Below are 114506 nucleotides of genomic sequence, written 5' to 3'. Positions count from 1 at the left end.
GCGCCGAACCACGCTTGCGGATCTCCAGCCGGCCGATGCCGCGGTCGCGCAGCAGGGTCCGCAGCCGCTTCAGGGAGAACGGCAGCACGTCGGTGATCTCGAGCCGCCGGCCGAACCCGGTGTCGACGGCCGCATCGGTGTAGACGTACGCGATCTCCGGGTCGGCGATCCGGCCCCCGACCGACGCGGCGAACTCGGCCACCAGATGCGAGCGGACCACGGCCGGGTCCGGGTCGTACAGGAAGGCACCGACCGGCCCGACCGGCGCGGCCTCGACGCCCGAGCCGGTCAGCTCGGCCCCGCCGGGCAGCAGCACGGCCCGCCGGGCGCACTCCGCGAGCGGCCCGCACCAGAATGCGGCCTCCACCAGGTCGCCGTCGACGCTCACCCACTCGCCCTCGGCGCCGGCCGGCAGCAACGCGTGGTCGATGCCGGGGGCCAGCTTGAGGACCGTGCGGGGCACGCGGGCGGGCAGCGTGGCGATGAAGTCCCAGGAAGGGGACCAGGACCGCGGATCCATCACCCGGCCCCGCCCGGCCCGCCGCCGGGCCGGATCGGCGAAGACCGCGTCGAACTGCTCCACCGGCACGGTCGTCGCGTCCGCGCACTCCACGGTGACCAGGTGGGCGAGCCCGGCGGCCTCGGCGTTGGCGGCGGCCAGGGCGGCGGTGAGCGGATCCGCGTCCACCGCGTGCACCCGGATGCCGCGGCGCGCCGCGGCCAGCGCGTCCGAGCCCAGGCCGCACCCCAGGTCGGCCAGGCTGCGTACCCCGGCGGCGGCCAGCCGGGCGGCCCGCCGGTCGGCGACCACCGCCCGGGTCGCCTGCTCCAGACCCGGCCGGGTGAAAAGCATCGCGGCCGCGGCGGCGCCGAACTTGGCCGAACCGCGCCGACGCAGGTCGGTCTGGGTCAGGGCGGCGGAGGCCAGATCGGGGGAGACGCCGCGGGCCCGCAGGGCGGTGGCCGCGGCCAGCGGCTCGCCGCCGGCGACGTCGGCGGCGGCCGCCAGAGCGGCAGACCCTTCGGCGGTACGCAGGGCGGCGAGCAGTTCGAGGTCCACGGCGAGTCATTCTGCTAGGAGGTGATGTGCTGGCACTCTGGTTGACGGAGTGCTAGTTCCGGCATAATCTCCGATTAGCACTCTCAACCTGAGGGTGCCAGCGCGCGCCCCATCCGGGATGCGCGCCTGCACCAGGCGGACCGGCACCCGCGACGACGGCCCCGCCCGGTGGCATGAGGCATCAGCCCGGCCTGTCCACTGGCCGGCGACAACACCTGTACCCAGGAGGGTATGCCCGTGACTACCGCGACAAAGGTTGCGATCAAGCCGCTCGAGGACCGCATCGTGGTCCAGGCGAACGAGGCCGAGACCACGACGGCGTCGGGCATCGTGATCCCCGACACCGCCAAGGAGAAGCCGCAGGAGGGCACCGTCCTCGCAGTCGGCCCCGGCCGGATCGACGACAAGGGCAACCGCGTTCCGATCGACGTGCAGGTCGGCGACACCGTTCTGTACTCGAAGTACGGCGGCACCGAGGTCAAGTACGCCGGCGAGGAGTACCTGGTGCTCTCCGCCCGCGACGTCCTCGCGGTCATCGAGAAGTAAGACCTAACCGACAGTGCTGACCGCCCTGGCCCGGCTCTCCGGTCCAGGGCGCCGGTGCGTTGAAGGGACCATAAATGGCGAAGATCCTCAGTTTCTCTGACGACGCCCGGCACCTGCTGGAGCACGGCGTCAACACGCTCGCCGACACGGTCAAGGTCACCCTCGGGCCGCGCGGCCGCAACGTCGTCCTCGACAAGAAGTTCGGCGCTCCCACGATCACCAACGACGGTGTCACCATCGCCAAGGAGATCGAGCTCACCGACCCGTACGAGAACCTCGGTGCCCAGCTGGTCAAGGAGGTGGCGACCAAGACCAACGACGTCGCCGGCGACGGGACCACCACGGCCACCGTGCTCGCCCAGGCGCTGGTCAAGGAAGGCCTGCGCAACGTGACCGCGGGCGCCAACCCGATCGCCCTCAAGCGCGGCATGGACCTGGCCGCCGAGGCCGTCTCCAAGGCCCTGCTGGAGAAGGCCGTCGAGGTCGCCGACCACAAGGCGATCGCGAACGTGGCCACCATCTCGGCCCAGGACGCCACCATCGGCGAGCTCATCGCCGAGGCCATGGACCGGGTCGGCCGCGACGGTGTCATCACCGTCGAGGAGGGCTCCGCGCTCAGCACCGAGCTCGACGTCACCGAGGGCCTGCAGTTCGACAAGGGCTTCATCTCCCCGAACTTCGTGACCGACGCCGAGTCGCAGGAGGCCGTCCTCGAGGACGCGTACCTGCTCATCACGACCCAGAAGATCTCCAGCGTCGAGGAGATGCTGCCGCTGCTGGAGAAGGTCCTGCAGGGTGGCAAGCCGCTGCTCATCGTGGCCGAGGACGTCGACGGCCAGGCGCTGAGCACGCTCGTGGTGAACGCCCTGCGCAAGACCTTCAAGGTCGCCGCCGTGAAGGCCCCCGGTTTCGGGGACCGCCGCAAGGCGATGCTGCAGGACCTGGCCATCGCGACCGGTGGCGAGCTCATCGCCCCCGAGCTCGGCTACAAGCTGGACCAGGTCACCCTCGACATGCTGGGCACCGCCCGGCGCGTCGTGGTCGACAAGGAGAACACGACCATCGTCGACGGTGGCGGCCGTAAGGCCGAGATCGACGACCGGGTCGCGCAGATCCGCAAGGAGATCGAGGCCTCGGACTCCGACTGGGACCGCGAGAAGCTCTCGGAGCGGCTGGCCAAGCTCTCCGGTGGCATCGCCGTCATCAAGGTCGGCGCCGCGACCGAGGTCGAGATGAAGGAGCGCAAGCACCGCATCGAGGACGCCATCGCGGCGACCAAGGCTGCGGTCGAGGAGGGCACCGTCCCCGGCGGCGGCGCCGCCCTGGCGCAGATCGCCTCGGTGCTCGACGACAACCTCGGCCTCACCGGCGAGGAGGCGATCGGCGTGCAGATCGTCCGCAAGTCGCTGAAGGAGCCGCTGCGCTGGATCGCGCAGAACGCCGGCCACGACGGTTACGTCGTGGTGGGCAAGTCCGCCGAGCTCGGCTGGGGCCACGGCCTCAACGCGGCCACCGACGAGTACGTCGACCTGGTCGCGGCCGGCATCATCGACCCGGTGAAGGTGACCCGCAACGCGGTCTCCAACGCTGTGTCGATCGCGGCGCTGCTGCTCACCACGGAGAGCCTCGTGGTCGAGAAGCCGGCCGAGCAGGAGCCGGCCGCTGCCGGCGGTGGCCACGGCCACAGCCACGGCGGGCACGGACACCAGCACGGCCCGGGCTTCTGACCGGTTTTCTGATTCGTCAGAGTAAAAGGGCGCGTCGCGTTTCAGCGGCGCGCCCTTTGTCGTGTGTGATGCGGGATTCGGGGAAAGAGGCGCGGATGATCGTGGTGGTGGAGGGGCCGACCGCGGCGGGCAAGACGTCGTGGTGCCGGCGGTACGTCGGCCGGTACGTCGCCGAGTACGCCGCGACCGGCCGGGAGCCCACCGACGCCGTGGCGCTGGCCCGGCACTGGGCCCGGGTCAGCATGCGGCGCTGGGCCGAGGCCGTCGACCTGGAACGCGCCGACGGGGTGGCGTTCTGCGACACGGACCCGGTCAAGCTGCACTACGCGTGGGGGATGGCGGCCCTCGGCCTGGCCCCGCGGGCGCAGTTCGACCGGGAGCTGACGGTGACCCGGGAGGCGTTCCGGGCCGGCCGGCTGGGCTTCGCCGACGCGGTGCTGGTGGGGCTGCCGGAGGTGGAGACGCTGCAACGCCGGCGCGACACGGACGAGACCCGGCGGCGGCGCAATTTCGCGGCGCACGTCCAGCTGCGGGAGCCTCTGCAGCAGTGGTACGCGGCCCTGGAGCGCCTCGATCCGGGCCGGGTGATCTGGGAACTGCCGGCCGAGGGCGTGCCCAAGCTGCCCGAGCCCCGCGCCGAGCGGTGTGCGGTGTCCCTGCTCGACGACCTGGTGGCTGCCCTGCCGCCGTTGCGGTCGGCGGCCGTCATCGAAACGTAAGACCTCAGGCCCGGGTGCGCGGCGTCGCCGGGTGGAGGATGGAGACGTGAAACTCTCCTTGCGGGCCGCGCTGGCCGGGGTCGCCGCGGCCGGTGTGGCACTCGGCGTCGCCGAGCTCGTCGCCGTCTTCACCGGTCCGCTGTCGTCGCCGCTGTTCGCGGTGGGCGGCGTGGTGGTCAACAACGTGCCCGCGCCGGTCAAGGACGCGGGGATCGCGATCTTCGGCACGCACGACAAGACCGCCCTGATCACCGGCACGGCGATCCTGCTGGCGGTTTATGCCGCTCTGCTGGGCGTGCTGGCTCTGCGCAGCCGGACGGTCGCGGCGACGGGCATCGCGCTGTTCGCGGTGATCGGGGTTGTCGCCGCACTGACCCGCAACGATGCCGGTCTTCTGGCTGCGCTGCCGACGCTGGTCAGTGCGGGGGCGGCGTTCTTCGCTCTTCGCTATCTGCTGGGGGCAGCGGTCTCGGCGGAGCCTGCTGCGGTGGGCGCTTCGCCGAGTGCCTACCGGGAGGATGGCCGTCGGCGCTTTCTCATCGGGCTCGGCACCGCGGCCGGCATCGCCGCGGTCGGTGGCGTGGGCGGCCGGCTGTTGACCTCCCGCCGCGCGGTGACCTCCGCCCGCAACGCGGTCGTCCTCCCCGCCGCCTCGGCCGCCGCGCCCGTTCCGGCCGGAGCCCAGGTGGCCGGCGCGACCCCCTACGTGACCTCGAACAAGAACTTCTACCGCATCGACACCGCGCTGTATCTGCCGCAGGTCGACCCCTCGACCTGGGAGCTGCGCATCCACGGCATGGTGCGCAACCCGATCACCATCACCTGGGAGCAGCTGCTGCAGCGGCCGATGGTGCAGCGGTACATCACGCTCGCCTGCGTCTCCAACGAGGTCGGCGGCGATCTGATCGGCAACGCGCTGTGGCTCGGCACCCCGATCAAGGACCTGCTCGACGAGGCGCAGCCGCTGCCCGACGCCGACCAGGTGGTGCAGCGTTCGAGCGACGGGTGGAACTGTGGCACTCCCACCGCCGTGCTGCGGGACGGGCGCGACGCCCTGCTCGCGGTCGGCATGAACGGTGAGCCGCTACCCGTGCGGCACGGGTTCCCGGTGCGCATGGTCGTCCCGGGGCTGTACGGCTACGTCTCCGCCTGCAAGTGGATCACCGAGATCGAGCTGACGCGGTTCTCGGACTTCGACGCGTACTGGGTGCCGCGGGGCTGGTCGGCGCTCGGCCCGATCAAGACCGAGTCGCGTATCGACACGCCGCGTGACGGTGCCGAGCGCAAGGCGGGGCCGGTCACGGTGGCCGGGGTGGCGTGGGCCCAGCACCGCGGCATCACCAAGGTCGAGGTGCAGGTCGACGACGGTCCGTGGGCCGCTGCCACGCTCGCCCCGGTCGTCTCGGTCGACACGTGGGTGCAGTGGTCGTACTCGTGGCCGGCCACGGCGGGGGAGCACACTCTGCGGGTCCGGGCAACCGACAAGGATGGTCAGACTCAGACCAGCACGCCCGCGCCGCCGGCGCCGGACGGGGCCACCGGGTGGCACTCCGTGCAGGTCACGGTCGGCTGAATCGAGTCACGCGAAAGCCGCACTTTCGGTCCGACGACACGGTCAAGTTCGCTCATACGGTGGCTTGTATGTCCACCGACAAGGCTCACACGCCGGAGAACACGCCGACGCGGCTCCCCGCAGGGAACCGCGTCGTCACATGTGTGGTGATGCCGCGCTCGGTCCGGCGTCAGGCCGCCGGTGCCTGCCGCTGTGCCGGTACCGTCGACTTGTGGGGCCGGCCCAGGCGGGCCTCGAGCCGAGCCAGGTCGACCCGCCCGTGAGTCCGATCGGCAAGGTCCTCCCAGCCGACCGCGAGCAGCCGCAGCCGCTCCGCTTCGCTGAAACCTCCCCAGACACCGTACGGCTCACGAACAGCCAGCGCGTGAGCAGCGCACTCCGCCCGGACCGGGCAGGCTCCGCACATCGTCTTGGCCTTGGCCTCACGACGGTTGCGGGACGAGCCACGCTCACCATCCGGGTGGAAGAACTGGGCGCTGTCGCGCCCCCTGCACAGGCCCAGTCGTTGCCAGTCCCAAAGGTCGGCGATGGGCCCGGGCAGTCTGCGAACGTTCGACATCAACACCCTCCTCCCGCGCGGCACCGCGGAGTGTTGTCATGAGGGGCCTGGCTCAGGCCTGCCGCCGGTGTACCCCGGTGCAGGCTTCGTCACACACGACTTGTCGATGTCTTCGTCGGCCGTATCCCATCGGTGCGGCACGCCGTACCGATGTTTCCTATTTTTTCCATCTAAAGCGCGTAATGCTGCGGCCGTTGCGTGATCTCCTCTGAGAGAGAAGGAGGATCACTGTGCGTACCGTCCTCGTGTGCGTCCGAACCCCACTAGCGGCCCAGACCGTCGCCTCCACCGCGGCCCGGCTCGGCATGACCGGGGTCGTGCGGACGGCGGTCAGCGAGACCGAGGCCATGATCCGACTGGCTGAAAGGCCGGCCGAGGTCGTCCTGGCCGACACCGCCGTGACCCGTCCCGACAGCGTCGGTTTCACCCGTCGCGTCCTCGCCCGTGCCCCCCAGGCACAGGTCGTCCTCTTCGGCGCCGAAGACCCCCGGGTCGCTGCGGCCGCCGTAGCCGCCGGCGCCCGCGGCGTCATCCGCGGCGTCGAACACGACCTGGTCAGTGTGGTCGCCAAGGCGTTGCTGCTCCTCCTGCTACCGGTACGCCCCCAGGGCATGCCGATCAACGGCGCGAACGCCCAACCGGCCGCGGTCGGCGGGGCGGGCCGCAACAACAACTCGGCGACAGCCCGCGGCCTGCACCGCGACGGGCTGGCCATGGCCGGCACACCGAACGCGGCCGGCGTCCCCGCGATGCTGCCGAACTCACCGATGGTCCCGGCCCAGCGCGGCGACGGATCAGACATCGACCCGGCAACGGGCCGCCCGATGGTCTGGCCGGGCAACGACACCGGCCGAACCGACGCCCCGACCGGCCGGCGACTCACGCTCACCGAGCGCGAACTGCAGGTACTGAGGGGCATGGCAGACGGAAAGAGCAACGCGGAGATCGGCCGCGAGCTCTTCGTCTCGGAAGACACGGTCAAAACCCACGCGCGGCGACTCTTCCGCAAACTGGGAGCACGCGACCGGGCCCACGCGGTAGCGGCAGGCTTCCGAGCCGGCCTGGTCGCCTGACCTGACCGCAAAAAGGCCCGCCCGACCCGGCCCGAGCGCAACCACCGACTCGCGGCCGGGCCGGTCCGGCCACACCCCGACCGGCCACACGGACCGGCTGCGCAGATCGAGCTGGACCGGTGATTTGGCCGGCTGGGCTGGTCGAGCTGGACCGGCGGCTTGGTCGGCTGTACTGATGGAGCTGGACCGGCGATTCGGCCGGCTGGGTTGATCGGGGAAGAGCCGGCGAATCTGGCGGGCTGAGCTGATAAAGCTGGACGGCGACTTAGCCGGCTGTATTGATCGGGGCCGGACCGGATTGATCGGGGCCGGACCGGATTGATCGGGGCCGGACCGGCGACTTCGGCCGGTTGGGCCGGGCTGCCGGCTCGGCCGGCTGAGTGGATCGGGGTCGGACTCGCGACTTGGCCGGCTCGGCCTGATCAAGCCGGGCTGGCGACTTGGCCGGTCCGGGCCGATCGGGGGCTGGGCCCGCTGGACCGGCGACTCGATTGGCTAGGCCGATAGAGGGCAGATCGCCGACATGGTGGGGCCGGACCACAGCGGCTCGAGCAGACTGAGTCGACCCGGCGCCAGCGGAGTCGCAACCAGCTGGGTCGGGCTCGGCCCGGCCGAGCGCGCGGTTCCGTTCGCCCGTGCCAATTCGGGTGGGCTGCTTATACCGCTGGCTCAGCTAGTGATCCCGCCCGGCTGGCCGGCTCGGCTGTTGCTCTCGGCTTGTCTCACCGGGCCGAGTCAGACCGCGGCCGACTCCCCCGCCCAGGTAGTAACCGCAACCAAAGTCGCACTTCGCCCGTCGGTGTCGAGGGTGCCAAAACAGGCTAGGCGCTCTTTGCCGTGGCCTGTTTTGGTGCACTCGACACCGACCGCCTTGGGGCGGAGTGCCAGCCGAGCGGAGCGAGGCCATTCAGCTGAGCCGTGGCCTGTTTTGGTGCACTCGACACCGACCGCCTTGGGGCGGAGTGCCAGCCGAGCGGAGCGAGGCCATTCAACAGAGCCGTTTAACTCTGCTCGTCGTCCGTGCCCTCGGTCAACGTGTCATGCACGCCGTCTGCGTATCCCCGGGCGTACTCCCACGTCACGTAGTGGTCCGGGTCCGGGTCGTAGGCCGGCTCGTGCACCCGGGGCCTTCCACTGCTCAGCAGATGCCGCAGGTTTCCCCGCAGCAGGTCCCAGTCGAAGTAGTGCGGTTCGTGGCAGTCCTCGCACTCGATCACCAGTCCGCGGATCCCCGTCGGGCTCAGGAGCGCCTGGTAGATCTCCAGGTCGGAGAGGTCCTCGAGGACGTCCTGCCGCTCGGCCTCGGTCAGCGGGTCGTTCTCGGCGTCCTCCGAGAGGTCGTCGAGTCCGGCGGCCGGATCCGCGGGGTCGCCGTTGAACGGGTCGATCGGCTCTTCTTGCACGGTGTCTACCGTACCCATCCAGGGGCGGTGTGTGCTGGCCCGCACGCGCTGTCCGCCCTTCAGAGCCCCTCAGCTGGATGGGTAGGATGAAACACTCCGCCTCTTGCTAGGGATGATCAGTGGATAACGAGTCCGCCCGCACGGTGCCCCTGGGTCTCACCTTCGACGACGTGCTGCTGCAGCCCGGCGAGTCCGACGTCGTGCCGAGCCGGGTCAACACGATCACCCGGATGACCCGCAACGTCGAGCTCTCCATCCCGCTGCTCTCCAGCGCCATGGACACGGTCACCGAGGCGCGGATGGCCATCGCCATGGCCCGGCAGGGCGGCATCGGCGTGCTGCACCGCAATCTCTCGCTCGAGGACCAGGCCTCGCAGGTCGACCTGGTCAAGCGGTCCGAGTCCGGCATGATCACCAATCCGGTCACCTGCAGCCCCGACGACACCCTGCGGGAGGTCGACGCCCTCTGCGGGCGTTACCGCATCTCCGGGCTGCCCGTCGTCGACGCCGAGGGTGTGCTGGTCGGCATCGTCACCAACCGGGACATGCGCTTCGTCACCGACCACGGCGTCAAGGTGCGCGAGGTCATGACCAAGATGCCGCTCATCTCCGCGCCGGTGGGGGTCAGCAAGGACGAGGCGCTCGCCCTGCTGCAGCGGCACAAGGTCGAGAAGCTGCCGCTGGTCGACGACTTCGGCCGGCTGCGCGGGCTGATCACGGTCAAGGACTTCACCAAGAGCGAGCAGTATCCGAACGCCGCCAAGGACCCCCAGGGCCGGCTGCGGGTCGCCGCCGCGGTCGGTGTCGGCGACGACGCGTACAAGCGGGCCCGGGCCCTGATCGACGCCGGGGTCGACGTCGTCATCGTGGACACCGCGCACGGTCACCAGCGTGCGGTGCTCGAGATGGTCGCCCGGCTGAAGAAGGACACCACCACGGACATCGTGGGCGGCAACATCGCGACGTACGCGGGCGCCAAGGCGCTGGTCGACGCGGGCGCCGACGCGGTCAAGGTGGGCGTGGGCCCGGGCGCGATCTGCACCACCCGGATCGTCGCGGGTGTCGGCGTGCCGCAGATCACCGCCGTGATGGAGGCCTCCCGGGCCTGCCGTCCGGCCGGCGTCCCGGTCATCGCCGACGGCGGCATCCAGTATTCCGGTGACATCGCCAAGGCCATCGTGGCCGGCGCCGACACCGTCATGCTCGGCGGTCTGCTGGCCGGCTCCGAGGAGAGCCCCGGCGACCTGATCTTCATCAACGGCAAGCAGTTCAAGACGTACCGGGGGATGGGCTCGCTGGGCGCCATGCAGTCCCGGGGCCAGGCGAAGTCCTACTCCAAGGACCGCTACTTCCAGCAGGACGTCAACGAGGACAAGCTGGTGCCGGAAGGCGTCGAGGGTCAGGTGCCGTACCGTGGGCCGCTCTCCCGAGTCGCGCACCAGCTGATCGGTGGCCTGCGCGCGGCCATGGGTTACGTCGGCGCCGAGACGATCCCGGACTTGCAGGACAAGGGCCAGCTCATCAGGATTACCGCTGCGGGTCTCAAGGAGAGCCACCCGCACGACATCCAGATGACCGTCGAGGCTCCCAACTACCACTCCCGCTGATCCACTCCCTTAAGAAGGTATTCCGACATGCGTGACGTGGTGGAGATCGGTCTCGGCAAGACCGCCCAGCGCGGGTACCACCTGGACGACATCGCCATCGTCCCGAGCCGGCGGACCCGCGACGTGGACGACGTGTCCACCGAGTGGAAGGTCGACGCGTACCCGTTCAAGATCCCCTGCGTCGCGCACCCGTCGGACGCCACGATGAGCCCGCAGTCGGCGATCGCCCTGGGCCGCCTCGGCGGCCTGGGCGTGCTGAACGCCGAGGGGCTGTGGACCCGCTACGAGGACCCGACCAAGATCCTCGAGGAGCTCGCCGGGCTCGACGAGGAGGCGGACGCGACCAAGCGCCTGCAGGAGGTCTACTCCGAGCCGATCCGGCCCGAGCTGATCGCCGAGCGCGTACGCACCATGCGTGAGGGTGGCGTGACCGTGGCCGTGCGGGTGTCGCCGCAGCACACGCTCGCGCTGGCCCCGGTGATCCTCGACGCCGGTGTCGACCTGCTCGTCATCCAGGGCACCCTGGTCTCCGCCGAGCACGTGTCCACGACGGACGAGCCGCTCAACCTCAAGGAGTTCATCGCCGACCTCGACCTCCCGGTGATCGTCGGCGGCTGCACGGACTACAAGACCGCCCTGCACCTGATGCGCACCGGCGCGGCCGGCGTGATCGTCGGGATCGGCGCCGACGAGTGGTCCACGACGGACACGGTGCTCGGCATCCGTGTCCCGATGGCCAGCGCCATCGCCGACGCCGCGGCCGCGCGCCGGGACTACCTGGACGAGACCGGTGGCCGCTACGTGCACCTCATCGCCGACGGCGGCATCCAGACCTCCGGTGACATCGCCAAGGCGATCGGCTGCGGCGCCGACGCGGTCATGCTCGGCGAGCCGCTGTCGCTGGCTGCCGGCGCCCCGGCCGGCGGCGCGTGGTGGCACTCGGCGGCGAGTCACCCGAGCCTGCCGCGCGGCGGCTTCTGCATCGCCGGTGAGCCGGACGGCACGCTCGAGGAACTGCTGTACGGCCCGGCCGACCGGCCCGACGGCCAGCTGAACCTCTTCGGCGGCCTGCGCCGGGCGATGGCCAAGTGCGGCTACCACGACGTCAAGGAGTTCCAGAAGGTCGGCCTGGTCCTGGACCGCTGAGGCGCGAGCACGATCAAGAGCTGAATCCGGTCGTAGCTCGGCGGGTGGTGCGACCGTCGCTCCCGCCGACACCGGTCGCTGCGCTCCCTGCCAGGTGCGTGAGTGGCCGGGCTTTGGTCGTCGCTGCGCTCCCGACCCGCACCCACGCGCGGCTTCGCCGCGCTTTCGCAGGGGGCACGTAACGTCGGTGCGGTGATGCAGCGAGCGAACAAGGCCCGAACTGCCGTCGCCGTGCTGACGGCGCTGGTCTTGGCCGGGTGCAGCGGCGACGACGAGACGGCACGTCCCACCCCTAGTCCCTCGCCGCCGCCGAGTTTCGCCCCCGGCGCCGAGGGTGCCGGGGATGCCTACTTCCCGAAGTACGGCAACGGCGGCTACGACGTCGCCGGCTACGACCTGAAGCTGGACTACGCACCGGCCACCGGGCAGCTCGGCGGGACCGCGACCATCACGGCCACCGCCACCCAGGATCTGTCGGCGTTCCACCTCGACCTGGCCCGTCTCGTCGCGGGCAAGGTCACTGTGGACGGCCGGGCCGCCACCAGCCGGGCCGACGGCAACGAGCTCGTCGTGACCCCGGCGGCCGGGATCGTCAAGGGCAGGTCCTTCACCGTGGTGGTCGAGTACAGCGGCAAGCCGCAGCCGCTCAGCAACCAGGCGCTCGGGGTCGGCGGGTGGCTGCGGACCAAGGACGGTGCGTTCGCGCTGGGCCAGCCGGAGTCCGCCAGCACCTGGTTCCCGGTCAACGACCACCCCTCCGACAAGGCCACGTTCACGCTGGCCATGACCGTGCCGGCCGGGGTCGAGGTGCTGAGCAACGGCGTGCCGGGCGCGCGGGCCACCAGCGCCGGCCGGACCACCTGGCGCTGGGCCGAGAGCAAGCCGCTGGCCAGCTACCTGGCGTTCGTGGTGATCGGGCAGTACCGGGTGCAGAGCACCACCCACGGTGGCAGGCCGATGGTCATCGCCCTGCCGGAGTCCCTGCCCGCCACCAGCAACGCCGCCCGTTCGCTGGCCCGCACCGGCGCCGTCACCGACTTCCTCGCCAACCTGTTCGGGCCGTACCCGTTCGACGCCAACGGCGGGGTGGTCCTGGACGACGACCGGGTCGGGTACGCGCTGGAGACCCAGTCACGCCCGGTCTACGGCAACACGTTCTTCGCGGAGCGGCCGAACACCACTGTGGTCGTCCACGAACTGGCCCACCAGTGGTACGGCGACAGCGTCGCCCTGGCGCGCTGGCAGGACATCTGGCTCAACGAGGGCTTCGCCACGTACGCGGAATGGCTCTGGCTGGAGCACGAGGGCGAGCGGACCGCCCAGCAGTCCTTCGACCGGGCCTACGCGGGGTTCGACTGGTCGGTGCCGACCGGCGATCCCGGCCCTGACCGCCTCTTCGGCGACGCCGTCTACCAGCGCGGCGCGATGACCGTGCACGCCCTGCGCCGCACGATCGGCGACCCGGCTTTCTTCGCCCTGCTCAAGTCGTGGCCGGCCGAGCACCGGGACGGCAACGCCACGACGGAGGACTTCATCGCGGCCGCCGAGCGGGCCGCCGGCAAGGACCTGGGGGACCTCTTCGAGGCGTGGCTCTTCGGCACGCAGAAGCCGCCGCAGCCGTAGCCCGGCCGGCCGTCCTACTTGCTGATCAGTTCGGGTTGCTCGGCCAGGTAGGGCGCCGGTTTCCCGGCCGCCACCGCGCGCAGGAAGCCACGGCCGGTCGCGGTGAGCTGCTCACCGATGTAACCGCCGTTGTAGACGCCGGCGCCGGGCAGGCCCACCAGGGTCAGCTTGCCCGGGGTGAGACCGCGCAGCGCGTACGCGTACTCGATCGGGGTCCGCTCGCCGGAGAAGACCAGCGTGTCGCCCAGCGCGGCCAGCACCGCCTGCAGTTTGGCCTGGTCGGTTGCCAGACCGGCGTCCTCGGCCTGGGCCAGCAGGGCCTTGATCAGTTGCCGCTGGTGCCGCTGGCGGGTGTAGTCGCCGCCGGCGGTGTACCGCTGGCGGGCGTAGTCGATGGCCTGCCAGCCGACCAGCTTGCGGGTGCCGGGCAGGTAGGTCGCCTGCGGGCCGACGTAGCCGCCGCCACCGGAGCGCAACGGGCGCAGCTTGCCGTCCGGGCGGCGGTGCTGGGAGACGACCTTCTGGTCGATCTTGAGCGTGACGCCGCCGAGCGCGTCGGTGAGCCTGCTGAGCCCGGCGAAGGTCAGCACCGCGCCGGCGTCGAACTCCTTGATGCCGGTGTACCTCGAGACGGTCTTGGCGAGCAGTTCGTAGCCCTGGGCCACGTTCGGCTTGTCGGTGCCCCTGACCTTGGCGCCTTCGCTCATCGCCTCGGTGAGCTTGCGCCGTCCGCCGGCGTAGCCGTTCTTGGCGAACGCCGGCACTTCCACCCGCAGGTCCCGGGGCAGCGAGTAGAGGTAGCCCTGCTGCAGGTCGGCATCGACGTGCAGCAGCATGACGGCGTCCGCGTGCGGCTGCCAGTCCGGGATCGTCGTGCGGGTGTCGACGCCGACGATCAGCAGGTCGAGCGGGCCGGTGATGTCGGCGCCGGGGGGTGGTGCCGGGCTCGCGGAGGTGGGCGGCACCGACGGCGTCGCACTGGGCGCGGCCACCGGGTCCGGCTCGTCGGTGCCACCGCGCAGGGCCACGACGACGCCGACACCGGCCAGCAGCAGCACGACCACCACGCCGGCCGCCGCCCAGAGGAGCCTGTTAGTCCGCATGCTGGAACAGTAGGGGACGCTCACCACGTGCTCAACGCCGCGCGCATCTCGCGTGGTGGAACGGGACATCGACCGGGGCAAGATCGGCCGTACGCTGACCGCCGCGATTGCCGCCGACGGCGGTCGGACACGGGGAGGCACGTCCTAGATGAAGCACGTCACGCGGCGGATGACCGTCGGGGCGCTGGCGGCCGTGCTGGTCGCGACGATGACCGGGGTCACCACCTGGGCCCTGGCCGCCGAGCCGCCCGCGGAGCTGCCGGTCCGGCTGATCGTCGGCATGAAGGCGGGCGCCGACACCGCGGCCCCGCTGCGCACCGTCTCCACCATGGGCGTCCGGGCGCTCGACACCGCCGGCCCGGCCCGGCAGGCGATGGCCAGTCTCCGCGCGCACACCATCGAGGTGTCCGCAGCGCGCAGCGCGACGGTGATCGCGGCTCTGCGCAGCGACCCGGCCGTGGCGTACGTCGAGGTGGACCACGTGCGCAAGGTCTCCGACGTGACGCCGGACGACCCGATGTACACCGCGGGTCACCAGCGTGAGATCGACCAGGTGCGGCTGCCCGCCGCGTGGGAGACCAGCACCGGGGACGCCGTCAAGATCGCCGTGCTGGACACGGGCGTGGCGAAGGTCGGCGACCTCAGCGGCGCCGTCGTCGGCGGCTGGAACTACGTCAGCAACACCAGCAACACCAACGACGACTCCGGCCACGGCACCACGGTCGCCTCGATCATCGCCGCTCGCGGCGGCAACGGCGCCGGCATGGCCGGCGGCTGCTGGGGCTGCGTGATCCTGCCGGTCAAGGTGCTGGACCGCAACGGCAACGGCTACGACAGCGTCATCGCCAAGGGCATCGTCTACGCCGTCGACCAGGGCGCGAAGATCATCAACATGTCGCTCGGCGGGCCCGGCTACAGCAAGGCCCTCTCCGACGCGGTCCTGTACGCCAACCGCAAGGGCGTGCTGGTCGTCGCCGCGGCGGGCAACGCCGGCCGTACCGCCAGCCGCAACACCAAGATGTATCCGGCCGCGTTCACCGACGTGGTGGCCGTCGGCGCCACCGCCAGGGGTTCCGACGCCCGCGCCGCCTTCTCCAGCTACAACAAGGCGGGTGACTCCTGGGTCGACATGGCTGCCCCGGGTGCCATCACCGGCATGGACCGCGACGGCGTCTACCACACCGACCAGGAGGGCACCTCCTTCGCGGCGCCGATGGTCGCCGGCGCGGCCGGCCTGATCAAGTCGGCCCACCCGACGTACACCGGCTGGTCGCTGCAGCTCGCCCTGCTCTCCTCGGCCCGGCCGATCGGCAGCTGGAACAAGCACGGGATGCTCGACGCGGCCAGGGCCCTGACGATCGCGACCGACGTCACGCCGCCGACCGTGACCGGAATGACCCCGCGCAGCAACTCGCTCAACCGCGGCACCATCACGGTCACCCCGGCCGGCGTCGCGGACGGCGGCTCCCGGGTCAACAAGGTCAACCTGTACGCGGACGGCGTCTACAAGTCGCAGGACTTCACCGCGCCCTACTCGCTGACGTACAACAGTGCCGGGCGCAACGGCACGGTGAAGCTGCAGCTGCGGATCTACGACAAGGCCGGCAACGAGACCAGGTACGACCGCTCGATCCTGGTGGACAACGTCCTGCCGGCCGTGAAGATCACCAGCGCCCCGAAGAACAAGGCGAAGGTCAAGGGCACGGTCGTGATCAAGGCGACCGCCTCCGACGCCAACAAGGTGCGCCGGGTCGAGCTGCTGATCAACGGCAAGGTGAAGTCGCAGGACACCGCCTCGCCGTACGCGTTCTCCTTCTCTGCCGCCAAGCAGCCGAAGACGATGAAGGTCCAGGTCCGGGCGATCGACAACGCCGGCAACGCCAGGTTCGACACGGCCCGCACGTACACGCGCTGACCGTCGCTGACCGGAAAGCCCTCGCCGGGCGCTCTCGGCGAGGGCTTTCCGCTACCCGAAAGCACCCGGACCGGTCCGACGGTTCGCCGTCCCGCGGCCGACCGTGGGGGCATGAATCTGCGCGCCCTGACCGTCGGTCTCCTGGTAGGTGGCATCGCTCTGGCGGGCGGTGGCCCGGCCGGGGCGGCACCGGCGGAGGACGAGGCGGCGGTCTCGCTGATCGTGGGGCTGCGCGCCGACGCCGACGTGGTCGGCCCGCTGGAGCGCCGCGTGGATGTGGTCGCCAGCGAGCCGATGGTCGGCGCGGTCACCGTCGACGTCCCGGCGGACCAGGTGGCGGAGGCCGCCGAGGTGCTGCGGGCCGACCCGGCCGTCGCCTACGTGGAACGCGACCAGGTCGCCCGGATCGCCGCGGTGAGCCCGGACGACCCGGCGTTCCGCCACCAGTGGGGCATCAGGAAGACCCGCGTCGACACCGCCTGGGCGACCACCCGTGGTTCCGCCGCGACCATCGTCGCGGTCGTGGACACCGGGGTGACGGTGCTGCCCGACCTCGCCGGCCGCGTCCTGCCCGGCCGGGACTTCGTCAACAACGACAGCAACGCCGCCGACGACCAGGGACACGGCACCATGACCGCGGGCGTGATCGCCGCCCGCGGTGACAACCGCACCGGGATCGCCGGGATCTGCTGGACCTGCCGGATCCTGCCGGTGAAGGTGCTCGGCGCCAAGGGCTCCGGCTCGTACAGCGACATCGCGCAGGGTGTGCGCTGGTCGGCCGACCAGGGCGCCGACATCATCAACCTCTCGCTCGGCGGGGCCTCCGACAGCCGGCTGCTGCGCGACGCCGTGGCCTACGCGACCGGCAAGGGCGCGCTGGTGATCGCCGCCGCGGGCAACAACGGCAAGTCGGCCCCGCACTACCCGGCCGCCATCCCGGCCGTGCTGGCCGTGGGTGCCTCCACGTCCACCGACAGCCGCTACTCGTGGTCCAACTACGGCCGGAGCTGGGTCGACATCGCCGCGCCGGGCTGCAACCCGGCGCAGGGGCGCAACGGCGTCGTCGGCAACTTCTGCGGTACGTCCTCGGCCACCCCGTTCGTCGCCGGGGTCGCCGCCCTGCTCGCCGCGACCACGCCCACCCCGGCCGCGGCGGTGATCCGCACGGCCCTGACCACCTCGGCCCACGGCATCGCGGGCACCTGGATCCCGGCGTCCTCCGGCCGGGTCGACGCCGCGGCCGCCCTGGCCTCGCTGCCGGTCACCGACGACTCGGTGCCGCCGGTCACGTCCTTCCGCACGCCCGGCGGCAACGCGCTGGTGCGCGGCACGGTCACCGTCGCGGCGAGGGCGACCGACGACATCGGCATCGCCAAGGTGCAGCTGCTGGCCGACGGTGTCGTGGTGGGCACCGACCGGGTGGCGCCGTACAGCTTCTCCTGGAAGACCAGCGGGCGCGGCAAGGCGGTCACGCTCGGGTTGCGGACGTACGACCGCGGCGGCAACATCGCCGCCGCCACCCGCCGGGTCACGGTCGACAACTGGGGTCCCTCGGTGCGGATGACCGGCGGCCCGGCCGGTGGTTCGCGGCACGTGCGCAAGACCAAGTACGTGACCGCGACGGCTTCCGACACCAACGGCGTGAGCCGGGTGGAACTGCTGGTGGACGGCAAGGTCACCCAGCGGTACGCCGGCAGCAGCCACAAGTTCGCGGTCCAGACCTGGAAGCACGGCGCCGTACTGACCGTCCGCGTCCGCGCCTACGACAAGGCCGGCAACGTGCGGTACGCCCCGGCCCGGAAGTGGTACCGCTGACGCCGGTAAACTCGCGCTCCATGAGCACACCCCGCCCGGTTCTCGTCGTCGACTTCGGTGCCCAGTACGCCCAGCTGATCGCCCGGCGGGTCCGCGAGGCGCGGGTCTACTCGGAGATCGTGCCGCACTCGATGCCGGTCGCCGAGATGCTCGCCAAGAACCCGGCGGCGATCATCCTGTCCGGCGGACCGTCCTCGGTGTACGAGCCGGGCGCCCCGGTGCTGGACGCCAAGCTGTTCGACAACGACGTGCCGGTCTTCGGCATCTGCTACGGCTTCCAGGCCATGGCGCAGGCGCTGGGCGGCACGGTGGCGCACACCGGCTCGCGCGAGTACGGCCGTACCCTGCTCTCCCCGGTCTCCGAGGCCGGCACCCTGCTCCGTGAGCTCCCGGCCGACCTGCCGGTCTGGATGTCGCACGGCGACTCGGTGACCGAGGCCCCCGCCGGTTTCGCGGTGACCGCCTCGTCTGCGGGCGCACCCGTGGCCGCCTTCGAGGACCTGGTCACCCGGCGGGCCGGCGTGCAGTTCCACCCCGAGGTGGCGCACACCCAGCAGGGCCAGGAGATGCTCCAGCGCTTCCTCTACGACATCGCCGGGCTCGAGCCGACCTGGACGTCGTCCAACATCATCGAGGACCAGGTCGCCGCGATCCGCGCGCAGGTCGGTGACAAGCAGGTCATCTGCGGGCTCTCCGGCGGCGTCGACTCGGCGGTGGCCGCGGCCCTGGTGCACAAGGCGATCGGTGACCAGCTCACCTGCATCTTCGTCGACCACGGCCTGCTGCGCGCCGGCGAGGCCGAGCAGGTCGAGAAGGACTACGTCGCGGCCACCGGCATCCGGCTCAAGGTGGTCGAGGCGGCCGACCAGTTCCTCGGGCATCTGGCCGGGGTCACCGACCCGGAGCAGAAGCGGAAGATCATCGGCCGGGAGTTCATCCGGACGTTCGAGGCGGCCGCCCGCGAGCTCGACGCCGAACGGCACATCGAGTTCCTGGTCCAGGGCACCCTCTACCCCGACGTGGTGGAGTCCGGCGGCGGCACCGGCACCGCGAACATCAAGTCGCACCACAACGTCGGCGGCCTGCCCGACGATCTCCAGTTCGCCCTGATCGAGCCGTTGCGCACCCTGTTCAAGGACGAGGTGCGCGCGCTCGGCGCCGAGCTGGGACTGCCCGAGGAGATGGTGCAGCGGCACCCGTTCCCGGGTCCCGGCCTGGCGATCCGGATCATCGGCGCGGTCGACCGGCACCGGCTCGACGTGCTGCGCGCGGCCGACCTGATCGCCCGGGAGGAGCTGACCGCGGCCGGCCTGGACCGCGACGTGTGGCAGTTCCCGGTGGTGCTGCTGGCCGAGGTGCGCAGCGTCGGCGTGCAGGGCGACGGGCGGACCTACGGGCACCCGGTGGTGCTGCGCCCGGTCTCCAGCGAGGACGCCATGACGGCGGACTGGTCCCGTCTGCCCTACGACGTGATCGCGAAGATCTCCACCCGGATCACCAACGAGGTGCCGGAGGTCAACCGGGTCGTCCTGGACGTCACCAGCAAGCCCCCGGGCACCATCGAGTGGGAGTGAGTCACGGCGCGGTCGGCGGCTGACCCCAGGAGGGGTCGGCCGGATCGCGCCAGACCGGCTCGGCCGGGGCCGGCTCCTCCGGCATCAGGAACCAGGCGACCGGGTACGCCAGCAGCGCCGTGCCCCAGGTCAGGGCGGCGAGCACGACGAAGCCGACCCGGATCAGCACCGGGTCGACGGCCAGGTATCGGCCGAGGCCGCTGCAGACGCCCGCCACGATGCGGTCGTCGAGCGGGCGGCGGAGCTGCTTGTACGGGGCGACGGTCGGTGTAGTCATGCTCCAAGAGTGGGCCGCGGAGGCCCCTCGCCGCCTCGGTGAATGCCCCGATACCGACCCTGATTCGCGTCCCCGGGATGGGTGATTCGCGGGCATTGCTGGCTGTTACTGCCCGCCTGCGCTCCGTGCGGAGAACCGCCCTGATCAGCGATTACTGTGGGCTATCGTCCTGTCAGGAATCCGACAGTTCTTGCCGGGAGGTAACATAAACCGGGCAAGATGCCGCCCGTGACCCCCGCACTGGAGCCGCTCCGCAGGATCGCGGCATACGCCGTCGCGACCGATCCCCAAGGCCGCGTCCTTCTCGTCCGCGCCTCGACCCGGTCGGGTACCCCCGGCGTCTGGTCGCTGCCCGGCGGTGCCGTCGACCACGGCGAGGACCCGAACCACACCGTCGTCCGGGAGACCGCCGCCGAGACGGGCCTCTCCGTCGCCGTCAGCGGGCTGCGGGACGTGCTCGCCGACATGCGGTCCCTGCCGCACCGCGGCGTCACCATCCACACCGACCGCCTGGTCTACGAGGTCACCGTCCGCGGCGGCAACCTCTGCGACCGGGTCGGCCAGCCCACCGACCTGGCCCGCTGGCACACCCTGGAAGAGGCCGAGAAGCTGCGCCTGCGGCCCTTCACGGCCGCCGCCCTGGGCCTCTCCGCCGCCTCGGCCGACCTGCGGCCCGAGGAAGTGCCGGACTTCCCCTCCTTCTACGCCGTCGCGGGCCCGGACGGGCTGCACCGCGCACAGCGCTTCGCGGCGTACGCGATCGCCACCGACCCGCACGACCGGCTGCTGCTGACCCGGATCGCCCCCGGCTATCCGGGTGCCGGCTGCTGGCACCTGCCCGGCGGCGGCACCGACTACGGCGAGCAGCCGGGCCCCGCGCTGATCCGTGAGCTGGTCGAGGAGACCGGCCAGGAGGGCCGCCTGATCGAGCTGCTCGGCGTGGCCAGCCACCGCGACGCGGCCTCGCTGGGCCCGGAGGGCTACCCGATCGACTGGCACGGCGTGCGCGCCTTCTACCGGGTCTTCGTCGACGCGCCCACCGAGGTGATCGTCACCGACGTCGGCGGGTCCACGTCCGAGGCCTGCTGGATGGCCCTCAAGGAGGTCGCCGAGCTGCCGGCGGACCAGCTGACCGAGGTGACGGCCGAGGCGCTGCGGGCGGCGCGGCTAGCCTGAGAGGCGTGAAGGTCAGACGAATCGGCGCGTACGGCCTGTGCCGCGACGACGCCGGGCGGGTCCTGCTCGCCCGCAACTCCCACCTGTCCACGTTCCCGGGGCTGTGGACCCTGCCCGGCGGCGGCGTCGAGCAGGGTGAACACCCCGACGACACGGTCGTCCGGGAGTTCGCCGAGGAGACGGGCCTGACCGTACGCGTGACGGGCCTCCGTTCCGTGACCGCCGACGTGTTCCGGCTGCCGCACACGGATACGTGGGAACACACCGACCGGATCATCTACGACGTGCAGCCGGTCGGCGGCAGCCTGCGCAACGAGGCCGAGGGCACCACCGAGCTGGTCGACTGGGTCGATCCGGCCGGCCTGCCGCTGATGCCGTTCACCGCGGTCGTCCTCGGGCAGCCGGGAACGTCGTCCGACGTACCGGACGATCCGGACGAAGCTGTCGCCCGGATCCCCGGCCGGGGCCAGCGTTTCGGGGCGTACGGGCTGGTCACCGATCCGGCCGGGCGGATTCTGCTGACCCGGATCGCCGAGGGCTACCCAGGGGCGGGCCGCTGGCACCTGCCCGGCGGTGGCACCGACCACGGCGAGCTGCCGGAGGCGGCGCTGGCCCGGGAGATCCTCGAGGAGACCGGGCAGCGCGGCCGGGTCACCGGGCTGCTGGGCACTTCGCACCGGTACGACCCGGCGGCGCTGGGCCCGGAAGGGGTGCCGGTGGACTGGCACGTCGTGCGGGTGCTGTTCCGGATGCGGGTGGACGAGCCGGCCGAGCCGAAGGTCCTTGAGTCCGGCGGCTCCACCGCCGCGGCCGGCTGGTTCGATCCGGGTACCCTCGGTGATATTCCGCTCACCGAGGTCACCCGGGAGGCGATCGCCCGGCTCGACGCCGAAACGGCTCATCGGTGATCGCTCTGGTGAGCCTCGGTTAGACTCGTCACAGGGCAAGGCAGTGAACGCGCCTTCCTCGCCCGGCGGAGGATGAAAACTCCAGAGGGTGGCGTTACACATGGCGGTCGATGAGGTAACAGATGTATCTCGCCAAGACCGCTCGGCTATGCGATTGTGTAATCCGCCCAAATGACTGTCCGTAGACGTACGGGCGAAGGGCAGCACCCCGTGTCGGCTCAAGCCGGCGGGCACCCGACCCCCAGATGGAGGAGCACGTGCCGAGAACCCCTTGGCGCCGGCGTCGCACGACGGATAGTCCCCGTCCCGCCGGACGCCGTTGGGCAGGCCGGCTGCGCCGTGGCGGAAGTCTCGCCCGGCAGGCCCTGTTGGTGCGCGTGGGGCGCAGGTCCGGCGACGCCGGGCGAGCCGCCACCGCCACCCGGGCCGAAGTGATCTACACCGGCACGGAGCTCGTCCCGGCCCCGTACAGCCGCGGCCGTACGGTCGCCACCTCCGGCAGCCACGGCCCCGCGGTCATGGCCCAGCCGGCCGTGGTCGAGGCCGACTCCACCTCTCTGCTGCCCGGCGCGCACACCATGCGCCGCCGGATCAGCTTCGCGCTCGTCAACGCGTGCACCCTGGCCAGCCTCGGCCTGGGCCTGATGGCGATCTTCCTGGCCATGCAGGGCGACCCCCGGATCGCGGCCGCCTGCCTGGTGGCCTGCGTCGGCTTCGACGGGCTCGACGGCGCCCTGGCCCGCCGGCTGGGCGTCTCCAGCCCGTTCGGCGCGCAGATGGACTCGCTGGCCGACATGTGCTCGTTCGGCCTCGCCGCGCCGGTCGTGGTCTACGCCGCGCTCTCGCACACCGTGCCGACCGCTGTCGCGGCCGTCGCCTGCATGCTGGTGGCCGGCTGCGCCGCGATCCGGCTGGCCCGGTTCAACGTCTCGCCCAAGGACGGCAAGTTCTTCTCCGGCGTGCCGACCACCCTGGTGGCGGCGGTGCTGGCGCTGACCGTGCTGATCGAGCTGCCGCTGCCGGGCATCGCGGTGCTGGGCGGCGTGGCGCTGCTGGCGTTCGCGATGGTCTCCAGCTTCCCGTACGCCAAGCTGGCCCGGCTCGTGAAGCTCCCGCCGTGGCTGTGGCTGCTGCCGATCGTGGGGGCGCTGGTGGACCCGCGGCTGACGTTCGTGCTGCTCGTGGGGGCGTACGTGCTCAGCGGCCCGATGATGTGGATGCGCGCCAAGCGAGTTTGATCGCCTGAGACGCAAAAGGGCCGGCCCGTACGGGCCGGCCCTTTTTGTCGGGTTACTTCCAGCGGGCGATGACCGAGCTCGCGCCGATGACCTTGTCACCCACGGCGACGACCGCCTCGGCGCGGTCCGCCGGCAGGTAGACGTCCGTGCGGGAACCGAAGCGGATCAGGCCCATCCGCTCACCCTTGGCCACCAGGGTGCCCACCGGGGTGCGCTGCACGATCCGCCGGGCGATCAGGCCGGTGCGCTGAGCCACCGCGACGGTGCCGTGGTCGGTGTCGAGCACCGTGTACGCCGCCACGTTGTGCTCGGCCGCCGCGGTCATGGCGTTGGCGTAGCCGCCGTCGATGACGAAGTAGTCCGTCACCCGGCCGGCCACCGGCACCCGGTTGACGTGCACGTCCAGGACCGACAGGAATACGGCGATGCGCAGGAACTCACCCTCGCCCAGCCGCTCGTCGGTGAGCCGCTCCACGGAGAGCACCCGGCCGTCACTGGCCGCCACGACGGCGTTCGCCTCGGTGGGCACGTCGCGCTCCGGGTCCCGGAAGAACGCCGCCACCGGAGCCGCCGCCAGGGCCGGGAGCAGCCACAACTTCGACTTCGGGCGCAGCGTACGGGCGAGCCCGGCCAGACCCAGCGCGATGCCGGCGGCCGCGACCCCGTTGGAGTCGATGTGCATGGAGCGGGTGACCGGCACGCTCGACGGCCGGTAAGCCGGCGCCAGGGTCGCGGCCACCTTGGTGTCGGCCCGGCTGAACCGCAGCTTGTGCACGCGCAGCGGCGGCTGGTTCCGGGCCACCAGGTCGGTGCCGACCCCGAACAGGGCGCTCTGCCGGAAAAGCTCGGCGGCGGCGCCCCCGGTGCGTCCCGGGACCGCCGGGGTCGCCACGGACACGACAGCGCCCTCGGTGAGGTACTTGGTGAGGCTCTCCAGGACCGCCCGGGCCTCCTCGGCGGTGCCGGTGAGCGGCTCGCCCAGGATGACCACGTCGGCCGGGTCGGCCTCGGCCAGCGAGTCGACGATCCGGACCCGGTCGGCGATCCAGCTGCCCAGCCCGGTGATGTGGTCCCGCAGCAGCTCAGCGGTGCTGCGCTCGCCGGCGACCAGGGTCAGGGTGTCGCCGGGCAGCAACGCCTCGACGACGGCGGCCACCACGGTCGACGCGTGGTCGGCCCCGATGACGAGGGCGGTCGTGGCGGCGTTGTGACGGGCGAACTCGGCGGTGAGGGCGCGTGCGGCACGCGGCCCGACGCCGGTCACAGGTGCGGTGGACACGGCGGGAAACGGCGTCATAGCGGTGCGGGCTCCTCGCGCTGTCGGGATTTCCTCTGCTCGGAGAGCATATTGCGCCGGTCGCGGGCCCCACCCGGTGGTGTGACCCGCGACCGGCGCGTCGCCTCAGCCGCGCCGGGAAACCCCGTCCCGATCGCCGTCCGTGCCTTCGTCCGGATCCTGGTCCCGGTCCATGTCCGGGCCGGGATCCACGCGGGTCACCTCGGTGGTCGGCTCGTCGCCGGCCCCGCCGGCGGTCGGCAGCGGAGCAGTCGGGTCGTCCCCGCTCGCCGCGGGCGGTGCGGATGACGGTGCCGCGGGCGGTGCGGACGACGGTGCCGCGGGCGGTGCGGACGACGGTGCCGCGGGCGGCGCCGAGGCCGGCCCGGTGCTGGTCGCCGGGTCCGGGACCGGGTGCTTCAGGTACGCCGGGTGCAGGTCCACCCGGTCCGCCGGGTTGTCCAGCAGCTCCCGCACGATGTCCGCGTGCATCTCCGGCGGAAGGTCGCCCGGCGTCTCCACCTGCGCCTCGGCCTGCACCGGGGCGGGTACCTCGGGGCGCCGGCCGGAGCGGATGGCGCCGAGCAGCCCGACCGCGCCGAACAGGATCAGGCCGCCGGCCACCAGCCAGCCCGCGGCGGGCAGCCGGACGGTCGCCACCTGGGCGATCGCCCACCAGGCCGCGATGAGCAGGAAGAGCAGCCCGAAACTCAGCGAAATGCTGTCGGTACGGTGCGGCCTCATCGGATCACCTCCAGGTCACCGGTGTTCATCTCGATGGTCAGGCGCAGCGTGCCGCCACCCGCGCCGTCCGACCCCAGGTCCGTGACCTCCTGCGAGCCGAGGTCCTTGCCTTCCCATTCGCGGCCGAAGATCCGGGCCCGGCCGTCCATCCGCACCGAGGTGGTGGTGTCGACGTTGTCGGGCAGCAGGATCTTCATCTGGCCGACCTTCATCGCGACGGTGGTGGCCTGCTCCTTGCCGGTGAAGTCGACGGCGCGCAGGTCGAGGGTGGCCGTACCGATGGTGAAGTCGTAGCGGTCCGCGACCGCGGTGATGGTCTTCGGCCGGTAGGAGCTGTTGCCCAGCTCGCCGCCCCAGGTCTCGGCGCCGCTGGAGATGCCCAGGCCGAAGCTGGCCAGCACCGCCAGGGCGATGAGACCGCGGGCCCGGCCGAACCAGGCGCCGACGACCAGGCCGAGGCCGATCGTGGTCAGCGCGGCGGCGAAGTACGCCGAGACCGAGACGTCCACGCCGGAGAGGTCGATCAGGGCCAGGACGCCCATGACCACCACGATCATGAAGAACGTGATCCGGCCGAGCTTGGAGCGCTCACGGCGCTGCTTCGGCGGCCGCGGCGGCCGGGGCGGGGCCGGCGGCGGGACCGTGCGGTTGCTGCCCTGGGCCCACGGTCCGTGCGGCGCGAACGGCGGTCGGTAGCCACCGGGCGGCGGCCCGAACTGGGGCGGCCGGTGCGGCGCGTAGGCGGTGCTCGGTGGCACGTAAGCCCCCTGGGTGTAGTTGGGCGGAGTCGGTGGCAGCGGCGGGGTCACCGGTTGGCGGGCCGGTGCGGCCGCGGCCGGGAACGGAATCGTGCGAGGCTCGTGCGGAGCGGCCGGTGCCGGAGCCGGCGGCGGGGTCGCGGCGGGCGGGGCCGGGGGAAACGGGGCCGGACCAGCCGCCGTGGCAGCGGACCAGGCGCCGGCCGGTGCGGGTTCCGGCGCCGGGCCGGCTCCCGGTGCCGGCGTGGGCCCCGGGCCGGTGGCGTTCGCCCGGCTGTTCCGCCTGAGCAGCAGCCCGCCGCAGACCAGCACCGCCGCCGCGAGCAGCGTGGCCCGGAAGCCGTCGCGGACGATGAACGCGAAGGTCAGCGCGGCCGCCCCGCCCAGCAGCACGATCGACAGCGGGGCGGTCGCCGAGCGACCGCGGCCGAGCAGGGACTCGATCGGGGACGCGGTGTCGCCCTCGGCCGGGATCAGCAGCCAGCCGACCAGGTAGATCAGCACGCCGACGCCGCCGAAGAAGCCCAGCACGGCCAGCAGCACCCGCCAGAGCACCGGGTCGGTGTTGGTGGCGTTGGCGATCGCGCCGGAGACACCGGCGACGTACCGGCCGCTGGTGGGCCGGATCAGCTTCTCCCGGGCGAACGTGGGCCCGCTGTCCGGCGCCCCGAACCACGGCGGCGGGGTCGCGCCGGGCGGCGGGGTTGCGCCGGGCGGAGGGGGCGCGCCGGGCGGAGAGGTCGCGCCGGGCGGAGAGGTCGCACCAGGAGGGGGCGGCGGGGTCGTTGAGCCGGGCGGGGGCGGGTCGGCCACCGGCGGAGCGCCCGGCGCGGGAGGCTCATAGGCCGGGGGCAGGTCGGCGGCCGGAGACGCAGCCGGCGCCGGCGGCGGGACGGCGGAAGGTGCCGGAGCGTCCTGCGACGGCCCGGCAGCTTCGCGGGACTGGGCAGCTTCGTCGGTCATGACGTCGATACTGGCGGTCCGGCGACCCCAGCCGCCTCAGGCGCCGACCCTGACGCCACCCTGATATCCGCCGGGGGCAGTGATGGGGGAGTTTCCCCGTGGCCCGCGACCCCCTGCCCGTGTGACGATCGAACAGGCCGCAGCGCACGCCGCGCCGAGACCTGGAGGAGGAGCGATCACCGCCACCGCAGCACCCCCGACACCGCGCCGGCTGTACCGGCCGCGCGACCACCGGGTCATCGCCGGTGTCGCGTCCGGTCTGGCGCGCCATCTGGGCATCCCGGTGACCGCGGTCCGCATCGCCCTGGTCGTCCTGCTCAGCTTCAACGGCCTCGGCCTGCTGCTCTACGCGGTCTTCTGGGCCGTGCTGCCGCAGGAGCTGTCCACCGGCAACCGGCGTACCCGTCGGGAGCTCGCGCTGCTGCTCCCGTTCGGCGCGATCGGGCTGGGCGTCATCCTGCTGCAGGGCCTGCTCTTCGGCGACAACGGCGTGGCCGGTACGGCCGGCTGGCTCATCGCGGTCACCGCGGTCGGCGCCGGCGTGATCTGGCACCAGTCCGACCCCACCCGCCGCGGCCAGTGGGCTGACGCGACCCCGCAGGCCCCCTGGCTCGCCGCGGTGGTCGCGGAGAGTGACCGCCGCTCGTTCATCTTCCGCTTCATCGGCGGTGGTGTCCTGGTCGCCACCGGCGTGATCGGCATCCTGGCCGTGTACGCCCCGGCCGGCAACCTCAGCGCCGTCTTCAACGGGGTGATCTTCGCGCTGGTCGGCCTGCTCGGCGTGGGCGTCGTGGTCGCCCCGCTGCTCTGGCGCACGTTCAGCCAGCTCCGCTCCGAGCGGGAGGGCCGCATCCGGGAGCAGGAGCGCGCCGAGGTGGCGGCCATGATCCACGACCAGGTGCTGCACACCCTGGCGCTGATCCAGCGCAACTCCGCGGACATCAAACAGGTCCAGCGGCTGGCCCGCGGCCAGGAGCGCAGCCTGCGCAACTGGCTCTACAAGCCGAGCGCGTCACCCACCGAGCGGTTCGCCGCCGCGCTCGAGCAGGCGGCCGCCGAGGTCGAGGACACGTACGCCATCTCGGTCGAGACCGTGGTGGTCGGTGACACTCAGTGTGACGAGTCGGTGGCCGCTCTGGTCGCCGCCGCGCGGGAGGCGCTGGTCAACGCGGCCCGGCACGCCGGGGTGCAGACGGTGTCGCTCTACGCGGAGGTGGAGACCGAGGAGCTGAGCGTCTTCGTACGCGACCGCGGCGCCGGCTTCGAACTGACGGCGGTGGAGGATACGAGACACGGGGTACGCGGTTCCATCATCGGGCGGATGCGGCGGCACGGCGGTAAGGCCGAGATCCGCAGCGCCCCCGGGGACGGCACCGAGGTACGCCTGACGCTGCCGGTTTCCCGGGAGAGCGTCACCGCCGGAAAGGAGACAGCACGATGACCGAGCCTGTAGCCGAGGAGAACCGGCGGCTGACCGTCTTCCTCGTGGACGACCACGCCATGTTCCGCGCCGGTGTCCGCGCCGAGCTCGGTGCCCACGTCGAGGTGGTGGGCGAGGCGAGCACGGTGGCCGAGGCCGTCGCCCGGATCGCCGCGACGACTCCCGACGTGGTGCTGCTCGACGTGCACATGCCCGACGGCGGTGGCCGCGCGGTGCTCGACGCCATGCGGCGTACCCATCCGCAGGTGAAGTTTCTCGCCCTGTCGGTCTCCGACGCGGCCGAGGACGTGATCGGCCTGATCAGGGCTGGCGCCCGCGGCTACGTGACCAAGACGATCTCGCCCGACGAGCTGGCGGCGGCGATCCGGCGGGTGGCCGACGGCGACGCCGTGTTCAGCCCGCGGCTGGCCGGCTTCGTGCTGGACGCGTTCGCATCGCGCCCCGACGTCCCGGTGGCGGATCCGGAGCTGGACCAGCTCACCAACCGTGAGCGCGAAGTGCTGCGGCTGCTGGCCCGCGGGTACGCGTATAAAGAGATCGCAAAGGAGCTGTACATCTCCATCAAGACTGTGGAAACTCACGTGTCGAACGTGTTGCGCAAGCTGCAGATGTCGAACCGGTACGAGTTGTCACGCTGGGCGGCTGATCGCCGGCTCGTCTGAAGGAGTCCCGCACCATGGTCCGCAAGGCCCCACGACTGGTGGCGGCTGCGGCGCTCGCCCTCGTCCTGTCGGCGTACGGCTGCACGGACCAGGGCCCGGACGAGGACGTCCCGGCCCGGACGGTGGTGATCGGCATCGCCGAGCCCCGGCATCTGATCCCCAGCGACACCGTGGACGTGAGCGGCAAGCAGGTGCTGGCCGCGCTGTTCCAGCCGCTGGTCACCGTCGACGGCCGGGGCGCGCTGGTCCCGGCCGCGGCGCAGTCCGTCAAGGCCGACCGGACGGCCCGGGTGTGGACCGTCCAGTTGAAGCCGGGGCTCACGTTCAGCAACGGCGAGCAGGTCACGGCGGACAGTTATCTCGACGCCTGGAACTACGGCGCCTACGGCCCGAACCACCAGAGCGCGACGTCCTACTACGACCGCATCGAGGGGTACGCCGACCTGCAGGCGCGGGACCCGGAGGGCCTGCCCGAGGCCAAGACGCTGCGGGGCCTGAAGAAGGTCGGTGACACCGCCTTCACCGTGACTCTGTCGGCACCGTTCGCCGGCTTCGGCACTCTGCTGAACGACGCCGCTTTCTACCCGTTGCCCAAGGCCGCCTTCTCCGCGCCGGGTGTCATCGCCGGCGATTTCGAGAACGCCGTCGTCGGCAACGGCCCTTTCAGACTCAAGGGCCGGTGGGAGCGGGGCAGCCGGATCCTGATGGAGAAGACGCCGGGTTTCGCGGGCACGGCCGCGAAGGTGGACGGCCTGCTGTGGAGGATGTACGAGGACGTCGGGGACGCGTACGCCGATCTGGTCGACGGGGACATCGACATCCAGGCCAGGATCCCGGTCGAGCTGGTCGGCAAGGCCGCCACGGACCTCGGGCCGCGCCTGCGGAAGAGCCCGAACTCCACCTACACCTTCCTCGGGCTGCCGGCGTCCCAGCCCGGGTTCGCCGAGCCGGAGGTGCGCCGGGCGCTGTCCCTGGCGATCAACCGCCAGGAGCTGATCGACCGGGCCTTCCGGGGGACCGAGACCGCCGCCACGGCGTTCATGTCTCCGGTGGTCCCCGGCTACCGGGCCGGTTCCTGCGCCGACTACTGCCGGTACGACCCCGCGCGGGCCAGGGAGATGTACCGGGCCGCCGGCGGTCCGGCGGAGATCACGATCAGTTCCAGCCGCGACAGCGGCCCGCCGAGCTGGATCGACGACCTGTGCCGGCAGCTCACCGCGTCGCTGGGCGTCAAGTGCACCGGGGCCGTCGCCGGCGACCTCGCCGAAGTGCTGGCCAAGGTGGAGAAGCGTCAGGCGGTCGGCCTGGTCCGGTTGAGCTGGACCATGGATTACCCGCTGCCGGAGAGTTATCTGTCCCCGCTGTACGCGACCAACGGCTCGGCGAATCTGTCCGGCTACAGCAACCCGGCCTTCGACAATCTGGTCGCCGCCGGCGCCAAAGCACCGACGCTGTCCCGGGCGGTCAAGCAGTGGCAGGAGGCGGAGGACCTGTTGGCGCAGGACATGCCGGTCATCCCGCTGCGGTTCGGGCAGAACGTCTTCGGACACTCCGAAAGAGTCGGCAACGTATCGATCGATTCCGCTCAGCGCATCGATGTGCTGGGCGTTGAACTGACCGGCTGAGAAGTCCCGGGCCGGGGCGTCCGGGCGGGCCGGCGGGTGGCTCCGGCGGCACCGAGATGCCCACGGGGAAGGTGGCGAACCGCCCGGTTTGTGCCGGATCTTTTGTGCGGTAATCGCCTCTGCGCTGCGCATTTGCACATATCCTGGGCCCGTATCGGATTGATAACACGTCTTTCCGTGCTGGGTCGGCAGGTGTCAGAGTTGCTTCGGCCTCACGCGCCTGTGACGAGCCGCCGGGAGCTCATGTGAAACGCGCTGTCGACGGCGGTGCGCTGTGCGCGAGCTCCGGGGCTGTCGTCGATCGGCCGTCGTGTGGTTGACAGACGATGTATTGAGGTGTCAGAAGTTCCGAATTCCTGCCGCACCACATCGGCGACCGCCGATCGGGGGCTGCGAGCAGGCGGGTGATCCAGATGTGATCACCAGATATGCATAAGAGGAGGCCCCCAACCATGAGAGTCTCGAAGCGGGCGAGGCTGGTCGCTACGACCGCGGCCGTTGCGCTCGTGGCGGCCGGATGCAGCGGTGGCGGCGACAGCGACACCGACAATGCCGGCGGCGATACAGCGAACGGTGCCATCACCATCGACGGCACCCAGCCAGAGGTCGGGCTGGTCCCGGCCAGCACCACCGAAACCGGTGGCGGCAAGATCATCGACTTCATGTGGACCGGTCTGGTCACGTACCCCAACGACGGCAGCGCCCCGAAGAACGCCGTGGCGGAGTCGATCAAGACGACCGACTCCAAGGTCTACACGATCGCCCTGAAGCAGGGCACCAAGTTCCACGACGGCACCGAGGTCAAGGCGAAGAACTTCGTCGACGCCTGGAACTGGGCCGCGTACTCGCCCAACGGTGCGCAGAACTCCAGCTTCTTCAGCGACATCGCGGGCTTCACCGACGTCAACACCCCGGACCCGGATGACGACGGCCCGAAGAAGGCGCCGGAGCCCAAGGCCAAGACCATGTCCGGCCTGAAGGTTGTCGACGACTACAACTTCACCGTCACGCTGGCCACGCCGTTCTCGATCTTCCCGACGAAGCTCGGCTACAGCGCCTACATGCCGCTGCCCGACGTCTTCTTCACCCAGAAGCCCGAGGAGTTCGGCAAGAAGCCGATCGGCAACGGCCCGGTCAAGTTCGTCTCCTGGACCGACAACGTCGAGATCAAGCTGACCCGCTTCGACGAGTACACGCTCGACGACAAGGTCAAGATCAAGGACGTCACGGTCAAGATGTACCAGGAGGACACGGCCGCGTACGCCGACCTCCAGTCGGGCAACCTCGACTTCCAGCAGCAGATCCCGGTCTCGGCGCTCGCCGGCGACAAGTGGAAGACCGACCTCGGTGACCGCGCGCTCAACGTGCCGATCCCGAGCACCGGCATCATCGCCTTCCCGATCTACGACGCGCGGTTCAAGAACGCTGATCTGCGCCGGGCCGTCTCGCTGGCGATCAACCGCCAGGAGATCACCGACAAGATCTTCTTCGGGGCGCGTACGCCCGCCGACAGCTGGGCGAACCCGCTGACCCCGGGCAACCAGAAGGGCAACTGCACCGTGTGCAAGTTCGACCCTGAGGGCGCCAAGGCGGCGCTGGCCAAGGCCGGCGGCTTCACCGGTGAGATGGTCCTGTACTACAACGCGGACGCCAGCCACAAGGAGTGGATGGAGGCCGTCGCGCAGAGCGTGAAGAACGTGCTCGGCATCAACATCCGCGCCGAGGGCATCCCGACCTTCGCGGTCTTCCGTCAGGGCATCAACGCCAAGCAGATGAAGGGTCCGTACCGCGCCGGCTGGCAGCAGGACTACCCGGACGTGGAGAACTGGATCGGCCCGCTGTACGTGACCGGCGGTTCCTCCAACGACGGCAGCTACAGCAACCCGCAGGTGGACGCGCTCTACAAGGAGGGCACCGCCTCGACCGACGTCGAAGCGGCGCACGCCAAGTTCGCTGAGGCTGTGAAGCTGATCGACCAGGACGTGCCGACCATTCCGGTCTACTTCTCGAACCAGCAGTCGGGTACCTCCGACAAGGTGAAGAACGTCAACACCAGCAACGTCGGCGAGATCGACCTCTCCTCGGTCGAAATCGCGTAGGCGTAGCTTCTGACCTCAGGTCCGGCTCCTCACTCGGGGGGCCGGACCTGAGTCGGTCTACGAGGGGCGTGCCGACGCCTGCTGGTACACACTGGGCATCACGAGCGCCCAACATCCGCACGGGGCGCCACAAGCGCCCGTCTCTGGGAGGACCTATGGGCCGTTACATCGTCAGACGGCTACTTCAGCTTGTCCCCGTCTTTATCGGAACCACCTTTCTCATCTACTGGCTCGTCTGGTCCGTCCCTGGCGATCCCTTCGCGGGCAAGTGTGGCGACCGTCCCTGTCCTGACAACTACATCCAGGTCATGACGGAGAAGTTCAACCTCGATCAGCCCCTGTACGTGCAGTACTTCACGTACATGCAGAACCTCCTGCAGGGCGACTTCGGCGAGACTTTCGGCGGCCGGTCGATCAACGACCTCATCGCGGCGGCGTATCCGAACACCATCAAGCTGGCGTTCGTCGCCCTCGCGGTCGAGGCTCTCATCGGCCTCACCGCCGGTGTGCTGACCGGTCTGCGACGCAACGGCTTCCTGGACAACCTGGTCCTGGTCTCCACGCTGTTCCTCATCGCGCTGCCGACCTTCGTCACCGGCTTCTTCCTGCAGTACCTGTTCGGCGTCCAGTGGGGCATCATCAAGCCCACGGTCTCCAACCCGCCGTCGTTCACCGAGCTGCTCATCCCCGGCTTCGTGCTGGGCAGCGTCTCGATGGCGTACGTCGCGCGCCTGGCCCGCACGAGCATCGCGGAGAACCGGAGCGCCGACTACGTGCGTACCGCGATCGCCAAGGGCCTGCCGATGCGGCGGGTGGTCGGGGTGCACCTGCTGCGCAACTCGTTGATCCCGGTCATCACGTACCTCGGTACGGACCTCGGCGCCCTGATGGGCGGCGCAATCGTCACCGAAGGCATCTTCGGCATCAACGGAATCGGACGGGAAGTCTACCGGGCCATCGTGACCAAGGAAGGCGCTACGGTGGTCTCCATCGTCGTCATCCTGGTGCTCGTCTACCTGGTGATGAACCTGCTGGTCGACATGCTGTACGCCCTCCTGGACCCGAGGATCCGCTATGAGTGATCCGACCATGAGCTCGATGGTCACCACGCCCCGAGCCGAGCAACCCACCGCGCCGGGGGCCACCGCCCCCACGGACGCGGGACTCCCCGAGAACCAGCAGGCCGACAAGCCTCGTGGCCTGCTCGGTGACGCGTGGCGCGACCTGCGCCGTAAGCCGCTGTTCTGGATCTCGTCGTTCTTCATCGTGCTGTTCCTGGTGATGGCGGCGTTCCCGTCGTTGTTCACCTCGGCCGATCCCGACTACGGCACGCTGTCGCGCAGCCGCGTCGGCCCGTCCGCCGACGCCTGGTTCGGCTACGACGTGCAGGGGCGTGACGTGTACGCCCGGGTCATCTACGGTGCCCGAGCGTCGATCATGGTGGCGGTGCTGTCGACCCTCGGTACCGTGCTGATCGGTGGCCTGGTCGGCGTGATCGCCGGCTTCCGCGGCGGCTGGTTCGACGCCGTCCTGTCCCGCATCGCCGACATCTTCTTCGGTCTGCCGTTCGTGCTCGGGGCGATCGTCATCCTGTTCACGTTCAACCCGCCGGGCGCCAACCGCGGCGAGTTCGAGATCATCATGCTGGTGGTCGCGTCGCTGATCCTGCTGAGCTGGCCGGTCTCGATGCGGATCATGCGTTCGTCGGTGCTGGCCACCAAGGAGGCCGACTACATCGTGGCGGCCCGGGCCCTGGGCGCGAGCAATCTGCGCATCGTGTTCAAGCACCTGATCCCGAACTGCCTGGCCCCGCTCCTGGTCTACTCCACGATCCTGGTGGGTTCCTTCATCGGTGCGGAGGCGACTCTGTCGTTCCTCGGCGTGGGTCTGCAGTCGCCGGTCGTGTCCTGGGGCGTGATGATCAACGAATCCCAGAACTACATCCGCGTCTCGCTGTACCTGCTGCTCTTCCCCGCCGCCTTCCTCGTGACCGCCGTGCTCAGCTTCGTGATGCTGGGCGAGGCCGTGCGCGAGGCCCTCGACCCGAAAATGCGGTAGGAGCCACCGTGTCCGAAGTTGTCATCACCGATCCCGAGTTCTCGACGACCGGCCGTCCCAGCGGCCGGCTCCTCGAGGTCGAGGATCTGCACGTCGAGTTCCGCACCCGCGAGGGCATCGCCAAGGCCATCAACGGCGTCTCGTTCCACGTCGACGCCGGCGAGACCCTGGCGGTCCTGGGCGAGTCCGGCTCGGGCAAGAGCGTGACCGCCCAGACCATCATGGGCATCCTGGACCAGCCGCCCGGCTTCGTCTCCGGCGGTGAGATCCGGTTCCACGGCAAGGACATGCTCAAGATGTCCGAGGAGGGCCGCCGCAAGATCCGTGGCCACGGCATCGCCATGGTCTTCCAGGACGCGCTCTCGGCCCTCAACCCGGTCTTCACCGTGGGCTTCCAGATCGGCGAGCAGTTCCGCATCCGCAAGGGGCTCAGCCGCGGCGACGCCAAGAAGCGGGCGATCGAGCTGCTCGACCAGGTCAAGATCCCCAACGCGAAGCAGCGGGTCACCGAGTTCCCGCACCAGTTCTCCGGTGGTATGCGGCAGCGCGTCATGATCGCGATGTCGCTGGCGCTGGACCCCGAGGTGCTCATCGCGGACGAGCCGACCACCGCGCTGGACGTGACCGTGCAGGCCCAGATCATGGACCTGCTGGCCGACCTGCAGCGCGAGCGCCAGATGGGGCTCATCCTCATCACGCACGACCTGGGTGTCGTGGCCGACGTGGCGGACCGCATCGCGGTCATGTACGCCGGGCGCATCGTCGAGGAAGCCAACGTGCACGACCTGTACGCGCGGCCGGCGCACCCGTACACCGTGGGTCTGCTCAACTCGATCCCGCGGATCGACGAGAAGGGGCAGGAGCTCCGCACCATCAAGGGGCTCCCGCCGAACCTGATGCGGATCCCGCCGGGTTGTCCGTTCCACCCCCGCTGCCCCAAGGCGCAGCCCGTCTGCGTCGAGAAGGTGCCCCCGCTGCGCGTGGTGGCACCGGCGCGGGGCAGCGCCTGCCACTTCGCCGAGGAGGTTCTGCGCGGTGAGTGAGACCATTCTCGAGGCCAAGAGCGTCGTCAAGCACTACCCGGTCACCCGGGGTGTGCTCTTCCGCAAGACCATCGGTCAGGTCCAGGCTGTGGACGGCGTGTCGTTCAGCCTCAAGGCGGGCGAGACGCTGGGCATCGTGGGGGAGTCGGGCTGCGGCAAGTCGACGCTGGCCCGGGTCCTGATGAATCTCGAACGGCCCACTGCGGGCTCGGTCGAGTACCGCGGCCGGGACATGTTCTCGATGCGCGGCGGGGAGATGCGCAAGCTGCGACGGCAGATCCAGCTCGTCATGCAGGACCCGTACACGTCGCTCAATCCCCGGATGACGGTCGGTGACCTGATCGGCGAGCCGTTCGAGATCCACACCGACGTCGCGCCCAAGGGCAGCCGGCGCAAGAAGGTGCAGGAGCTGCTGGAGGTGGTCGGGCTCAACCCCGAGCACATCAACCGTTACCCGCACCAGTTCTCCGGCGGTCAGCGCCAGCGCATCGGCATCGCCCGGGCGCTGGCCCTGCGCCCGGAGATCATCATCTGTGACGAGCCGGTCAGCGCGCTGGACGTGTCGATCCAGGCGCAGGTGATGAACCTGCTGGACAGCCTCCAGAAGGAACTGGGGCTGGCCTACATCTTCATCGCCCACGACCTCTCGGTGGTGCGGCACCTGTCCGACCGCGTCGCGGTGATGTACCTCGGCAAGATCGTCGAGATCGGCACCGAGGACCAGATCTACGAGCGGCCGACGCACCCGTACACGCAGGCGCTGTTGTCGGCGGTGCCGGTGCCCGACCCGAACAGCCGCGGCACGAAGGCGATCATCCGGCTCACCGGCGACGTGCCGAGCCCGGCGAACCCGCCGTCGGGGTGCCGTTTCCGGACGCGCTGCTGGAAGGCTCAGGACATCTGTGCCGAGCAGGTTCCGGAGCTGGTGGAGCGGCCGGGCACGGACCACCCGAGTGCCTGCCACTTCGCCGAGGAGCGCGAGATCCTGGTGACCCACGAGGCCGGGACGCTCTGAGCCGCCTCCGCTGATCCGCGCCGCCGTGGTCCTCTGCCGAGGGCCGCGGCGGCGCGCGTCTGTGGGGGTGGGCCGGCACCGAGGCCGGAGCTGCTAGAGGGGTCCGCGACCGGCACGCAGCAGCAGCAATGCCACCTGGGTGCCGTCCGGGCCGAGCGCCTCCCGGAAGCGCTCGACGATCTCCCGCTCCCGGGAGAGGACCAGCCGGGTGCCGCCCGATGCCATCCGGGTGCGGCCGACGTGCTGGGACAGCCGCGAGCGTTCCAGCCACAAGTCGATCAGCGCCTGATCGATCTCGTCGATGCGCTCGCGGATCGCCTTGATCTCCTCCGCGGCCGGTTCGGCGCCGGCGCCGGTCTGCTGGTCCATCAGGTCTGCGCTCATGTCGTGCTCCTCGGGTGCTGACGTCCCGGTCGGCCCGGCCCGGGCAGCATCAAGCCCCGGGCTCGGGAGCCCGGGGCTTGATGTAGGTCTGTCGTTCAGACGCGTCCTACGGTCGCCGGAGCTCCGGGTCCGTAGTAGAAAAATCGCGTCTGCTGGATCACGAAGCGAGTATGTACCCGGCTCGGGCCGCTCCGCAAGGAAACGGCCCGAACCGTGGGACGCGGCCGATCAGCCGATCCGGGTGATCCGGTCGGCCGGGCCCGGCGCGACCGGGGTGCCCGCGCCGAGGTAGCCGATCAGGGCGTCGACGTCGAAGCCCGGTGCCGTGGTGCGGCCCGTGCCGAGCGTCAGGTTGGTGAAGCCGTCGCCGCCGTTGGCCAGGAAGTCGTTCGTGGTGACCTGGTAGGAGGCGGCCGGGTCGATCGGGGTGCCGTTCAAGGCCAGCACGCTCACCTTCGAGCCCGCCGGGGCGGTGCTGTTCCACGAGTACGTCAGGCCCGCCGACACCTGCAGGATGCGCTGGGTGGTCTGCCCGCCGAAGCCGACGAACTGCTGCTCCAGCACGTCCTTGAGCTGTGCGCCGGTGAGGGTCTGGGTGACCACCAGGTTGTTGAAGGGCTGGACGGTGAACGCCTCGCCGTAGGTCACCTGGCCGGTGGCCTCCCCGCCCGCCGAGGCCTCGGCGTCGAAGTCGGCCCGGATACCGCCCGGGTTCATCAGCGCGATCTGCGCGCCGGCGCTCTTCGTCCAGGCGAGCTGGGCGTCCGCGATCACGTCACCGAGCGCCGACTCGCCGTTGGCGCCGGCGGTGCGGGTGATGTCGCCGGTGATGGTGCCGACGACCCGGTTGGCGATCGGGGCCACCGCGGTGCGGTACTTGTCCGCGACCTTTTTGGCGTTCGGGTCGACCGTGTCCGGGTTCTTCAGGAAGACCCCGGCGGCGTCCCTGAGCCAGCCGCCCTTGCCGTCGGAGACGCCGTTCTCCACGACCACGTTCTTCGCGGTGATCTCGGCGAACCGGCCGGTGCGCCGGTCGATCGCGTAGTCGATGTCGGTGACCAGCTGACCGTTGGTGCCGGCGCTGGTCACCACCGAGGTGCCGGCGGAGTTCGGCAGCGTGCAGGTGTAGAAGCGGTGCGTGTGGCCGGAGACCACGAGGCGGAACTCGGGGTTGAGGCCCGCGACGATCGGCACGATGGGCCCGGAGAAGGCGTTGCAGTCCGAGACTCCCGGGACCGGAACCTGCTCGGAGACGTTCTGCTGGCCGCCCTGATGCACGAGCAGCACCTGCGCCTTGACCCCGAACAGCTTGAGCAGGGCGCCCCACTTGTTGGCCGTCTCGACCTCGTTCGCGAAGCGCACGTTCCGGATGCCGGCCGGGTTGACGATGCCGGCGGTGCCCTCCAGGGTCAGGCCGACGAAACCGACGGGTACGCCGTTGACGAACTTGATGTCGATCGGCGGCAGGATCGGCAGGCCGGTCTTCTTGTTGATGGTGTTCGCCGCGAGGTACGTGAACTCGGCGCCGCCGAAGCCGTCGCCGTCCTGGCAGCCGTCCTCGGGGTGGCAGCCGCCGCGCTGCATCCGGATCAGCTCGTCGACGCCCTCGTCGAACTCGTGGTTGCCGACGGAGCTGACCTGCAGGCCGATCTCGTTCATCAGCTCGATCGTCGGCTCGTCGTGGAAGGCCGCGCTGACCAGCGGGGTACCGCCGATCAGGTCGCCGGCGCCGACGGTGAAGGTCTTGCGGCCGTCGGCGGCGGCCTCGGCCCGCAGCTTGCGCAGATAGGTCGCCAGGTATTCGACGCCGCCGGCCGGGGTGCCGTTGACGGCGGCGCCGCTGCCGGCGGGCGGGTCGATGGCCCCGTGGAAGTCGTTGTAGCTGAGGAACTGGCCCTTGACCGTCTTGCCGGGCAGTCCGTAGGAAACGCCGGCCGGGGCCATGCCCGGCAGATGCTGGGCAACGGGCGTGGTGGCCGGTGCTGCTTCGGGCTTCGTCGTCGGCAGGGTGGCGACGACGGCCAGAGCGAGGGCCGGTACGGCGAGATGACGCAGCACGGTCCAGCCGCGGCGGCGGGGGTGGTCCATAGTATTCGGTCTCCCGGTCGGACGGATCAACCAACGCCCCCAGCGTGCTGTATAGATGCTGGTCACCGCTACCGCTGGGGGATGACAGCTTGGTTGCGGCGAATGGTTGTACACCGTCACCGAAGATTGTCGGGGGTGCGGCATAGACTTGTCCGGCGATGCGAGCCCTTCCGGAAAACACCCAGCCCTTGTTTGCCATGCCGCCTGTCCGGGTGGCTGAATCCCCTGGTCAGGAGGATGCACCCAAGCGGCAGCAGGCCCGCCGGCCGGATCCGGAGTCCCTGCTGGTCGGGCTCAACACCCCGCAGCGCGACGCGGTGACCCACGCCGGGTCACCGTTGCTGATCGTCGCCGGGGCCGGCTCGGGCAAGACCCGGGTGCTGACCCACCGAATCGCCTATCTGCTGGCCGCGCGGGACGTGCATCCCGGCCAGATCATCGCGATCACCTTCACCAACAAGGCCGCCGGTGAGATGAAGGAGCGGGTCGCCGCCCTGGTCGGTCCCCGGGCCCGGCTGATGTGGGTGTCGACCTTCCACTCGGCCTGCGTGCGCATCCTGCGGGCCGAGCACGAGCACGCCGGGCTGAAGAGCACCTTCTCCATCTACGACGCGGACGACTCGCGGCGGCTGATGCAGCTCGTCGCCCGCGAGCTCGACCTGGACCCGAAGCGCTACACGGCCCGGGGCCTGGCCGCCCAGGTCTCCAACCTGAAGAACGAGCTGGTCGAGCCCGAGGAGTTCAAGGACCGGGCGAAGGGCCCCAACGAGCGCGCCGTCGCCGAGGCGTACGTGCTGTACCAGCGCCGCCTCAAGGAGGCGCACGCGCTCGACTTCGACGACATCATCATGGCGACCGTGCACCTGCTCCAGTCGCACCCGCACGTCGCGGAGGTCTACCGCCGCCGCTTCCGCCACGTGATGGTCGACGAGTACCAGGACACCAACCATGCGCAGTACATGCTGGTCAAGGAGCTGGTCGGACCGGCCGAGGGCGAGATCGAGCCGGCCGAGCTGTGTGTCGTCGGCGACGCCGACCAGTCGATCTACGCGTTCCGCGGCGCGACCATCCGCAACATCCTGGAGTTCGAGCGCGACTATCCGAACGCCCGCACGATCCTGCTGGAGCAGAACTACCGCTCCACCCAGACGATCCTGTCCGCGGCCAACGCGGTCATCGACCGCAACACCTCCCGCAAGCCCAAGCGCCTCTGGAGCGACCAGGGCGCGGGGGAGCAGATCGTCGGGTACGTCGCCGACACCGAGCACGCCGAGGCCGACTGGGTGGCCCGCGAGATCGACCGGCTCACCGACAACCACGAGGTCCGCCCCGGCGACGTCGCGGTCTTCTACCGCACCAACGCGCAGTCCCGCGTCTTCGAGGAGGTGTTCATCCGCGTCGGCCTGCCGTACAAGGTCGTCGGCGGGGTGCGCTTCTACGAGCGCAAGGAGGTCCGCGACGCGCTGGCCTACCTGCGCGCGGTGGTCAACGACGACGACACGGTCAGCATCCGCCGCGTCATGAACACCCCGCGCCGCGGCATCGGCGACCGGGCCGAGGCCTGCGTGGAGGCACTGTCCACGCGCGACCGGATCTCGTTCGGGCAGGCCCTGCGCGGCGCGAGGAACGCCCCCGGCATCTCGACCCGCGCGGCCAACAGCATCGCCGACTTCGTGCAGCTCCTCGACGACCTGCGGGAGATGTCGCGCACCGCGCCGCCGGAGGAGGTGCTGGAGGCCGCGTTGCAGCGTTCCGGCCTGCTGTCCGAGCTGGAGGAGAGCCTCGACCCGCAGGACCAGGGCCGGGTGGAGAACCTCCAGGAGCTCGTCAGCGTCGCCCGGGAGTACACCGAGCGGGTCGAGGCCCAGGCGGCAGCGGAGGAGGCTTCAGGCCTGTCAGGGGTGGCGGGCGGGGTGGTCGGAGGGGAAGCGCCCGCCGCCACGCTGGCCGGATTCCTGGAGCAGGTGGCCCTGGTGGCCGACGCCGACCAGATTCCCAGTGACGATCCCGACCACCAGGGCGTGGTCACCTTGATGACGCTGCACACGGCCAAGGGCCTCGAGTTCCCGGTGGTGTTCCTCACCGGTCTGGAGGACGGTGTCTTCCCGCACATGCGCGCCCTGGGGGACAACACCGAGCTGGAGGAGGAGCGCCGGCTGGCGTACGTCGGCATCACCCGGGCCCGCCAGCGGCTCTACCTCTCCCGGGCGGTGACCCGGTCGGCGTGGGGCCAGCCGCAGTACAACCCGCCCTCGCGCTTCACCGACGAGCTGCCGCCCGAGCTGGTGCGCTGGGAGCGTACGGCGGGGTCCTACACGTCGTGGTCGGGCACCGGCGGTGGCGTCGGTGGCCGTGGCGGCGGCGACCGCGGCCGGGGTGGCGGCTTCTCCGGCGGCACCCCGAAGGCGCAGCAGCTGGCCCAGCGCCTCGGCGTGGACGCCAGCAGGCTGACCACCGCGAGCGAGATGAAGCAGGCGCCCAAGGTGGCGGCCGGCGACCGCGTCAACCACCAGCGTTACGGCCTGGGCCGGGTGGTGACCGTGGACGGCCATGGTCCGGGTGCCCGCGCCCAGATCGACTTCGGCGACCAGGTCATGTGGCTGGTCCTGCGGCACGCCCCGATCGAGAAGATCTAGCTCGCTTCGGCCGGGGTGGCGCAGCCGGTGATGTCGATGCCGCGCTCGCGCATCCAGGCGGTCGGCTCGATCGGGTTCTTGTAGGCGCCCTGGTGCACCTCGAAGTGCAGGTGCGGGCCGGTCGAGTGGCCCGTCGAGCCCTCGTCGCCGATCTGGTCGCCGGCCGCCACGTGCTGCCCGACGGTCGCGGTGATCACGGACATGTGCCCGTAGTGGGTGAGGTAGCCGTTGCCGTGGTCGATCAGCACGGCGTTGCCATAGCCCTCGGCGGGTCCGGCCGTCACGACGACACCCGCGCCCACGGCGCGGATCGGGGTGCCCTCCGGCGCGGCCAGGTCGACCCCGGCGTGCAGGCGGCCCCAGCGCGGGCCGAAGCAGGACGTGGTCGCGCCTTCCGGCATCGGGTTGACCCAGAGTGGCAGCGGAGGCAGCGGCTTCTCCTTGCGGGCCTGCGGGACGAAGGGCAGGCCCTCGTCCACGGGCAGGACGCCGGCAATCGAGGCCGACGTGGGGGACGGGGCGGACGGGGACGGCGAGAGCGTGGGGGACGGCGTCACTGTGGGCGTCGGGGCCGGGGCGGGCGCGCTGGGGGCGAGTGATGCCGCCGCGGCGGCCTGGCGGGTCTTGGTGGTCGCCGGCGCGGAGGAGGCGCCGTCGGTCGCCGTGGTGAGCCCGGCCACGCCGACGCCGGCGACCAGGGCCGCGGCCACGGCATAGCGGCCTTTCTCGGTGACGGGGGTGCTCGGGGCGCGGTGGCTGTGCAGCGGCGTCCTTCGGCGGTGGCGGCCGCGGACGTTCCGGTTGGCTCGATGCTGCACGGCGGGGTGATCCTCCAGGTCTCGGTGTCCGACATAAGCCTGTCGGCACCGTCCTGCGGATCCTTGAGGGGACTACGCCCGGTGCAACCGGCCCGGTTGCGGGACGGTTGCGGACATGAGGAACCGCCGGGCCGTCAGCGGCCCGGCGGTGGGTGGAGCGGGATCAGGAGGCGGCGAGGTCGCCGTACACCGACTCGATGCGGAGCTTGATGTCGACGCCGTGCTCGCGCAGGAAGACGATCGGGTCGGTCGGCGCGCCCTTGACGTGCACCTCGAGGTGCAGGTGGGTGCCGTACGAGTAACCCGTGTTGCCGACCTCACCGATGACCTGGCCGGCCTTGACCTTGTCGCCGCTCTTCACCAGCAGCCGCCGGGAGTGGGCGTAGATCATCTCTGAGCCGTCGGCGTGCTTGATGGTGATGGCGTACCCGTAACCGCCCTTGTAGCCCGCAGAGGTCACCTGACCGGCGTGCACGGCCATGTACGGGGTGCCCTCGGGCGCCGCCAGGTCGATGCCGGCGTGCAGCTTGCCGAAACGGACGCCGTACGCCGAGGTGAACTGGTAGTCGTTGAGCGGGAGCAGCCAGGCGTCGGCCTCGGCCTGCTCCTCGGAGATCTTGACGTTGGTGCCGCGTTCCTCGCCACGGGAGGCGCGCTCACCCTCGGCGGTGCGCTCGGCGAGGGCGTCACCGGCGGACGCGGCCTCTTCGAGATTCTGCAGGACCGTGGGGTTGACGGCCTTGGCGTCCGGGAGCTGCGAGGCGGCTCCCAGGGCGACCACTCCGGCGCCGACGAACGCCGACGTGACGACCACGGCATAGCGGCTGCGCGGAGGGGTAGGAACGCGGCGACGGCCGCGATAGCGGTCGGGCTCAGACGACAAGCGCTGACGCACGAACAACCCTCCGTCGGTGGCAAAGAGCGGCAGGCACTGGGCGGGAGCAGATGCTCCAGCGGTGATTTGCCGAGCGTCGGTCCGGCGTTAACCGGTTGACAGCCGTGGGCCACGGTAACGAAACGCAACGCCGGTCACAAGTCGCAGCGCCAATTCCCTGACAGTTAGCTGTCGGCATTAGGACGCGAATGTCCGAGTTGGTGGCAATTTTGAGGGGAAACGGCGTTGGCGCTCCGTAACTGCGGTTCTAACGCAAAGTCATGTGACGTGGAATACGTTGAATGGTGCTTGCGTGCGGTGCCCTGATGGTCTTGGTGCCGGGCGGTAGTACGGAGCGGCGGCTTCCTCGGTTCAACCGTGCCGGGTTACCGTTCGTTCAGGTGGCAGTTTCCTTCTCGGCCGGCAGTGCAGCCGGTGAGCGCCGAAGGGGTCGCAGATGCAAGCACGGATCAGGGTCGTCGTCGCCAAACCAGGGCTGGACGGCCACGACAGGGGCGCGAAGGTGGTGGCCCGGGCCCTGCGGGACGCCGGTATGGAGGTCGTCTACACGGGCCTGCACCAGACGCCCGAGCAGATCGTCGAGACCGCCATCCAGGAGGACGCGGACGCCATCGGGCTGTCGGTGCTCTCCGGTGCGCACATGACGCTGTTCCGGCGGGTGGTGGAACTGCTCGCGGAACGTGATGCGGCCGACATCGTGGTATTCGGCGGCGGCATCATTCCGGCCGACGACATAACCGAGCTGGAGAAGATGGGCGTGGCCCATATCTTCACGCCGGGCGCGACGACCGCATCCATCATCGAATGGGTACGCGCCAATGTGGCCACGCCAGTGGCGTGACCGGATAACCGCAAAGAGTCAACAGAAGTTAAGGGAGAGGCCGGACGCACCCCTCACACGTCCGGCCTCTCTATGCACGATGCCCCGCCGCCACCCCTCGACCGACAGGGCATCGGCCGCTCTCGTCATCGCTCAGCGCTCCGACATCACACTCAACGACGCCCCCGTACCGGGGTTACGCGACTCGGGGCGACTTTTTCCACCGGCTCCGCGTAGCCTCTCGCACCGTGCAGCCCTACCCCGTCGTCCCGCGCATCCCTGAGGACCAGCCCTTCATCGTCCGGCCCAGCCTCCGCAAGCGCGCCGTGGTCCTCGGCGGCTTCGTCCTGGCTCTGCTGGCCTTCCTCGGCTGCGTGCTCGGCCTCGGCGCGATCGGCTCCGAGAACGGGCTCGCCCTGCTGGTGGTCTTCCTGGTCATCGCGATCTTCTTCGTGGGCCTGGTCGGTCTGCAGGTGTGGCTGCTCGCCACCGGTGGCCCGGTGCTCGCGGTGGGGCCGGCCGGTCTGTGGATCAAGACCCGGCCGAGCCGGGGCCAGGCCATCTGGCTGCCCTGGGAGGCGATCGGGATGATCTCCCGCCGGCGCTGGAGCTTCGAGAAGATGCTCTGTGTGGCGCCGCGGGACCCCCGGGCCGAGCAGAAGCTGGGCGCGTTCACCGCCTTCGACTCGATGGTCACCCAGGCCGCCTTCGGCACCGGCTTCACCGCGACGCTCAACTTCGCCGACCGGAGCGAGCAGGAGATCCTGCAGGCCGTCGCGTACTTCGCCGGGGGACGCGTCCCGCTGACGTAGCGCTGCGGCTGTGTGGTCTTGCACACCGTGCACCCGCGGCGGCGGACCCGGCAGTGATGTGGCTAGGCTGCGAAATGAGGCCCCAGGGCCGACATTTCTCTCACGCTGGCGGCGACGCAACGACGCGCCGCGGACATCAGGTCGGGACGCGGGTACGCGGCTTGCCGGGGCAAGCGTCGCGAGCGAAAGGAGACACGTGGACCTGTTCGAGTATCAGGGGCGCGATCTGTTCGAACGGCACGGCCTGCCCGTGCTGGGCGGCGGCGTCGCGGAGACCCCGCAGGAGGCCCGCGCGATCGCCGAGCGACTCGGCGGCAAGGTCGTGGTCAAGGCGCAGGTGAAGGTCGGCGGCCGCGGCAAGGCCGGCGGGGTCAAGCTCGCCGACGGTGCCGACGAGGCGCAGGCCCGGGCGACGGACATCCTCGGGATGGACATCAAGGGCCACACCGTGCACAAGGTGATGCTCGCGGAGACCGCGGACATCCAGGAGGAGTACTACTTCTCCTACCTGCTGGACCGGGCCAACCGCACCTTCCTCTGCATCGCCTCCGTCGCGGGCGGCATGGAGATCGAGACGGTCGCCGAGGAGGACCCGGAGCGGGTCGCCAAGATCGCCATCGACGCGAACGAGGGTGTCACCGAGGCCAAGGCGCGCGAGATCGTCACCGCCGCCAGGTTCCCGGCCGAGGTCGCCGAGCAGATCGTCGACATCGCCGTCAAGCTCTGGCAGGCCTTCGTGGCCGAGGACGCGACGCTGGTCGAGGTCAACCCGCTGGCCAAGGTCGGCGACGGCCGGGTGCTCCTGCTCGACGCCAAGATCACCCTGGACGAGAACGCCGGCTTCCGCCACCCCGACCACGAGGCGCTGATCGACCAGTCCGCGGTCGACCCGCTGGAGCAGGCGGCCAAGGCGAAGAACCTGAACTACGTCAAGCTCGACGGCGAGGTCGGGATCATCGGCAACGGTGCCGGCCTGGTCATGTCGACGCTCGACGTGGTCGCGTACGCGGGCGAGGGGCACGGCGGCGTCCAGCCGGCCAACTTCCTCGACATCGGCGGCGGCGCCAGCGCCCAGGTCATGGCCAACGGCCTGGAGATCGTGCTGGGCGACCCGGCCGTCAAGTCGGTCTTCGTGAACGTCTTCGGCGGCATCACCGCGTGCGACGAGGTCGCCAACGGCATCATCCAGGCCCTCGCCCTGCTCGGTGAGCGCGGCGAGGCCGTCACCAAGCCGCTCGTGGTCCGTCTCGACGGCAACAACGCCGAGGCCGGCCGGGCGATCCTGGACCAGGCGAACAACCCGCTGGTGCAGCGGGTGGACACGATGGACGGTGCGGCCGAGCGGGCCGCCGAGCTCGCAGCTGCGGGGAAGTGACGACATGGCAATCTGGCTCACCAAGGACTCCAAGGTCATCGTCCAGGGCATGACCGGCGCGGAGGGCTCCAAGCACACCCGCCGGATGCTCGCCGCGGGCACCAACGTGGTCGGCGGCGTCAACCCGCGCAAGGCGGGCACGACGGTCGACTTCGACGGCACCGAGCTGCCGGTCTTCGCCAACGTCGGCGAGGCGATGAAGGAGACCGGCGCGGACGTGTCGGTCATCTTCGTGCCGCCGGCCTTCACCAGGGGCGCCGTGCTCGAGGCGATCGACGCCGAGATCCCGCTGGCCGTCGTCATCACCGAGGGCGTACCGGTGCAGGACTCGGCCGCGTTCTGGGCGCACAACGTCGCGAGCGGGCAGAAGACCCGGATCATCGGCCCGAACTGCCCCGGCATCGCCTCGCCCGGCGCGTCCAACGCCGGCATCATCCCGGCCGACATCACCCCGGGCGGGCGCATCGGCCTGGTCAGCAAGAGCGGCACGCTGACCTACCAGCTCATGTACGAGCTGCGTGACATCGGCTTCTCCACCGCGGTCGGCATCGGCGGCGACCCGATCATCGGCACCACGCACATCGACGCGCTCAAGGCCTTCCAGGAGGACCCGGAGACCGACGCGATCGTGATGATCGGTGAGATCGGCGGCGACGCCGAGGAGCGCGCGGCCGAGTTCATCAAGGCCAATGTGACCAAGCCGGTGGTCGGTTACATCGCCGGCTTCACCGCCCCGGTCGGCAAGACCATGGGTCACGCCGGCGCGATCATCTCCGGTTCGGCCGGCACCGCCGACGCCAAGAAGGAGGCCCTCGAGGCCGCGGGCGTCAAGGTCGGCAAGACCCCGAGCGAAACCGCGCGGCTCATGCGCGAGGTCATGAGCTGACCTTGGTACGGCCACAGGCGCGCCGCGGCACGGACGGTCCACGTCCGCACCGCGGCGCGTCGCTGTGTCCGGCGACTTTCCGCCGCGCCCGGCCCCGGAAGCCGTCCTCGGCGGCGGGTCACCACCCGCGGACGAGTCGCGGACCGTACCTTTTGCTGCGGATTGAGCCCCCTGGGGCGGTCGTTTCGGGTGGTTTGCCGGCGCGACCGTCAGCACAGGCGTTCGGATGCGGAGCTTTCCGGTGGTCGATGTGCGGCGCGTCGCCGTTTCTGCGTCGCCGCAGGCCGCCCGGCGTGGAAAAGTAGGCCGCGATGCCGACCACTCCCGACCGTCGCGACGGTCGACCCGCCGGCTCGGAGGACCAGTTCGAGGCCGCCGAGGCCGTTCACCTTGCCGCCCGCGAGACGGTCACGGTGCGCCCCTCGGCGCCCGATCGCCCCACCGTCCGGGTCGACCCGGCCGATCGCGCCACCGTGCGCCTCGATCGCGGCAACCACGAGACGGTCAAGCTCCCCGGCCGGCGCCGCCCGCCGTCCACCGGCCGGGCTCCGCTGCCGGTGGCCGCGGCCTTCGCGACCTGCTGGGCCGCGCTGGTGACCTGGGTGCCGGTCGTGGCGGTCATCGGGCTGGCCCGCACGTTGGAGGGCCAGGGCGGACTGGGCGGTGCCGCGCACGCCGGGCTGGCCGGCTGGCTGCTCGGCCACGGCGTGCCGATCGGCACCTCCATCGGCCCGCTCGGCCTGGCCCCGTTGCTGCTCACCCTGCTGGCCGGCTGGCGCCTCAACCGCGCCGGCCTGCACGTCACCCGCGCGATCGGCGCCCGGCGCAGTGGCTCACCCCGGGTGGCCCTGCTGGTGGCCGGCATGATCGGCATCTGGTACGCGCTGCTGGGCGCCCTGGCGGCCCTGATCGTCGACGGCAAGGGCACCGAGGTGTCCACCGGCCGGACGGCGTTCAACTTCTTCCTCGCCGGGCTGGTGTTCTCGCTGATCGGCTCGCTGCGCAGCACCGACGCACTGGTCGTGACCGCCCGCCGGATCCCGCCGGCGCTGCGCCACGGCCTGCGGACCGGCGTCGTGGCGGCGCTGCTCGTGCTGGCCGCGGGGGCCGCCTTCGCCGGCCTGTCCGTGGCGATCGGCGGGGGGCAGGCGGCGGACATGATCTCGGCGTACCGGACCGGGGTGGCCGGGCAGGCCGGCATCACGCTGCTCAGCCTGGCGTACGGGGCGAACGGCGTGATCTGGTCGGCGGCGTACCTGCTGGGCCCGGGCTTCCTGCTGGGGGCCGACTCCGCCGTACGCGTCACCGAGGTCACCCTCGGCCCGCTGCCGACCGTGCCGCTGCTGGCCGGCCTGCCGGACGGCCCGATGGGCGCGAGTGGCGCGGCGCTGCTGGCGGTGCCCGTGCTGGCGGCGATGGCGGCCGGCTGGCTGCTGACCCGGCGCCTGGTCAACCTGCACCACGTGGTCGACGGGCACCTGGTGCACGGGCGCACTCCCGGCGACCCGGCGCCGGTCGAGCCGAGCTGGTCGCTGGTGCTGGGCGCGGCGGCTCTGTCGGGACCGGTGGCGGGGCTGGTGCTGGGCGTCCTGTCGTGGATGTCGGGCGGGCCGCTGGGCGACGGCCGGCTCTCCGAGATCGGCCCGGTCCCGTGGCACGTCGCCCTGATCGCGACGATGGTGGTCACGGTCTCGGCCTGCATCGGCGCGGCAGCCGGCCGCGCCTTCCGCGCCCCGGCCCGCGGCTGAACCGGCTTCCGGCGGAGGAATCCGCGAAGGCGCCTCCGGTCCGGCGCTGGCCCGACGTCCGCGGGAGCCCCTCCGAGATGCGCGAAGGGCGCCCCGGCAGCTGCCGGGACGCCCTTGCGGTGGTGCGTTCAGATCGTCAGGAGTTCGACGACATGATGTCGCCCAGCGCGCCGGTGGCGGCCAGGATGATGTTGATGACCAGCGCCAGCACGATGACACCGAAGGTCACGTAGGCGAGGGTCGGCTTCTTGCCGACCTTGCGGGCCTCGAGCAGGCTCAGCACGCCGAAGACGATGCCGAGGGGCCAGCAGCAGAAGGCGAACACGATGCCGAGGACGCCCCAGAGCGTCACCTTGTCGTTGCCCGGCGCTGCGGGCGGCTGCTGACCGTAGTAGGGCGGTGGCGTCACGGGCGAATCCTCCAGATAAATCCGCGCAATGCGGTGATGTGCAAAGTGAGCGCACGTGGACCATCACGTGAGCGGCCCGCAGCCTAACCGATGATCAGCGGTTTCCGCTGTCCTCGAAACGACCCGTTCGCCGTCGTCAGCGGCCACGACGATAGGGTGCTCGGGTGACAGACCCCGCGCCCGCCCGCCTGGTCGTCCTCGTCTCCGGCTCCGGCAGCAACCTGCAGGCCCTCCTCGACGCCGCCGCGGATCCCGCGTACGGCGCGAAGGTCGTGGCCGTCGGCGCCGACCGGGACGGCATCGCCGGGCTCGACCGTGCGGCCGCCGCCGGCGTGCCGACCTTCGTCGACTCCGTCAAGGCCTACCCGACCCGTGCCGACTGGGACGCCGCGCTGACCGCCCACGTGGCCGGGCACAAGCCCGACCTGGTCATCTCGGCCGGCTTCCTCAAGCTGGTCGGCCAGGACTTCCTGGCCGCCTTCGGGGACCGCTACGTCAACACCCACAACGCGCTGCTGCCGTCGTTCCCGGGCATCCACGGCCCGCGTGACGCCCTCGCCTACGGCGTGAAGATCGCCGGGGCGACGCTGTTCTTCGTCGACGCCGGTGTCGACACCGGCCCGATCATCGCCCAGGTCAGCGTGCCCGTGCTCGACGACGACACGGAAGAGACGCTGACCGAGCGCATCAAGGAAGCCGAGCGCCGGCAACTGGTCGAATACGTCGGCCGGCTGGTGCGCGAAGGCTGGACCATCACCGATAGAAAGGTCTCCATTCCGTGACCACGGCTCCGCCGACCGATAGTCCAGGCCTGGGTAGCGACGCAGCGGACGGGCGTCGGCCGATCAAGCGGGCGCTGCTGAGCGTGTACGACAAGACCGGTCTGGTCGAGCTCGCGCAGGCCCTGCACGCCGCCGGGGTGCAGGTCGTCTCCACCGGCTCGACCGCGTCGACCGTCGAGGCCGCCGGGGTCCCGGTGACCCGGGTCGAGGAGCTGACCGGCTTCCCGGAGACGCTGGACGGCCGGGTCAAGACGCTGCACCCCAAGGTGCACGCCGGCCTGCTCGCCGACCTGCGGCTGGACACCCACGCCGCGCAGCTGTCCGAGCTGGGGATCGAGCCGTTCGACCTGCTGGTCAGCAACCTGTACCCGTTCACCGAGACGGTGGCGTCCGGCGCGAGCGTGGACGAGTGCGTCGAGCAGATCGACATCGGTGGACCGGCGATGGTCCGGGCCGCGGCCAAGAACCACCCGTCCGTGGCGGTGGTGACGTCCGTGGCGGCGTACCCGTTGATCCTGGACGCCGTGCGCGACGGCGGCTTCACGCTGACGCAGCGCAAGCTGCTCGCCGCCCGGGCGTTCGCCGACATCGCCGAGTACGACGTCGCGGTGGCGAACTGGTGTGCGACGACGCTTGCGCCGGCCGAGTGGCCGGAGTTCGCCGGGCTCGCGCTCAAGCGTGACACCGCGCTGCGCTACGGCGAGAACCCGCACCAGCAGGCCGCGCTCTACCTGGACCCGAACGCGCCCGCCGGGCTGGCCCAGGCCGAGCAGCTGCACGGCAAGGAGATGTCGTACAACAACTACGTCGACGCGGACGCCGCCTGGCGCTCGGCGAACGACTTCACCGAGCCGTGCGTGGCGATCATCAAGCACGCCAACCCGTGCGGCATCGCGGTCGGTGCCGACGTCGCCGAGGCGCACCGCAAGGCGCACGCCTGCGACCCGGTGTCGGCGTTCGGCGGGGTCATCGCGGTCAACCGGCAGGTGACCGTGGAGCTCGCCCAGCAGCTCGACGGCATCTTCACCGAGGTGATCGTGGCGCCGTCGTTCACCGAGGAAGCGCTCGCGGTGTTCCGTGAGAAGAAGAACCTGCGCGTGCTCGTGGCGCCGGCCTGGAATCCGCCGCCCGCGGAGGTCAAGCAGATCGGCGGCGGCGTGCTGGTGCAGATGTCGGACCGCATCGACGCCGAGGGCGACGACCCGGCGAACTGGACGCTGGCCACCGGCGCGGCCGCCACCGCCGAGGAGCTCGCGGATCTGGCCTTCGCCTGGCGGGCGATCCGCTCGGTGAAGAGCAACGCGATTCTGCTCGCCCACGACGGCGCGACGGTCGGCGTGGGCATGGGCCAGGTCAACCGGGTCGACTCGGCGCACCTGGCGGTGAACCGGGCCGGCGCGGACCGGGCCAAGGGCAGCGTGGCCGCGTCCGACGCGTTCTTCCCGTTCCCGGACGGCCTGGAGGTGCTCATCGCGGCCGGCGTCAAGGCGGTCGTGCAGCCGGGCGGTTCCATCCGCGACAACCTGGTCATCGAGGCGGCCGAGAAGGCCGGCATGACCGTCTACCTGACCGGTACGCGGCACTTCTACCACTGATGGACGTCGTCCGGAACGAGACGTTCGCGGGCCAGGACTGGGCCCTCGCCGAGGTGGAACGCGCACACTACGAGGACTGCGCGTTCCACGACGTCGACTGGTCCGAGGCGAAGCTGACCGGGAGCACGTTCACGCACTGCGAGTTCGGCAACGTGCGCTTCAACGCCGCCGAGCTGAACGCCTGCGCGATCACCCAGTCGGTGCTGCGGCGCTGCTCGTTCTTCGACGCCACGCTGACCGGCTGCAAGCTCACCGGCTCGCAGTTCCTCGACTGTGGACTGCGGCCGCTGACCATCGACGGCGGCGACTGGGGTTTCGTCTCGCTGCGCGGGCAGAACCTCACCGCCGCCAAGCTCGGTGGTCTGCGACTGCGGGAGGCCGATCTCACCGGCGCCGACCTGACCCGGGCCGACCTGCGCGGTGCCGACCTGTCGCACGCCCGGCTCAAGGACGCCGTGCTGAAGGGCGCCGACCTACGGGGCGCCGACCTGGACGGGGTCGCGCTGCACGGGCTGAAACTGGACGCCACCAAGATCGACATGGCCCAGGCGGTGCAGTTCGCGACCGCGTACGGTGCCAAGGTCAGCGGCTGAACAGTGGTTTACCTCGCCCCGGACGGCCCTGCCCGGTAATGCGCCGTTAACCGACTGATACGGTCCGGAAAAAGCGTCCCGCCGACTGGGAGTGAGAGACATGGGCAAGAAGGTCACCGTCGTAGGCGCCGGTTTCTACGGGTCCACGACCGCACAGCGTCTGGCCGAGTACGACATCTTCGAGACCGTGGTGCTCACCGACATCGTCGAGGGCAAGCCCGAGGGCCTCGCGCTCGACCTGAACCAGTCCCGCCCGATCGAGGGCTTCGAGACCAAGGTCGTCGGGGCCACCACCGGCCCCAACGGCGAGGGCTACGAGGCCATCGAGGGCTCCGACGTCGTCGTGATCACCGCCGGCCTGCCCCGCAAGCCCGGCATGAGCCGGATGGACCTGCTCGGCGTCAACGCCAAGATCGTCCGCCAGGTCGCCGAGAACGTCGCCAAGTACGCCCCCAACGCCGTCGTCATCGTGGTGTCGAACCCGCTGGACGAGATGACCGCGCTGGCCCAGATCGCCACCCAGTTCCCCAGGAACCGGGTGCTCGGCCAGGCCGGCATGCTCGACTCGGCCCGCTTCACCAACAACGTGGCCGAGGAGCTGAAGGTCCCGGTGAGCAGCGTCAAGACGCTCACGCTGGGCTCGCACGGCGACACCATGGTGCCGGTGCCGTCGAAGTCCACGGTCAACGGCAAGCCGGTCGCCGACCTGCTCCCGGCCGACAAGGTCGAGGAACTGGTGACCCGCACCCGTAACGGTGGGGCCGAGGTCGTGGCGCTGCTCAAGACCGGCTCGGCGTACTACGCCCCGTCGGCCGCCGCGGCCCGCATGGCCCGGGCCGTCGCGGAGGACTCCGGCGCGGTCATGCCGGTCTGCGCGTGGGTCGACGGCGAGTACGGCATCTCCGGCGTCTACCTCGGCGTCGAGGCCGAGATCGGCGCGCAGGGCGTGCGGCGGGTCGTCGAGACCGACCTCACCGAGAGCGAGCTGGCCGGCCTCAAGGAGGCCGCCGAAGCTGTCCGCGCCAAGCAGGCGGACGTCGCTTCGCTCTGATGATCGTCGGGAAGGCCGGGGCCGTGCGCCCCGGCCTTTCTCGTGCTCAGAAGTTGCGGGGGCGCAGCTCGGCGACGGGGATCTCCAGCTGCCACGGGCTTTCGACGCTGATCACGTCGGTGAAGGTGTCCGACGGTTCGTACGCCTCCGCCTCGCGGTTGAGCCGGTACGTCTGCACCCTGATGCCACCGTCGGTCTCGATGAGCCAGAAGTGCGGGATGCCGGCTTTCGCGTAAAGCGCCGGCTTGAGCACCCGGTCCACGCTCTGCGAGCCCGGTGAGACGATCTCCACCGCCAGCACGACCTCGTCCGCCATGAAACTGCCGGCGCGCCGGCGTGCCGCCTCGAACGTGGTGACCAGCACATCCGGGATGAACATCCGGCGCGGGCTGAGCTCCACGTCGTTGGCCTGACTCACGAAGAGGTCGTCCGGGCACGTCCGCTCGAGCGCGACGCCGAGACGCATGGCGATGACCTGGTGGACGCTGGTCCGCGAGGGGGACACGTGCAGCGCTCCATCGATGAGCTCACGGCGTACGCCGTCATCGGGCAGGGCATGGAGGTCGTCGACGGTCCAGCCGTCCACGGGCGGCAGCCCGCTGAGCGCGGCGGTCATGGGAACCCCCTCCACGGAATCGCGACTTCAGTCGCATCATACGTGAGCTGGGGGAGGGGTCAGACCCATCGTTCTCCGGTACGGCAGTACGGCTGGCCCAGGTGCGACACCGCCAGCCACGAGCCACGGAGCCTGGCCGTGGTGAGCGCCGCATCCCGGCTCTTGCGGGCGAGCTGCGCGTCCATGTCGTGCCCGTAGGCCAGGGACGGATCCACCAGCTGCACCGCGTGCACCAGCAGGTCCCCGGTCACCAGCACCGACTCGCCGCCGCCTTCGGCCAGCACCGACTGGTGTCCCGGGGTGTGCCCGGGCGTGGAGATGATCCGTACGCCCGCGCTCAGCTCGGTGTCACCCTCGACCACCTGCAGCCGCCCCTGGTCCCGCAGTGGCCGTAGCAGCGCGTCCTGCTGGCGTGCGGCGGTGAAGGCGTCGACCTCCGCGCGCTGCACGATGACCCGGGCGTCGGTGAACGGCGAATCCGCCGGGACGGCCCAGCCGATGTGGTCCGTGTGCAGATGGGTCAGCACGATCGCCTCGACGTCCGCGGGCTCGATCCCGGCCGCCGCCAGTTCGTCCGGCAGGTGCCCGGGCACGGGAGCCCAGTCGGCGGCCAGCGAGTGGGCCGGGCCGATCCCCGCGTCGACCAGCGTGACCGGGCCGCTGTCGCCGTACCGGATCGCGAAGCTCCGGAAGCGCAACCACCAACGGCCGTCCGCGGTCCGGGCACCCGGATCGCGCTCGTCGGCGGCGGCCCACTGCTCGGCCGTGGCGTCCGGCAGCGCGTCCTGACGCCGGTCGAAATGCGGTCCCTCGGCGTCCGACAGGGCGGTGACGGTGAGCGGGCCGAGGGTGCGGATGGCAGACATCCCGCCATTCTGGCCGAAGGCCCGCCGCCCGTGGGTCCCCGTCAGCCGCGCAGCGGGTGCGCGTCCATGTCGTCGTGCACGTCGTAGACCGGGCCCTCGGCCGCCCGGCGGCGCAAGGCCGGCTCCTCGCTGACCGAGGCGATGCCCGGCCGGCCCGCCTCGAAGCTCACCGGTGCCCTCGTGCTGCCGGGCGGCGTTGACGTTGCGCGGGCCCTCGCAGATGTAGTCGCCGAGGAACGTGACGAAGGCCAGATCCTCAGCGCACGTCCACGTGCACCGAGTGACCGCGCTGCGGGTGGGCGGTGGCCACCCCGCGCCGGCGGCCCCGGCGGAAACGGTCGTCCTCGGCGATCTCCCACTCGACCGGCACCGGCCGGTCCGCATCCCGCCGCCGGCCAGTGGGGCCGGGGCGAGCCGGGTCCAGAGCACCACCCCGTCGGGCAGCGGATCGCCGGAGGCCACGCCCAGCGTGAACAGGCCACTGGGCAGCGGTTCGCCCTGCTTGGTGGGGAGCGGACCGGATTCCGGCCCGGCCCGGACCAGCAGCGGCCCGGCGGCGACGGCGACGGTTCCAGAGACGAAAAGTCGGCGGCTGATCGGCGGCTGGAGCTTCTCAGGCAATGACATGTCTCGATGCGACTGGTCGCCGGTTACCGTAGCCCCGACTTCGCGCCAGGTTTCGGCGCATGCTGAGGGAAGGGTCGGGAGGCGATCATCCACCGACCTGCAGTACGCTCGTACTGCTAGAAGCACGTGTCCCGGAGAGGAGCGCCGGTCGATGGCGAAGATCAAGGTCAACAACCCGGTCGTGGAGCTCGACGGCGACGAGATGACCCGGATCATCTGGAAGCAGATCCGCGAGCAGCTGGTGCTGCCGTACCTCGACGTCAACCTCGAGTACTACGACCTGTCGATCCAGTACCGCGACGAGACCGACGACCAGGTGACCATCGACGCGGCCCACGCGATCAAGCGGCACGGCGTCGGCGTCAAGTGCGCGACGATCACCCCGGACGAGGCCCGCGTCGAGGAGTTCGGCCTCAAGAAGATGTGGCGGTCGCCCAACGGCACGATCCGCAACATCCTCGGCGGCGTCGTCTTCCGCGAGCCGATCATCATGTCGAACGTACCCAGGCTGGTGCCGGGCTGGACCAAGCCGATCATCATCGGCCGGCACGCCCACGGCGACCAGTACAAGGCCACCGACTTCGTGGTGCCGAGCGCGGGCAAGCTGACCGTCACGTTCACGCCCGAGGACGGCTCCGCGCCGATGGAGTTCCACGTCGCGGACTACCCCGGCGGCGGCGTCGCGATGGCGATGTACAACTACGACGACTCGATCCGCGACTTCGCGCGCGCCTCGTTCCGGTACGGCCTGGCCCGCAACTACCCGGTCTACCTGTCGACGAAGAACACGATCCTCAAGGCGTACGACGGCCGGTTCAAGGACCTGTTCGCCGAGATCTTCGAGACCGAGTTCGCCGACCAGTTCAAGGCGGCCGGCCTGACCTACGAGCACCGCCTCATCGACGACATGGTGGCCGCCGCCATGAAGTGGGAGGGCGGCTACGTCTGGGCCTGCAAGAACTACGACGGTGACGTGCAGTCCGACACCGTGGCGCAGGGCTTCGGCTCGCTCGGCCTGATGACCTCCGTGCTGATGACGCCGGACGGCAAGACCGTCGAGGCGGAGGCCGCGCACGGCACGGTCACCCGGCACTACCGGCAGTGGCAGAAGGGCGAGAAGACCTCGACCAACCCGATCGCGTCGATCTTCGCCTGGACCGGCGGCCTCAAGCACCGCGGTCTGCTGGACAGCACGCCGGCGGTCACCGAGTTCGCCGAGACGCTGGAGAAGGTCTGCGTGGAGACGGTCGAGGGCGGTCAGATGACCAAGGACCTCGCACTGCTCATCTCCCGGGACGCCCCCTGGCTGACCACGGACGAGTTCATGAACGCTCTGGACGAGAACCTGGCGCGCAAGCTCGCCTGACCTCGTACCCCGCAAGCACGAAGGCCGCCGCGCACTCGCCGGCGGCCTTTTTGCACGGTGCGAAACTCGCAAAACGGATGTTTAGGGCGGTTTTTGCGGGGTAGGGCGCGTAACTCCCGGGATGGGTCGGTCGTTGCCTGGATAGAACGGATGACGGTCGCGTCGCGCTTCCGGTCGCCCGCCGGTCCGGCCGCCTTGTCCCGGGCGCCGACCGGTTCTGGAAGCGGCGCGCGATCAGTGGGCGATCGCCCGCCGTCCCTTCCCCGCGGGGGGCCTCGTCCCGGGCCCCCCGCGCCTCTATCTGATGGCCTCGCTCCGCTCGGCGGGCGAAGTGCGAGTTGGGGTGCGGTTACTTCACGGGGGGTACGCCGAAGGCGCGGCCGGCTTCGACGGCGGCGCTGAGGGCTTGCTGGTGGAGTTGGGTTCCCAGGTCTCGGAGGGAGTCCAGGGCCGGGTTGACGCCGGCGAGGGTGAGTTCGCGTTCCACGACCGTGAGGTCGGCTCCCCACTGCTCGGTGAGCATGCGGTTGAGGTACGGGGTCGAGTAGTCCCAGCCGTGCTTGGGGGTGCCCGGGCCGTAGGCGCCGCCTCGGACGGTGGCCAGCACGACCGGCTTGCCCGGGATCAGGCCTTCGGGGGCGCGGACGCGGGGGTCGGTCATGATCAGGTCGAACCAGGTCTTGAAGTGCTGCGACACGCCCCAGTTGTAGAGGGGTACGGCCAGCAGGACCGCGTCGGCGTTGACCAGTTCGTCGGTCAGGGTGGTGGCGAGCTTCACCGCGTTGGCCTGCTCGGCGGTGTGCTGCTCGGGCGGGGCGAAACCGGCGGCGACGGCGTGCCCCCAGGCGTCGGCGGGCAGCACGTCGACGCCGATATGCCGTCGCTCGACCTGGTCGCCCGGGTGTGCGGCCAGCCACTCCTGCTCGACGAGGTCGGCGATCTCGCGGCTCGCCGAGCCCTCGACCCGGATGCTGGCGTCCAGCCGGAACAACGTCATGGTTCGTCCCCTTTGTTGAGTATGACTTCACGCTTGAAGTTAACGATGACGCGCTTCAAGCGTGAAGTCAACCTTGAAGTGACATTCGTCAAGTCCGCCGGTGCGGGCCGGTAGGCTGCATGCCGTGGAAGGCCAGAACGAACCCCGATGGCTGTCGCCCGACGAGAGCGACGCCTGGCTCGCCCTGTCCTGGCTCATGTTCCGGCTGCCCGGCGCGTTCGACGCCCAGCTGCAGCGCGACAACGGCATCTCGTTCTTCGAGTACCTGGTGCTCGCGGGCCTGTCCATGTCGCCCGGCCGGCGCCTGCGGATGAGCGAGCTGGCGCAGTTCGTGAACGGCTCGCTGTCCCGGCTGTCCAACGTGGTCAAGCGCCTGGAACAGCGCGGCTGGGTCTTCCGCGAGCCCAGCGCCGAGAACGGACGCTTCGTCGAGGCGGTGCTCACCGACACCGGCTGGGCCATGGTCGTGGAGGCCGCGCCCGGCCACGTCGAGGCGGTCCGGCGCTACGTCTTCGACGCGCTGCGCCCCGAGCAGGTGGCCGAGCTGCGCGACATCGGCCGCCAGGTGGCCCGGCAGGTCGCCCCCGACCACGGCTGGCCGCCGAGCGCCCCCAGAAACGTCGTGGCCGACTAAGGCCCGTCCGGCCGGCCATCGCGCCGCGAGGCGGAAGCTTGGGCCCCGGCGCAGGCCGGCACGATCGGCAGGCCGGGCCCAGAGTCCTAGATCGCCTCGCGGAGGCGCTGGGCGGCGGCCTCGGGGACGATGTCGTTGACGAAGGCGCCCATCGCCGACTCCGAGCCGGCCAGGTACTTCAGCTTGTCGGCCGCCCGGCGGATGCTGAACAGCTGCAGGTGCAGGTAGCCCAGGTCGCGGCCCTCGCCGACCACCGCCTGGTGCCACGCCGAGATGTAGGGCATCGGCTTGCCGAAGAGCGCGTCGAAGCGGCGCAGCACGTCCAGGTACAGCGGGGCGAAGGCGTCACGTTCCGCGTCGCTCAGGGCCGGGATGTCGGCGACCTGCCGGTGCGGGGCCAGCTGCACCTCGTACGGCCAGCGGGCCGCCGCCGGGACGTACGCCGTCCAGTGTTCGTTGCCCGCCACCACGCGGACCCCGGCCTTCTGTTCGGCGGCCAGCACGTCGGCGTACAGGTTGCGGCCGCCGGTGTGCTCGGCGTGCTTGCGGGCCGCACGCAGCATGGCCTGGGCGCGCGGCGGGACCGTCGGGTACGCGTAGATCTGCCCGTGCGGGTGGCTCAGCGTCACGCCGATCTCGATGCCGCGGTTCTCGAACGGGAACACCTGCGCGATGCCCGGCAGCGCGGACATCTCCGTGGTGCGGTCGGCCAGCGCGTCGAGCACCGTGCGGACCCGGGCCGGCGGCAGCGTGCCGAAGGAGCTGTTGTGGTCGCTGGTGAAGCAGACCACCTCGGTGCGGCCGACGCCGGGCCGGACCGGGACCATGTCGGTCAGCGAGGTGATCTCGTCCGGCTTGACCCGGTCGCTGAACGACGGGAACTGGTTCTCGAACACCACCACGTCGTAGTCCGGCGCGGGGATCTCGCTGGCGAACTCTCGCGTCGACGGGCAGAGCGGGCACTTGTCGCTCGGTGGCAGGAAGGTGCGGGTCTGCCGGTGTGCCGCGACCGCCACCCACTCGTCCACCAGCGGGTCGTAGCGCAGCTGCGAGGTCGGCGGCGGGGGCGGCAGGTGCCGGGTGTCCGGCCACCGGGTGCGGTCCGCGCCGGGGGTCTCGTCGAAGTAGATGAGCTCGCGTCCGTCGGAGAGCCGGATCGCTGTCCGCTGGGAGATCATTGGGCGCTTACCACCATCAGCTCGTCAACCTGTTCCACCAGGACCGCACGTGCGGCCTCGTCCAGTTGGTCATCCGTGATCACCACGTCGGCGCGGTCCAGCGGCACGATCGAGGAGATGCCCACGGTGCCCCATTTGGTGTGGTCGGCCAGCACCACCAGGCGCTCGGCCGCCTCCACCAGCGCCCGGTTGACGTCGGCCTCCATGAGGTTCGGCGTCGTGTAGCCGGCCCGCTCGCTCATTCCGTGCACGCCCAGGAACAGCATGTCCAGGTGCAGGGTGCCGATCGCGGCGACCGCGACCGGCCCGACCAGGGCGTCCGACGGGGTGCGGGTGCCGCCGGTCAGCACCACGGTCTGGTCCGGGCGCCCGGCGCGGTAGAAGACGTCCGCGACCGGGATCGAGTTGGTCACCACGGTCAGCTGGGGCACGTCGACGAGCCGCTGGGCCAGGCCCGCGGTGGTGGTGCCGGCGGACAGGGCGATGGCGTCACCGGGGGAGACCAGGGCGGCGGCGCGCATGGCCATCGCCGCCTTCTCGGCGCGCTGGCGCACCGATTTGGCCGCGAAGCCGGGCTCGTGGGCCGAACCGGGGCTCACTGTGGTCGCGCCGCCGTGTACCTTCGCCAGCAGGCCACGGTCGGCCAGGGTCTCCAGGTCGCGGCGGATCGTCATGTCGGAGACGCCGTACTCGTTGGCGAGTTCGCTGACGCGGACGCCGCCGGCGGCGCGGACCCGGTCCAGGATCGCCGCCTGACGCTGCTGCGCCAGCATCAGCACTCACCGTCGCTGCGACGGGATAACCGCACGAATTCGAACACGGGCGAACACTACCCGCTGAGCGGCTGTGCGCGAAAGATGGTGTGTCAGATACCTCGGCCGCGCTTGTGCAGGGCGGAGAGCACGTTCTCCACCTTGACCGCGCCGGTCATCGCCACCAGGGCGATCGCTGTCCGGGGCTCCTTCCAGTTGGCGCGGACGGCCTCCTTGCTGAACTGCCACGCCTGGCTCCGGTTGCCCGTGGCGGCGGACCAGCAGGCCAGCTGACCGTAGACGCGGGCCGCGCCGGGGCGGCAGCCGCTGATCTCCGGGTGGCGTTGCATCATCCAGCGCAGCGACGAGATCTTGGTGGCGTACTCGTAGGCGTAGTGCGAGGTGCGGCCCCACAGGACGCGGACCAGCGGCTCGTCCAGGTGCACGATCGGCGCGCGGCGGGCCGCCCGCAGCAGCATGTCCCAGTCCTCGTTCTGGCTGCCCGGCGCGTCCTCGGCGACCAGCCCGATCGCAGATTCGGCCAGCGCCTCCCGGCGGATCAGGAACGACGACGAATGCAGCATCGCCATCCGGGAACGGGCGAGCTCGTCCACCGTCACCCGGCTGCACCCGGCCAGCCGCGGGGTGGTCCGGCCCTCGTACTCGACCTCGATCGCGCAGGTGGCCATCTCGGAGTCCGGCTCGGCCACCAGGGCGGCCACCTGGCGGCGCAGCTTGTCCGGCGCCCACTGGTCGTCGTCGTCGCAGAAGGCCACGTACTCGCTGTCCAACGCCAGGATCCCGGTGTTGCGGGCGCCGGCCAGTCCGGAGGTACGCCAGTTCGTCAGCACCAGCACCTGCGGGTCCTCGGTGGAGGCGAGCAGGTAGTCGGGCTCGGTCTGGTCGTAGACCACCACGATCTTCAGCTCACCCGGGTAGCGCTGGGCGCGCACCCCGGCGATCGCCTTGCGCAGCAGCTCGGGACGGTTGCGGGTGGGGATCACGACACCGACGGACGGCCAGTTCATCACGCCTCCTGGGGCACTGCTGCGGGATTGAGCGGGTAGCCGTACGCGCGGAGCATCGGGGCGCACACCGCGCCGACCAGCCGGCGCTGGGCGCTGGGCAGGGCGCGTACCCAGGCGTCGTCGCGGCGCAGTGGCAGCCGGCCGACGCTGAAGCGCATCGGGTTGCCGGCCGCGCTGTGGCCGACCCGCAGGTCGGCGTAGCCGTCGCCGAGGAAACCGAGGTCGGCGTCGGCGACCGGGACGCCCGCGTACTCGGCGAGCTCGCGCAGGGCGGCCCGCGGGTCGGTGAGGAACTGCTCGTAGCGGATCCGGCGGACCGGGACGCCGCGGCGCGCGAGCAGCCCGAAGGCCGCGTTGTGGGCGTTCCACAGCAGGGCCGACCGGCCCGGGGAGTAGCGGGTCATCTCGTCGCTGCCGTCCGTCTCCGGCCGGGAGACGGTCTTGGTCCAGGAGTACGCGACCCCGCGCGCATCCCGCACCACGTGCACGACCCGCAGGTCGACGTCGTCGGCCCAGCGCAGCACGTGCGCCAGGGCACTGTGCTTGGAGGAGTCGACGACCACCTGGGCCCCGGAGACCGCCGCGGCCGCCGCGTAGACCCGGGCGTAGAAGCTCGCGTACTCGCGGACGTCGGCGCGCTGGGCCGGTGGCAGCTGGGCGCCGGCCAGGCGGGGGATGTGCCGGGTGCGCTCGACGACGTCGCGCAGCGCGTGCACCCGCTCGACGTCCACATTGCCCCAGTGGCCGAACGCGTGCTCGCCGACGCGCTTCCAGAACGTGCACGCCGAGAAGCGGGCACCGCAGCCGCAGCGTTCGTCGTCGCGGATGTCGCGTTGCCAGAGGTGGACGATCTCGCCCAGCGAGCACACGGAGGGCAGCTCGCCGAGGAGGCGCTCGACGAGCGTCGTTCCGCTTCGTCCTAATCCACCCAAATAAAGAACCCGTGCCACTTTGGCCCACCTTCGCTCGTTTCGCTCCTATAACGAGCGAACAAGCCTGAAGGAGGCGTTGCATGACCATCGAGGCATTCGACCGGGTACATCTGGACGGCACGGGTTTCGACCGCATCACCGAGGAAGAGGTGGTCGCGGTCGTCCGGGAGGCCATCGACGCGGGCCGGGGCGGCCGGATCCTCACCCCGAACGTCGACATCCTGCGTCAGGCCCAGGTGGACAGTGAGGTCCGGGGTTACCTCGACGACGCCGACCTGGTGGTCGCCGACGGCATGCCGCTGGTCTGGGCCAGCAAGCTCAGCGGCACCCCGCTGCCCGAACGCGTCGCGGGCAGCAGCCTGATCTGGTCGCTGTCGCGCGGGCTGGCCCACGACAAGCGATCGGTCTTCGTCGTCGGCGGTGCGCCGGCGGCCGAGGGGGCCAGGGACGGCGCCACCCGGGCGGCCGACCGGTTGGCCAGGGAGTGCCCGGGACTGCGGATCGCCGGGACGGTGTGCCCGCCGTTCGGCTTCGAACGCGACGAGGAGTCCTTCGCCGACCTCTGCCGCAAGGTCGCCGGGGCCGAGCCCGACCTGGTCTTCGTCGGCCTGGGCTTCCCCAAGCAGGAGGGCGTGATCACCCGGCTGCGGGCCGAGCTGCCGCGGGCCTGGTTCATCGGCTGCGGCGCGGCGGTGAACTTCGTGGCCGGTGACGTCGAGCGGGCGCCGCGCTGGATGCAGAAGACCGGTCTGGAATGGGCCCACCGCCTCGGCACCGACCCGGGCCGGCTGGCCGGGCGCTACCTCAAGCACGACGCCCCGTACGCGATGCGGCTGCTGGCCGGCGCCGCCGCCCGGCGATGACCCGGACGCACCCGCGGCCGCCGGACGGGTGAGCGCCGGCGGCCGCGGGTGGCCTATTCGGGATTGAAGTACGGATCCCGGGTCAGCCGGGCGAACTGCTGGAACGCGGGCCTGTCCCCGGCCAGCTGGAACTGCTGCTTCGGCCCGTTGCCCTCGGGATTGGACTCGAAGTAGACGACGGCCTTGATCTGCTTGTTGGCCTTGAAGGTGCGCTCGGCGTCGGCCAGCCAGGCCGCCCGCCCGGCCGAGCCCCACGCCTTGGCCACTCCGAACTCGCCGATGACGATCGGCTTCGGCCGCTGCGCCGCCCACTGCAGGAACGGGCCCATGAGCTGCCCGATCGGTCGGAACAGGTTCCCCGCGTAGACGTCCACGCAGGTCCAGTCCACCTGGTCGTCGCCCGGGTAGAAGGCCGGCGCATCGCCGCGGATGAAGCCCTCCGCGGTGGGGCACCAGACCCACGACACGTTCTTGACGCGCTGCTCGGCGAAGATCCGCCGGATGTACTTGTACGCGGCGATGTAGTCCTCCCCGGACCACATCGTGGCGCGCAGGTTGGGCCGGTCCATCTCCCAGCGGATCCGCAGCAGCACCGGCTCCTCGACCTTGCGGATCGCCTTGGCCTGCCGGCGGATCAGCCGGTCGTGCTCGCCGGCCAGGATCGAACGGTTGTCGCCGGTGGCCCAGCTGATCATCAGCGTGGCGTCCGTGGCCAGGAACTCCTCGTCCGACGGGGTGCCGACCATCTGGTCGAAGCGCCGGTACGTGTTGACGATGTCGAGCGGGCGGCCGAGGGATTTCTCGAGCCCCTCGACGGCCTCCACCCGGCCGGCGTGGGTCAGGGCGTCCGGCTTGATCCAGGCGCCCAGGTACGCACCGGTCTCCGGTGCCGCGAAGGGGCCGGACTCGAACGGGCCCGGGTTCACGGCCACGGCCACCGGCGCACGGGTCAGGTCGGGGGACGGGGTGGGCTCGGGCTCGGCCCGCCGGTGCGAGGTGCAGCCGGCGAGCACGAGGACGAGCAGGCCCAGCAGGGCGAGAACACGACGCATGACAGTGGCTACTTCTTCCGCCGGGCGGTGTAGAGGACGTTGACCGCGAAGCTGTCGGTGCCCGGCAGCTTGCGGGCCGCCGCGTCGGCCGCCCGGGCCAGCAGCTTGTGGTCCAGCGACTCGGTCAGCATCGAGAAGCCCCGCCGCTCGATCACCTCGAAGCCGTGCCGGTCGAGCAACTCCCCGACCTCCTCGTGGGACAGCTCGGCGAACCAGCGCTCGCCGGAGTGCCGCCGGGCCCGCAGGTGCCGCAGCGATCCGGCGTTGCCGTGGTTCTCCACCACCAGCAGCCCGGAGGCCGCTTCCGGCAGAGCCTTGGCCGCGAACGCGATGGCCCGGTCCCGTACGTCGGCGTGCACGTTGAGCAGCAGCCGGAACATCGTCACGATCGCCGGGTAGCCGGCCCGCACCGGCTCCGGCACCGGGCCGTCCATCGGCACCTGGTGCCAGTGCGCCTGCGATCCGACCTCGGCCGCCTTGGCCATCATCTCGGCGGACGTGTCGTAGCCGTGCGCCTCGCGGACCAGGCCGTGCAGCGTACGGATGGCGCGCCCGGTGCCGCAGGCGAAGTCGTGCTGCACCGGTGCGGTGTCGAACTCCCGGGCGACGAGCTTGCGCAGGTACGCCTGCTGCCGCTCGTTGATCCGCGACGCGTAGCTGTCCGGCGCGTACGTGACGTGCTCGTACTTGTCGACGGCTTCGGCGTCCTGGAACACCTTGGTGTATTCGGTGGTCATCCGGTCCTCCTCTGGGTGAGCTTGCGGGGCTTGAAGGCGTTGAGGCCGAGGCGTCCGCGCAGCAGCCACCCGCCGCCGGCGAAGGTGGCCACGGCCAGCGCGACAGCCAGTGACATCCCCGCCGGGCCGGCGCCCGCCGCGGCGGTCACGAGCCGGGGCAGGACTCCGAAACACGCGACGGAGAGCCCGGCGGCGGCCAGCGTCCCGGGGCCGAACGGGTGCAGCCGGGCGGCCCGGCCCACCTGGATCAGCGGCAGCACGTTGTTGGCGACCATCGCGCAGGCCAGCCCGATCGCGGCGCCGAGGGCGCCGTACCGGGGGATCAGCAGCACGTCCAGGCCGACGGTGACGCCCAGCGCGACCAGGACGTTGATCAGGTTCCACGAGGTGCGCCCGGCCATCGCGAGCACCATGTCGACCATGCCGCAGCCGGTGGCCACCAGCATCGCGCAGCCGAGCACCACCACCACGTCGGCCCCGCTGCGGTAGCCGCTGCCGAACAGGCCCAGGTAGACCGGCGCGAACAGGATCACCAGGAAGGTGATCGGCCAGGTGACGAGCACCAGCCAGCCGGTGGCGGTCTGGTAGAGGTGGTTGGCGGTGACGCGGTCGCCGACGGCGAGCGCCTCGGCCAGCCGCGGCTGCACCGATTGCGAGATGCCCTGGTTGGCGAACTGGATGAGCACCACGAACCGGCCGGCGACCGCGTAGATCGCGGCCGGGGCGAGCCCGCCCAGGGCGGCCAGAAGCAGCACGTCGATGCGCTGCAGGGCCAGCTGCGCGACGCTGGCCAGGGCCCGCGGCCCGGTGAACCACCAGAAGTCACGGCGCAGCTGCCGGCGGTCGCGGCGGCGGGTCCGCGGGTCGTCAGGCCGGGCCGCCAGGTACGTACGGCGCAGCGCGACCGCCGCCAGGATCACCACGGGCAGGTACGGCACCGCCCACGCGAACGCGAAACCGGGCAGCGTCGCGATGCCCCACAGCGTCGCCACCCCGACCGCGCCGACGCACAGCAACTGCAGCGTGCTGCGCAGGACGCGGTCCAGGGTGACGGTCGGCCGCATGGCCTTGTAGCCGCGGGTGGCGGTGAGCAGCGCGTCGGTGAGCGCCTGCAGTGGCAGGAAGACGGCCAGCACCCGCAGGGCGGTGGTGTGCCCGGCCAGGACGTGCGGCGAGTCGGCCGCGGTGAGGTGCGCGATCGCGGGCGCACCGAACCACATCGCGACCGCCAGCACCAGCGCGAGCACGACGACCGGGGTCAGCGCGATCCGCAGGCAGGTACCGAGCAGGTGGTCCCGGCCGGTGGCGCGCAGCCGGGCCGGCCAGTAGACCAGGCCCGTCTGCGTACCCAGCTTGGCCAGCCCGCCGGCCAGCACGAAGGCCGCCGTGGCGGCGAAGAACGCGCCGGCCTGCTCGGCGCCCAGGCTGCGCGCGACGACCCAGGTGACGACGACGCCGGTGCCGCCGGCCAGGGCCGAGCCGGCCATGTTGGCCAGCCCGCCGCGGGCGACGCCGCGGGTGCCCTGCCGGTCCGGCGCCGCGGCGACGTCGGCAGCGGTCATGCCTGACGCCAGATGGGCACCCGGCCCAGCCACGTGATCAGGGCGTCGTCGTGCGGCGCGAAGTGCTCGGTCAGGTCCTGGCGCAGCACCGGGTCCATGTCGGACTGCCGGGGGCGGGCGTTGTGCTGCTCGAACGGCGGATGCCCGAGATCGGTCGGCAGGCCGAGGAACCGGCACACCTCGTCGTAGGTCTGCTCGGGCTCGGCGAAGAACCGCTCGCTCTCCACCACGTGGATGCGTTCCCGGCCGACGTGCTGGGCCATCACGCTCAGGTAGCGGGCGTACTCGCCGCGGGCCCGGTAGGCGTGGTGCTGGTGGCCGAAGGAGTAGTAGGTCGGGTCGGTCGCCAGCTTGTGCTCCTGGCGGTGCAGCCGGGCGGCCTCGAGCGCGAGCGCGTTGCCGAAGTCGCGTTCCTGCTCGAAGCCCCGGGCCACCTCGTGGTGGTGTTGCGAGTAGGCCCGCTCCACCGGGTCCCGGACCAGCACCACCAGCTTCGCGCCGGGCAGGTCCGCGGCGATCCGGGCGGCCGCCTGCGGGTGGTACATGTAGTACGGGCTCGACTCGAACGTCTGCGCGTCCACGCCGTACCGGGTGCGGATCTTCTCGGCGCTGCGCTGCATCGGGAAGTGGCCCTTGTACCAGCCCATGCCCCGGTCGTAGGACACGTCGAAGTAGTGCACGCCCTTGTGCAGCACCGCCTTGAGCACCACCGGGTGCGCGGCGAGGGCGCGGTAGAGCGAAGTCGTGCCGCAGCGCTGGCCGCCGCAGATCAGGAACGACGGGGTCATCCGGGCCGGGGCGGTGAGCCGGCCGTACGAGCGCGAGCCGAGGTGCACGACGCGCTTGACGGGGGTCGGAACTTTCGAGACGTCCATGGCTACAGCGCCCTTCCGATGGTGTGGTGTCCGGTCACAGCTCTTCGACCCGGCGGATCAGGACCGGCAGCAGCCAGGTGCCGAGCACGCCCAGCCGGGCGCCCGCCTCGGCCTGGCGGTCGGCCAGGTACCGCGCGGCCAGGTCGATCAGGTAGAGCAGAGCGGTGAGTTCCCGGACGTCGTCGGCCACCCCGAACGGCGCGAGCAGCTCCCCGGCCCGGCGGACGGTCGTCTCGACCGCGTCGGCGGCGTCGCCGGTGGTCTGGATCCGCCGCTGCAACTCGTGGTGCACGGCGTCGAAGCCGACCGGCACCCCGGTGGCGAACCGTTCCCAGTCCCAGACCAGCAGCGCGTCGGCGAGGTTGGCCATGTTCCACGGGGCCCAGTCGCCGTGCCAGGCGCCGTACCGCAGGGTGTGCTGCCCGGCGTGGGTGGCGAGCAGCTCGGCGGCCGAGGTCAGCGCGACCCCCTCGGGCCGGTCGCCGAGGGCGGCCAGCCGCCCGCGCAGCTCGGCCCAGTACGCGCTGCCGACCAGCGTGCCGCTGTGGTAGCCGCAGCATCCGGCGACGTCGAGCATCGCGGCGATCAGCCGGCGCTGGGTCAGCGGCGCCCGGGGCAGCCAGACCGGCAGCGCGGACTGGATCAGCACCTGCAGGCCGCGCCACTGACCGGCGTGCAGCACGGTCGGCACGGACAGCTTGGTGAGCCCGACGGCGCCGAGCGCGGTCAGCGCCGAGGTCTCGGCCTTGACCAGCCGCTGGGTGAGCGGTCCGGTGCCCAGCTTGCCGAAGCCGAAGGTCTCGCCCTCGGGGCTGATGAGCTGCAGCACCGGCTTGCGGTTGGCCCGGGCCGGTCCGATGTGGATGCTGACCGACAGCTCGCGGCCCAGGGCCTGGCGCAGGTGACCGTCGATGCTCTCCGCGGCCGGGCCGGTGACCTTGATCCGGTCGCGCAGCAGCACCCCGGAGGCGCCGGTACGCAGGGCCGCCACCACCGCGTCCCGCTTGAGCCGGGCGCTGCGGGACTGCGGTTCGGCGTAGCGGCGTACCGCGGCGGCGGCGACCCGGCGCGAGGTGTTGGGCACCAGCAGCCGGGGCCGGCGCGCGTCCGGCACGACCAGGTATTCGGTGATCGGCTCGCCGGGGCCGCCGGTGGTGTCGCACGGTGCCGGGTAGAGCAGTTCGAGCACCTCGGCGAGGTACTGCGTGCGCAGTGCCGAGTCACCCGCCGTCAGTGCGGCGGGTGCGGTCTTAACGGGACTCATGGGCTGGCCCTCCGGATCTTGTCGCTTCTAGTTCGTTGCGCCAGAGCAGCGCGTACGCCAGGAACATGAAGACCAGAGGGGTGGCGAGCGAGTTGTACCAGAGCATCGCCGAGAAGGAGCTGACGATCGCGGCGCTGCCGGCGATCCCGATCGGGGTGCGGTCACGCCGGAAACGCCACAGGCCGTAGCCGAAGAAGGCCAGGTAGGCGAGGGTGCCGGCGGCGCCGTGGGCGTACATCAGCTGCCAGAACTGGCCGTTGCCGCCGACGGTGAAGTTGCCGCAGCGCTCGCAGCCGGAGCTCTCGCCGACGGTGATCGAGTTGCGGCCGCCGATCGTGTTGCGGGTGGAGCCGTAGCCGATCACCGGGGACTCGGCGAATCCGTCGACCGCGCGTTCGATCAGGAACGACCGCACACCGTTGGACTTGCCGTTGTCGATGCGGGCGTTGACCGTGTCGCCGAGCGGGGTGGCGACCAGGGCGACGACCAGCGCGGCCCCGGCGAGCAGGACCGCAGCGATGATCCACAGCCGGCCCATGAGCACGTACCGGGCGGCGACGTAGAGCACGACCACGCCGATGCCGATCCACAGGCCGCGGTTGAGCGACACCACCGCCGGGACGATCGAGACGCCCAGGCACAGCACCGCGAACAGCTTGACGCCGCCGCGCCGCGAAGCCCCGGCCGCGACCACCAGCCAGCCCATCAGCAGGCAGAAGTTGTTGCCCCAGGTGTTGGTGTAACCCCACGGCGCGGCCGGGCGGGGCTTCTCGCCGCCGACCAGGTCCATGATCTGCGCGGCGTACGGGTGCACCATCGACTGCACGAAGCCCTTGCTGCGCAGGCCGTGCGGCAGCAGCATCTCGACCGGCGAGGTGAACTCGAACCGCCCGGCGACGATGCCCAGCAGCCCGCCGAGCACGGTGACGACGAACAGCCAGCCGAGCAGTTTGACCAGCCGCTTGCGGGAGAGCTCGAGTTCGGTGAGGTTGCCCGCGTACACCAGCAGGACGGTCAGGGAGGCGTACAGCGTCAGCCGGTAGACGACCGCGATCAGGCGCCCGCTCGCCGGCTCGGCCACCGTCCCGCTCGGGTCGGCGCCCAGCGCCGCGATGCTGACCACGACCGCCGCCAGGAACAGCAGCCACCAGGCGAAGCCGGGCGGCAGCAGCACCGGCCGGCCGCCGGCGCGCCGGCGCAGCAGCAGCACCAGCATCGGCACCGCCATCAGCGGGAAGATCAGCACGCCCAGGCCGAGCGCCCACCACAGGGGATAGAACGCCAGCATGCTCGCCAGCGGCCAGGCCGGCAGGGCGGTCGGCCGCCGCACCGGGGCGCTGTGCGCGGGCCCGGCGGCCCGGGTGCTGGCGGTGCCAGAGCCGCCGGGGACGACCAGCGTCACTTCTCGTCCGGCTGCTCGCCGGTCTTCTCGGCCGTCTTGGTCTGGGCGCCCGCCGAGCCCAGGTCGATGATCGCGGTGACCTCGTCCAGTTCCGGGCGCGGGCGGACCGGGCCGCCCTGGGCCGGATTGGCCGGTACCCGCCGCATCGGCTGGGTGCGATCCGTGTCCAGCACCGCGGTCTCGTCCGGGCGCGGCTCGGACCGTTCCTCGCTCTGCTGCTCGGGTCGCTGCACAGGCCGCGGCTCGGGCCGGCGCTCGGCCGGCAGGGTGACCACCGGCAGGTTCTGCTCGTCGGCCCGCATCGCGCTCAGCCGCGGCAGCACCACGGCACCCAGCAGCGGTGTGCCGACCCGGCTGAGCTGCTCGGCCGCGTCCAGCAGCGCGGGGCGCTTGGCCCGGCGCAGCTCGACCGCGAGGATGGCGGCGTCGGCCAGGCTGGCCAGGCTCTGCGCGTCGGCGCTGCTGCTGGTCGACGGTGCTTCGATGACCACGTAGCCGGTCTGCCGGCGCAGCGCCTCCAGCGTGTCGCGCAGCCGCTGGGACTGCATCAGCCCGGCCGCGGTCGCCGCGCCGCCGGTCGTGATGACCCGCAGCGACGGGATGCGCGGGGTCCGCTGCATCGCCTTGTGCAGGCCGATCCGGCCGGCCAGCAGGTCGGACAGGCCGGGCATCGGCGCGACGCCGAGCATCCGGGCCAGCGGGGCCGCGTCCACGACACTGTCCGGCAGGTGCGCGCCGATCAGCACGACATCACTTCCGGTACGCGCCAGCGCGGCAGCCAGGTTTGCCGCCACCAGCGTGGTCGCCGAGCCCCGGCTGGCCCCGGTCACCACGATGATCTGGTCACCGCTGTTCAGGCTGGCCAGGATCTCGTTGCGCAGCCGGTTGAAGACCCGCCCGCCCGGCCCGTACGGCTGCAGCACGTCGTCGAAGTGCGGCGTGGTCCGCTCGTCCAGCGCCGCCAGCACCGGGATCCGCCCCCGGTCGCGGACGTCGGCCGCGGTGCGCAGGCGCCGGTCGAAGCGTTCCCGCAGGAAGGCCAGCACCAGCCCGGCCAGCAGCCCGACCATGCCGCCGGTGGCGATGTTGAGCATCGCGTTCGGGCTGATCGGCGCGTCCGGTACGCGGGCGTCGCTGATGATGCTGCCGGCGCTGACGGTGGCGGTGGTCAGCTCGTTGAGCCGGCCGGTGATGCTGTTGAGCTGATTCTGCGAGTTGTTCCGCAGGCTCTCCAGGTTGCCGCGCTCGAAGCTGCCGTCCGGCGCCTTGGCCAGCCGGTTGTTGATGCTGGTCAGGTTGGTGGTGAGCTGCTTGGCCTTGAGGTTGAGGGTCTTGATCCGCTGATCCAGCTCGGCCCGGGCGGTCTCCTCCCGGTTGCGCAGGTACGCCTCGGCGAACGCGTGCGACCCGGCCTGCGCGGCCTCCGGCTTGTCGGCCTGGAAGCGGATCACCAGCACGGTGGTGTTGGCCGGCACCTCGACGGAGACGTCATGGGCCAGCTCGATCGGCGAGATCGGGGAGCGCAGCAGGGCCGCGGCCTTGACCGCGACCGCGCCCGAGCCGACCAGCTGGGCCTCGGTGTCCAGGTTGATCGGGCCCTTGGTCCGGCCGCCGGAGGCGTTGGTGTCCCCGGACACGGCCTGCACCAGCACCGAGGTCGATGACTCGTAGACCTTGGGCACGACCTGGGTGACCAGGGCGCCGAGTCCGAGCCCCAGGCCCGCGGCGGCGAGCACGACCCACCAGTGCCGGCGGAAGACGCCCAGGTAATGCGAGAGGTCGGCGGACACCGGGCGCGGATCTTCCATCGGTTCGGCGGCCCTTTCGGGGTGTGGAGTGAGTTGACGGCAATGGGCGTTTCGCCCCCGTAGGGGGTAAACGGCCCGTGCGCCGATGCGTAACTACTCCGCCGCCACCGGTTACTTCATGTTCGGCTCCACCCAGCCGCTCTCCACCAGGTACGCGAGCACCACATCGATGGCCTCGACCACGGTCATGTCCGTGGTGTCCAGGGTCAGCTCGGCGTCCGCCGGCACCTCGTACGGGTCGTCGATGCCGGTCATCCCGCGCAGCTGGCCGGCCCGGGCGCGGGCGTACAGGCCCTTGCGGTCGCGGCGTTCGCAGACCTCCAGCGGGGTCGCCACGTGCACCAGCACGAAGCCGGCACCCGCCTCGGTGGCCATCGCGCGCACGGCGGCGCGGGCGTCGGCGTACGGGGCGATCGGGCACGCGATCGACATGCCGCGGTGCCGGGCCACCTCGGCGGCCACCCAGCCGATCCGCCGCACGTTGCGGTCCCGGTCCGCCCGGCTGAAGCCGAGCCCGGCCGAGAGCTCGCGGCGCACCACGTCGCCGTCGAGGAAGGTGATCGTGCGCTCGCCGCTCTCCCGCAACGAGTCGGCCAGGCCCCGGGCGATCGTGGACTTGCCGGAGCCGGAGAAGCCGGTGAAGAAGACGACCAGGCCGCGGTGCCGGCGCGGCGGGCGGACCCGGGACAGCTCCTTGGCCACCGCCGGCGGGGTGTGCCACTCGGGCAGCGGGAAGCCGCGGTCGAGCAGGTCCTCCACCTCGGCGGGGGTCATCGCCAGCCGGCGGTTGCGTGGCGGGATGTCGTCGCGCCAGCGCCACTGACCGTCCCGGTTGTCGTAGGCGAGCTCGCGGGGGACCAGCACCCGCAGGCCGCCGCCGGAGAGCATGTCGCCGGTGGACAGGACGTGGGTCACGCCGTACGCCGTCGCCACCCGGGCCCGCAGCAGTGCGTCGCGCATCTCGTCGTTGCGCGGCATCAGCGGCACCGCCACGATCGTGGCGGGCGGCATCCGGTCCCGGGCCGCGAAGATCGCGCGGACCAGGGCCTCCGGCGGCAGCCCGTCCGGGCCGGGGCCGGTGACCGGGATGATGATCAGCAGGTGGGCCGCGAGGGTGCGGGCGGCGTGCGCGATCTGGGCGAGCTGCGGGCGGTGCAGCGGCCGGTCGGCGATGACCCCGAGGACCCGGCCCGGCGGGAGCAGCGCCTTCACTTCCTCCGGGGTACGCCGCAAGCGCTGGAACGGCCCGTGCCCGCCGTCGCCCATCCGGCGTACCGTGCCGCCGATCGCGTACATCCGCTCGCTGGTCGGCCAGGTGTCGCTGACCTCCACCGCGGCCACCGGCGCGCCCTCGGGGTCGGTGAGCACCACCGTGCGGCGCAGTGGATCGTCGACGTTCAGCGCGGCGCCCATCTCGGCGGGGATTTCGCAGGTGACCCCGACCGGCCACGGCGTCCCGTCGGCGAGCCGGCCCCGGCGGCGCAGGGCCGTCAGGTCGACCCGGCCGAGGAAGCCGGTCAGCGGCGCGTACGCCCCGGAGAGCAGCAGCTCCAGGTCGGCGAGTTCGTGCGCACGCGGCGTGTACGACGGCGCGTCACGCAGCACGTCCTCGGGCAGCACAGAACCGTCGTTCACCTAAGACTCCCCTTGCAGCGGCTTGAGGGACAGTTTCGCAGCCGCTCTCCCCGCGGTCGAGCGGGGTCGGCACTCTGTCTGATCTAGACCGTCGCCACGCGGCCTACCGGCCGTGGTAGTCGACAAAACGGACTTTAGGTCGCATAGTGGGCGATCGTGAGACGTCGACCGCGCCGGACCAGGCTTCTGCACCTCATCGCCATGACGGCGATCTTTGCTCTCTCTGTGGTGGCCACCTTGTCGTGGGCCTGGACCGGCGGCGTCGACCAGCTCGGCCTGCCGGGCACCGATCCGGTGGTCACCAGGCCCGGCGAGCCGCTGCCCCCGCTGCCCGGCGGACAGCCGCCGGCCGAACCGGGCGTACCGGCGATCCCCGGCGCGCCGACGGCCGGACCCAGCGCCTCGGGACTGCCCGGACCGTCCGGTTCGGCTGCCCCGAGTGCCCCGGCGGCCAGGCCGGGCCCGGGACAGACCGCGCTCGCCGCGCCGCAGCCGGCCCTGCGCGACCGCAACGGGCAGCGGTGCCGCACCGGGCGCAAGCTCGTCCCGTCCTGCGGCGTGCTCTGGGGTGTGGCCCCCGGCGCGTTCACCGACGACCGGGGCCGGCGCGCGCTGGCCGACTTCGAGCGCAAGACCGACCGGCACCAGGCCGTCTACCACGCCTACCACAAGGGCAACCGGCAGCTCTTCCCGACGCAGGCCGAGCGGGCGATCGCCCGTGAGCCCGGCCGCGAGCGCATCCTGTTCCTGAACTGGAAGCCGGCCGGCGCGTCCTGGGCCGCGATCGCCAAGGGCGACAAGCCCACCGACGCCTTCCTCGACCGGCTGGCCCGGCACATCAACAAGGAGTACCCGGAGCAGTTCTTCTTCACGGTGCACCACGAGGCCGAGGACAACGTCAAGGAGAAGAAGGGCTCCGGCTACACGGCCGGCGACTACTCCGACATGTACCGGTACGTGGTCGAGCGGCTGCGCGGCCACGGCGTGGACAACCTGGTGACCGTGCTGGTGCACATGGCGTACGTGCCGCACACCAGCAAGAAGTGGTTCGACGACATGTACCCGGGCAACGACGTGGTCGACTGGATCGGCTTCGACACGTACGCCTACAGCGACCCCGGCTACGGCCACGGCGACTTCGCCGAACTGCTGAACCGGCAGAGCTCGGCCCGCCCGAACTGGCCCGGCTTCTACAACTGGGCGAAGAACAAGCACCCGGACAAGCCGCTGATGGTGGCCGAGTGGGGTGTCTGGTCCTCGAAGAAGAACCCCGGACACAAGGCGGAGTTCTACCGCGAGGTGGGCCGGCAGATCCGCCACTTCCCCAAGATCCGGGCCCTGGTGCACTTCGACACCCCGCACAACCAGGACGGCCGCGACTCGTCGGTGGACGCCACTCGAGAGTCCCTGATGGCCTACCGCAAGCTGGGCAAGATGCCGATCTTCCAGGTCGACGTCGCGCCCAGCCTGCCGTAGGCCGGTCCGTCCCAGGTCAGCGGCGGACGGTGACGGCCTTGCCGGTGGCCTTGCCGTCGGTGTAGCCGGTCTTGCGGGCGATCACCGTGACGGTGACCTTCTTGTTGCGCATCGAGGAGGTCAGCTTCAGCGACGACTTGGTGGCGCCGCGGATCAGCTTGCCGCCCAGCCGCCACTCGTAGCGGTACGAGTCGGCCTTCGGCGACCAGGTGCCGGCGGAGACCTTGACGGTGCGGCCGACCTTGGCCGTACCGGTGACCGCCGGCTTCCTGGTCGCGGCCGGGGCCTTGCCCTTGGCGACCACGGCCGACGCCGCGGAGGTCGTCGACCCGGCCAGGTGGCCCGAGCGGACCGCGGTGACGGTCACGGTGAGCCGCTTGCCGACCACCGCGGCGGCGACCGAGTACGACGCCCCGCCCGCACCCCGGATCGCCGACCCGTTCGCCCGCCACTGGTAGGTGTACGACGTCGCCGCCGGCGTCCAGCTGCCGGCTGCCACCTTCACCGTCGAGCCCACCGCCACGGTGCCGGTGATGGCCGGCGCCTTGGTGACCCGCAGCGCTGCCCCCGTGACGGTGAACCCGGCAGCCGGCACGACCGGCTCGCCGTCGGCACCGAACGAGTCGACGCTCACCGCGGCCGGTCCGGTCGGCGCGGAGGTCAGATCGACCTCGGCCGTCAGCGTCCTGCGGTCCGCCGACACCGTCTTGACCGTGGCGGTCAGAGCCGCGCTGCCCGCCGGCGTGACCCGGACGGTGTCCTGCAGGTGCAGCGCTGTGCCGGTGACGGTGATGGTCCGCTTGGCACCGGTGGCCACGGAAGCCGGGGCCACCGCCGTCGCGGTGAACCGCTCCCCGCCGCACAGCGGACTGTGGCAGGTCGCCTCGAGCCGGTACGGGTGCTCGCTCGCGCGGTTGCCGTTGGTCAGCAGGTACACGGTCGGCTCGACCGGCTGCCGGCCGTGCCAGCAGTGGAAACCGCCCTCACCGATCGCGCAGCTCTGCATGCCGCTGCTGCCGGTGACCACGTACATGCCCGCGTCCCAGAAGAAGCCGTCGTCGGGATCGTCCGGGTTGTTGACGTCGATGGTCAGGTCGTCGTAGTAGGCGGCCGGGGCGACCACGCACAGCGCGGGCCTGGTGCTGCTCAGCGTGCCGGTGTACGGGCCGAAGCCGTACGCGGCCGACGGCACCTCGGCGCACTCGGCGGGCGGCTGACCGTTGGCCCACACCTTCCAGACGTCGAGCTGGTACGCCGTGCTGCCGGTGCCCAGGCTCCACACCAGCACCTGGTACTTGCTCTGGCCGGTGACCGCGCAGGCGCTGACGTAACCGGCGCAGCTGGTGGTCTCGCCGGCCGGGTCCAGCACGATCGTGCGCGACACGTTGTCGGCGTCGCGGCTGTCGACGAGCACCCGGTCGGCCGCGTTCGCCGACACCTGGTAGCAGCGCAGGTCCCCGCGGGAGGACAGGGTGCCGGTCAGCGACGGCGATCCGATCACTGTGGACGTGATCCGGGTGCAGCCCGTCGCGGTGGCGGTGACGTCCTTGCGCGAGAACGTGAACGTGCCCGTCGCCGTGCTGCCCTCGACCAGAACCGTGGCGGCGCCCGCCTCCAGCTGGCAGACATCGAAGCCGGCGTCGGCGACCTGGGTGGAGCAGCGCCGCGAGCCGGTCGGCCCGAAGACGGACAGCCGGGCCTTGCCGGTGCCCGCGGTACGCCGGAACGACAGCACCTCGCTCGCCGAGTGCTGACCGGCCGGCAGCGTGAAGCAGCCGACGTACTTGTCACCGCCCAGCGTCAGCGACGGCGTGGCGCCGCTCGCCAGCGTCGGACAGGCCGGCCCGCCACTGGTCCGGGCGACGTTCAGCGCGTACGGCCCGGTGACGGAGTCGATGTCCTCGTCGAGGTGCAGCACCACGTGGAAGGGCGCGGTGCCCTCCAGCACGCAGGAGTAGTCACGGAGCTGGTAGATGTCGCACTCGTAGCTGCCGGTGGCGTCGTACACCGTCAATTCCGGGCGGCCGGTGCCGGTGGCGTCCTGCGGCTTGAGCAGTGCCAGGCCGGCGCCGGTGGGGGTGGGCAGCAGCAGGCAGTCGTACTGACCGGCGGCCTTGAACTCACCCTTGGCCGGGGCGGCGGTGGGCTGGTCGGACGCGGTCACGCAGCCGCTCGCCGCACCGGCGGCGGGCAGCAGCACGGTGGCGTAGGTGCTGCCGTCGGTCACCAGCGTGTACGACCCCGGTGCCGGGAAGGTGCAGCTGCCGACCTCGCAGACGCGCTTGCCGGCCTGGTCGAAGATCGTGCCGTAGCCGTGGTAGTTCTCGTCGTCGACGACCTCGACGCGATACCGGCCCGCGGCGGGCACGGTCAGCGTGCGGCACTCGGCCGCGGTGGGCGCGCCGGCCGGGGCGGCACCGTACCGGCCGACCGGGACGGTCGCGCATCCCTGCGGGTCGTTGAGCCGCCGGGCCTCGATCTCGGCCCACCGGTCCTCGGGGTCCTCGTCCCAGGACGGCTCCGAGATGATCCGGTACGGCCCGTTGCCGGGCAGCACGCAGCCCCGCTCGTCGTCCTCGCGGACCGTGTCGCAGATCCGCTCGCCGGTGGTGTCGGTGATCCAGCCGCCGGAGCGCAGGTCGATCCGGTCACCCGGCCGGGCCTCGAGCGGGTTGCACTCGACCTGCAGGCGCGAGGTCACCCGCACCCGCACCGCCGGGGTGTCCCAGGCGGTGCCGACGGACGGGCCGCAACCCGTCGTCGAGGCGAGCGGGAAGACGGCGACGGTGACAGTGTGGGGGTCGACCCACGAGTCGCTGCTCTCGCCGAACAGCGTGTACGTGCCGGCGGCGGGCAGCGGGCACAGCTCGCGCTGCTCACCCCACTTGCTGCAGAGCACGGCACCGGTGCGGTCGGCCACCCGCCAGTTCAGGTACTGGGCGTTGTCGAAGGTGAGCAGGTGCAGCCCGGCGGCCGCGGTGAAGGTCCGGCAGGTGACCTTGTCGCCGCCGATCGTCGTCGAACCGGAGCGGTCGCCCGGGTCACCGAACGTCGCCACCGGAACGTCGTCGCAACCGGCCGGGTCGGACAGCCGGGTCACGGCCACCCGGTACTCCGTCGCCGCGCCGTACTGCTCGGTCACGAAGAAGCTGTACGGCCCGGCGCCGGTCAGCGTGCACTCGCGCGCGTCCTGCAGGTAGCAGATGCCCTCGCCGGTCGCGTTCTCCAGCTGGCCGCGCACGTCGGAACCGCCGACGCCGCCCACCGAGATCCGCACGAGCGTGCCCTCGGCCTGCTCGATGCGGTAGCACCGGCCGGCGGAGCCGGCAGCCAGCGTCCCCTCGATGGTCTTGGCCGGGAAGGCGAGCGAGTCGTTCGTCAGCGTGGTGCACGCCGACGGGTGCGACCGCGAGTCGGCGCCGAGCGCGTAGCCGTTGCTGCCGGATCCGGAGTAGAGGCTGACCGTGATGGTGTAGGTGCCCGCGGCCCCGAGGGTGCAGTCGCTCGGGTACGTCCCCAGGTAGCAGCTGGTCTCGCCGTCGGCGCTGGTCAGAGTGCCGCTCAGGCTCTCGCCGCCCTCATGCTGCGCGCGCAGCACGAGGATCAGCCGCTCACCGTCCGCCGTCGTGGTCAGCGTGTAGACGTGCTTCTGCTTGTTCTTGATCTCCTCGCAGTCCACTGCCGTGCCGAGCTTGAGCACGCCCCCGCAGGGCTCGGCGGCGGCCGCGTCGGCCGACGGAGCGGACTTGCCCGGCTTGGGCTGCGCCGTCGGTTCCGGCGCCTTGCTCGTGCGCGGCGGGACGGACGGACTAGGGGTTGCCGTAGGGGTGGTCTCCTCGGCCGACGGACTCGGCGTGACCGGCGGTGACGGCTCGGCGGAGGCCGACGCCGGAGCGGACGGCACGGGTTCCGCGGTCGCGGCGGCGGCGGGCTGCGGGGCGACGAGCAGCGCGGCCGCGACAGCGATGCCTGCGAGCGCCTGGATGATCGGATGTCTGCCGTGCCGTGCGCGCTTCGTCAGGCGTGGTGCCATGCGCCGTACCCCCGTGTTGCTTCGATGACCGATGAAATTCAGCGGCATCTTTGCATGTGATCCGTTCCCCGTGTGTCCCGTCCTCAGGGGGGACTCGGGGGTTTACCTGATCCGCCACGGTGACAAGGGTTCCTAGGCTGTCGGCTGTGAGCCTCATCGTTACCCAAGGGTTGACCAAGACGTACGGCACGCAGGTGACCGCCCTGCATGACCTCACCGTCGCTGTCGAGCCCGGGATCATCGGACTGGTCGGCGCCAACGGCGCCGGCAAGTCGACCTTCATCAAGATCATGCTGGGCTTGATCGCGCCGACCGGCGGGCAGGTGCGGGTCTTCGACATCGATCCCACCGTCGACCCCGACCGGGTCCGCGCCAAGGTCGGCTACATGCCGGAGCACGACGCGCTGCCCCCGGACGTCTCCGCCGCCGAGTTCGTCACCCACCTGGGCCGGATCAGCGGGCTGCCCCGCACCGCCGCCCGCGAACGGGCCTCCGAGGCGCTGCGCCACGTCGGGCTCTACGAAGAGCGCTACCGGCAGATCGGCGGCTATTCGACCGGCATGAAGCAGCGGGTCAAGCTGGCCCAGGCGCTGGTGCACGACCCCGACCTGCTGCTGCTGGACGAGCCGACCAACGGTCTGGACCCGGCCGGGCGCGACGCCATGCTGGCGTTGATCCAGCGGATCGGCAACGAGTTCGGCATCTCGGTGGTGGTCTGCTCGCACCTGCTCGGCGAGGTCGAGCGGATCTGCGACTCGCTGGTCGCCATCGAGGGCGGCCGGCTGCTGCGCGCCGACCGCATCTCGGCGATGACCGAGGCCAGCGAGGTGCTCGCGGTCGAGGTCAGCGAGGGTACGGACGAACTGGCCGCGGCGCTGGAAGCGCTGGAGCTGCCGGTCACCCGGGACGGCCGGCTGCTGCTCGTGCCGCTGACCCAGGAGGCCACCTACGACCACGTCCTGCGGGTGGTGGCCGATCTCGATCTGCCGCTGCACCGCCTGGACCAGCGACGCCACCGGGTGGCCGAGCTCTTCGCCACGAGGGAGACCGCGGATGCCTGAGTCGAGCGTCATCCACGACATCGGATATCAGCGCTACACCGGGCCGCGGCTGGGCCGCGGCGCCGTGTTCGGCGCGATCTACGTGCACGGCCTGCGCGCGGCCTACGGCTTCGGCCGGTCGGCCAAGGCCAAGATCTTCCCGTGGCTGGTCTTCGGGATCGTCGCCCTGGTCGCGGTGATCCTCGCGGCGGTACGCGCCCAGCTCGGCACCCTGCCGCTCAACTACATCCAGTTCGCCGACGCGATGAGCTGGCTGATCATCTTCTTCGTGGCCATCGTGGCCCCGGAGCTGGTCTCCCGTGACCTGCGCTCGGGGGTGCTGCCGCTGTACTTCAGCCGGCCGTTGCGCGCCGCCGACTACATCGGGGCCAAGGTCGCCGCGATGGTGACCGCGGTGTGGATCCTGCTGGCCGGCCCCCAGTTCATCATCTTCCTGGGCGGCGCGTTCACCACCAAGACCGGGATGTCCGGGGTCTGGAACGAGATCGAGGACCTGCTCCCGGCCTGGGGCTACAGCCTGATCTGGGCGCTGCTCTTCACCGGGATCGGGCTGCTGATCGCGTCGCTGACCGGCAAGCGGGCGTTCGCCGCCGGCGGCATCGTCGCCGTCTTCCTGATGACCACCCCGGTGTTCGGCGTGCTGTCCATCCTGCCGTCGTCCACCGCGCAGGACCTGGCCGGCCTGGCCAGCCCGATGACCCTGGTCAGCGGCGTCGGTCAGTGGCTGATCAGCGGGGCCAACACGGGCATGCGCATCGGCGAGTTCGGCCCGGTGTACGCCATCGAGGTCGTCACCCTGATCGCCACCTGCCTGCTGCTGCTACTGGCCCGCTACCGGAGGGTGGCCTCGCTGTGACCACGGTCGAGCTCGAGAACGTGTCCCGCTGGTACGGCAACGTGGTGGCGGTCAACGACATCAGCATGACGCTGGAGCCGGGCGTCACCGGCCTGCTCGGCCCGAACGGCGCCGGCAAGACCACCGTGCTGCACATGATGGCGGGGTTCCTGTCGCCCTCGCGGGGCACGGTGACCGTCGACGGCGCGCCGACCTGGCGCAACCCGGAGATCTACCGCCGGCTGGGCCTGGTCGCCGAGCGCGAGGCGGTGCACGGCTTCCTCACCGCCCGCGAGTTCGTGCAGGCCAGCGCCCGGATGCAGAAGCTGCCCGACGCGAAGGCGGCGACCGAGCGGGCGCTGCAACTGGTCGAGATGACCGACGCGGCCGACCGCCGGATCGAGACGTACTCCAAGGGCATGCGCCAGCGCACCCGGGTCGCCGCGGCCCTGGTGCACGATCCGCAGGTGCTGCTGCTGGACGAGCCGTTCAACGGCATGGACCCGCGGCAGCGGATGCACATGATGAGCCTGCTGCACGACCTGGGCGACCGGGGTCACACGATCCTGTTCAGCTCGCACATCCTGGAGGAGGTGGAGCAGGTCTCGGGCACGGTCCAGGTGATCGTGGCCGGGCGGCTGGCCGCCTCGGGCGACTACCGCCGGATCCGCCGGTTGATGACCAACCGCCCGCACGTCTTCGCCGTGCAGTCGTCCGACGACCGCCGGCTGGCCGTGGCCCTGATCGGCGAGAAGTCGGTCAGCGGGGTGGAGATCGACAACGCCGGGCTCACCGTGCGCGCGTCCGACTACGGCAGCTTCACCCGCGCGCTGCCGCGCATCGCCATCGGTGAGGGCATCCGGCTGCGCAAGCTGCTGCCCTCCGACGAATCGCTGGAGAGTGTCTTCTCCTACCTGCTGGAGGCCTGACGTGTCGACCGTTGCGTGGATCACTGCCCGCGGGCTGTTCGGCCGGCGCCGGGTGCTCCTGCTGCTGCCCCTGCCGCTCCTGCTGGTGGGCCTGGCCGTGCTGTGCCGCTCCTACGACGTCAACCCGGCCGACTGGGGCGCCCCGGTGCTGGTCGGCCTGGGCCTGGCCGTGGTGCTGCCGGTGATCAGCCTGATCGTGGGCACCGGCGTGCTCGGCTCCGAAGTGGACGACGGCACGATCGTGCACATCCTGACCAAGCCGCTGCCGCGCCGCGACATCATCCTGGCCAAGCTGGGCATCGCGATCGGGGTCAGCGCGGTGACGGCGGCGGTGCCGCTGTTCGTGGCGGGCGCGCTGGCCGACTCGGCCCGCCTCGGGCTGGGGCTGGCGGTGGCCGCGGTGGTGGGCGCGTGCGCGTACTCGGCGTTCTTCCTGCTGCTGAGCCTGCTGACCCGGCGGCCGGTGCTGCTCGGCCTGGTCTACATCCTGGTCTGGGAGGGCCTGTTGGGCCGCTTCGTGAGCGGCACCCGGGTGCTCTCCATCGAGCAGTACGTGATCACGATCGCCGACAAGATCGCCCCGACCGCCATCCTGGAGGCCAAGGTCTCCCTGACGGTGTCCGTGGTGATGGCGGTGATCTTCGTTCTGGGCTGCACCCTGGCGGCGGTGGACCGGCTGCGCAGCTTCAGCATGGCCGGCGAGACGAGCTGATCCGGGCGGCGAGGGCCGGGTGGACACCGGCCCTCGCCGGCTTCAGCTGATCCAGCAGTACAGCCGTTGCTCCTCGGTGCGGGCGAGCCGGCCGACGGCGTCGAGGATCTCGGTCGCGAGCTCCGGGTCGATCGGTTCGCCCTCGGCGGCCCGTTCGCCGGCCCACTGCCGGGCGACCCGCTCCAGCTCCGCCGCGCTCGCGCGGCTCAGTGCCGCCTGGAGCTCCAGGGACGCGGCGACGACCTGGGCGCCGTCGTCCTCGTCGGCGATGACCGCCGAGGCGGACGCGGCCAGCGCGTCGTCGAAGCTGCGGCCGGTCAGCAGGCTGTCCCACTCCAGCAGGGCCAGGTCGGCGTCGAAGTTGCCGAAGGTGACCGATTCGTGGTCGGCGTCCGGACCCCCGTCGACCTGGGCCTCGGCGGCCTCGTCATCGGGGGCGACGAAGAATCTGATGATGCTGCTCATCCGGGTATCCCATCAGAGCCGGACCCGGGCCGCGACGGGCAGGTGGTCACTGCCGGTCGCCGGAAGGGCCCAGAGCTCGGTGACGGTCACCGTCCGTCCCATGATCTGGTCGATCCGCGCCACCGGTGCCCGCGCGGGCCAGCTGAAGGCGAAGGTCGAGCGGGTCGTGCGCAGCTGCCCGCTGATCGGCGCCAGCTCGCGGTCGTCCACCGTGTAGTTGAGGTCGCCCAGCAGCAGTACCCTGCCGATCGGCTCGGCGGCGATCATCCGGCCGAGCAGCGCGGCGCTCTCGTCGCGCCGGGCCGAACTGAGCCCGCCGGGTCCGAGGCGCACCGATGGCAGATGGGCGACGTAGACGGCGACGTCCCCGCCGGGCAGCTCGGCGACCGCGCGCAGCCCCCGGTTCCAGTCGGTGCCCACCCCGCGCGGCCGAATGTCGGCCGGCGCCGCCTCGGTGAGCGGGAACCGTGACCACAACCCGACGGTGCCCTGCACGGTGTGGTGCGCGTACTCCGCCGGCATCGCCGCGGTGTACGCGGGCAGAGCGGCCGGCGTCAGCTCCTCCAGGGCGATCAGGTCGGGCCGTACCTTCGTCAGCTCCCGGACAGTGCCGGCCGGGTCGGCGTTCTCGTCGCTGACGTTGTGCTGCACGGCGGTGAGGTCGTAGGGGGAGTCGCGGGCCGGCACGAGGTGACCGCCGAAGAGCCCGAGCCAGGCGGCGAGCGGCAGCAGCGTGGCCAGGGCGGCGATCCGTGAGCGGCGCCACCAGGCCAGGGCGAACAGCACCGGGACCGGCACCCCGAGCCAGGGCAGGAAGGTCTCCACGAGACTGCCGAGCTGCCCGACAGTGTTGGGCACAGCCCGGTGGAAGAGCAGTACGCACGCGATGAGCACGGCTGACACGGCAAGGCTGCGCACCCCGCGATGCTGACAGGGCTGCGCAAGGCCGTCAGGCGGTGCCGTAGACGTCGGCGAGGGCGGTGAACGCGGCCTTGGGCTCCCACGGCAGGCCGGGGTAGGCGTCGCCGGAGCGGTCCTCGTACACCTTGACGATGCCGTAGCTGGCCAGATCGAGGTCGTCGCGCGGGTCGCCGCCGGGGCGGTGCGGGTGGTCGTAGAGCGCGAAGATGAACACGAAGGTGGCATCGACGCCGGCCGCGTCGAAGACCGCCAGCAGCTCGCGGAGGTAGGTGGCCTGGCCGGCCTCGTCGCGGACGTGGTCGCCGGTCAGCCGTACGGGGCCGCTGTCGTCGTACTCGACGATCTCGAGACCCAGGGCACCCCGGTCGCCGGCGCCGCGGTACGTGGCCGAGCCGAACTCGGTGATCGCGACGGGCTTGCCCTGCAGAGCCGGGCTGCGCATCCCTTTCCGGACCAGCTCGGCGAAGTTCCCGGCGATCGCGGCCGACCGGTAGACGTCCATGGCGACGATGTCGAAGGGCGTCCAGTCCACCCGGTCGATGGGCACGGAAGCGTAGGTGACCGGGCCGCCGAAGCGCTCCCGCACGACCGCCACCGCCCGGCTGAGCAGGTCGTTGACACGGTCGCCGACCTGGGCGATCACCTCGCGGACCCGGTCCGGCTCGCTCAGCAATCCGAGCCGCTCCTCAACGGTGTCGCCGGGCAGGAACCCCGGGCACATGATGCTCAGTTCCGCGCCGGTGACGAACACGACCTCGGTGCCACCCCGGCGCAGCCGCTCCGCCCGCTCGGCGCAGTCGGCGAACAGCGCGAGCATCTCGTCGGTGGTCAGCTCGAGCGGGTACGGCGAGAACCAGACCTCCAGCCCGAGCCCGGCCGCGACCGACGCGGCGAACTCGATCCGCTCGGGGTCGCCGCCGGTCACCCGTACGGCATTGCAGTGCAGATCGTCCCGGATGATCGTGAGCTCCCGCTCGACCAGCTCAGGCTCGAACCGTCGCCGCGCGTTCACGCCGTGGCGGACGAACCCGGTGTCGTAGGTGATGCCCCTGGCCCGCACGTCGATCTCCCCTCTTTAGGTACGCGCCGTACCTTATTTTGACTCTGGGGAGTGGTCAAGCCGATGCTGAGAGGGCACGACGAGTACCGAGGCGGAGGAGACCGATGACCCAGACCCGCCGCCGGGGCGCGGCACTGGAGGAGGCGATCCTCCGCGCCGCGGCCGACGAGCTCACGGAGAACGGCTTCGCCGGACTGACCATGGACCGGGTCGCCCAGCGGGCGGGCACCAACAAGAACGCGATCTACCGCCGCTGGCCGGACCGCCTGGCGCTGGGTATCGCCGCCTACCGCCACCTGGCCACGGCGATCCAGCCACCGGACACAGGCACGCTCCGCGGCGACGCCCTGGAACTGCTGCGCCGGGCGAACCGGCACTGGAGCTCGCCCCTGGGCGCGGTCCTGCGCGACCTGCTGGCAGCAGCGGGCAGCGCCCAGAAGCTGGTGGCGCAACTGCCGGAGCAGTCCACCGACGCGATGGCCGCGATGTGGCTGACCGTCCTGGGGCGAGCGGTGGCCCGCGGCGAAGCGGCCCCGGAGTCGTTGCACCCCCGGGTGGCAACGGTGGCGATCGTGTTGCTCCGCAACGAGTTCGTGACCCGAGGGGTGCCGTCAGCCCCGGACGAGGTCCTCACCGAGATCGTCGACGAGGTCTACCTCCCGCTGGTCCGGCACCGCGGCCCGCCCGGGCGGGACTGAGTGGGTCAAGTCCCGACGGTCTCGGTCTCGTAGAGGTCTTCTGGGGCCTCCTTGGTCGGGGTGGGGCGCGTGGGCGCCGGCGTGGTGCCGTAGCCGGTGATGTCCAAAGTCCAGGTGCCCGCCGGCCCGAGTGGCTCCGTGGTGGCGGGCACGTCGACCACCAGCCGGCTGAGGCGGCCCTGGCCGTCCAGGGTGGCGGTGAACGTCGTCCTGCCCTTGAGGCGGAACTGCAGCGGCTGCAGGACGATGCTGCTGCCGGTGATCGTGGTGACGGCGAGCGTGCCCCGGATGGTCGAACCCTCCACTGTGGCCGTGTCCATCATGCCGAGAAGTTCCGTCGCCCCGGTCCGATCGGGTCTCGTGATGGCCAGCCCGTGCCGCTCCCCAGCCTCGGGCATCCGGGACAGGTCCCAGTGCTGCCATCGGTCTTCTTCCGGGGTCGTCCGGTTGTACCTGTCCTCTCCGATCACCCGCTCGTAGTACACGTCGGGTTCGGGGTCGGTGAAGGTGGTGTACCAGGCCGCGCTGGCGCTGGGAAAGTCGGTCGTGCCGGTGACCTGCCTGTCGGACGTGGCGACCATGTAGGCGTAGTTGCCGGCCGTCAGACCGGCGAGGGATGCGGTGACTGCCGCCTTCGGATCGGCCGGTGCGGGTGCCACCGGCTGGGAGCAGGCTGCGAGCGACAGGCCGCCGGTGAGCAGCAGGGCGGTGGACCGAAGGCGGATCATGGGCGAGAGCTTAGGAGAGCCGGCCGAGGAGGATGTCCCGGCCCGGGCCGCGCAGGTCGGCGACGGCCGCCGCCCGCCCGCAGGCCGCGATGCCCAGCGCCTCCGCCGTGCCGGTGACCAGCTCGCCGCTCCCGCCACGCCAGTCCGTGTCGGTGGCGGCGAGCTCCAGCCCGGCGAGCCGCCCCGGCGGCACCAGCGCCGGCGCGACCGCCGGCGAGACCAGATTGTCCAGCAGGGTGCGCCAGTGCTCGACCGGTACGTCCACAGCCAGCCCCAACGGGCGCGCGATGTCCCGCAGGTGCACGCACGTGTCGGCGAACGGCCCCATCGGCCCGATCCGGGGCGGGTTCACCCGGTCGGCGGCGTGGGTGCGTAGCAGGGCGATCAGCTCGTGCCGGGGTCTGCGGGCCAGGCGCCGGGTGAAGTGGTCCACGGTCCGGTCGGTGTCGCCGCGGTAGCGCAGGGCGACGACGAAGAACCGGCCGAAGCCGACCAGCATCGGCTGGACGAAGTGTGCGGCCAGGTGACCCACGGTCCAGCCGGTGCACAACGTTTCCGTCTGCCACTGGGCTTCGTCGAGGGTTTCCAGGAAGTCGGCGATCAGCCGGCGGTTGCTGGTCGTCCGGGCGTAGATCTCGGCGTCGGTGGTCATGCGGCCCGCCGCCGCACGTCGCGGCTCAGTGCGGCCAGCACCTTGGCCGCCGTCGCGATCTCCTGCTCGGTGCAGTCCCGGGCGAGTGTGGCCAGCTGCCGCAGTTCGTCGTCGCGGATCCGGCCGATCACCTCGGTTCCGGTCCGCGTCAGCGTGATCAGCACCGAACGCCGGTGGGCCGGATTGGCCTGCGACTCCACATAGCCCAGCGCCAGCAGGTCGTTGACGTGGCGCTGGACACCCTGCCGGGCCAGGTCGAGCCGGTCGCCGATCGCCGGCACCGTGGCCGGCCCGTGCTCGGCGAGAATCTCCAGGACCGCCCGGGTGCCCACGCTCAGCCCCTCGGGACGCAGCGCCTTCTCGACCACCCGTGCGGAGTTCAGGACCAGCGGCCGCACGTGCCGCAGGGCGTCGTACAGGGCAGCTCCACGCGCCAACATGACAACTATGATGTCATATTCGCGTGCAGGAGGGATGGGTCGGGTCGTCGGCGACGGCGATCACCGCGTCGAGGCGGTCGCGGGTGGCGAGCAGGCCGGTGATCTGCTGGTCGATGCGTTCCCGCTCGGCCGCCAGCCGGGCCCGCGACTCCGGGGTGCTCACCCCCTTGTCCACGCAGGGCAGCAGCTCCAGGATCGTCCGGCTGGTCAGGCCCGCGGCGTAGAGCTGCTGAATGAGCTGCACCCGGTCCACCGCCACCGGTGGGTACGTCCGTTGCCCGCTCCCGGTGCGTTCCGAGGTCAGCAGCCCCTGCTCCTCGTAATAGCGCAGCGCCCGGACGCTCACGCCCGCCGTGCCGGCCAGCTCGCCGATCCGCATGGTCGTCTCCCTGAACTCGTGAGGCCGGTCACCACACTTGCCTCTGACGTCAACGTCAGGTTTTAGCGTAACCGGCATGAAGATTTCTGGTTCTGTCGCGCTGGTCACCGGCGCCAACCGCGGTATCGGCCGCCAGTTCGTCCTCGAGCTGCTCGCCCGGGGCGCGGCCAAGGTCTACGCCACCGCGCGTAATCCCGAGCTCGTCGACATCCCCGGCGTCGAGGTGCTGGCTCTGGACATCACGGATGCCGCCTCCGTGGCCGCCGCGGCCGCGCAGGCCGGGGACGTCAACCTGCTGATCAACAATGCCGGCATCACCACCCACACCAACCTCGTCACCGGCGACCTCGACAAGATCCGGCTCGAGCTGGACACCCACTTCTGGGGCACGCTGAACGTCATCCGGGCCTTCGCGCCGGTGCTGGGCGGCGGCGCCGTCCTCAACGTGCTGTCCCGGCTGTCCTGGGTCTCCTACAACGGCGCGAACGCGTACAGCGCGGCCAAGGCCGCCGAGTGGAGCCTCACCAACGGCGTCCGGCTCGAACTGGCCGGGCAGGGCACGCTGGTCACCGGGCTGCTGCTCGGCGCGGCCGACACCGACATGATGGCCGGCTTCGACATCGAGAAGACCGACCCCGCCGTGATCGCCCGGGCCGCGCTGGACGGCATCGAGGCCGGCGTGCTGGAGGTCATCGCCGACGAGGCGACCGCCGAGGTCAAGGCCGCCCTGGCCGGTGACCCGCGGGTGCTCTACCCCGCCGCGGTCTGAAGACGGAGCGGCCGGGCCCCGCGTCGCGAGGCCCGGCCGCCGAGACCGCTGAAACGGTCAGCCCGTGTTGCGCATGCCGGCCGCGATGCCGTTGACCGTGGTCAGCAGCGCCCGCTCCAGCGCCGTCGCGTCCGACGCCGAGCGGCGCGCGCCCGGCGCCGTCGGCGCCTGACGCTCGTCGGCGTTCAGCTCGCGGTACTGGCCCAGCAGCGCGACCTGCAGGTGGTGCAGCGGCTCCAGGTACGTGTCCCGGACGCTCAGCGTGCGCGACAGCTCCGGCTGGCTGGACAGCAGCTCGTCGCGGCCGGTGATGGCCAGGATCTGCTCGACCGTCCGGGCGTACTCCTGCTCGATGGTGCCGAAGATCGGCTGGAGCTCGGCCGGGACCAACGTCTCGACGTAGCGCCGGGCGATGGTCAGGTCGGTCTTGGCCAGCATCATCTCCACGTTCGAGACGAACGTGCGGAAGAACTGCCAGTTGGCGTACATCTCCTGGAGCACGTCGGCCTGGCCGGCCTCGCGGACCGCGGTCAGGCCGGTGCCCACGCCGAACCAGCCCGGCACGATCTGGCGGGTCTGGGTCCAGCCGAAGACCCACGGGATGGCCCGCAGGCCGCTCAGCCCGGCATCGGCGTTGGGCCGCTTCGCCGGCCGGGAGCCGATGTTCAGCGCGCCCAGCAGCTCGGTCGGGGTCGCCGCCCAGAAGTACGCCGGCAGGTCCGGATTCTCGACCAGCGCCCGGTACGCCCCGAAAGCCGCGCCCGACGCCGTGTCCATCGCCGCGTCCCAGCGCGACAGCGAGGAGAGGTCGACCGACGGCGAGGTGTGCAGCAGCGTCGCCTGCAGCACGGCCGCCACCGTCAGCTCCAGGTTCTCCCGGGCCAGGGCCGGCAGCGTGTACTTGTCGGAGATGACCTCGCCCTGCTCGGTCACCTTGATCGCGCCGTCCAGCGTGCCGTACGGCTGGGCCAGGATCGCCTCGTGCGTCGGGCCACCGCCGCGGCCGACCGTGCCGCCGCGGCCGTGGAACAGCCGCAGCCGCACGCCGTGCCGGGCGGCGACGTCGCGCAGCGCGCGCTGCGCCTTGTGGATCGACCACTGGCTCGTGGTGATCCCGGCCTCCTTGTTGCTGTCGGAGTAGCCGAGCATGACTTCCTGCAGGTCACCGCGCGCCCGCACGATCTCCCGGTACGCCGGCAGGGACAGCATCTCGTCCAGCAGCTCGCCGCCGGCGTCCAGCTCGGCCGGGGTCTCCAGCAGCGGCACGATGCCGATCCGGGCGCGGCCGGTGTGGATGTCGATCAGGCCGGCCTCGCGGGCCAGCACCGCCGCGGCCAGCACGTCGTCCACGCCCAGGGTCATCGAGATGATGTACGACTCGATCACGTCCGCGCCGAACCGGTCCTGCGAGTCGCGGATCGTGTTGAACACGTCGAAGGTCTTGCGCGCCGAGTCGGTCAGCGGGGTGTCGTTGCTCGACAGCGGCCGCCGGCCGGTCAGCTCGGTGGCGAGCAGCTTGGTGCGCTCGGGCCGGTCCAGCGACAGGTAGTCGTCGACCTCGCCGACCTGGGTGTACATCTGCGCCAGCACCTCGTGGTGCTTCTCCGCGTGCTCACGGACGTCGAGCGTGGCCAGCTGCAGACCGAAGGCGGACACCGTACGGATCGCCGAGGCCACCGTGCCGACCGCGGTGAGCTGCCCGGAGTTGCGGGCCAGCGAGGCGCGCATCAGCTCCAGGTCGCCGACCAGCTCGCCGGTGCCCAGATAGTCGCGGCCGGGCACGTGGGCGGTGCCGCGCCGCAGGCGCTCGCGGGTGTTGGCCAGCTTGGCCTTGATGCACCGGACCTTCAGCCGGTACGGCTCCTCGGCGTTGGTGCGGCGGAACCGGGGCGCCACCTCGGGCAGCGCGTCGAGATCCTTGGCCAGGCTGGCCGACAGGTCCAGGGACACCCCGCGCAGCCGCCGGGAGACCGACAGCTCGTCGATCAGGGCGTCCATCGCCGCCTCGGTGGCCTGGATGCCGTGCTCGTGCTGGATGATCAGCACGTCGCGGGTGACCGCCGGGGTGACGAACGGGTTGCCGTCGCGGTCGCCGCCGATCCACGTGCCGAAGGTCAGCGGGCGCGACGTCGGGGACGTCTCCACGCCGAGCTGGCGCAGCGTCTCGGCGAGGTCGTCGAGCACCTGCGGGGCGGCGTCGGCGTACAGGTCCTTGAGGTAGTAGACCGCGTTGCGGGCCTCGTCGGTCGGGTCGGGCCGGTCCAGGCGCAGCTCGTCGGTCTGCCAGAGCAGATCGATCAGCTCGGCGAAGCGACGCGTGGAGGCGGTCGTGTCGGTGGCGCCGTACAGGATCGCGGCGCTGGCCTCGCCGTCCAGCGAGTCGGCGAGCTGGCGCAGCTTCGACAGGATCGAGCGGCGGGCCGCCTCGGTCGGGTGCGCGGTGAACACCGGGCGGACGGCCAGCCGGCGGGCGGCCGCGGCGATCTCGTCGGCCGGCACGCCCTGCTCGGCGATGCGCTTGGCCGCCTGGTCCAGCCAGCCGCCGTCACGGGCGCGGCGGCGCTGCAGGTCGCGGGCGCGGTGCACCTGCTCGGTGATGTTGGCCAGGTGGAAGTAGGTGGAGAACGCCCGGGCCAGCTTGGTGCCGGTCGTGACGTCCAGGGCGGAGAGGCGCTCGGCGGCGGCCGGGGCGTCGGCCCGGACCAGCGCGCGGACCTCCTCGACCAGGTCGAGCAGCGGCTTGCCCTCCTGCCGGGCGAGCGTCTGGCCGAGCAGCGTGCCGATCCGCCGGATGTCGGCGCGCAGTGCCGCGTCATGACTGCCTTCAGACAAGTCAAGGGTGGCGGCGGGGCGGTCGGACGGGCCATCGGGGTCGAGTTGGCCGAGCTGGTCTGTCATCGGAGCGCTCCTCGGGTGCAGAACGTGCAGGGGTTCTCCGCCGCGGACGGGATCGGCATCGCGTGCGGAAGGACAGCGCTGTCCCGACTTCGCTGATCGTATCGGTGCCCCGCCTGGCCGGCGTGATTTGAGGCAAGTCTCATAGGCGCTCACGGTCGCTTCACGCCTTTCCGGATTACCTGTGCAGCACAGAGTTCCGGGGAGGACAAGAAATGCCAAGAAGGACCCGAATCGTGGTGGCGGGCGCCGTTGCCACCGCCCTCGGCCTGACCGTCGCCGGCATGGGCGTGGCGGACGCCGCCACGGCTCCGCCGCCGCTGGCCTTCACCATGGCCACGCCGAATGTGCTGGCCGAGCGGTACGTGTACGACGACGGGGAGGGGGAGCTCGCCTTCGATCTGGGTCTCAACGTCATCGCCGGCAAGGATCCGCTGGAGATCCGGGCGAAGCGCTCGTCCTACGCCAAGCCCATCACCGCCGAGCAGATCGTGCTGCGCAAGGGAAAGAAGAAGGCGGTGCCGCTGCCGGCCGGGATGGTCACCGGGTGGGGCGGTCTGCGGAATTTCGCCGCCATCACCCTGAAGAACGCCGCGGGCAAGCAGGTCGCCGGCTATCAGACCGACTTCTGCCCGAACGCCTACGACTCGGCCCGGACCCGGCGGGACGCGCCGGCCCAGAACCCCTATCCGCGGGGTTGTTCCGAGGGCCCGTTCAACCTGGGCGCGGTGTGGGGCATCCAGGCCGGCTGGAACGCGCCCGTCGCGAGCATGCCGCGGACCGGCGCGCTCGACCTGCCGGACGGCGTGTACAGCGCGACGGCCACCGTCAACAAGAAGTACCGGGACCACTTCAAGATCGCGGCGAAGAGCGCGACGCTGAAACTCACCGTCACGGTCAAGACGATCGACCGGGGTGACGACGCGGCAGCGGCCGCCGGGGCCAGGGTCAAGGCGCTCCGGTCGGGCGACGATCCCGCCGCGGCGGCCGCTGCCGCCGAGCACGGCGAGCACGCCGGCCAGGGCGAGGAGGACCTGCAGATCTCCGCGTACAAGCCGGAGTTCCGGCCGCCGGCCAAGCGCCCGCGGACGGTCAAGGCGGCGACCATCCCCAAGGGCCCGCGCCCGGACCTGCGCTCGCTGCCGGCCTCCGGCATCACGCTGTCGCAGGAGGAGGACAAGAAGTGGTACGTGAACTTCGGTGCCACCGTGTGGAACGGGGGCACGTCTCCGCTGCTGGTCGACGGTTTCCGGCGGACCGGCACCGAGCTGATGGACGCGTACCAGTACTTCTTCGACGCCAAGGGCAAGGAGGTCGGCTCGGTCGCGGCCGGCACGATGGAGTGGGACGCCCGCGACGGTCACCGGCACTGGCACTTCACCGACTTCGCGCAGTACAGCCTGCTCAAGGCGGACAAGAAGGTGGCCGTGCGCAGTGGCAAGGAGGCGTTCTGCCTGGTGAACACCGACGCGGTCGACTACACGATCCCGAACGCCAAGTGGCGTCCGAGCAACACCGACCTGTCCAGTTCCTGCGGCGAGAACACCGCCGTGGCGGTGCGTGAGGTGCTCGACGTCGGCAACGGCGACACGTACACCCAGGACCGGCCCGGCCAGTCCTTCGACCTCACCGGCCTGCCCAACGGCACGTACTACATCCAGGTCAAGGCCAACCCGTCCAACAAGCTCGCCGAGCTGAGCACGAAGAACAACATCTCCCTGCGCAAGATCGTGCTGGGTGGCACGGCGACTGTGCGCACCCTCAAGGTGCCTTCGGTCAACGGTCTCGACTGATCGTCGGACGCCGATACGGGGCGCCGGTTCCCTCGCGGGGCCGGCGCCTTGTTCTGTATCCCCACCTGCATGCTTCGAGGTGGGTCTCATTACCCCTTACGTCCGCTTCACGCCATTGAAGTTTACCTGTGCGTGATACCGCCTCCGGGAGGAAAAGCATGACGAGAAGGACCCGCATTCTGGTGGCCGGCGCCGTCGCCACCGCTGTCGGCATCGCCGCCGGCGGGATGGGCGTGGCGAACGCGGCCGCCGATCTGCCGCCGCTGGCGCTGACGCAGGCGACGACCAGCGTGCTCGCCGAGCGTTACGTCTGGGGGGACGAGAGCTACCTGTTCTTCGATCTGGGCGTCAACGTGATCGCGGGCAAGGACCCGTTCGAGATCCGGGCGAGCCGCAAGTCGTACGCCGACCCGATCGTCGCCAAGCAGGTCGTGCTCAAGAACGGCAAGAAGACCGAGGTCACGCTGCCGGCCGGGATGGTCACCGGCTGGAACGGCCTCAAGGACTTCACCACGGTCAGCATGAAGAACGCCGCGGGCACCGAGGTCGCGAACTACAAGACCGACTTCTGCCCGAACTACTACTCTTCGACGCGGACCCGGCGGGACGCCCCGGCCGACAACCCGTACCCGCAGGGCTGCTCCTACAACCCGTTCACCCTCGGCTCGGTCTGGGGCATCCAGGCCGGCTGGAACGCGGTCACCGACAGCCTGCCGTCGACCGGCGACTTCGACCTGGCGGACGGCGACTACACGGCGACCGTCACGCTGAACAAGACGTACCAGGACTACTTCAAGATCGCGGCGAGCGGCTCCTCGCTCACCGTGAACGTCAAGGTGCAGACCGTCGACGAGGGCAGGAGCGCCCTCGAGGCCGGCAAGGCCAAGGTCGAGGCGGCCCGGGCCGGCACGGACACGGCCGCGGCCGCTGCCCTCGCCGAGCACGGTGAGCACGCCGCCGAGGGCGACCCGGACCAGCAGATCTCGGCCTACAAGCCGGAGTTCCGGCCGCCGGCCAAGAAGCCGAAGGCGGTCAAGGCCGCTGCCATCCCGAAGGGTCCGCGTCCCGACCTGAAGTCGCTGCCGGCCTGGGGCATCTCGCTGGAGCAGGGCGACGGCAAGGCGTACGTGAGCTTCGGCGCCACCGTGTGGAACGGCGGCACGTCGCCGCTGCTGGTCGACGGCTTCCGGCAGACCGGTACCGACCTGATGGACGCGTACCAGTACTTCTTCGACGCCAAGGGCAAGGAGGTCGGCTCGGTCGCGGCCGGCACGATGGAGTGGGACGCCCGCGACGGCCACCGGCACTGGCACTTCACCGACTTCGCCCAGTACAACCTGCTGACCTCGGACCAGAAGCAGACGGTGCGCAGCGGCAAGGAGGCGTTCTGCCTGGTGAACACCGACGCGGTCGACTACACGATCCCGAACGCCAAGTGGCGTCCGAGCAACACCGACCTCTCCAGCTCCTGCGGCGAGAACACCGCCGTGGCGGTGCGTGAGGTGCTCGACATCGGCAACGGCGACACCTACACCCAGTCGCTGCCGGGCCAGTCGTTCGAGATCACCGACCTGCCCAACGGCACGTACTACATCGAGGTCAAGGCCAACCCCTCGAACAAGCTCACCGAGCTGAGCACGTCCAACAACACGTCCCTCCGCAAGATCATCCTGGGCGGTACGCCGGCCGAGCGCACCCTCGAGGTGCCGCCGGTCAACGGCATCGCCGGCTGACCCACCGATCGGCCCGCGGGCACCGGCTCCAGTGTGGAGCCGGTGCCCGCTGCTCGTCAGGACCGGGAGCCCGCCAGGTCCAGCGCGTACTCCGGCCACCACTGGCCGGCCGGCGGCGCGCCGTTGCCGCAGGCACCGTCGGACTCACCCGGGCGCTTGACCCACAGGTACGCGTCGGCCAGGGGCACCCCGGTCCTGGTGGTCGGCGCCTCGCCGAGCGCCCGTCCGGGCGGGTTGCACCAGTGCCGGTCACCGCCGCCCTTCTCGGCCGGCCCGTTGCCGTTGCGGCTGGTGTCCACGACGAAGTGCGCGCCGTTGAGCAGCGCGGACAGCCGGCTGCCGTAGGCGATGTTGTCCGCCGTGGTCTCGAAGTTGGCCACGTTGAGCGAGAAGCCGGACGCCCGGTCGATGCCGGCGCGGCGCAGAGCGGCAGTCAGCCGGGACGGCTGCGTGATCCAGGTCGGATTGCCCGCGTCCAGGTAGACCAGCACTCCGGGGACCGCCCGCAGCGTGTCCACGGCGTCGGCGAGCAGCTCGTAGCGTTCGTCCGTGGCGGCCCCGCCCAGGCAGCCCTGCACGGCCTGCGGGACGGCGTCGGGTTCGAGCACGATCAGCGCCTGGTGGCCGCGCAGGGAACCGGCCAGCGTGCGTACCCAGGCCCGGTAGTCCTCCGCCCCGGCCGCGCCGCCGGCCGACTGCCCGGAGCAGTCCCGCTCCGGGATGTTGTAGAGCGTGAGCACCGGCAGCCGGCCGGCTGCGGTCGCGGCCGCGACCAGCCGCCGGGCCCGCTCGGCGTAACCGGGCGACCCGTCGGCGAACCAGGTGGCGGTGGGCTGCTCGGCGATCCGCCGGATGGCGGCGACATCGGTGGTACGCCCGGCGCCCTGCCACGCCGCGATCTGGTTCACCGCCGCGCCGTTGGGGTCCACGTACAGCTCGCGGTCGCTGAGCCGCCCGGCGGACTCGGCCGCCGCGCTCGACCGCACGGCCGCCGGCCCGAGCACCACGGGGGAGTCCGCGCCGCGCCGCGCGAGCACCACGATGGCGGCTATGACCAGCGCCAGGGCCAGTCCGGCCACGGGCAGTGCCCAGTGGCCCCGCGTCGGGGTGGCGTGTTTCGGCATCGCTCAGCGCACCCGGACCCAGCGGCCGGCCGACGGCACACCCTTGTCGTCCACCAGGAACAACATGTACCAGCCGGAGGGGACGAGCCCCTTGGCCTTCGGGATCGACAGCGCCACGCCGTTCGCCGACGGCGTCACGTCCAGCGCGACCGAGCGCTGGTCGACGTCGGTGACGTGGGTGACCGCGCTGGGGCGCAGCAGCCGGGCCGCGCGCACGCGGCCGGCGTCCGGGGTGGCGAAAGCGACCGTCGTGCCGCGCTGCACCGAGGAGGGTCCGGCGCCGACGACCGGCCGGCTGCCCTTGAACAGGTACGGCGGTGAGTAGATCTCGATGCGCTGCTCGAAGGTCCCCGGGTTCCGGCCGGTCGGGTCGTAGAGCGGATCGCTGCCCATGGTGATGACCCGCCCGTCGGGCAGCAGCAGCGCCTCGGAGTGGTAGTTGCGGCCGACGGTCGACTCCGCGGCTTTCTCGAAGCGGTTGCCCGCCGGCCGGTAGATCTGCACGTTGAACAGGTCGCTGCGGGTCTTGCCGCGGTACTCGCCACCGCGGTAGCCGGAGGAACCGCCGGTGGTCAGCACGGTGTCGTCGGGCAGCAGCACGGTGCTCAGATAGCGGGCCGGCTGCGGCAGATCCGGTCCGGGCTCGTACGCGGGCGCCTTCGCGTCCAGGTCGGCGATGGCCGTCCGCCGCGTGGACACGGCCGACTCGCCCACCTCGCCGCCACCGAAGATCATCACCCGCTGGTCCTGGGCCGGCGGCAGCAGCACCGACGAGCTCGTCTCGGTCATCCGGGCGTCCCGCAGCCCGGGCACCACCTCAAACTTGTTCTTCTCCAGGTCCCACAGCCCGGGGGTACGGCCGATGGTGTCCGAGCCGTAACCGGAGTTGGAGCCGGAGTAGAACAGCCGGTTGTCGCTCATCAGGTGCAGCGCCGGATAGGTGGGGAAGACCCGCTTGAGCTTCGGCGCGTCGACCCAGCGCTGCTGGTCCCGGATGTAGCGCTCGTTGTCGCCGGGCAGCATCCGGCCGAACTCGTCCAGCCCGGAGACCGCGAGTACGTCGCCGTTCGGCATCTCCGCCAGCGTCGGGTACCAGCGGCTCTTGACCATGTCGCCGGTGCGCACGTACCGCTCGGTCCGCGGGTCGAACTCGTACGAGGTCTTGTCGCCGCCGTACTCCTGCTTCTCCCGGGTGATCTTGTCCGAGACGCCGTAGATGTTGCGCCGGTCCAGGCCCTTGAGGCCGGCGACGGCGTACTGCGCCGGGCGGTCCACCACCGCGGCGTCACCCGCGACCGCGGCGTCGACCCAGACCTCGACCGCACCGGCGTGGGTCATCACCTTGTCGCCGTGCTTCATCGCGGTCGCCGCCGGCACGGTCACGTCCGTACGGGTCCGGTAGACCCGCCCGTCCGCGCTGGTCAGCCGGGTGCCCTTCGGGAAGACCCGGGGGCCGCCGGCCGGCGACTCGTTCTTGATCTTCATGACGCCGGCCGCGTGCGTGATGTTCTTCTCCAGCACCTCGTACGACTTCGTCCCGCCGGCGATCAGCAGGTTGCCGTTGGGCAGGAACGTGTGCCCGGCGCAGAACACGTCGGTCGGCGTGGGCACCTCGCTGAACTTGTCGCGCGCGGGGTCGTAGAGCACCGTGCGGAACGTGCCGGCCTCGAAGTTGTCCCGGTTGTTGCCGCTGCCCGCGATGATCAGCACCTTGCCGGTGCTCAGCAGCGCCGCGTGGATGGCGTTGACCCGGTAGCCGGCCGGGACCGGCAGCTGCGCCCAGTGGCCGTACTTCTCCTTGTAGGACTGGCGGTTGATGGTGAAATCGTGCAGCGCGTCCGAGCCGAACGCCACCACGGGCCGGTTGACGAAGACGACCAGGCCCAGGACGACGAGGCTGATCAGGCCGCTCAGCAGGCGGCGCAGCAGCGACGGGCGGGGGCGGGGCTTCATGCGTAGGTCTCCATGGGTTCTGCGGCGGACTTTTCCTGGGGGGTGCCACCGGGCGGGGGCGGTGCTGCCCGGCGGCGCTGGTACTCCTGGCCGGCCCAGATCGCGGGCGGCAGCAGGCAGATCACGAGATTGAGGGCCGGCCAGAGCCACATCGTCCCGTCGACGTGGCCGCCGATCGGCGCGCAGACGAGCAGCACCAGGTAGAACGCGGCCCAGCGCAGGCCCGGCCCGAACGTCAGCAACCGGTCCGGGCTGGCCGAGTCGCCCTTGGGCGTGACCACGAAACCGGTCTGCCGGCGCAACAGCGAGCTCAGGTACGACGAGACGTACACCGGCGTGGACAATGTGGACATCAGCATGCCGGTGAGCCCGGAGGAACCGGCCTCCTCGTGCGGGCTGGTGTTGTGCCGGCGGTTCCACACGTACAGGCCCACCTGGAACAGGGCGGCGTCCACATAGAGCATCAGCCACACCTCCTGCGGCACCTGCACGCCCTTGGCGCCCAGCACCAGGTAGCAGACGGCGTTGACGGCGCCCAGCAGCCAGGCCAGCGCGGTCAGCGGGTAGTACGACATCAGCAGTCCGTAGTGCAGCGCCCGCCGGAACCCGAGCCGCCACATGAACCGCCCGAACGAGGTGACGACGACCTCGTCCGTGCCCCGCGACCACCGGTGCTGCTGGGTGAAGTAGTCGGTCCACGACGACGGGCCCTCGCCGACCGCGAGCACGTCCGGGGTGTAGACCGAGCGCCAGTGCCGGCCGGAGTGCGGGTTGCGGGCGCTGTGCAGCGCCAGGCTGGTGGCCATGTCCTCGGTGATCGAGTCCTGCAGGCCGCCGATGCTGCGCAGGGCCGAGATGCGGACCGCGTTGTTCGTGCCGACCAGCATCGAGACGCCGAGCCGGTTGCCGGCCCGCTGCAGCAGCGAGTGGAACAGGTACTGCTGCGACTCGGCCCAGCGGGTCACCACGTTGTCGTAGTTGCCGTAGATCTGCGGGCCCACCACGAACGCCACGTCAGGATCGCGGAAGTAGCCGAGCAGCCGCTCGCAGAAGTTGGGCATCGGCACGTGGTCCGGGTCGACCGAGACGAAGACGTCGTAGTCGTCGCCGTGCTCGCTGACCCACGAGTTGTAGTTGCCGTGCTTGGTCTTCGCCTTGAAGGCCCCGGCCTCGGTGTTGAACTCCGCGCGGCCGCGACGGCTGAAGTGCTGCACGCCGGTCCGCGCGCACATCGCCTTGACCTCGTCGTCGTCGCCCTCGTCGAGCAGCCACACGTCGTAGCGGCCGGGGTGGCGGATCGCCCGCGCCGCGCGCAGGGTGCGCTCGACCATCTCGACCGGTTCCTTGCCCGGCACGATGGTGGTCAGGAAGGCCACCCGCAGCGCCCGGTCCGGCACCATCGGCACCGGGTCGCGGGCCCAGAGCGTGGCCAGGCACAGCGTGAACACGTTGACCAGCCGGAACAGCTCGATCAGCGCGGTCGCCACGATCATCACCACGGTGGCGGCGTAGAGCCACGTGTGCAGGTCGCGGTCGGGCACCTCGATCGAGGACAGCAGCCAGGCGAAGAACGTGGTCTCGAAGGTGAACGCGAACAGTGTGATCAGCACGGTCGTCAGCGGCCGGCGGCGGGCCAGCGGGCGCATCTTGACCCGGGCCGGGCCGGGGGCGGGCACCTCCGCGGGGCCGGCGAGCACGCTGTAGCTGCTGTACTCGTACCGGCCCGGCAGCAGGACGGTGGGGTTGTTCAGAGCGCGCACGAGCGCGGCATCCACGGCCGCTCGCGGCGCGGGGATGTTCTGCGGTGGCGGAACGGGGTCGCTCATCGGCGTCCTCTCACAATCGGACCCGGGCATGGCGGTGTCGGCGAGAACGCCGGAGGCGCTCGCCGGTGCCGGACAGGCAGCGTCAGGCGGACAACGGCACGGCGGAACGGACCCGCACCGGGGTGTCGGCGGCATTCCCGCCGGCGGCCCGCGGCCGGTTGAGCTGGCGCGGGCGCGCCGCCGGCTGCTGCGCCCGAGAGCCCAGCAGCAGGCGCTCCGGTGTCGTGGCGGGTCGTTGTTTGGCGACGAACGCCCGGCGGGCCGCGGCGAAACCGGACCGGTCGCCGAACATGTCGCTGCTCATCTCCGCGAGCTCGCGCGCCTCGTAGACGTCCAGCGGGACGCGTTCCGCGGCGAGCCGTCTGGCCTTGGCGGACTGCCGGCGGCGGGCGTCACGGGCATCGGCGTGCCGGCCGGCGAGCGCGGTGAGCCACTCGGCGTACGCCTCGGGGTGGCGCGGGCCGACCTCGTCGACCAGGCCCAGCGTCGCCGCCTGCTCGGCGCTGACCGGCAGTTTCCCGTCGATCAGCCGCTGGGCGGTCTCGGCTCCGACGCGCCGGGGGAGCGTGTACGTGTGCAGCTCCGAGCCGTACAGGCCGATGTCGTAGTAGGGGTTGAGCACGATGCCGCGGCGGGCGGCCACGAGGTCGGCGCCCAGGCCCAGCATCACGCCGCCGGCACCGGCGCTGCCCGCGTACGCGGCCACCACGACCTGCCGGGTGCAGCTGATGATCTCGCGGCACACCGCGTTGATGGCCTTGATGTTCGCCCAGGCCGCGGCGGCCGGGTCGGCGGCGGCGTCCACCGCCGTCAGGTGGATGCCGTTGCTGAAGGCGTCGGTCCCGCTGCGCAGCACCAGCACCCGGGTGTCCTGCGCCGCGGCGTGCCGCAGCGCGGCCAGCAGCCGCCGGCAGTGCCCGGTCGACATCGCGCCGTTGTAGAAGTCGAAGGCCAGCCAGCCGACCGGCCCGGTACGCCGGTAGCGCACCTGCCGGTACGACGGCCCCTCCGGTTCCGCGCCCGGGGGCAGCGGCGAGTCGGGTACGTCGTGCAGCCGCTTGCCCAGCAGCGTCGTGGCGGGCAGCTTCACCTGTCCGGGGCGGGTCGCGTCGCGTAACTGGCCCAGCCACAGGCTGCCGTCGCCGGTGGCCACCAGCACGGCACTCTGGCGGCGGCTCAGCACCGTGCCGGGACGCGCGCCGCGGGCCAGCCCGGGATGCGCGTCGTACGCGAACACCTCCAGCCCGCTCACCGTGGTCCGGACCCCGGGAGCGCCGTCGGCCGCCCGGATCCGCCGCAGGATCTGCTCGCTGGACTGGGACCAGTCGAATGCCCGGTCGGCCTGCTTCATCACCGGGCGGGCCCGGGTGCCGGGCACCTCGACGGTCATCTCGGTGGCCGGCACCGGACGGAAGCCCGGGTCGGCGGCCTTGGCGAGGACCTCGAACACGCACTCCACGGCGGCGTCGGCCACCGGTCCGTTGTACAGCGACGACTTGCGCGGGGCGCCGCCCGGCATCGGAAACGTGCGGGTGGCCCAGATCGGGCCCGCGTCCATCTCCTGCACGGCCTGCAGAGCGGTGACTCCCCAGGTGGAGACGCCCTCGGTGATCGCCCAGTCCAGCGACGACGGACCCCGGTCGCCGACCGGCCCGGGGTGGATGATCACCGTGCGGTACTTGCGCCAGACCTGGGCGGGGACCCGGTCCTTGAGGTACGGGCAGAGGATCAGCTCGGGCCGGGCCGCGGCGACCCCGTCGACGATGTCCTGCGCACCGGTGGCGAGCAGCACACCGACGTCGTGGCCCGCCTCCCGCAGCGCGCACCAGGCCCGCTGACTCAGACCGTTGAACGCCGACACGAGCAGCAGAACCCGCACATTGCCTCCCCAGACAATTCCCCCAACGACCCGCGGGCAGTCTTTGCCACCTCTTTGTCGTTATGTCGGACATGCTGTCCGATAGCGGTCCACGGTCCCGATGGTGTCGGCCGGCGGACTAAGCTTTGGGGCATACCCCCCGTCCAACTGGCGTCGGGGTTTTTCGATGTGCCTTACGGGAGTCTTTTTCCATGCGACCTGATGGATCTTCGCGGAAGTTCCTCCCATGCAGCTGAGTGGCCTGATCCCGGCCGCCCTGCGGGACCGCGGGCTGGCCCGGGCCCGTGACCTGGCCCGCAAGGGCGGCGCCGACTCCGACGCGCTCGACCTGACCGCGCCCGCCGCGCTGCGGCCGTTCGTCGTGGCCGCTGTCGCCGGTCCGGCCGAGCACGGTGGCGCCGGGCGCCCGGTGCTGGCCGTGACCGCGACCAGCCGCGAGGCCGACGACCTGGCCGACGCGCTGGGCTGCCTGATCTCGCCCGAGCGGGTCGCCGTCTTCCCGTCCTGGGAGACCCTGCCGCACGAGCGCCTCTCGCCGCGCTCCGACACCGTCGGGCGCCGGCTGGCCGTGCTGCGCCGCCTGGCCCACCCCGGCGCCAACGGGGGCGAGCCGGTGCAGGTCGTCGTCGCGCCGATCCGCAGCCTGCTGCAGCCCCAGCTCAAGGGCCTCGGCGACCTCGAGCCGGTCGAGCTGGCCACCGGCGGCACCGCCGAGCTGGAGGCCGTCGCCCGCCGGCTCACCGACATGGCGTACGCCCGCGTCGACCTGGTCACCAAGCGCGGGGAGTACGCGGTCCGCGGTGGCATCCTCGACGTCTTCCCGCCCACCGACGAGCACCCGTCCCGGGTCGAGTTCTGGGGCGACGAGGTGGAGGAGATCCGCACCTTCGCCGTCGCCGACCAGCGCACGATCTCCGAGGTCCAGCGGCTCTGGGCGCCGCCCTGCCGGGAACTGCTGCTCACCCCGGAGGTGCGCGCCCGCGCCGCCGAGCTGGCCGAGCAGCACCCGGAGATCGGCGAGATCCTCGACAAGCTGGCCGACGGCATCCCGGTCGAGGGCATGGAGTCGCTGGCGCCCGCGCTGATGGACGGCACGGACTCCATGGAGCTGCTCATCGACTGCATGCCGCGGGGCACCCACGTGCTGCTCTGCGACCCGGAGCGGATCCGCACCCGCGCGCACGACCTGACCCGTACCTCGGACGAGTTCCTCGAGGCCAGCTGGGCCGCGGCCGCCGTCGGCGGCCAGGCCCCGATCGACGTCGGCGCCGCCGCCTTCAAGACCCTCGCGGACGTACGCGCGCACGCCGCGGTCCTGCACCAGCCGTGGTGGACCGTCTCGCCGTTCGGCCTGGATCCCACGCAGGAGCCCGCCGCCGACACCCCGTGGCTGGATACACCCGCCGTCGAGGTGTCGCCCGACCTCGGCGACGCCATCAGCCTGCACGCCCAGCCCGTCCCGCTCTATCACGGCGACACCGCCAAACTCGCCGCCGACCTGCGGGAGTGGGCCGGCGAGCAGTGGGCGATCGCGCTGGTCTTCGAGGGCCACGGCACCGCCCAGCGCGCCACCGAGCTGCTGCGCGACGCCGGCCTCGGGGTCACCCCGGTCGACGCCATCGGAACCGCGGTCGAGCCGGGCCAGCTCCTGGTCACCTGCGGCGGGCTCAACCACGGCTTCGTCGACGAGAGCTCCCGGCTCGCGGTCATCACCGGCAACGACATCACCGGCGGCCGCGGCGCGTCCACCAAGGACATGCGCAAGATGCCCAGCCGGCGGCGCAACACCATCGACCCGCTCGAGCTCAAGCCGGGCGACTTCGTCGTGCACGAGCAGCACGGCATCGGCAAGTACGTCGAGCTGGTGCAGCGCACGGTGAACGGCGCCGAGCGCGAGTACATGGTCATCGAGTACGCCGCCAGCAAGCGCGGCCAGCCCGGCGACCGGCTCTTCGTCCCCACCGACCAGCTCGACCAGCTCTCCCGCTACGTCGGCGGTGAGTCGCCGACGCTGCACAAGATGGGCGGCTCGGAGTGGCAGAAGAGCAAGGCCCGCGCGCGCAAGGCCGTCCGCGAGATCGCGGCCCAGCTCATCCAGCTGTACGCGGCCCGGCAGGCGTCCAAGGGCCACGCGTTCGGCCCGGACACCCCGTGGCAGCGCGAGCTCGAGGACGCGTTCCCGTACACCGAGACCCCCGACCAGATGGCGGCGATCATCGAGGTCAAGCAGGACATGGAGCTGGCCGTCCCGATGGACAGGCTGATCTGTGGCGACGTCGGGTACGGCAAGACCGAGATCGCGGTCCGGGCGGCGTTCAAGGCGGTCCAGGACGGCAAGCAGGTCGCCATCCTGGTGCCCACCACGCTGCTCGCCCAGCAGCACTACAACACGTTCGCCGAGCGGATGAGCCAGTTCCCGGTGTCGATCAAGCAGCTCTCCCGCTTCCAGACGCCCAAGGAGGCCACCCAGACGCTGGAGGAGGCGGCCAACGGCACCGCCGACATCGTCATCGGCACCCACCGGCTGCTGGCCGCGGCGACCCGCTTCAAGAACCTTGGCATGGTCATCGTCGACGAGGAGCAGCGCTTCGGCGTCGAGCACAAGGAGCAGCTCAAGACTCTGCGCGCCTCGGTGGACGTGCTGACCATGTCCGCCACGCCGATCCCGCGCACCCTGGAGATGGCGATCACCGGCATCCGCGAGATGTCGACCATCGCCACCCCGCCCGAGGAACGGCACCCGGTGCTGACCTTCGTCGGCGCGCACGACGACAAGCAGGTGGCCGCGGCGATCCACCGCGAGCTGCTCCGCGACGGTCAGGTCTTCTACCTGCACAACCGGGTCGAGTCGATCGACAAGGCGGCCCGCCGGCTGCGTGAGCTGGTGCCCGAGGCGCGGGTCGCGGTCGCGCACGGCCAGATGGGCGAGGAAGCCCTCGAGAAGGTGATGGTCGGCTTCTGGGAGAAGGACTTCGACGTGCTGGTCTGCACGACCATCGTGGAGTCCGGCATCGACATCCCGAACGCCAACACCCTCATCGTCGAGCGCGCCGACCTGCTCGGCCTGTCCCAGCTGCACCAGATCCGCGGCCGGGTCGGCCGTGGCCGCGAGCGCGCGTACGCGTACTTCCTCTACCCGCGGGAGAAGCCGCTCACCGAGACCGCCCACGAGCGGCTCGCCACCATCGCGCAGCACACCGAGCTCGGCGCGGGCATGTACGTGGCCATGAAGGACCTCGAGATCCGCGGGGCCGGCAACCTGCTCGGCGGCGAGCAGTCCGGCCACATCGAGGGCGTCGGCTTCGACCTGTACGTGCGGATGGTCGGCGAGGCGGTCAGCGCCTTCAAGGGTGAGCGGCCCGAGGAGGAGCCGGAGGTCAAGGTGGACCTGCCGATCGACGCGCACCTGCCGACCGACTACATCGCGGTGGAGCGGCTGCGCCTGGAGATGTACCGCAAGCTCGCCGAGGCCCGCGACAACGCCCGCCTGGACGAGGTCGTGGCCGAGATGACCGACCGCTACGGCGAGCCGCCCGAGCAGGTGAAGAACCTGATCGCGGTGGCCCGGTTCCGGCTCTTCGCCCGGGCGTACGGCCTCACCGACGTCTCGGTGCAGGGCAAGCACCTGCGGTTCTCGCCGCTGCCGCTGCCCGACTCCAAGCAGATGCGGCTCAAGCGCTACCACCCGGACGCGGTCTACAAGACCACCAACGACCAGGTCAGCGTGCCCCGGCCGACGACCCGGCGGGTGGGCGGCGAACCCCTGCGTGACCAGGCCCTGCTGCAGTGGTGCGCGCAGCTGCTCAAGGACGTGCTCGGCGAGGTTCCGGCCCCGGTGTCGGCATGATCCGATATCAGGGGGTGGGCGGCGTACGTCACATCAGCCGTGAGAGAGTGCTAACCATGCAGCGTGCCCGCCGACTCGCATCCACCGCCGTCGTCGCCGCCCTGGCGGTGAGCGCCCTGTCCGCCTGCCGCGCGGAGCCCGACGTGGCCGCGTATCTGGGTGACGGCCGGACGATCACCGAGGCCCGCATCGAGGGTGTCTACGACGAGGCCCGCGACGAGCTGACCAAGGCCCGCGAGCAGGTCCAGCAGCAGCAGGGCAGCACCGGCGCCTCGGCCCAGCCCGTCCCGCCGGTGCAGGTCCCGTTCAAGCAGAAGGACGTGCTGAACGCTCTGCTCACCATCCAGCTGCTGGAGCAGGCGGCGAGCGCGCACGGCGTGCAGGCCGGTGCCGAGCCCACGGTCGAGCAGGTCGCGCAGGGCTCGAACTATTCCCCGACGTGGGAGTACACGAAGCTCTACACGCGTACGTTCCAGCTGCGGGCGGCGCTGCTGCCCAAGGTGGCCCCGGCGCCGCTGACCGACGCCGACCTGCGGCCGGTCTACGACAAGCTGCTGTCCGGCAGCGAGGGCGGCGCGACGCCGTTCGACCAGTTCAAGACCCAGCTCTCGGCCGAGAACAAGCAGGCCCTGCAGCAGAGTATCGGCCTGCGCAACGAGCTCGCCAAGATCGTGGCGGAAGACGACGTCAAGCTGAACCCCCGCTACGGCAACCAGCAGCTCGTGCTGCTGTCGGCGCAGGCGGGCAACGCGGACGTGGCCCTGGTCGAGCTGTCGCTCGGCGGCGCCGGCGCCTCCGAGGCCCCGTTCGTCACCGACGTCTCCTGATGGCCCCAGCCGGACGGATAGTCCTGCTGGTCACGTCCCCGCGGCTGCCGGCCGGCCTGCTCACCGCCGAGGCGTGGGACCTGCTGCGCGCCCACCCGGTCTACACGGCCGGCGAGGGCGACCAGGTGGACGCGCTGCGCTCCTCCGGCGTGCCGGTCACGGTGATCGAGCCCGACCCGGAAACCCTGGTCGCGGCGCTGGCCACCCACGAGACGGTGATCTGGCTGGCCGGAGCGGCCGGCGACGAGGACTTCGCCCGGCGTCTCGGCCTGCGCCTGGCCCGCGAGCCGTCCCTGGCCGAACTGGAGCTCTGCTACGGCTCGTGGGACCCGCCGGGAGCCCGGCTGCTGGACGCGGTGGCGGTGATGGACCGGCTCGCCTCGCCCGGCGGGGACCCGTGGAAGCTGCAGCAGACCCACCAGAGCCTGGCGCCGTACCTGCTGGAGGAGAGCTACGAGGCGTACGACGCGATCGTGGCCTCCGACCTCGGCGCGCTGCGCGAGGAACTCGGTGACGTGCTGCTGCAGGTCGTCCTGCACGCCCGGCTCGCGGAGAACCTCCCGGAGGACGAACGCTGGAACGTCGACGACGTGGCCGGCGGCCTGGTGGAGAAGATGGTCCGCCGCAACCCGCACGTCTTCGCGGGCGAGCAGGTCGGCGGCGTCGAGGACATCATCGACAACTGGGAACGCATCAAGAAGGCGGAGAAGGCCCGCGACTCGGTCCTGGAAGGAATCGCGCTGAGCCAGCCGGCCCTGTCCCTGGCGGCGAAGATCCTCCAGCGGGCCGAGCGGGCGGGGGTGGGCGTGTCGCTGCCCGCCGGTTCGGGCCTGGGCGCGACGTTGCTGCGGCTGGTCGCGGATGCGCGGTCGCAGGGGCTCGACGCGGAGGCCGCGCTGCGGCAGGCGGCCCTGGACCTGGCGGCCGAGATCCGCGCAGCCGAGGGCTGACGCTCCGCCTGCCCCATCGATCCCTGCAGGGTCGGTCCTGGCGGCGTTGGTCCTGTCCGTGCCGATCTCGGCGGGGCGAGAATGTCGTACCCGGCGGGTAGATTTCGGTCCATGCCGGAGTTCGTGCCGCTCGCGGAGAGCATCGTCGACGCCATCCTGGAGACCGACCCCGCGCTGGCGTCCTACGCCGGCGATCACCGCTTCGACGATAGGCTGCCCGATCTGTCCCCCGGTGCGGTCACCGACCGGGTGACCATGCTGCGCGATGCCGCCGACGCCCTGTCCGGCACCGACCCGGACGACTTCGACGACCAGGACAAGGTCGACCACGCGATCCTGTCGGCCATCGTCGAGCGCGGCATGTTCGAGCTCAGCGACGTCCGCGAGCACGAGTGGAATCCGCTCGTCCACAATCCCGGCCCGCTGCTGCACACCCTGCTGTCCCGCTCGTTCGCCCCCGCGGAGGAGCGCCTCAGCAGCCTCGGCGGCCGGCTGGCGGCCATCCCGGACGCCCTCGCCACCGCCCGCGCGGTCCTGCGCGACGTGCCCCGGCTGCACACCGAGGTCGCGGTCGGCCAGTTCGCCGGCGCGGCGACCCTGATCCGCGACCAGGTGCCGGGCCTGCTCGCCGAGGCGCCGAGCCTGCGCCCCGCGGTCGAGCCGGCCGCGGCCACGGCCCTGGCCGCCCTGGCCGAGTTCGACGGCTGGCTCAAGGCGAGGCTGGAGAGCGGCGAGCCCGGCCGCGACCCCCGCCTCGGCCGCCCGCTGTGGGAGGCCCGGCTCTGGCACACGCTCGACACCGAGCTGCCGGCGTCGGAGGTCCTGTCCCGGGCGGAACGCAACCTGGCCGAGGTCGGCGAGCAGCTCCGCGCGGCCGCGGCCGAGCTGGCCGGCGGCCCAGCCACCGACGAGACGGTCCGCCGCGCCCTGGACACCCTGGCCGCGCAGCACCCCGACGACAGCACGATCGTCGACCTGGCCAAGGTGACGATGGCCGAGGCGACCGAGTTCGTCCGCGAGCACGCCCTGATGACCCTGATCGACGACCCGTGCGTGATCGAGGAGATGCCGGAATTCGCCCGCGGCGTGGCGGTGGCCTACTGCGACCCGCCGGGCCCGCTGGAGACCGCGGACGTCCCGACGTTCTACTGCATCGCCCCGGCCCCGTCCGACTGGCCGCAGGAGCGCGTGGAGTCGTTCTACCGCGAGTACAACGACCACATGCTGCGCAACCTGACGGTCCACGAGGCGATGCCCGGCCACTTCCTGCAGCTGGCCCACTCCCGCCGCTTCCGAGCCGACACGAGGGTCCGGGCGCTGGGCTTCTCCGGCCCGTTCGTCGAGGGCTGGGCGGTGTACGCGGAGGAACTGATGGCCGGCCTCGGCTTCGGCGGCCTGCCGATCCGCCTGCAACAGCTCAAGATGCAGCTCCGCATGAGCCTGAACGCGATCCTCGACCAACTGGTCCACTGCGAGGACCTGACCGAAACCGAAGCGATGGCAATGATGACGGGCCGAGGCTTCCAGGAGGAAGGCGAAGCAGCAGGCAAGTGGAAGCGTGCCCTGCTGACCTCGACCCAGCTCTCCACCTACTTCGTGGGCTACACGGAGATGTCGGCGATCGCCGCAGCCCGCCCGTTCGGCGCGACACCGAAGGCCTGGCACGACGCGATGCTGGCGCACGGGTCGCCGCCGCCGCGGCATCTACGCACGCTGCTGGGGGTCTGAGGCTCTCCCCGCAGCCGCGCCGCGCCGGTCCTGAGCTGCACCGCGCTGGGTCGCGCTGGGCGCCACAGCTGGTGTGCCGAGCAGCCGATACTCCGAACCCGAGAGCTACCGCCCCCGGCGATCCACCAGCTTGGCGGACTTCGGCAGCTCGAACATCGCTTCCTCGACCTCTTCCGAGTAGTGCGTCATCGCCACCTCCACCCGGGTCCGGCCCAGGATGCCGTCGAAGCTGCCCAGCACCCCCTCATTGGTGATGCAGGTGGTGAAATCACGGGCCGCCGCGTCGTCGACCCCCGCCAGTTGCACGCATGTCGCGTGCCGGCCCGCGATCGTCGTGTCGTGCTGCTCCACCTGCACGTCGTTGTCCAGCACCGCCGCGTTCAGCAGGGCCAGCACCGTCGCCGGGTGGATCAGGCCGCTCTGGCCCGCGCCGGCGAAGACTGTTGCCGGGGCCGGGCTCGCCGGTGTCGCCGGCGCCGTCAGGGTGCAGGTCGTCGTTTTCGCCGTACGGCACTCCGTGGTCGCGTCCGCCGTCACCGTCACCTTGCCGCCGGGGTACACGTACGCCGTCCTGGCCGGTTTCCGGGTCTGCGCGACCGTGGCCTTCTCGCCGCCCGACAGCTGGTAGTTCGCCTCGTACGTCAGGTCCGCCGCCGACGTCATCTGCGCCGCCAGGTCGGCCACCAGGTCGTTGCGGGTCAGACCCTGGCCCGGCTCGTCCAGGTCCGAGCAGCCCGCCGTCGCGGCGCACAGCATGAGTACGGCCGTGGCGAGGCGTCGGCGGAGAACAGGCACGTGACCCACCTTTGCCGATGCGTGCAACTGCGCGCAAACCGGTTCTCAGGCCCGGGTGCGGCTCAGCAGTTGCTGGCGCATCACGTACCTGCGGATCACCCGGGCCTGCGCCTCGGTCGCGTTGAAGATGGCCACCAGCTCCACCGACATCGGTCCCGGGGGCACCTGCTGGGCCAGCGCCTCGACCTTCGACGCCGTCGCGGCCACGTCGATGGTCTCGCTGCCCAGTGCTATGCGCAGCTGCAGGTCCTCGCCGTCGCGCACGTTGGTGCCCTCGAAGTGGGCGCGCATGCTGTGTTCGCTGATGTCGCGGATCCAGCCGTTCGTGTCCGGGAAGCCCACCCGGTGCATGATCACCTGTTCGCCACCGCCGCCGCGGACGAAGTGGCGCTGCTGTTCGACCAGCGGTTCGCCGCGGGCCTCCACCTGCAGGCGGTTCTCGGCCACCTCCAGGACCGCGCACGTCAGTGCATACCGGCCGCGGGGGGCCGCCGACCAGCGCAGGGTGACGTCCGCGCCCACGACGGGGACGGCGACCAGCGGGGCTGACAGTGTCAGACCTTTGCCCTCCGCGTGAACCACACGGACACGGGAGGCCTGCTCGTCGGAGGCGGTCATCTCGACGTACGAGCCGGCATCGGGAAGGAGCACGGTAGTAGTCATGGCGATACCCGAGATCGGCATTTTCCGGCCCTGCCTGAGGCATGTGGCGCCGCGAGTTCACCGGCCGCCGCCACGGGCGACACCCCGGGTCGATACGCTCTAGCCCGTGGTGGGCCGCAGGGTCGCGGTCTGGAATCTATCCATACGAGCATGAGGAGCGACACGACAGATGGCCACCATTGAAGCGATCGTCGCCCGGGAGATTCTCGACTCGCGGGGCAACCCCACCGTCGAGGTCGAGGTGGGCCTGGACGACGGCACGGTCGGACGCGCCGCGGTGCCGTCCGGCGCCTCCACGGGCGCCTTCGAGGCGATCGAGCTCCGGGACGGTGACAAGGGCCGCTACCTCGGCAAGGGCGTCGAGAAGGCGGTCAGCAACGTCGAGGACAAGATCGCCGACGAGCTGCTCGGCTACGAGGCCAGCGAGCAGCGCCTGATCGACGAGAAGATGCTCGACATCGACGGCACCGCCGACAAGTCCGAGCTGGGCGCCAACGCCATCCTCGGCGTGTCGCTCGCCGTCGCCAAGGCCGCCGCGCTCTCCGCCGAGCTGCCGCTGTTCCGCTACGTCGGCGGGCCGAACGCGCACGTGCTGCCCGTACCGATGATGAACATCCTCAACGGTGGCGCGCACGCCGACTCGAACGTCGACGTGCAGGAATTCATGATCGCCCCGATCGGCGCGCCGTCGTTCCGCGAGGCGCTGCGCACCGGCGCGGAGGTCTACCACGCGCTCAAGTCGGTGCTGAAGAAGAAGGGCCTGTCGACCGGGCTGGGCGACGAGGGCGGCTTCGCGCCGAGCCTGCCGACCAACGCGGCCGCGCTGGACCTGATCGCCGAGGCCGTGCAGGCCGCCGGCTTCAGCCTGGGCACCGACATCGTGCTGGCCATGGACGTGGCGGCGACCGAGTTCCACAAGGACGGCGCGTACGTCTTCGAGGGCTCGCCGAAGTCGACCGACGAGATGATCAACTACTACGCCAAGCTCGCCGAGACGTACCCGATCGTCTCCATCGAGGACCCGCTGGACGAGGAGGACTGGGCCGGCTGGACCGCGCTCACCTCGCAGATCGGCGGCAAGGTGCAGATCGTCGGCGACGACCTGTTCGTCACCAACCCGACCCGTATCGGCCGGGGCATCGCCGAGGGCGCCGCCAACGCGGTCCTCGTCAAGGTCAACCAGATCGGCTCGCTGACCGAGACCCTGGACGCCGTGGACATGGCGCACCGGGCCGGCTTCAAGACGATGATGAGCCACCGCTCCGGTGAGACCGAGGACACCACGATCTCGGACCTGGCCGTCGCTGTGGGTAGCGGTCAGATCAAGACCGGCGCGCCGGCCCGCTCGGACCGCGTCGCCAAGTACAACCAGCTGCTGCGCATCGAGGAAGAGCTCGGCAGCGCCGCCCGGTACGCCGGTGCGGGCGCGTTCCCGCGTTACCGCACCGCGTAACGCTGCGTCGACAGATCATGGAGTTGTGGCTCCGCGTCGCCTGGGCATAGTGTCCAGTGGCAGGTGCCGCAACTCCATGGTCTTGGGCGAGCTCCGGGGGAGGGGCAGGGGATGACGCAGCGCCGCACACCGAGTGGTCAGGGCCCGGCCCGTCGTCCCACCGGTCATGCGGGACGCCCGGGCAGCCGTACGGCGGCCCGCCCGGCCCGCAACCGCGACACCGCCGCCACCCGGATCGAGCCCCGCCGCACGCCCGCGCCCCGCACCACCAGCGGCATCCGCTCCGGCAGCCGTCCGGCCGCCGCGCGCCGCGCGGCCGCGACCGGGGCGACCAAGCGCACCGTCGCCACCCGCCCCAAGGCCTTCACCGGCCGCGCCACCGTGCTGATCGTCGTGCTGGTCGCCCTCGCGCTGGCCTACACCTACCCGGTCCGCGTCTATCTCGCGCAGGAGTCCCAGATCGCCCAGATGCAGGCCGACCAGGCCCTGCAGCAGGCCCGGATCAAGGGACTGGCCGAGGAGGTGGAGAAGTGGAAGGACGAGGAGTACGTCCGCACCCAGGCCCGCGACCGCCTCTTCTACGTGCGCCCCGGCGAGGTGCCGCTGCTGGTGCTGAACGATCCGGCCGGCGCCGCCCGTGACGCCGGCAAGAGCGCGGCGGCGGAGACCCAGCGCCGCTGGTACGACACGCTCTGGGGCAGCGTCGCCGCTGCCAACTCAGAAACCCGGAAGTAGATGACGACACCCTCCGAGACCGATCTCCAGGCAGTCGCTCAGCAGCTCGGCCGCCGCCCCCGCGGCACCCGGGCCGTCGCGCACCGGTGCCCCTGCGGCAACCCGGACGTGGTGGAGACCTCCCCGCGCCTCGACGACGGCACCCCGTTCCCCACGATGTTCTATCTGACCTGCCCGCGGGCCACGGCCGCGTGCAGTCGGCTGGAGTCCGCCGGGGTCATGCGGGAGATGCAGGACCGGCTGGCCACCGACCCGGCGCTCGCCCAGCAGTACCAGCGGGCGCACGAGGACTACCTGCGGCGCCGCGAGGCGGTCGAGCACGTGGAGGAGATCGAGAACGTCTCCGCGGGCGGTATGCCGGACCGGGTCAAGTGCCTGCACGTGCACCTCGGGCACGCCCTGGCGGCGGGCCCCGGCGTGAACCCGTTCGGTGACGAGGTCCGCGCGGCGGTCGAGCCGTGGTGGACAGGCAGTCCGTGCGTGCCGCCTCCGGCTGAATAAACTCTGCCGCATGCAGGTCGAGATCCGCCGCGCGCGCACGTCCGACGTCCGGGCCATCCGGGACCTCGTGGACACGTACACGTCGGACCGCCGGCTGCTGAGCAAGGCCACCGTCACGCTCTACGAGTCGGTCCAGGAGTTCTGGGTCGCCGTGGACACGGCCGGCGACCGGGTCGTGGGCTGCGGCGCGCTGCACGTGATGTGGGAGGACCTGGCCGAGATTCGCACGGTCGCGGTGGACCCCGCCTACCGAGGTCTCAAGATCGGCCACCGGCTGGTCGCGGAGCTGCTCGACGTCGCCCGGCAGCTGGGGGTGGCCCGGGTCTTCTGCCTGACCTTCGAGACCCGGTTCTTCGGCTCGTTCGGCTTCGCCGAGATCGACGGCGCCCCCGTGCCGCACGGCGTCTACGAGCAGCTGCTGCGCTCCTACGACGAAGGTGTCGCCGAGTTCCTCGACCTGGAACGGGTGAAGCCGAATACCCTCGGTAACACGAGGATGCTCCTCCATCTCTAGGAGAACAGCGTGAGAGTCGCGGCCATCGACTGCGGGACCAACTCCATCCGTCTGCTCATCGCCGACATCGCGGGCGGCGAGCTCACGGATGTCGCCCGCCGGATGGAGATCGTCCGGCTGGGTGAGGGCGTCGACCGCACCGGCCGGCTGGCTCCGGAGGCGATCGAGCGCACCCGCAAGGCCCTGCTCGGGTACGCGACCGAGATCGCCGAGCTGGGTGTGAGCCGGGTCCGCATGTGCGCCACCTCGGCGTCGCGGGACGCGGCCAACGCCGCCGACTTCACCGCCATGGTCCGCGCCACGCTCGGCGTCGACCCGGA

General features: G+C 71.3%; 96 protein-coding genes and 3 pseudogenes (2 of these 99 cut by a window edge). 53 read left to right on the top strand and 46 right to left on the bottom strand.

Annotated features, from left to right (window positions below; genetic code table 11):
- Nucleotides 1-1060: the 5' portion of a class I SAM-dependent methyltransferase gene (locus tag Aau02nite_RS02995; protein WP_212986738.1), read on the bottom strand. 107 nt of this gene lie to the left of the window's left edge; only the first 1060 of its 1167 coding nucleotides appear in the window; the start codon lies at nt 1058-1060; its stop codon lies beyond the left edge, outside the window.
- Nucleotides 1061-1297: 237 nt separating this feature from the next.
- Between Aau02nite_RS02995 and groES the strand changes: the two genes are divergently transcribed.
- The 4 genes from groES to Aau02nite_RS02975 all read left to right on the top strand — a co-directional run bounded on the left by groES (nt 1298) and on the right by Aau02nite_RS02975 (nt 5625).
- Complete coding sequence (gene groES / locus Aau02nite_RS02990; protein WP_023358324.1) at nt 1298-1606, top strand: co-chaperone GroES; 309 nt, start codon at nt 1298-1300, stop codon at nt 1604-1606.
- A 74-nt stretch (nt 1607-1680) separates the two neighbouring features.
- Nucleotides 1681-3333 (top strand): chaperonin GroEL, encoded by a 1653-nt coding sequence (gene groL / locus Aau02nite_RS02985; RefSeq protein ID WP_212986737.1) that lies wholly within the window; start codon nt 1681-1683, stop codon nt 3331-3333.
- A gap of 95 nt (nt 3334-3428) precedes the next feature.
- Nucleotides 3429-4052 (top strand): hypothetical protein, encoded by a 624-nt coding sequence (locus tag Aau02nite_RS02980; RefSeq protein WP_212986736.1) that lies wholly within the window; start codon nt 3429-3431, stop codon nt 4050-4052.
- 46 nt (nt 4053-4098) lie between these two features.
- On the top strand, nt 4099-5625 hold the full coding sequence (locus Aau02nite_RS02975; RefSeq protein WP_212986735.1) for a molybdopterin-dependent oxidoreductase: 1527 nt from the start codon (nt 4099-4101) through the stop codon (nt 5623-5625).
- Nucleotides 5626-5794: 169 nt separating this feature from the next.
- Here the strand turns inward: Aau02nite_RS02975 and Aau02nite_RS02970 are convergent, their stop codons facing one another.
- Nucleotides 5795-6184 carry a WhiB family transcriptional regulator gene (locus tag Aau02nite_RS02970; RefSeq protein ID WP_212986734.1) on the bottom strand — a complete coding sequence of 130 codons (390 nt, stop codon included), beginning with the start codon at nt 6182-6184 and terminating at the stop codon, nt 5795-5797.
- Between the two features lie 230 nt (nt 6185-6414).
- On the opposite strand from Aau02nite_RS02970, the gene Aau02nite_RS02965 reads away from it, so the two are divergent.
- Nucleotides 6415-7257 (top strand): response regulator transcription factor, encoded by an 843-nt coding sequence (locus Aau02nite_RS02965; protein WP_212986733.1) that lies wholly within the window; start codon nt 6415-6417, stop codon nt 7255-7257.
- A 1001-nt stretch (nt 7258-8258) separates the two neighbouring features.
- Here Aau02nite_RS02965 and Aau02nite_RS02960 read toward each other — a convergent pair.
- The gene (locus Aau02nite_RS02960; RefSeq protein WP_203773789.1) at nt 8259-8660 is read right to left on the bottom strand and encodes a DUF5319 domain-containing protein; all 402 of its coding nucleotides are present in this window, start codon (nt 8658-8660) and stop codon (nt 8259-8261) included.
- 119 nt (nt 8661-8779) lie between these two features.
- On the opposite strand from Aau02nite_RS02960, the gene guaB reads away from it, so the two are divergent.
- The 3 genes from guaB (at nt 8780) to Aau02nite_RS02945 (ending at nt 13036) form a co-directional block, all read left to right on the top strand.
- Nucleotides 8780-10267, top strand: a complete 1488-nt coding sequence (guaB, locus tag Aau02nite_RS02955; protein WP_212986732.1) for an IMP dehydrogenase — start codon at nt 8780-8782, stop codon at nt 10265-10267.
- Between the two features lie 27 nt (nt 10268-10294).
- Nucleotides 10295-11413, top strand: coding sequence for a GuaB3 family IMP dehydrogenase-related protein (locus Aau02nite_RS02950; RefSeq protein WP_212986731.1), 1119 nt, complete (start codon nt 10295-10297; stop codon nt 11411-11413).
- A gap of 195 nt (nt 11414-11608) precedes the next feature.
- Entirely contained in the window at nt 11609-13036 is a 1428-nt protein-coding gene (locus tag Aau02nite_RS02945) for a M1 family metallopeptidase (protein ID WP_212986748.1), read from the top strand.
- A 14-nt stretch (nt 13037-13050) separates the two neighbouring features.
- On the opposite strand, the gene Aau02nite_RS02940 is transcribed toward Aau02nite_RS02945, so the two are convergent.
- Nucleotides 13051-14139, bottom strand: a complete 1089-nt coding sequence (locus Aau02nite_RS02940) for an LCP family protein (RefSeq protein WP_212986730.1) — start codon at nt 14137-14139, stop codon at nt 13051-13053.
- A gap of 148 nt (nt 14140-14287) precedes the next feature.
- Here Aau02nite_RS02940 and Aau02nite_RS02935 point away from each other — a divergent pair, with 148 nt between their 5' ends.
- The 3 genes from Aau02nite_RS02935 (at nt 14288) to guaA (ending at nt 19443) form a co-directional block, all read left to right on the top strand.
- The gene (locus tag Aau02nite_RS02935; protein WP_212986729.1) at nt 14288-16054 is read left to right on the top strand and encodes a S8 family serine peptidase; all 1767 of its coding nucleotides are present in this window, start codon (nt 14288-14290) and stop codon (nt 16052-16054) included.
- A gap of 111 nt (nt 16055-16165) precedes the next feature.
- Entirely contained in the window at nt 16166-17869 is a 1704-nt protein-coding gene (locus Aau02nite_RS02930; protein ID WP_212986728.1) for a S8 family serine peptidase, read from the top strand.
- 20 nt (nt 17870-17889) lie between these two features.
- On the top strand, nt 17890-19443 hold the full coding sequence (gene guaA / locus Aau02nite_RS02925; RefSeq protein WP_212986727.1) for a glutamine-hydrolyzing GMP synthase: 1554 nt from the start codon (nt 17890-17892) through the stop codon (nt 19441-19443).
- A 1-nt stretch (nt 19444) separates the two neighbouring features.
- On the opposite strand, the gene Aau02nite_RS02920 is transcribed toward guaA, so the two are convergent.
- On the bottom strand, nt 19445-19720 hold the full coding sequence (locus Aau02nite_RS02920) for a PspC domain-containing protein (protein ID WP_212986726.1): 276 nt from the start codon (nt 19718-19720) through the stop codon (nt 19445-19447).
- Nucleotides 19721-19948: 228 nt separating this feature from the next.
- Between Aau02nite_RS02920 and Aau02nite_RS02915 the strand changes: the two genes are divergently transcribed.
- From Aau02nite_RS02915 to Aau02nite_RS02905, 3 genes are all read left to right on the top strand, one after another.
- On the top strand, nt 19949-20896 hold the full coding sequence (locus tag Aau02nite_RS02915) for an NUDIX hydrolase (protein WP_212986725.1): 948 nt from the start codon (nt 19949-19951) through the stop codon (nt 20894-20896).
- Nucleotides 20897-20901: 5 nt separating this feature from the next.
- Nucleotides 20902-21804 (top strand): NUDIX domain-containing protein, encoded by a 903-nt coding sequence (locus Aau02nite_RS02910; protein ID WP_212986724.1) that lies wholly within the window; start codon nt 20902-20904, stop codon nt 21802-21804.
- A gap of 332 nt (nt 21805-22136) precedes the next feature.
- Complete coding sequence (locus tag Aau02nite_RS02905; protein WP_212986747.1) at nt 22137-23042, top strand: CDP-alcohol phosphatidyltransferase family protein; 906 nt, start codon at nt 22137-22139, stop codon at nt 23040-23042.
- Nucleotides 23043-23094: 52 nt separating this feature from the next.
- On the opposite strand, the gene Aau02nite_RS02900 is transcribed toward Aau02nite_RS02905, so the two are convergent.
- The 3 genes from Aau02nite_RS02900 to Aau02nite_RS02890 all read right to left on the bottom strand — a co-directional run bounded on the left by Aau02nite_RS02900 (nt 23095) and on the right by Aau02nite_RS02890 (nt 26783).
- Nucleotides 23095-24339: a phosphatidylserine decarboxylase gene (locus Aau02nite_RS02900; RefSeq protein ID WP_212986723.1), complete on the bottom strand. Its 1245-nt coding sequence runs from the start codon at nt 24337-24339 to the stop codon at nt 23095-23097.
- A gap of 105 nt (nt 24340-24444) precedes the next feature.
- A complete protein-coding gene (locus tag Aau02nite_RS46140) occupies nt 24445-25062 on the bottom strand; it encodes a hypothetical protein (protein ID WP_246594848.1) in 618 nt (205 codons plus the stop codon).
- The gene (locus Aau02nite_RS02890; RefSeq protein ID WP_212986722.1) at nt 25059-26783 is read right to left on the bottom strand and encodes a PspC domain-containing protein; all 1725 of its coding nucleotides are present in this window, start codon (nt 26781-26783) and stop codon (nt 25059-25061) included. Before Aau02nite_RS02890 ends, Aau02nite_RS46140 begins: the two co-directional genes overlap by 4 nt.
- A gap of 211 nt (nt 26784-26994) precedes the next feature.
- Here Aau02nite_RS02890 and Aau02nite_RS02885 point away from each other — a divergent pair, with 211 nt between their 5' ends.
- The 8 genes from Aau02nite_RS02885 (at nt 26995) to Aau02nite_RS02850 (ending at nt 36726) form a co-directional block, all read left to right on the top strand.
- The gene (locus Aau02nite_RS02885) at nt 26995-28224 is read left to right on the top strand and encodes an ATP-binding protein (RefSeq protein ID WP_246594850.1); all 1230 of its coding nucleotides are present in this window, start codon (nt 26995-26997) and stop codon (nt 28222-28224) included.
- Nucleotides 28221-28886 carry a response regulator gene (locus Aau02nite_RS02880; protein ID WP_212986720.1) on the top strand — a complete coding sequence of 222 codons (666 nt, stop codon included), beginning with the start codon at nt 28221-28223 and terminating at the stop codon, nt 28884-28886. Before Aau02nite_RS02885 ends, Aau02nite_RS02880 begins: the two co-directional genes overlap by 4 nt.
- A 14-nt stretch (nt 28887-28900) precedes the next feature.
- Nucleotides 28901-30511, top strand: coding sequence for a peptide ABC transporter substrate-binding protein (locus Aau02nite_RS02875; RefSeq protein WP_212986719.1), 1611 nt, complete (start codon nt 28901-28903; stop codon nt 30509-30511).
- A 452-nt stretch (nt 30512-30963) separates the two neighbouring features.
- Complete coding sequence (locus Aau02nite_RS02870; protein WP_212986718.1) at nt 30964-32610, top strand: peptide ABC transporter substrate-binding protein; 1647 nt, start codon at nt 30964-30966, stop codon at nt 32608-32610.
- 155 nt (nt 32611-32765) lie between these two features.
- Nucleotides 32766-33692, top strand: a complete 927-nt coding sequence (locus Aau02nite_RS02865) for an ABC transporter permease (protein ID WP_212986717.1) — start codon at nt 32766-32768, stop codon at nt 33690-33692.
- Nucleotides 33693-33699: 7 nt separating this feature from the next.
- Entirely contained in the window at nt 33700-34668 is a 969-nt protein-coding gene (locus tag Aau02nite_RS02860; RefSeq protein ID WP_438841094.1) for an ABC transporter permease, read from the top strand.
- Nucleotides 34669-34676: 8 nt separating this feature from the next.
- Nucleotides 34677-35711, top strand: a complete 1035-nt coding sequence (locus tag Aau02nite_RS02855; protein ID WP_212986715.1) for an ABC transporter ATP-binding protein — start codon at nt 34677-34679, stop codon at nt 35709-35711.
- Nucleotides 35704-36726 carry an ABC transporter ATP-binding protein gene (locus tag Aau02nite_RS02850; RefSeq protein ID WP_212986714.1) on the top strand — a complete coding sequence of 341 codons (1023 nt, stop codon included), beginning with the start codon at nt 35704-35706 and terminating at the stop codon, nt 36724-36726. Before Aau02nite_RS02855 ends, Aau02nite_RS02850 begins: the two co-directional genes overlap by 8 nt.
- 93 nt (nt 36727-36819) lie before the next feature.
- Here Aau02nite_RS02850 and Aau02nite_RS02845 read toward each other — a convergent pair whose 3' ends face one another.
- Both Aau02nite_RS02845 and Aau02nite_RS02840 read right to left on the bottom strand, forming a co-directional pair.
- Nucleotides 36820-37110: a chorismate mutase gene (locus Aau02nite_RS02845; protein ID WP_203773738.1), complete on the bottom strand. Its 291-nt coding sequence runs from the start codon at nt 37108-37110 to the stop codon at nt 36820-36822.
- A gap of 228 nt (nt 37111-37338) precedes the next feature.
- Nucleotides 37339-39198, bottom strand: a complete 1860-nt coding sequence (locus tag Aau02nite_RS02840) for a bifunctional metallophosphatase/5'-nucleotidase (RefSeq protein ID WP_212986713.1) — start codon at nt 39196-39198, stop codon at nt 37339-37341.
- 158 nt (nt 39199-39356) lie between these two features.
- Here Aau02nite_RS02840 and pcrA point away from each other — a divergent pair, with 158 nt between their 5' ends.
- Nucleotides 39357-41834: a DNA helicase PcrA gene (gene pcrA, locus Aau02nite_RS02835; protein ID WP_212986712.1), complete on the top strand. Its 2478-nt coding sequence runs from the start codon at nt 39357-39359 to the stop codon at nt 41832-41834.
- Here the strand turns inward: pcrA and Aau02nite_RS02830 are convergent.
- Nucleotides 41831-42652 carry a M23 family metallopeptidase gene (locus Aau02nite_RS02830; RefSeq protein ID WP_212986711.1) on the bottom strand — a complete coding sequence of 274 codons (822 nt, stop codon included), beginning with the start codon at nt 42650-42652 and terminating at the stop codon, nt 41831-41833. The two genes, pcrA and Aau02nite_RS02830, sit on opposite strands and share 4 nt — an antisense overlap.
- Before the next feature lie 163 nt (nt 42653-42815).
- Nucleotides 42816-43547, bottom strand: a complete 732-nt coding sequence (locus Aau02nite_RS02825; RefSeq protein WP_212986710.1) for a M23 family metallopeptidase — start codon at nt 43545-43547, stop codon at nt 42816-42818.
- Nucleotides 43548-43983: 436 nt separating this feature from the next.
- Here Aau02nite_RS02825 and icmB point away from each other — a divergent pair, with 436 nt between their 5' ends.
- The 5 genes from icmB (at nt 43984) to Aau02nite_RS02800 (ending at nt 49188) form a co-directional block, all read left to right on the top strand.
- Entirely contained in the window at nt 43984-44388 is a 405-nt protein-coding gene (icmB, locus tag Aau02nite_RS02820; RefSeq protein ID WP_212986709.1) for a coenzyme B12-dependent isobutyryl CoA mutase small subunit, read from the top strand.
- 227 nt (nt 44389-44615) lie between these two features.
- Complete coding sequence (locus tag Aau02nite_RS02815) at nt 44616-45179, top strand: hypothetical protein (protein ID WP_212986708.1); 564 nt, start codon at nt 44616-44618, stop codon at nt 45177-45179.
- Between the two features lie 196 nt (nt 45180-45375).
- On the top strand, nt 45376-46554 hold the full coding sequence (sucC, locus tag Aau02nite_RS02810; protein WP_212986707.1) for an ADP-forming succinate--CoA ligase subunit beta: 1179 nt from the start codon (nt 45376-45378) through the stop codon (nt 46552-46554).
- Between the two features lie 4 nt (nt 46555-46558).
- Nucleotides 46559-47440, top strand: a complete 882-nt coding sequence (gene sucD / locus Aau02nite_RS02805; RefSeq protein WP_212986706.1) for a succinate--CoA ligase subunit alpha — start codon at nt 46559-46561, stop codon at nt 47438-47440.
- A 311-nt stretch (nt 47441-47751) separates the two neighbouring features.
- Entirely contained in the window at nt 47752-49188 is a 1437-nt protein-coding gene (locus Aau02nite_RS02800) for a cell division protein PerM (RefSeq protein WP_246594847.1), read from the top strand.
- A 136-nt stretch (nt 49189-49324) separates the two neighbouring features.
- Here Aau02nite_RS02800 and Aau02nite_RS02795 read toward each other — a convergent pair whose 3' ends face one another.
- Entirely contained in the window at nt 49325-49597 is a 273-nt protein-coding gene (locus Aau02nite_RS02795; RefSeq protein WP_212986705.1) for a DUF4190 domain-containing protein, read from the bottom strand.
- A 164-nt stretch (nt 49598-49761) separates the two neighbouring features.
- On the opposite strand from Aau02nite_RS02795, the gene purN reads away from it, so the two are divergent.
- The 4 genes from purN to mdh all read left to right on the top strand — a co-directional run bounded on the left by purN (nt 49762) and on the right by mdh (nt 53618).
- Nucleotides 49762-50379, top strand: coding sequence for a phosphoribosylglycinamide formyltransferase (gene purN, locus Aau02nite_RS02790; RefSeq protein WP_212986704.1), 618 nt, complete (start codon nt 49762-49764; stop codon nt 50377-50379).
- Nucleotides 50376-51974 carry a bifunctional phosphoribosylaminoimidazolecarboxamide formyltransferase/IMP cyclohydrolase gene (gene purH / locus Aau02nite_RS02785; RefSeq protein WP_438841092.1) on the top strand — a complete coding sequence of 533 codons (1599 nt, stop codon included), beginning with the start codon at nt 50376-50378 and terminating at the stop codon, nt 51972-51974. The genes purN and purH overlap by 4 nt, the downstream gene beginning before the upstream one ends.
- Nucleotides 51974-52567: a pentapeptide repeat-containing protein gene (locus Aau02nite_RS02780; RefSeq protein WP_212986703.1), complete on the top strand. Its 594-nt coding sequence runs from the start codon at nt 51974-51976 to the stop codon at nt 52565-52567. Before purH ends, Aau02nite_RS02780 begins: the two co-directional genes overlap by 1 nt.
- Before the next feature lie 100 nt (nt 52568-52667).
- Nucleotides 52668-53618 carry a malate dehydrogenase gene (mdh, locus tag Aau02nite_RS02775; protein ID WP_212986702.1) on the top strand — a complete coding sequence of 317 codons (951 nt, stop codon included), beginning with the start codon at nt 52668-52670 and terminating at the stop codon, nt 53616-53618.
- Nucleotides 53619-53664: 46 nt separating this feature from the next.
- On the opposite strand, the gene Aau02nite_RS02770 is transcribed toward mdh, so the two are convergent.
- From Aau02nite_RS02770 to Aau02nite_RS48020, 5 genes and pseudogenes are all read right to left on the bottom strand, one after another.
- Entirely contained in the window at nt 53665-54234 is a 570-nt protein-coding gene (locus Aau02nite_RS02770; protein WP_212986701.1) for a Uma2 family endonuclease, read from the bottom strand.
- A 59-nt stretch (nt 54235-54293) separates the two neighbouring features.
- Nucleotides 54294-55100: an MBL fold metallo-hydrolase gene (locus Aau02nite_RS02765; protein ID WP_212986700.1), complete on the bottom strand. Its 807-nt coding sequence runs from the start codon at nt 55098-55100 to the stop codon at nt 54294-54296.
- Between the two features lie 41 nt (nt 55101-55141).
- Nucleotides 55142-55270, bottom strand: coding sequence for a hypothetical protein (locus Aau02nite_RS47245; protein WP_281420949.1), 129 nt, complete (start codon nt 55268-55270; stop codon nt 55142-55144).
- Between the two features lie 86 nt (nt 55271-55356).
- Nucleotides 55357-55425: pseudogene (locus Aau02nite_RS46135) on the bottom strand (hypothetical protein); the annotation flags it as partial.
- Nucleotides 55404-55727, bottom strand: a pseudogene (locus tag Aau02nite_RS48020) (PhoD-like phosphatase N-terminal domain-containing protein); the annotation flags it as partial. The pseudogenes Aau02nite_RS46135 and Aau02nite_RS48020, both read right to left, overlap by 22 nt.
- Nucleotides 55728-55878: 151 nt before the next feature.
- On the opposite strand from Aau02nite_RS48020, the gene Aau02nite_RS02755 reads away from it, so the two are divergent.
- Nucleotides 55879-57093 carry an NADP-dependent isocitrate dehydrogenase gene (locus Aau02nite_RS02755; protein ID WP_212986699.1) on the top strand — a complete coding sequence of 405 codons (1215 nt, stop codon included), beginning with the start codon at nt 55879-55881 and terminating at the stop codon, nt 57091-57093.
- Nucleotides 57094-57442: 349 nt separating this feature from the next.
- On the opposite strand, the gene Aau02nite_RS02750 is transcribed toward Aau02nite_RS02755, so the two are convergent.
- Nucleotides 57443-58090, bottom strand: a complete 648-nt coding sequence (locus Aau02nite_RS02750; RefSeq protein ID WP_212986698.1) for an FMN-dependent NADH-azoreductase — start codon at nt 58088-58090, stop codon at nt 57443-57445.
- A 124-nt stretch (nt 58091-58214) separates the two neighbouring features.
- Here Aau02nite_RS02750 and Aau02nite_RS02745 point away from each other — a divergent pair, with 124 nt between their 5' ends.
- The gene (locus Aau02nite_RS02745) at nt 58215-58724 is read left to right on the top strand and encodes a MarR family winged helix-turn-helix transcriptional regulator (protein ID WP_246594846.1); all 510 of its coding nucleotides are present in this window, start codon (nt 58215-58217) and stop codon (nt 58722-58724) included.
- 86 nt (nt 58725-58810) lie between these two features.
- Here the strand turns inward: Aau02nite_RS02745 and galT are convergent, their stop codons facing one another.
- The 4 genes from galT to Aau02nite_RS02725 form a co-directional block, all read right to left on the bottom strand.
- Entirely contained in the window at nt 58811-59902 is a 1092-nt protein-coding gene (galT, locus tag Aau02nite_RS02740; RefSeq protein ID WP_212986697.1) for a galactose-1-phosphate uridylyltransferase, read from the bottom strand.
- Nucleotides 59899-60675 carry a DeoR/GlpR family DNA-binding transcription regulator gene (locus tag Aau02nite_RS02735; protein ID WP_212986696.1) on the bottom strand — a complete coding sequence of 259 codons (777 nt, stop codon included), beginning with the start codon at nt 60673-60675 and terminating at the stop codon, nt 59899-59901. Before Aau02nite_RS02735 ends, galT begins: the two co-directional genes overlap by 4 nt.
- Nucleotides 60676-60767: 92 nt before the next feature.
- Nucleotides 60768-61682, bottom strand: a complete 915-nt coding sequence (locus Aau02nite_RS02730; RefSeq protein WP_212986695.1) for a glycosyltransferase family 2 protein — start codon at nt 61680-61682, stop codon at nt 60768-60770.
- Nucleotides 61682-62632, bottom strand: coding sequence for a sulfotransferase (locus Aau02nite_RS02725; protein ID WP_212986694.1), 951 nt, complete (start codon nt 62630-62632; stop codon nt 61682-61684). Before Aau02nite_RS02725 ends, Aau02nite_RS02730 begins: the two co-directional genes overlap by 1 nt.
- 62 nt (nt 62633-62694) lie before the next feature.
- Here Aau02nite_RS02725 and Aau02nite_RS02720 point away from each other — a divergent pair, with 62 nt between their 5' ends.
- Nucleotides 62695-63477 (top strand): WecB/TagA/CpsF family glycosyltransferase, encoded by a 783-nt coding sequence (locus tag Aau02nite_RS02720; protein ID WP_212986693.1) that lies wholly within the window; start codon nt 62695-62697, stop codon nt 63475-63477.
- A gap of 53 nt (nt 63478-63530) precedes the next feature.
- On the opposite strand, the gene Aau02nite_RS02715 is transcribed toward Aau02nite_RS02720, so the two are convergent.
- The 8 genes from Aau02nite_RS02715 to cysC all read right to left on the bottom strand — a co-directional run bounded on the left by Aau02nite_RS02715 (nt 63531) and on the right by cysC (nt 73812).
- Nucleotides 63531-64529 (bottom strand): glycosyl hydrolase, encoded by a 999-nt coding sequence (locus Aau02nite_RS02715; RefSeq protein WP_212986692.1) that lies wholly within the window; start codon nt 64527-64529, stop codon nt 63531-63533.
- Between the two features lie 8 nt (nt 64530-64537).
- On the bottom strand, nt 64538-65266 hold the full coding sequence (locus Aau02nite_RS02710; RefSeq protein ID WP_212986691.1) for a methyltransferase domain-containing protein: 729 nt from the start codon (nt 65264-65266) through the stop codon (nt 64538-64540).
- Nucleotides 65263-66828: a lipopolysaccharide biosynthesis protein gene (locus Aau02nite_RS02705; protein WP_212986690.1), complete on the bottom strand. Its 1566-nt coding sequence runs from the start codon at nt 66826-66828 to the stop codon at nt 65263-65265. Before Aau02nite_RS02705 ends, Aau02nite_RS02710 begins: the two co-directional genes overlap by 4 nt.
- On the bottom strand, nt 66825-67703 hold the full coding sequence (locus Aau02nite_RS02700; protein ID WP_212986689.1) for a sulfotransferase family protein: 879 nt from the start codon (nt 67701-67703) through the stop codon (nt 66825-66827). The genes Aau02nite_RS02705 and Aau02nite_RS02700 overlap by 4 nt, the downstream gene beginning before the upstream one ends.
- 34 nt (nt 67704-67737) lie before the next feature.
- Complete coding sequence (locus Aau02nite_RS02695) at nt 67738-68967, bottom strand: hypothetical protein (protein WP_212986688.1); 1230 nt, start codon at nt 68965-68967, stop codon at nt 67738-67740.
- The gene (locus Aau02nite_RS02690; RefSeq protein WP_246594844.1) at nt 68954-70369 is read right to left on the bottom strand and encodes an O-antigen ligase family protein; all 1416 of its coding nucleotides are present in this window, start codon (nt 70367-70369) and stop codon (nt 68954-68956) included. Before Aau02nite_RS02690 ends, Aau02nite_RS02695 begins: the two co-directional genes overlap by 14 nt.
- Nucleotides 70366-72159 carry a Wzz/FepE/Etk N-terminal domain-containing protein gene (locus Aau02nite_RS02685; RefSeq protein ID WP_246594843.1) on the bottom strand — a complete coding sequence of 598 codons (1794 nt, stop codon included), beginning with the start codon at nt 72157-72159 and terminating at the stop codon, nt 70366-70368. Before Aau02nite_RS02685 ends, Aau02nite_RS02690 begins: the two co-directional genes overlap by 4 nt.
- 129 nt (nt 72160-72288) lie before the next feature.
- Entirely contained in the window at nt 72289-73812 is a 1524-nt protein-coding gene (cysC, locus tag Aau02nite_RS02680) for an adenylyl-sulfate kinase (RefSeq protein WP_212986686.1), read from the bottom strand.
- A gap of 225 nt (nt 73813-74037) precedes the next feature.
- Between cysC and Aau02nite_RS02675 the strand changes: the two genes are divergently transcribed.
- Nucleotides 74038-75288, top strand: coding sequence for a glycosyl hydrolase (locus tag Aau02nite_RS02675; RefSeq protein WP_246594842.1), 1251 nt, complete (start codon nt 74038-74040; stop codon nt 75286-75288).
- A 16-nt stretch (nt 75289-75304) separates the two neighbouring features.
- On the opposite strand, the gene Aau02nite_RS02670 is transcribed toward Aau02nite_RS02675, so the two are convergent.
- Nucleotides 75305-79321 carry a hypothetical protein gene (locus Aau02nite_RS02670; RefSeq protein WP_212986684.1) on the bottom strand — a complete coding sequence of 1339 codons (4017 nt, stop codon included), beginning with the start codon at nt 79319-79321 and terminating at the stop codon, nt 75305-75307.
- A 146-nt stretch (nt 79322-79467) separates the two neighbouring features.
- On the opposite strand from Aau02nite_RS02670, the gene Aau02nite_RS02665 reads away from it, so the two are divergent.
- Genes Aau02nite_RS02665 through Aau02nite_RS02650 form a run of 4 tightly spaced genes read left to right on the top strand, consistent with a single transcriptional unit; the run spans nt 79468 to nt 82858 of the window.
- Nucleotides 79468-80382 (top strand): ABC transporter ATP-binding protein, encoded by a 915-nt coding sequence (locus Aau02nite_RS02665; protein WP_212986683.1) that lies wholly within the window; start codon nt 79468-79470, stop codon nt 80380-80382.
- Nucleotides 80375-81238: an ABC transporter permease gene (locus Aau02nite_RS02660; RefSeq protein ID WP_212986682.1), complete on the top strand. Its 864-nt coding sequence runs from the start codon at nt 80375-80377 to the stop codon at nt 81236-81238. The genes Aau02nite_RS02665 and Aau02nite_RS02660 overlap by 8 nt, the downstream gene beginning before the upstream one ends.
- Nucleotides 81235-82146, top strand: a complete 912-nt coding sequence (locus tag Aau02nite_RS02655) for an ABC transporter ATP-binding protein (RefSeq protein WP_212986681.1) — start codon at nt 81235-81237, stop codon at nt 82144-82146. Before Aau02nite_RS02660 ends, Aau02nite_RS02655 begins: the two co-directional genes overlap by 4 nt.
- Before the next feature lies 1 nt (nt 82147).
- Complete coding sequence (locus Aau02nite_RS02650) at nt 82148-82858, top strand: ABC transporter permease subunit (protein ID WP_212986680.1); 711 nt, start codon at nt 82148-82150, stop codon at nt 82856-82858.
- A 42-nt stretch (nt 82859-82900) separates the two neighbouring features.
- Here Aau02nite_RS02650 and Aau02nite_RS02645 read toward each other — a convergent pair whose 3' ends face one another.
- Genes Aau02nite_RS02645 through Aau02nite_RS02635 form a run of 3 tightly spaced genes read right to left on the bottom strand, consistent with a single transcriptional unit; the run spans nt 82901 to nt 85304 of the window.
- Complete coding sequence (locus Aau02nite_RS02645; protein ID WP_212986679.1) at nt 82901-83323, bottom strand: hypothetical protein; 423 nt, start codon at nt 83321-83323, stop codon at nt 82901-82903.
- A 12-nt stretch (nt 83324-83335) separates the two neighbouring features.
- Nucleotides 83336-84241 (bottom strand): endonuclease/exonuclease/phosphatase family protein, encoded by a 906-nt coding sequence (locus tag Aau02nite_RS02640; protein ID WP_212986678.1) that lies wholly within the window; start codon nt 84239-84241, stop codon nt 83336-83338.
- Nucleotides 84242-84272: 31 nt separating this feature from the next.
- Nucleotides 84273-85304, bottom strand: coding sequence for a glycoside hydrolase family 113 protein (locus Aau02nite_RS02635; protein WP_212986677.1), 1032 nt, complete (start codon nt 85302-85304; stop codon nt 84273-84275).
- Between the two features lie 104 nt (nt 85305-85408).
- Between Aau02nite_RS02635 and Aau02nite_RS02630 the strand changes: the two genes are divergently transcribed.
- Nucleotides 85409-86002, top strand: a complete 594-nt coding sequence (locus Aau02nite_RS02630) for a TetR/AcrR family transcriptional regulator (RefSeq protein WP_212986676.1) — start codon at nt 85409-85411, stop codon at nt 86000-86002.
- Between the two features lie 5 nt (nt 86003-86007).
- Here the strand turns inward: Aau02nite_RS02630 and Aau02nite_RS02625 are convergent, their stop codons facing one another.
- From Aau02nite_RS02625 to Aau02nite_RS02610, 4 genes are read right to left on the bottom strand one after another with little or no spacing between them, the layout of a single operon-like run.
- Nucleotides 86008-86730 carry a hypothetical protein gene (locus Aau02nite_RS02625; RefSeq protein WP_212986675.1) on the bottom strand — a complete coding sequence of 241 codons (723 nt, stop codon included), beginning with the start codon at nt 86728-86730 and terminating at the stop codon, nt 86008-86010.
- Between the two features lie 10 nt (nt 86731-86740).
- Nucleotides 86741-87382 carry a maleylpyruvate isomerase family mycothiol-dependent enzyme gene (locus Aau02nite_RS02620; protein WP_212986674.1) on the bottom strand — a complete coding sequence of 214 codons (642 nt, stop codon included), beginning with the start codon at nt 87380-87382 and terminating at the stop codon, nt 86741-86743.
- The gene (locus Aau02nite_RS02615) at nt 87379-87822 is read right to left on the bottom strand and encodes a MarR family winged helix-turn-helix transcriptional regulator (protein WP_212986673.1); all 444 of its coding nucleotides are present in this window, start codon (nt 87820-87822) and stop codon (nt 87379-87381) included. The genes Aau02nite_RS02620 and Aau02nite_RS02615 overlap by 4 nt, the downstream gene beginning before the upstream one ends.
- A 13-nt stretch (nt 87823-87835) precedes the next feature.
- Nucleotides 87836-88201, bottom strand: coding sequence for a MerR family transcriptional regulator (locus Aau02nite_RS02610; protein WP_212986672.1), 366 nt, complete (start codon nt 88199-88201; stop codon nt 87836-87838).
- Nucleotides 88202-88277: 76 nt separating this feature from the next.
- On the opposite strand from Aau02nite_RS02610, the gene Aau02nite_RS02605 reads away from it, so the two are divergent.
- The gene (locus Aau02nite_RS02605) at nt 88278-88970 is read left to right on the top strand and encodes an SDR family oxidoreductase (RefSeq protein WP_212986671.1); all 693 of its coding nucleotides are present in this window, start codon (nt 88278-88280) and stop codon (nt 88968-88970) included.
- A gap of 57 nt (nt 88971-89027) precedes the next feature.
- Here Aau02nite_RS02605 and ppc read toward each other — a convergent pair whose 3' ends face one another.
- Nucleotides 89028-91868 (bottom strand): phosphoenolpyruvate carboxylase, encoded by a 2841-nt coding sequence (ppc, locus tag Aau02nite_RS02600; RefSeq protein WP_212986670.1) that lies wholly within the window; start codon nt 91866-91868, stop codon nt 89028-89030.
- A 212-nt stretch (nt 91869-92080) separates the two neighbouring features.
- Between ppc and Aau02nite_RS02595 the strand changes: the two genes are divergently transcribed.
- The gene (locus tag Aau02nite_RS02595; RefSeq protein ID WP_212986669.1) at nt 92081-93658 is read left to right on the top strand and encodes a lysyl oxidase family protein; all 1578 of its coding nucleotides are present in this window, start codon (nt 92081-92083) and stop codon (nt 93656-93658) included.
- A gap of 158 nt (nt 93659-93816) precedes the next feature.
- A complete protein-coding gene (locus Aau02nite_RS02590) occupies nt 93817-95391 on the top strand; it encodes a lysyl oxidase family protein (protein ID WP_212986668.1) in 1575 nt (524 codons plus the stop codon).
- A gap of 56 nt (nt 95392-95447) precedes the next feature.
- On the opposite strand, the gene Aau02nite_RS02585 is transcribed toward Aau02nite_RS02590, so the two are convergent.
- The 4 genes from Aau02nite_RS02585 to Aau02nite_RS02570 all read right to left on the bottom strand — a co-directional run bounded on the left by Aau02nite_RS02585 (nt 95448) and on the right by Aau02nite_RS02570 (nt 102173).
- On the bottom strand, nt 95448-96515 hold the full coding sequence (locus tag Aau02nite_RS02585; RefSeq protein WP_212986667.1) for a glycoside hydrolase family 6 protein: 1068 nt from the start codon (nt 96513-96515) through the stop codon (nt 95448-95450).
- A 3-nt stretch (nt 96516-96518) separates the two neighbouring features.
- Entirely contained in the window at nt 96519-98468 is a 1950-nt protein-coding gene (gene glxA, locus Aau02nite_RS02580; protein ID WP_212986666.1) for a radical copper oxidase GlxA, read from the bottom strand.
- Nucleotides 98465-100294, bottom strand: a complete 1830-nt coding sequence (locus Aau02nite_RS02575; RefSeq protein ID WP_212986665.1) for a glycosyltransferase family 2 protein — start codon at nt 100292-100294, stop codon at nt 98465-98467. Before Aau02nite_RS02575 ends, glxA begins: the two co-directional genes overlap by 4 nt.
- An 82-nt stretch (nt 100295-100376) precedes the next feature.
- Nucleotides 100377-102173 (bottom strand): hydrogenase maturation protein, encoded by a 1797-nt coding sequence (locus Aau02nite_RS02570; RefSeq protein WP_212986664.1) that lies wholly within the window; start codon nt 102171-102173, stop codon nt 100377-100379.
- A 226-nt stretch (nt 102174-102399) separates the two neighbouring features.
- On the opposite strand from Aau02nite_RS02570, the gene mfd reads away from it, so the two are divergent.
- The 4 genes from mfd (at nt 102400) to Aau02nite_RS02550 (ending at nt 109525) form a co-directional block, all read left to right on the top strand.
- Complete coding sequence (gene mfd, locus Aau02nite_RS02565; protein ID WP_212986663.1) at nt 102400-106020, top strand: transcription-repair coupling factor; 3621 nt, start codon at nt 102400-102402, stop codon at nt 106018-106020.
- 56 nt (nt 106021-106076) lie between these two features.
- Complete coding sequence (locus Aau02nite_RS02560; protein WP_212986662.1) at nt 106077-106847, top strand: hypothetical protein; 771 nt, start codon at nt 106077-106079, stop codon at nt 106845-106847.
- Nucleotides 106847-107797, top strand: a complete 951-nt coding sequence (locus Aau02nite_RS02555) for a nucleoside triphosphate pyrophosphohydrolase (protein WP_212986661.1) — start codon at nt 106847-106849, stop codon at nt 107795-107797. Before Aau02nite_RS02560 ends, Aau02nite_RS02555 begins: the two co-directional genes overlap by 1 nt.
- Before the next feature lie 111 nt (nt 107798-107908).
- The gene (locus tag Aau02nite_RS02550; protein ID WP_212986660.1) at nt 107909-109525 is read left to right on the top strand and encodes a DUF885 domain-containing protein; all 1617 of its coding nucleotides are present in this window, start codon (nt 107909-107911) and stop codon (nt 109523-109525) included.
- A 105-nt stretch (nt 109526-109630) separates the two neighbouring features.
- Here Aau02nite_RS02550 and Aau02nite_RS02545 read toward each other — a convergent pair whose 3' ends face one another.
- Both Aau02nite_RS02545 and Aau02nite_RS02540 read right to left on the bottom strand, forming a co-directional pair.
- A complete protein-coding gene (locus Aau02nite_RS02545) occupies nt 109631-110320 on the bottom strand; it encodes a hypothetical protein (protein ID WP_246594841.1) in 690 nt (229 codons plus the stop codon).
- A gap of 45 nt (nt 110321-110365) precedes the next feature.
- A complete protein-coding gene (locus Aau02nite_RS02540; RefSeq protein WP_212986659.1) occupies nt 110366-110983 on the bottom strand; it encodes a hypothetical protein in 618 nt (205 codons plus the stop codon).
- 169 nt (nt 110984-111152) lie between these two features.
- Between Aau02nite_RS02540 and eno the strand changes: the two genes are divergently transcribed.
- From eno to Aau02nite_RS02515, 5 genes and pseudogenes are all read left to right on the top strand, one after another.
- Entirely contained in the window at nt 111153-112436 is a 1284-nt protein-coding gene (eno, locus tag Aau02nite_RS02535; protein ID WP_212986658.1) for a phosphopyruvate hydratase, read from the top strand.
- Nucleotides 112437-112547: 111 nt separating this feature from the next.
- Nucleotides 112548-113171: an FtsB family cell division protein gene (locus tag Aau02nite_RS02530; protein ID WP_212986657.1), complete on the top strand. Its 624-nt coding sequence runs from the start codon at nt 112548-112550 to the stop codon at nt 113169-113171.
- Nucleotides 113172-113672 (top strand): DUF501 domain-containing protein, encoded by a 501-nt coding sequence (locus Aau02nite_RS02525; protein ID WP_212986656.1) that lies wholly within the window; start codon nt 113172-113174, stop codon nt 113670-113672. It abuts the gene before it with no gap.
- Nucleotides 113673-113682: 10 nt separating this feature from the next.
- Entirely contained in the window at nt 113683-114186 is a 504-nt protein-coding gene (locus Aau02nite_RS02520) for an amino-acid N-acetyltransferase (RefSeq protein WP_212986655.1), read from the top strand.
- Nucleotides 114187-114195: 9 nt separating this feature from the next.
- A pseudogene (locus tag Aau02nite_RS02515) lies at nt 114196-114506 on the top strand (Ppx/GppA phosphatase family protein) (its annotated part continues 589 nt past the right edge of the window); the annotation flags it as partial.

Origin of the sequence: Actinoplanes auranticolor, from assembly GCF_018332655.1 — a bacterium.
Taxonomy (GTDB): Bacteria; Actinomycetota; Actinomycetes; order Mycobacteriales; family Micromonosporaceae; genus Actinoplanes; species Actinoplanes auranticolor.
This window is presented reverse-complemented; position numbering and strand designations above follow the sequence as displayed.

What these genes read in the sequence shown, in the direction of transcription:
- groL (WP_212986737.1), top strand. Translation starts at nt 1,681, where the DNA reads ATGGCGAAGATCCTCAGTTTCTCTGACGACGCCCGGCACCTGCTGGAG.
- Aau02nite_RS02980 (WP_212986736.1), top strand. Translation starts at nt 3,429, where the DNA reads ATGATCGTGGTGGTGGAGGGGCCGACCGCGGCGGGCAAGACGTCGTGG.
- Aau02nite_RS02970 (WP_212986734.1), bottom strand. Translation starts at nt 6,184, where the DNA reads ATGTCGAACGTTCGCAGACTGCCCGGGCCCATCGCCGACCTTTGGGAC.
- Aau02nite_RS02950 (WP_212986731.1), top strand. Translation starts at nt 10,295, where the DNA reads ATGCGTGACGTGGTGGAGATCGGTCTCGGCAAGACCGCCCAGCGCGGG.
- Aau02nite_RS02945 (WP_212986748.1), top strand. Translation starts at nt 11,609, where the DNA reads ATGCAGCGAGCGAACAAGGCCCGAACTGCCGTCGCCGTGCTGACGGCG.
- Aau02nite_RS02940 (WP_212986730.1), bottom strand. Translation starts at nt 14,139, where the DNA reads ATGCGGACTAACAGGCTCCTCTGGGCGGCGGCCGGCGTGGTGGTCGTG.
- Aau02nite_RS02935 (WP_212986729.1), top strand. Translation starts at nt 14,288, where the DNA reads ATGAAGCACGTCACGCGGCGGATGACCGTCGGGGCGCTGGCGGCCGTG.
- Aau02nite_RS02930 (WP_212986728.1), top strand. Translation starts at nt 16,166, where the DNA reads ATGAATCTGCGCGCCCTGACCGTCGGTCTCCTGGTAGGTGGCATCGCT.
- guaA (WP_212986727.1), top strand. Translation starts at nt 17,890, where the DNA reads ATGAGCACACCCCGCCCGGTTCTCGTCGTCGACTTCGGTGCCCAGTAC.
- Aau02nite_RS02920 (WP_212986726.1), bottom strand. Translation starts at nt 19,720, where the DNA reads ATGACTACACCGACCGTCGCCCCGTACAAGCAGCTCCGCCGCCCGCTC.
- Aau02nite_RS02900 (WP_212986723.1), bottom strand. Translation starts at nt 24,339, where the DNA reads ATGACGCCGTTTCCCGCCGTGTCCACCGCACCTGTGACCGGCGTCGGG.
- Aau02nite_RS46140 (WP_246594848.1), bottom strand. Translation starts at nt 25,062, where the DNA reads ATGAGGCCGCACCGTACCGACAGCATTTCGCTGAGTTTCGGGCTGCTC.
- Aau02nite_RS02890 (WP_212986722.1), bottom strand. Translation starts at nt 26,783, where the DNA reads ATGACCGACGAAGCTGCCCAGTCCCGCGAAGCTGCCGGGCCGTCGCAG.
- Aau02nite_RS02880 (WP_212986720.1), top strand. Translation starts at nt 28,221, where the DNA reads ATGACCGAGCCTGTAGCCGAGGAGAACCGGCGGCTGACCGTCTTCCTC.
- Aau02nite_RS02875 (WP_212986719.1), top strand. Translation starts at nt 28,901, where the DNA reads ATGGTCCGCAAGGCCCCACGACTGGTGGCGGCTGCGGCGCTCGCCCTC.
- Aau02nite_RS02870 (WP_212986718.1), top strand. Translation starts at nt 30,964, where the DNA reads ATGAGAGTCTCGAAGCGGGCGAGGCTGGTCGCTACGACCGCGGCCGTT.
- Aau02nite_RS02865 (WP_212986717.1), top strand. Translation starts at nt 32,766, where the DNA reads ATGGGCCGTTACATCGTCAGACGGCTACTTCAGCTTGTCCCCGTCTTT.
- Aau02nite_RS02860 (WP_438841094.1), top strand. Translation starts at nt 33,700, where the DNA reads ATGAGCTCGATGGTCACCACGCCCCGAGCCGAGCAACCCACCGCGCCG.
- Aau02nite_RS02845 (WP_203773738.1), bottom strand. Translation starts at nt 37,110, where the DNA reads ATGAGCGCAGACCTGATGGACCAGCAGACCGGCGCCGGCGCCGAACCG.
- Aau02nite_RS02840 (WP_212986713.1), bottom strand. Translation starts at nt 39,198, where the DNA reads ATGGACCACCCCCGCCGCCGCGGCTGGACCGTGCTGCGTCATCTCGCC.
- pcrA (WP_212986712.1), top strand. Translation starts at nt 39,357, where the DNA reads ATGCGAGCCCTTCCGGAAAACACCCAGCCCTTGTTTGCCATGCCGCCT.
- icmB (WP_212986709.1), top strand. Translation starts at nt 43,984, where the DNA reads ATGCAAGCACGGATCAGGGTCGTCGTCGCCAAACCAGGGCTGGACGGC.
- sucD (WP_212986706.1), top strand. Translation starts at nt 46,559, where the DNA reads ATGGCAATCTGGCTCACCAAGGACTCCAAGGTCATCGTCCAGGGCATG.
- Aau02nite_RS02800 (WP_246594847.1), top strand. Translation starts at nt 47,752, where the DNA reads ATGCCGACCACTCCCGACCGTCGCGACGGTCGACCCGCCGGCTCGGAG.
- Aau02nite_RS02780 (WP_212986703.1), top strand. Translation starts at nt 51,974, where the DNA reads ATGGACGTCGTCCGGAACGAGACGTTCGCGGGCCAGGACTGGGCCCTC.
- mdh (WP_212986702.1), top strand. Translation starts at nt 52,668, where the DNA reads ATGGGCAAGAAGGTCACCGTCGTAGGCGCCGGTTTCTACGGGTCCACG.
- Aau02nite_RS02770 (WP_212986701.1), bottom strand. Translation starts at nt 54,234, where the DNA reads ATGACCGCCGCGCTCAGCGGGCTGCCGCCCGTGGACGGCTGGACCGTC.
- Aau02nite_RS02765 (WP_212986700.1), bottom strand. Translation starts at nt 55,100, where the DNA reads ATGTCTGCCATCCGCACCCTCGGCCCGCTCACCGTCACCGCCCTGTCG.
- Aau02nite_RS02755 (WP_212986699.1), top strand. Translation starts at nt 55,879, where the DNA reads ATGGCGAAGATCAAGGTCAACAACCCGGTCGTGGAGCTCGACGGCGAC.
- Aau02nite_RS02750 (WP_212986698.1), bottom strand. Translation starts at nt 58,090, where the DNA reads ATGACGTTGTTCCGGCTGGACGCCAGCATCCGGGTCGAGGGCTCGGCG.
- galT (WP_212986697.1), bottom strand. Translation starts at nt 59,902, where the DNA reads ATGATCTCCCAGCGGACAGCGATCCGGCTCTCCGACGGACGCGAGCTC.
- Aau02nite_RS02735 (WP_212986696.1), bottom strand. Translation starts at nt 60,675, where the DNA reads ATGCTGGCGCAGCAGCGTCAGGCGGCGATCCTGGACCGGGTCCGCGCC.
- Aau02nite_RS02730 (WP_212986695.1), bottom strand. Translation starts at nt 61,682, where the DNA reads ATGAACTGGCCGTCCGTCGGTGTCGTGATCCCCACCCGCAACCGTCCC.
- Aau02nite_RS02720 (WP_212986693.1), top strand. Translation starts at nt 62,695, where the DNA reads ATGACCATCGAGGCATTCGACCGGGTACATCTGGACGGCACGGGTTTC.
- Aau02nite_RS02715 (WP_212986692.1), bottom strand. Translation starts at nt 64,529, where the DNA reads ATGCGTCGTGTTCTCGCCCTGCTGGGCCTGCTCGTCCTCGTGCTCGCC.
- Aau02nite_RS02710 (WP_212986691.1), bottom strand. Translation starts at nt 65,266, where the DNA reads ATGACCACCGAATACACCAAGGTGTTCCAGGACGCCGAAGCCGTCGAC.
- Aau02nite_RS02705 (WP_212986690.1), bottom strand. Translation starts at nt 66,828, where the DNA reads ATGACCGCTGCCGACGTCGCCGCGGCGCCGGACCGGCAGGGCACCCGC.
- Aau02nite_RS02700 (WP_212986689.1), bottom strand. Translation starts at nt 67,703, where the DNA reads ATGGACGTCTCGAAAGTTCCGACCCCCGTCAAGCGCGTCGTGCACCTC.
- Aau02nite_RS02695 (WP_212986688.1), bottom strand. Translation starts at nt 68,967, where the DNA reads ATGAGTCCCGTTAAGACCGCACCCGCCGCACTGACGGCGGGTGACTCG.
- Aau02nite_RS02670 (WP_212986684.1), bottom strand. Translation starts at nt 79,321, where the DNA reads ATGGCACCACGCCTGACGAAGCGCGCACGGCACGGCAGACATCCGATC.
- Aau02nite_RS02660 (WP_212986682.1), top strand. Translation starts at nt 80,375, where the DNA reads ATGCCTGAGTCGAGCGTCATCCACGACATCGGATATCAGCGCTACACC.
- Aau02nite_RS02645 (WP_212986679.1), bottom strand. Translation starts at nt 83,323, where the DNA reads ATGAGCAGCATCATCAGATTCTTCGTCGCCCCCGATGACGAGGCCGCC.
- Aau02nite_RS02630 (WP_212986676.1), top strand. Translation starts at nt 85,409, where the DNA reads ATGACCCAGACCCGCCGCCGGGGCGCGGCACTGGAGGAGGCGATCCTC.
- Aau02nite_RS02625 (WP_212986675.1), bottom strand. Translation starts at nt 86,730, where the DNA reads ATGATCCGCCTTCGGTCCACCGCCCTGCTGCTCACCGGCGGCCTGTCG.
- Aau02nite_RS02620 (WP_212986674.1), bottom strand. Translation starts at nt 87,382, where the DNA reads ATGACCACCGACGCCGAGATCTACGCCCGGACGACCAGCAACCGCCGG.
- Aau02nite_RS02615 (WP_212986673.1), bottom strand. Translation starts at nt 87,822, where the DNA reads ATGTTGGCGCGTGGAGCTGCCCTGTACGACGCCCTGCGGCACGTGCGG.
- Aau02nite_RS02610 (WP_212986672.1), bottom strand. Translation starts at nt 88,201, where the DNA reads ATGCGGATCGGCGAGCTGGCCGGCACGGCGGGCGTGAGCGTCCGGGCG.
- Aau02nite_RS02605 (WP_212986671.1), top strand. Translation starts at nt 88,278, where the DNA reads ATGAAGATTTCTGGTTCTGTCGCGCTGGTCACCGGCGCCAACCGCGGT.
- ppc (WP_212986670.1), bottom strand. Translation starts at nt 91,868, where the DNA reads ATGACAGACCAGCTCGGCCAACTCGACCCCGATGGCCCGTCCGACCGC.
- Aau02nite_RS02595 (WP_212986669.1), top strand. Translation starts at nt 92,081, where the DNA reads ATGCCAAGAAGGACCCGAATCGTGGTGGCGGGCGCCGTTGCCACCGCC.
- Aau02nite_RS02590 (WP_212986668.1), top strand. Translation starts at nt 93,817, where the DNA reads ATGACGAGAAGGACCCGCATTCTGGTGGCCGGCGCCGTCGCCACCGCT.
- Aau02nite_RS02585 (WP_212986667.1), bottom strand. Translation starts at nt 96,515, where the DNA reads ATGCCGAAACACGCCACCCCGACGCGGGGCCACTGGGCACTGCCCGTG.
- glxA (WP_212986666.1), bottom strand. Translation starts at nt 98,468, where the DNA reads ATGAAGCCCCGCCCCCGCCCGTCGCTGCTGCGCCGCCTGCTGAGCGGC.
- Aau02nite_RS02575 (WP_212986665.1), bottom strand. Translation starts at nt 100,294, where the DNA reads ATGAGCGACCCCGTTCCGCCACCGCAGAACATCCCCGCGCCGCGAGCG.
- mfd (WP_212986663.1), top strand. Translation starts at nt 102,400, where the DNA reads ATGCAGCTGAGTGGCCTGATCCCGGCCGCCCTGCGGGACCGCGGGCTG.
- Aau02nite_RS02560 (WP_212986662.1), top strand. Translation starts at nt 106,077, where the DNA reads ATGCAGCGTGCCCGCCGACTCGCATCCACCGCCGTCGTCGCCGCCCTG.
- Aau02nite_RS02555 (WP_212986661.1), top strand. Translation starts at nt 106,847, where the DNA reads ATGGCCCCAGCCGGACGGATAGTCCTGCTGGTCACGTCCCCGCGGCTG.
- Aau02nite_RS02550 (WP_212986660.1), top strand. Translation starts at nt 107,909, where the DNA reads ATGCCGGAGTTCGTGCCGCTCGCGGAGAGCATCGTCGACGCCATCCTG.
- Aau02nite_RS02540 (WP_212986659.1), bottom strand. Translation starts at nt 110,983, where the DNA reads ATGACTACTACCGTGCTCCTTCCCGATGCCGGCTCGTACGTCGAGATG.
- eno (WP_212986658.1), top strand. Translation starts at nt 111,153, where the DNA reads ATGGCCACCATTGAAGCGATCGTCGCCCGGGAGATTCTCGACTCGCGG.
- Aau02nite_RS02530 (WP_212986657.1), top strand. Translation starts at nt 112,548, where the DNA reads ATGACGCAGCGCCGCACACCGAGTGGTCAGGGCCCGGCCCGTCGTCCC.
- Aau02nite_RS02525 (WP_212986656.1), top strand. Translation starts at nt 113,172, where the DNA reads ATGACGACACCCTCCGAGACCGATCTCCAGGCAGTCGCTCAGCAGCTC.
- Aau02nite_RS02520 (WP_212986655.1), top strand. Translation starts at nt 113,683, where the DNA reads ATGCAGGTCGAGATCCGCCGCGCGCGCACGTCCGACGTCCGGGCCATC.